Annotated in this window: 101 protein-coding genes, 7 tRNA genes, 1 other RNA gene and 1 pseudogene (2 of these 110 only partly in view); 64 read left to right on the top strand and 46 right to left on the bottom strand. The window is 68.8% G+C overall.

The annotated features are described in order from the left end of the window. Both ACOGXD_RS05890 and ACOGXD_RS05885 read right to left on the bottom strand, forming a co-directional pair. Window positions 1–422, bottom strand: the 5' portion of a protein-coding gene (locus tag ACOGXD_RS05890) for a DUF4349 domain-containing protein (RefSeq protein ID WP_419916972.1). Its footprint begins 946 nt before the window's first position; only the first 422 of its 1,368 coding nucleotides appear in the window; its start codon is at window positions 420–422; its stop codon lies beyond the left edge, outside the window. Between the two features lie 210 nt (window positions 423–632). Continuing rightward, window positions 633–1,805 carry an acyl-CoA dehydrogenase family protein gene (locus ACOGXD_RS05885; protein ID WP_419916971.1) on the bottom strand — a complete coding sequence of 391 codons (1,173 nt, stop codon included), beginning with the start codon at window positions 1,803–1,805 and terminating at the stop codon, window positions 633–635. Window positions 1,806–1,881: 76 nt separating this feature from the next. Between ACOGXD_RS05885 and ACOGXD_RS05880 the strand changes: the two genes are divergently transcribed. Both ACOGXD_RS05880 and ACOGXD_RS05875 read left to right on the top strand, forming a co-directional pair. Next, the gene (locus ACOGXD_RS05880) at window positions 1,882–2,640 is read left to right on the top strand and encodes an MBL fold metallo-hydrolase (RefSeq protein ID WP_419916970.1); all 759 of its coding nucleotides are present in this window, start codon (window positions 1,882–1,884) and stop codon (window positions 2,638–2,640) included. A gap of 37 nt (window positions 2,641–2,677) precedes the next feature. After that, entirely contained in the window at window positions 2,678–3,535 is an 858-nt protein-coding gene (locus ACOGXD_RS05875) for a sulfurtransferase (RefSeq protein WP_419916969.1), read from the top strand. Here ACOGXD_RS05875 and ACOGXD_RS05870 read toward each other — a convergent pair. Beyond that, entirely contained in the window at window positions 3,532–4,251 is a 720-nt protein-coding gene (locus ACOGXD_RS05870) for a nitroreductase family protein (RefSeq protein WP_419916968.1), read from the bottom strand. The genes ACOGXD_RS05875 and ACOGXD_RS05870 overlap by 4 nt on opposite strands. Window positions 4,252–4,287: 36 nt before the next feature. Continuing rightward, the gene (locus ACOGXD_RS05865; RefSeq protein WP_419916967.1) at window positions 4,288–5,961 is read right to left on the bottom strand and encodes a chloride channel protein; all 1,674 of its coding nucleotides are present in this window, start codon (window positions 5,959–5,961) and stop codon (window positions 4,288–4,290) included. 144 nt (window positions 5,962–6,105) lie between these two features. Here ACOGXD_RS05865 and ACOGXD_RS05860 point away from each other — a divergent pair, with 144 nt between their 5' ends. Continuing rightward, window positions 6,106–7,209, top strand: coding sequence for an LLM class flavin-dependent oxidoreductase (locus tag ACOGXD_RS05860; RefSeq protein ID WP_419916966.1), 1,104 nt, complete (start codon window positions 6,106–6,108; stop codon window positions 7,207–7,209). Window positions 7,210–7,261: 52 nt separating this feature from the next. Here the strand turns inward: ACOGXD_RS05860 and ACOGXD_RS05855 are convergent. Next, window positions 7,262–7,352 (bottom strand) — tRNA-Ser (locus tag ACOGXD_RS05855). Between the two features lie 117 nt (window positions 7,353–7,469). Here ACOGXD_RS05855 and ACOGXD_RS05850 point away from each other — a divergent pair. Together ACOGXD_RS05850 and ACOGXD_RS05845 are read left to right on the top strand one after the other, a co-directional pair. After that, window positions 7,470–7,557: transfer RNA gene (locus ACOGXD_RS05850), tRNA-Ser, on the top strand. A gap of 28 nt (window positions 7,558–7,585) precedes the next feature. Continuing rightward, complete coding sequence (locus tag ACOGXD_RS05845; protein WP_419916965.1) at window positions 7,586–7,981, top strand: RidA family protein; 396 nt, start codon at window positions 7,586–7,588, stop codon at window positions 7,979–7,981. A gap of 26 nt (window positions 7,982–8,007) precedes the next feature. Here the strand turns inward: ACOGXD_RS05845 and hutH are convergent, their stop codons facing one another. Further along, window positions 8,008–9,537: a histidine ammonia-lyase gene (gene hutH, locus ACOGXD_RS05840; protein ID WP_419916964.1), complete on the bottom strand. Its 1,530-nt coding sequence runs from the start codon at window positions 9,535–9,537 to the stop codon at window positions 8,008–8,010. Beyond that, window positions 9,534–10,262: an IclR family transcriptional regulator gene (locus ACOGXD_RS05835; RefSeq protein ID WP_419916963.1), complete on the bottom strand. Its 729-nt coding sequence runs from the start codon at window positions 10,260–10,262 to the stop codon at window positions 9,534–9,536. Before ACOGXD_RS05835 ends, hutH begins: the two co-directional genes overlap by 4 nt. A 65-nt stretch (window positions 10,263–10,327) precedes the next feature. On the opposite strand from ACOGXD_RS05835, the gene hutU reads away from it, so the two are divergent. The 5 genes from hutU to ACOGXD_RS05810 are packed head-to-tail and all read left to right on the top strand — an operon-like array spanning window position 10,328 to window position 16,746. Then, complete coding sequence (gene hutU / locus ACOGXD_RS05830) at window positions 10,328–12,019, top strand: urocanate hydratase (protein WP_419916962.1); 1,692 nt, start codon at window positions 10,328–10,330, stop codon at window positions 12,017–12,019. A 16-nt stretch (window positions 12,020–12,035) separates the two neighbouring features. Further along, window positions 12,036–12,605, top strand: a complete 570-nt coding sequence (gene def / locus ACOGXD_RS05825; RefSeq protein WP_419916961.1) for a peptide deformylase — start codon at window positions 12,036–12,038, stop codon at window positions 12,603–12,605. After that, window positions 12,602–13,969, top strand: coding sequence for a formimidoylglutamate deiminase (locus ACOGXD_RS05820; protein WP_419916960.1), 1,368 nt, complete (start codon window positions 12,602–12,604; stop codon window positions 13,967–13,969). Before def ends, ACOGXD_RS05820 begins: the two co-directional genes overlap by 4 nt. Beyond that, window positions 13,966–15,258, top strand: coding sequence for an imidazolonepropionase (hutI, locus tag ACOGXD_RS05815; protein WP_419916959.1), 1,293 nt, complete (start codon window positions 13,966–13,968; stop codon window positions 15,256–15,258). The genes ACOGXD_RS05820 and hutI overlap by 4 nt, the downstream gene beginning before the upstream one ends. 24 nt (window positions 15,259–15,282) lie before the next feature. After that, window positions 15,283–16,746, top strand: a complete 1,464-nt coding sequence (locus ACOGXD_RS05810) for an NAD(P)/FAD-dependent oxidoreductase (protein WP_419916958.1) — start codon at window positions 15,283–15,285, stop codon at window positions 16,744–16,746. 50 nt (window positions 16,747–16,796) lie between these two features. Here the strand turns inward: ACOGXD_RS05810 and ACOGXD_RS05805 are convergent, their stop codons facing one another. Genes ACOGXD_RS05805 through ACOGXD_RS05790 form a run of 4 tightly spaced genes read right to left on the bottom strand, consistent with a single transcriptional unit; the run spans window position 16,797 to window position 19,958 of the window. Continuing rightward, complete coding sequence (locus tag ACOGXD_RS05805) at window positions 16,797–17,315, bottom strand: SRPBCC domain-containing protein (RefSeq protein WP_419916957.1); 519 nt, start codon at window positions 17,313–17,315, stop codon at window positions 16,797–16,799. 32 nt (window positions 17,316–17,347) lie between these two features. After that, window positions 17,348–18,325, bottom strand: coding sequence for a prephenate dehydratase (gene pheA / locus ACOGXD_RS05800; RefSeq protein WP_419916956.1), 978 nt, complete (start codon window positions 18,323–18,325; stop codon window positions 17,348–17,350). Window positions 18,326–18,354: 29 nt separating this feature from the next. Next, the gene (locus ACOGXD_RS05795) at window positions 18,355–19,146 is read right to left on the bottom strand and encodes a nucleotidyl transferase AbiEii/AbiGii toxin family protein (RefSeq protein WP_419916955.1); all 792 of its coding nucleotides are present in this window, start codon (window positions 19,144–19,146) and stop codon (window positions 18,355–18,357) included. Then, window positions 19,143–19,958 carry a type IV toxin-antitoxin system AbiEi family antitoxin domain-containing protein gene (locus ACOGXD_RS05790; protein ID WP_419916954.1) on the bottom strand — a complete coding sequence of 272 codons (816 nt, stop codon included), beginning with the start codon at window positions 19,956–19,958 and terminating at the stop codon, window positions 19,143–19,145. Before ACOGXD_RS05790 ends, ACOGXD_RS05795 begins: the two co-directional genes overlap by 4 nt. 187 nt (window positions 19,959–20,145) lie before the next feature. Between ACOGXD_RS05790 and larB the strand changes: the two genes are divergently transcribed. The 6 genes from larB (at window position 20,146) to ACOGXD_RS05760 (ending at window position 26,576) form a co-directional block, all read left to right on the top strand. After that, window positions 20,146–20,967, top strand: coding sequence for a nickel pincer cofactor biosynthesis protein LarB (larB, locus tag ACOGXD_RS05785; protein WP_419916953.1), 822 nt, complete (start codon window positions 20,146–20,148; stop codon window positions 20,965–20,967). After that, the gene (gene larC / locus ACOGXD_RS05780; protein ID WP_419916952.1) at window positions 20,967–22,295 is read left to right on the top strand and encodes a nickel pincer cofactor biosynthesis protein LarC; all 1,329 of its coding nucleotides are present in this window, start codon (window positions 20,967–20,969) and stop codon (window positions 22,293–22,295) included. Before larB ends, larC begins: the two co-directional genes overlap by 1 nt. A 90-nt stretch (window positions 22,296–22,385) precedes the next feature. After that, a tRNA-Arg gene (locus ACOGXD_RS05775) sits at window positions 22,386–22,459 on the top strand. 121 nt (window positions 22,460–22,580) lie between these two features. After that, on the top strand, window positions 22,581–23,948 hold the full coding sequence (locus tag ACOGXD_RS05770) for an FAD-dependent oxidoreductase (protein WP_419916951.1): 1,368 nt from the start codon (window positions 22,581–22,583) through the stop codon (window positions 23,946–23,948). Window positions 23,949–24,119: 171 nt separating this feature from the next. After that, entirely contained in the window at window positions 24,120–25,733 is a 1,614-nt protein-coding gene (locus tag ACOGXD_RS05765) for an AMP-binding protein (RefSeq protein WP_419916950.1), read from the top strand. A 24-nt stretch (window positions 25,734–25,757) separates the two neighbouring features. Then, complete coding sequence (locus ACOGXD_RS05760) at window positions 25,758–26,576, top strand: PaaX family transcriptional regulator C-terminal domain-containing protein (protein WP_419916949.1); 819 nt, start codon at window positions 25,758–25,760, stop codon at window positions 26,574–26,576. Between the two features lie 18 nt (window positions 26,577–26,594). Here the strand turns inward: ACOGXD_RS05760 and ACOGXD_RS05755 are convergent, their stop codons facing one another. Further along, a complete protein-coding gene (locus ACOGXD_RS05755) occupies window positions 26,595–29,012 on the bottom strand; it encodes an FAD-dependent monooxygenase (RefSeq protein ID WP_419916948.1) in 2,418 nt (805 codons plus the stop codon). A gap of 117 nt (window positions 29,013–29,129) precedes the next feature. On the opposite strand from ACOGXD_RS05755, the gene ACOGXD_RS05750 reads away from it, so the two are divergent. From ACOGXD_RS05750 to ACOGXD_RS05705, 10 genes are all read left to right on the top strand, one after another. Next, complete coding sequence (locus ACOGXD_RS05750; protein WP_419916947.1) at window positions 29,130–29,840, top strand: SDR family NAD(P)-dependent oxidoreductase; 711 nt, start codon at window positions 29,130–29,132, stop codon at window positions 29,838–29,840. Beyond that, window positions 29,837–30,661: an enoyl-CoA hydratase family protein gene (locus tag ACOGXD_RS05745; RefSeq protein WP_419916946.1), complete on the top strand. Its 825-nt coding sequence runs from the start codon at window positions 29,837–29,839 to the stop codon at window positions 30,659–30,661. The genes ACOGXD_RS05750 and ACOGXD_RS05745 overlap by 4 nt, the downstream gene beginning before the upstream one ends. A 49-nt stretch (window positions 30,662–30,710) precedes the next feature. Further along, window positions 30,711–31,118, top strand: a complete 408-nt coding sequence (locus ACOGXD_RS05740) for a RidA family protein (protein ID WP_419916945.1) — start codon at window positions 30,711–30,713, stop codon at window positions 31,116–31,118. A gap of 50 nt (window positions 31,119–31,168) precedes the next feature. Continuing rightward, the gene (locus tag ACOGXD_RS05735) at window positions 31,169–34,918 is read left to right on the top strand and encodes a hydantoinase B/oxoprolinase family protein (protein WP_419916944.1); all 3,750 of its coding nucleotides are present in this window, start codon (window positions 31,169–31,171) and stop codon (window positions 34,916–34,918) included. 46 nt (window positions 34,919–34,964) lie between these two features. After that, on the top strand, window positions 34,965–36,179 hold the full coding sequence (locus tag ACOGXD_RS05730) for an acyl-CoA dehydrogenase family protein (RefSeq protein WP_419916943.1): 1,215 nt from the start codon (window positions 34,965–34,967) through the stop codon (window positions 36,177–36,179). A gap of 108 nt (window positions 36,180–36,287) precedes the next feature. Further along, window positions 36,288–38,618: a beta-propeller domain-containing protein gene (locus tag ACOGXD_RS05725; protein WP_419916942.1), complete on the top strand. Its 2,331-nt coding sequence runs from the start codon at window positions 36,288–36,290 to the stop codon at window positions 38,616–38,618. A 48-nt stretch (window positions 38,619–38,666) separates the two neighbouring features. Beyond that, the gene (locus ACOGXD_RS05720; protein ID WP_419916941.1) at window positions 38,667–39,563 is read left to right on the top strand and encodes a PAC2 family protein; all 897 of its coding nucleotides are present in this window, start codon (window positions 38,667–38,669) and stop codon (window positions 39,561–39,563) included. A 9-nt stretch (window positions 39,564–39,572) separates the two neighbouring features. Then, a complete protein-coding gene (gene aroC / locus ACOGXD_RS05715) occupies window positions 39,573–40,688 on the top strand; it encodes a chorismate synthase (protein ID WP_419916940.1) in 1,116 nt (371 codons plus the stop codon). A gap of 10 nt (window positions 40,689–40,698) precedes the next feature. After that, entirely contained in the window at window positions 40,699–41,439 is a 741-nt protein-coding gene (locus ACOGXD_RS05710; RefSeq protein ID WP_419916939.1) for a sulfite exporter TauE/SafE family protein, read from the top strand. A gap of 77 nt (window positions 41,440–41,516) precedes the next feature. Next, window positions 41,517–42,671: a MalY/PatB family protein gene (locus tag ACOGXD_RS05705; protein ID WP_419916938.1), complete on the top strand. Its 1,155-nt coding sequence runs from the start codon at window positions 41,517–41,519 to the stop codon at window positions 42,669–42,671. 4 nt (window positions 42,672–42,675) lie between these two features. On the opposite strand, the gene ACOGXD_RS05700 is transcribed toward ACOGXD_RS05705, so the two are convergent. The 4 genes from ACOGXD_RS05700 to xseA all read right to left on the bottom strand — a co-directional run bounded on the left by ACOGXD_RS05700 (window position 42,676) and on the right by xseA (window position 47,488). Next, window positions 42,676–43,515, bottom strand: coding sequence for an SURF1 family protein (locus tag ACOGXD_RS05700; RefSeq protein WP_419916937.1), 840 nt, complete (start codon window positions 43,513–43,515; stop codon window positions 42,676–42,678). A 9-nt stretch (window positions 43,516–43,524) separates the two neighbouring features. Then, entirely contained in the window at window positions 43,525–45,591 is a 2,067-nt protein-coding gene (locus ACOGXD_RS05695) for a S9 family peptidase (protein ID WP_419916936.1), read from the bottom strand. A gap of 165 nt (window positions 45,592–45,756) precedes the next feature. Further along, complete coding sequence (xseB, locus tag ACOGXD_RS05690; protein WP_419916935.1) at window positions 45,757–46,020, bottom strand: exodeoxyribonuclease VII small subunit; 264 nt, start codon at window positions 46,018–46,020, stop codon at window positions 45,757–45,759. Beyond that, window positions 46,013–47,488: an exodeoxyribonuclease VII large subunit gene (gene xseA, locus ACOGXD_RS05685; protein WP_419916934.1), complete on the bottom strand. Its 1,476-nt coding sequence runs from the start codon at window positions 47,486–47,488 to the stop codon at window positions 46,013–46,015. Before xseA ends, xseB begins: the two co-directional genes overlap by 8 nt. Before the next feature lie 107 nt (window positions 47,489–47,595). Here xseA and ACOGXD_RS05680 point away from each other — a divergent pair. Next, window positions 47,596–47,685 (top strand) — tRNA-Ser (locus ACOGXD_RS05680). Window positions 47,686–47,730: 45 nt separating this feature from the next. Here ACOGXD_RS05680 and tadA read toward each other — a convergent pair. The 4 genes from tadA to ffs all read right to left on the bottom strand — a co-directional run bounded on the left by tadA (window position 47,731) and on the right by ffs (window position 49,484). Continuing rightward, window positions 47,731–48,177: a tRNA adenosine(34) deaminase TadA gene (gene tadA / locus ACOGXD_RS05675; RefSeq protein WP_419916933.1), complete on the bottom strand. Its 447-nt coding sequence runs from the start codon at window positions 48,175–48,177 to the stop codon at window positions 47,731–47,733. A gap of 42 nt (window positions 48,178–48,219) precedes the next feature. Next, the gene (locus tag ACOGXD_RS05670; protein ID WP_419916932.1) at window positions 48,220–49,218 is read right to left on the bottom strand and encodes a sterol desaturase family protein; all 999 of its coding nucleotides are present in this window, start codon (window positions 49,216–49,218) and stop codon (window positions 48,220–48,222) included. Between the two features lie 19 nt (window positions 49,219–49,237). Then, window positions 49,238–49,326 (bottom strand) — tRNA-Ser (locus tag ACOGXD_RS05665). Window positions 49,327–49,385: 59 nt separating this feature from the next. Further along, window positions 49,386–49,484: signal recognition particle sRNA small type (gene ffs / locus ACOGXD_RS05660), an RNA gene on the bottom strand. Between the two features lie 306 nt (window positions 49,485–49,790). Between ffs and dnaX the strand changes: the two genes are divergently transcribed. The 3 genes from dnaX to ACOGXD_RS05645 all read left to right on the top strand — a co-directional run bounded on the left by dnaX (window position 49,791) and on the right by ACOGXD_RS05645 (window position 52,652). Then, window positions 49,791–51,554, top strand: coding sequence for a DNA polymerase III subunit gamma/tau (dnaX, locus tag ACOGXD_RS05655; RefSeq protein WP_419916931.1), 1,764 nt, complete (start codon window positions 49,791–49,793; stop codon window positions 51,552–51,554). A gap of 34 nt (window positions 51,555–51,588) precedes the next feature. Then, a complete protein-coding gene (recR, locus tag ACOGXD_RS05650) occupies window positions 51,589–52,185 on the top strand; it encodes a recombination mediator RecR (RefSeq protein ID WP_419916930.1) in 597 nt (198 codons plus the stop codon). 77 nt (window positions 52,186–52,262) lie between these two features. Then, entirely contained in the window at window positions 52,263–52,652 is a 390-nt protein-coding gene (locus tag ACOGXD_RS05645; protein ID WP_419916929.1) for a hypothetical protein, read from the top strand. Between the two features lie 61 nt (window positions 52,653–52,713). Here the strand turns inward: ACOGXD_RS05645 and ACOGXD_RS05640 are convergent, their stop codons facing one another. Beyond that, window positions 52,714–53,910: an acetyl-CoA C-acetyltransferase gene (locus ACOGXD_RS05640; protein ID WP_419916928.1), complete on the bottom strand. Its 1,197-nt coding sequence runs from the start codon at window positions 53,908–53,910 to the stop codon at window positions 52,714–52,716. A gap of 206 nt (window positions 53,911–54,116) precedes the next feature. On the opposite strand from ACOGXD_RS05640, the gene ccrA reads away from it, so the two are divergent. From ccrA to ACOGXD_RS05610, 6 genes are all read left to right on the top strand, one after another. Next, window positions 54,117–55,430 (top strand): crotonyl-CoA carboxylase/reductase, encoded by a 1,314-nt coding sequence (gene ccrA / locus ACOGXD_RS05635; protein WP_419917360.1) that lies wholly within the window; start codon window positions 54,117–54,119, stop codon window positions 55,428–55,430. Next, on the top strand, window positions 55,427–55,828 hold the full coding sequence (mce, locus tag ACOGXD_RS05630) for a methylmalonyl-CoA epimerase (RefSeq protein WP_419916927.1): 402 nt from the start codon (window positions 55,427–55,429) through the stop codon (window positions 55,826–55,828). Before ccrA ends, mce begins: the two co-directional genes overlap by 4 nt. A gap of 64 nt (window positions 55,829–55,892) precedes the next feature. Then, complete coding sequence (locus tag ACOGXD_RS05625) at window positions 55,893–56,972, top strand: BMP family lipoprotein (protein ID WP_419916926.1); 1,080 nt, start codon at window positions 55,893–55,895, stop codon at window positions 56,970–56,972. Between the two features lie 56 nt (window positions 56,973–57,028). Further along, complete coding sequence (locus ACOGXD_RS05620; RefSeq protein WP_419916925.1) at window positions 57,029–58,180, top strand: ABC transporter permease; 1,152 nt, start codon at window positions 57,029–57,031, stop codon at window positions 58,178–58,180. Continuing rightward, a complete protein-coding gene (locus ACOGXD_RS05615; protein ID WP_419916924.1) occupies window positions 58,177–59,226 on the top strand; it encodes an ABC transporter permease in 1,050 nt (349 codons plus the stop codon). Before ACOGXD_RS05620 ends, ACOGXD_RS05615 begins: the two co-directional genes overlap by 4 nt. After that, complete coding sequence (locus ACOGXD_RS05610) at window positions 59,226–60,842, top strand: ABC transporter ATP-binding protein (RefSeq protein ID WP_419916923.1); 1,617 nt, start codon at window positions 59,226–59,228, stop codon at window positions 60,840–60,842. Before ACOGXD_RS05615 ends, ACOGXD_RS05610 begins: the two co-directional genes overlap by 1 nt. A 4-nt stretch (window positions 60,843–60,846) precedes the next feature. Here the strand turns inward: ACOGXD_RS05610 and ACOGXD_RS05605 are convergent, their stop codons facing one another. Further along, a complete protein-coding gene (locus ACOGXD_RS05605) occupies window positions 60,847–62,901 on the bottom strand; it encodes a bifunctional aldolase/short-chain dehydrogenase (protein ID WP_419916922.1) in 2,055 nt (684 codons plus the stop codon). Then, on the bottom strand, window positions 62,895–64,031 hold the full coding sequence (gene mtnA / locus ACOGXD_RS05600) for an S-methyl-5-thioribose-1-phosphate isomerase (protein ID WP_419916921.1): 1,137 nt from the start codon (window positions 64,029–64,031) through the stop codon (window positions 62,895–62,897). The genes ACOGXD_RS05605 and mtnA overlap by 7 nt, the downstream gene beginning before the upstream one ends. A 151-nt stretch (window positions 64,032–64,182) precedes the next feature. Here mtnA and ACOGXD_RS05595 point away from each other — a divergent pair, with 151 nt between their 5' ends. Beyond that, on the top strand, window positions 64,183–65,289 hold the full coding sequence (locus ACOGXD_RS05595) for an AMP-binding protein (RefSeq protein WP_419916920.1): 1,107 nt from the start codon (window positions 64,183–64,185) through the stop codon (window positions 65,287–65,289). Window positions 65,290–65,302: 13 nt separating this feature from the next. Here ACOGXD_RS05595 and menC read toward each other — a convergent pair whose 3' ends face one another. Continuing rightward, window positions 65,303–66,343 (bottom strand): o-succinylbenzoate synthase, encoded by a 1,041-nt coding sequence (gene menC / locus ACOGXD_RS05590; protein WP_419916919.1) that lies wholly within the window; start codon window positions 66,341–66,343, stop codon window positions 65,303–65,305. Window positions 66,344–66,424: 81 nt separating this feature from the next. On the opposite strand from menC, the pseudogene ACOGXD_RS05585 reads away from it, so the two are divergent. Next, window positions 66,425–66,796, top strand: a pseudogene (locus ACOGXD_RS05585) (cytidine deaminase); the annotation flags it as partial. Between the two features lie 27 nt (window positions 66,797–66,823). Here ACOGXD_RS05585 and menH read toward each other — a convergent pair. Genes menH through ACOGXD_RS05565 form a run of 4 tightly spaced genes read right to left on the bottom strand, consistent with a single transcriptional unit; the run spans window position 66,824 to window position 71,605 of the window. Continuing rightward, on the bottom strand, window positions 66,824–67,630 hold the full coding sequence (gene menH, locus ACOGXD_RS05580; protein WP_419916918.1) for a 2-succinyl-6-hydroxy-2,4-cyclohexadiene-1-carboxylate synthase: 807 nt from the start codon (window positions 67,628–67,630) through the stop codon (window positions 66,824–66,826). Then, entirely contained in the window at window positions 67,630–68,775 is a 1,146-nt protein-coding gene (locus tag ACOGXD_RS05575; RefSeq protein ID WP_419916917.1) for a hypothetical protein, read from the bottom strand. The genes menH and ACOGXD_RS05575 overlap by 1 nt, the downstream gene beginning before the upstream one ends. Further along, entirely contained in the window at window positions 68,769–69,332 is a 564-nt protein-coding gene (gene menD / locus ACOGXD_RS05570; protein WP_419916916.1) for a 2-succinyl-5-enolpyruvyl-6-hydroxy-3-cyclohexene-1-carboxylic-acid synthase, read from the bottom strand. Before menD ends, ACOGXD_RS05575 begins: the two co-directional genes overlap by 7 nt. A gap of 8 nt (window positions 69,333–69,340) precedes the next feature. Further along, on the bottom strand, window positions 69,341–71,605 hold the full coding sequence (locus ACOGXD_RS05565) for an isochorismate synthase (RefSeq protein WP_419916915.1): 2,265 nt from the start codon (window positions 71,603–71,605) through the stop codon (window positions 69,341–69,343). 117 nt (window positions 71,606–71,722) lie between these two features. Here ACOGXD_RS05565 and ACOGXD_RS05560 point away from each other — a divergent pair, with 117 nt between their 5' ends. Further along, a complete protein-coding gene (locus tag ACOGXD_RS05560) occupies window positions 71,723–72,325 on the top strand; it encodes a TetR/AcrR family transcriptional regulator (protein ID WP_419916914.1) in 603 nt (200 codons plus the stop codon). 72 nt (window positions 72,326–72,397) lie between these two features. Then, window positions 72,398–73,912 (top strand): trimethylamine methyltransferase family protein, encoded by a 1,515-nt coding sequence (locus ACOGXD_RS05555; protein ID WP_419916913.1) that lies wholly within the window; start codon window positions 72,398–72,400, stop codon window positions 73,910–73,912. Between the two features lie 25 nt (window positions 73,913–73,937). On the opposite strand, the gene ACOGXD_RS05550 is transcribed toward ACOGXD_RS05555, so the two are convergent. After that, window positions 73,938–76,130: an RCC1 domain-containing protein gene (locus tag ACOGXD_RS05550; protein WP_419916912.1), complete on the bottom strand. Its 2,193-nt coding sequence runs from the start codon at window positions 76,128–76,130 to the stop codon at window positions 73,938–73,940. A gap of 10 nt (window positions 76,131–76,140) precedes the next feature. On the opposite strand from ACOGXD_RS05550, the gene ACOGXD_RS05545 reads away from it, so the two are divergent. After that, window positions 76,141–76,290: a hypothetical protein gene (locus tag ACOGXD_RS05545; RefSeq protein WP_419916911.1), complete on the top strand. Its 150-nt coding sequence runs from the start codon at window positions 76,141–76,143 to the stop codon at window positions 76,288–76,290. Between the two features lie 145 nt (window positions 76,291–76,435). On the opposite strand, the gene ACOGXD_RS05540 is transcribed toward ACOGXD_RS05545, so the two are convergent. Continuing rightward, window positions 76,436–77,974 (bottom strand): AMP-binding protein, encoded by a 1,539-nt coding sequence (locus ACOGXD_RS05540; RefSeq protein WP_419916910.1) that lies wholly within the window; start codon window positions 77,972–77,974, stop codon window positions 76,436–76,438. Between the two features lie 158 nt (window positions 77,975–78,132). Between ACOGXD_RS05540 and ACOGXD_RS05535 the strand changes: the two genes are divergently transcribed. After that, a complete protein-coding gene (locus tag ACOGXD_RS05535; protein WP_419916909.1) occupies window positions 78,133–79,053 on the top strand; it encodes a 5'-3' exonuclease in 921 nt (306 codons plus the stop codon). 33 nt (window positions 79,054–79,086) lie between these two features. On the opposite strand, the gene ACOGXD_RS05530 is transcribed toward ACOGXD_RS05535, so the two are convergent. Further along, on the bottom strand, window positions 79,087–79,446 hold the full coding sequence (locus ACOGXD_RS05530) for a VOC family protein (protein WP_419916908.1): 360 nt from the start codon (window positions 79,444–79,446) through the stop codon (window positions 79,087–79,089). Window positions 79,447–79,583: 137 nt separating this feature from the next. Here ACOGXD_RS05530 and ACOGXD_RS05525 point away from each other — a divergent pair, with 137 nt between their 5' ends. Genes ACOGXD_RS05525 through ACOGXD_RS05515 form a run of 3 tightly spaced genes read left to right on the top strand, consistent with a single transcriptional unit; the run spans window position 79,584 to window position 82,518 of the window. Further along, window positions 79,584–81,140, top strand: a complete 1,557-nt coding sequence (locus tag ACOGXD_RS05525; protein WP_419916907.1) for an acyl-CoA carboxylase subunit beta — start codon at window positions 79,584–79,586, stop codon at window positions 81,138–81,140. 14 nt (window positions 81,141–81,154) lie between these two features. Continuing rightward, window positions 81,155–81,361, top strand: coding sequence for a hypothetical protein (locus tag ACOGXD_RS05520; RefSeq protein WP_419916906.1), 207 nt, complete (start codon window positions 81,155–81,157; stop codon window positions 81,359–81,361). A 2-nt stretch (window positions 81,362–81,363) separates the two neighbouring features. Continuing rightward, complete coding sequence (locus ACOGXD_RS05515) at window positions 81,364–82,518, top strand: CaiB/BaiF CoA transferase family protein (protein ID WP_419916905.1); 1,155 nt, start codon at window positions 81,364–81,366, stop codon at window positions 82,516–82,518. Here ACOGXD_RS05515 and ACOGXD_RS05510 read toward each other — a convergent pair whose 3' ends face one another. The 5 genes from ACOGXD_RS05510 to ACOGXD_RS05490 form a co-directional block, all read right to left on the bottom strand. Further along, window positions 82,519–83,889, bottom strand: coding sequence for a DCC1-like thiol-disulfide oxidoreductase family protein (locus ACOGXD_RS05510; protein ID WP_419916904.1), 1,371 nt, complete (start codon window positions 83,887–83,889; stop codon window positions 82,519–82,521). 3 nt (window positions 83,890–83,892) lie between these two features. After that, entirely contained in the window at window positions 83,893–84,438 is a 546-nt protein-coding gene (locus ACOGXD_RS05505; RefSeq protein ID WP_419916903.1) for a hypothetical protein, read from the bottom strand. A gap of 68 nt (window positions 84,439–84,506) precedes the next feature. Beyond that, window positions 84,507–86,441: a methylmalonyl-CoA mutase family protein gene (locus ACOGXD_RS05500; protein WP_419917359.1), complete on the bottom strand. Its 1,935-nt coding sequence runs from the start codon at window positions 86,439–86,441 to the stop codon at window positions 84,507–84,509. 146 nt (window positions 86,442–86,587) lie between these two features. Next, entirely contained in the window at window positions 86,588–87,295 is a 708-nt protein-coding gene (gene aat / locus ACOGXD_RS05495) for a leucyl/phenylalanyl-tRNA--protein transferase (protein WP_419916902.1), read from the bottom strand. Window positions 87,296–87,351: 56 nt separating this feature from the next. Further along, on the bottom strand, window positions 87,352–88,284 hold the full coding sequence (locus ACOGXD_RS05490) for a peptidylprolyl isomerase (protein ID WP_419916901.1): 933 nt from the start codon (window positions 88,282–88,284) through the stop codon (window positions 87,352–87,354). Between the two features lie 105 nt (window positions 88,285–88,389). Here ACOGXD_RS05490 and ACOGXD_RS05485 point away from each other — a divergent pair, with 105 nt between their 5' ends. Both ACOGXD_RS05485 and ACOGXD_RS05480 read left to right on the top strand, forming a co-directional pair. Then, the gene (locus ACOGXD_RS05485) at window positions 88,390–89,616 is read left to right on the top strand and encodes an aspartate kinase (RefSeq protein WP_419916900.1); all 1,227 of its coding nucleotides are present in this window, start codon (window positions 88,390–88,392) and stop codon (window positions 89,614–89,616) included. Between the two features lie 84 nt (window positions 89,617–89,700). After that, window positions 89,701–90,720, top strand: a complete 1,020-nt coding sequence (locus ACOGXD_RS05480) for an aspartate-semialdehyde dehydrogenase (RefSeq protein WP_419916899.1) — start codon at window positions 89,701–89,703, stop codon at window positions 90,718–90,720. On the opposite strand, the gene ACOGXD_RS05475 is transcribed toward ACOGXD_RS05480, so the two are convergent. From ACOGXD_RS05475 to ACOGXD_RS05465, 3 genes are all read right to left on the bottom strand, one after another. After that, window positions 90,717–91,736: an NAD(P)-dependent oxidoreductase gene (locus tag ACOGXD_RS05475; RefSeq protein ID WP_419916898.1), complete on the bottom strand. Its 1,020-nt coding sequence runs from the start codon at window positions 91,734–91,736 to the stop codon at window positions 90,717–90,719. The genes ACOGXD_RS05480 and ACOGXD_RS05475 overlap by 4 nt on opposite strands. Window positions 91,737–91,911: 175 nt before the next feature. Next, window positions 91,912–91,985 (bottom strand) — tRNA-Pro (locus ACOGXD_RS05470). 80 nt (window positions 91,986–92,065) lie between these two features. Beyond that, the gene (locus ACOGXD_RS05465; protein ID WP_419916897.1) at window positions 92,066–92,452 is read right to left on the bottom strand and encodes a response regulator; all 387 of its coding nucleotides are present in this window, start codon (window positions 92,450–92,452) and stop codon (window positions 92,066–92,068) included. Between the two features lie 91 nt (window positions 92,453–92,543). Here ACOGXD_RS05465 and ACOGXD_RS05460 point away from each other — a divergent pair, with 91 nt between their 5' ends. Beyond that, window positions 92,544–94,019, top strand: coding sequence for an NfeD family protein (locus ACOGXD_RS05460; protein WP_419916896.1), 1,476 nt, complete (start codon window positions 92,544–92,546; stop codon window positions 94,017–94,019). Between the two features lie 65 nt (window positions 94,020–94,084). Continuing rightward, on the top strand, window positions 94,085–94,351 hold the full coding sequence (locus tag ACOGXD_RS05455; protein WP_419916895.1) for a WhiB family transcriptional regulator: 267 nt from the start codon (window positions 94,085–94,087) through the stop codon (window positions 94,349–94,351). A gap of 80 nt (window positions 94,352–94,431) precedes the next feature. Here the strand turns inward: ACOGXD_RS05455 and selB are convergent, their stop codons facing one another. Both selB and selA read right to left on the bottom strand, forming a co-directional pair. Beyond that, a complete protein-coding gene (gene selB, locus ACOGXD_RS05450) occupies window positions 94,432–96,156 on the bottom strand; it encodes a selenocysteine-specific translation elongation factor (RefSeq protein WP_419916894.1) in 1,725 nt (574 codons plus the stop codon). A gap of 26 nt (window positions 96,157–96,182) precedes the next feature. Continuing rightward, window positions 96,183–97,469, bottom strand: coding sequence for an L-seryl-tRNA(Sec) selenium transferase (gene selA, locus ACOGXD_RS05445; RefSeq protein WP_419916893.1), 1,287 nt, complete (start codon window positions 97,467–97,469; stop codon window positions 96,183–96,185). Between the two features lie 55 nt (window positions 97,470–97,524). Here selA and ACOGXD_RS05440 point away from each other — a divergent pair, with 55 nt between their 5' ends. Continuing rightward, window positions 97,525–98,409, top strand: a complete 885-nt coding sequence (locus ACOGXD_RS05440) for an NUDIX hydrolase (RefSeq protein ID WP_419916892.1) — start codon at window positions 97,525–97,527, stop codon at window positions 98,407–98,409. A gap of 8 nt (window positions 98,410–98,417) precedes the next feature. Here the strand turns inward: ACOGXD_RS05440 and ACOGXD_RS05435 are convergent, their stop codons facing one another. Then, the gene (locus tag ACOGXD_RS05435; protein WP_419916891.1) at window positions 98,418–99,608 is read right to left on the bottom strand and encodes an Mrp/NBP35 family ATP-binding protein; all 1,191 of its coding nucleotides are present in this window, start codon (window positions 99,606–99,608) and stop codon (window positions 98,418–98,420) included. 102 nt (window positions 99,609–99,710) lie between these two features. On the opposite strand from ACOGXD_RS05435, the gene erpA reads away from it, so the two are divergent. The 5 genes from erpA to ACOGXD_RS05410 all read left to right on the top strand — a co-directional run bounded on the left by erpA (window position 99,711) and on the right by ACOGXD_RS05410 (window position 102,966). Beyond that, the gene (gene erpA, locus ACOGXD_RS05430) at window positions 99,711–100,046 is read left to right on the top strand and encodes an iron-sulfur cluster insertion protein ErpA (protein ID WP_419916890.1); all 336 of its coding nucleotides are present in this window, start codon (window positions 99,711–99,713) and stop codon (window positions 100,044–100,046) included. A gap of 134 nt (window positions 100,047–100,180) precedes the next feature. Then, window positions 100,181–101,737, top strand: coding sequence for a 2Fe-2S iron-sulfur cluster-binding protein (locus tag ACOGXD_RS05425; RefSeq protein WP_419916889.1), 1,557 nt, complete (start codon window positions 100,181–100,183; stop codon window positions 101,735–101,737). Between the two features lie 200 nt (window positions 101,738–101,937). Then, window positions 101,938–102,393: a pyridoxamine 5'-phosphate oxidase family protein gene (locus ACOGXD_RS05420; RefSeq protein WP_419916888.1), complete on the top strand. Its 456-nt coding sequence runs from the start codon at window positions 101,938–101,940 to the stop codon at window positions 102,391–102,393. A gap of 33 nt (window positions 102,394–102,426) precedes the next feature. Next, the gene (locus tag ACOGXD_RS05415) at window positions 102,427–102,774 is read left to right on the top strand and encodes a RidA family protein (protein ID WP_419916887.1); all 348 of its coding nucleotides are present in this window, start codon (window positions 102,427–102,429) and stop codon (window positions 102,772–102,774) included. A 36-nt stretch (window positions 102,775–102,810) separates the two neighbouring features. Then, a complete protein-coding gene (locus tag ACOGXD_RS05410; RefSeq protein WP_419916886.1) occupies window positions 102,811–102,966 on the top strand; it encodes a hypothetical protein in 156 nt (51 codons plus the stop codon). A gap of 3 nt (window positions 102,967–102,969) precedes the next feature. On the opposite strand, the gene ACOGXD_RS05405 is transcribed toward ACOGXD_RS05410, so the two are convergent. Further along, on the bottom strand, window positions 102,970–103,689 hold the full coding sequence (locus ACOGXD_RS05405; RefSeq protein ID WP_419916885.1) for a winged helix-turn-helix domain-containing protein: 720 nt from the start codon (window positions 103,687–103,689) through the stop codon (window positions 102,970–102,972). A 10-nt stretch (window positions 103,690–103,699) separates the two neighbouring features. Then, window positions 103,700–105,082: a type I glutamate--ammonia ligase gene (gene glnA, locus ACOGXD_RS05400; RefSeq protein ID WP_419916884.1), complete on the bottom strand. Its 1,383-nt coding sequence runs from the start codon at window positions 105,080–105,082 to the stop codon at window positions 103,700–103,702. 340 nt (window positions 105,083–105,422) lie between these two features. Here glnA and glnII point away from each other — a divergent pair, with 340 nt between their 5' ends. Continuing rightward, window positions 105,423–106,436 carry a glutamine synthetase GlnII gene (gene glnII / locus ACOGXD_RS05395; RefSeq protein WP_419916883.1) on the top strand — a complete coding sequence of 338 codons (1,014 nt, stop codon included), beginning with the start codon at window positions 105,423–105,425 and terminating at the stop codon, window positions 106,434–106,436. Window positions 106,437–106,506: 70 nt separating this feature from the next. On the opposite strand, the gene ACOGXD_RS05390 is transcribed toward glnII, so the two are convergent. Continuing rightward, window positions 106,507–108,258, bottom strand: coding sequence for an NAD+ synthase (locus ACOGXD_RS05390; protein WP_419916882.1), 1,752 nt, complete (start codon window positions 108,256–108,258; stop codon window positions 106,507–106,509). Between the two features lie 130 nt (window positions 108,259–108,388). Here ACOGXD_RS05390 and ACOGXD_RS05385 point away from each other — a divergent pair, with 130 nt between their 5' ends. Together ACOGXD_RS05385 and ACOGXD_RS05380 are read left to right on the top strand one after the other, a co-directional pair. Then, entirely contained in the window at window positions 108,389–109,324 is a 936-nt protein-coding gene (locus tag ACOGXD_RS05385) for a sigma-70 family RNA polymerase sigma factor (RefSeq protein ID WP_419916881.1), read from the top strand. Between the two features lie 13 nt (window positions 109,325–109,337). Beyond that, the gene (locus tag ACOGXD_RS05380) at window positions 109,338–110,219 is read left to right on the top strand and encodes a metallophosphoesterase family protein (RefSeq protein WP_419916880.1); all 882 of its coding nucleotides are present in this window, start codon (window positions 109,338–109,340) and stop codon (window positions 110,217–110,219) included. A 202-nt stretch (window positions 110,220–110,421) separates the two neighbouring features. Here ACOGXD_RS05380 and ACOGXD_RS05375 read toward each other — a convergent pair. Then, window positions 110,422–110,517: transfer RNA gene (locus ACOGXD_RS05375), tRNA-Sec, on the bottom strand. 169 nt (window positions 110,518–110,686) lie between these two features. On the opposite strand from ACOGXD_RS05375, the gene ACOGXD_RS05370 reads away from it, so the two are divergent. From ACOGXD_RS05370 to ACOGXD_RS05345, 6 genes are all read left to right on the top strand, one after another. Further along, window positions 110,687–111,319 carry a hypothetical protein gene (locus ACOGXD_RS05370; protein ID WP_419916879.1) on the top strand — a complete coding sequence of 211 codons (633 nt, stop codon included), beginning with the start codon at window positions 110,687–110,689 and terminating at the stop codon, window positions 111,317–111,319. Next, on the top strand, window positions 111,316–112,404 hold the full coding sequence (locus ACOGXD_RS05365; RefSeq protein WP_419916878.1) for a CpaF family protein: 1,089 nt from the start codon (window positions 111,316–111,318) through the stop codon (window positions 112,402–112,404). Before ACOGXD_RS05370 ends, ACOGXD_RS05365 begins: the two co-directional genes overlap by 4 nt. Window positions 112,405–112,412: 8 nt before the next feature. Then, complete coding sequence (locus ACOGXD_RS05360) at window positions 112,413–113,036, top strand: type II secretion system F family protein (RefSeq protein ID WP_419916877.1); 624 nt, start codon at window positions 112,413–112,415, stop codon at window positions 113,034–113,036. After that, window positions 113,033–113,794: a type II secretion system F family protein gene (locus ACOGXD_RS05355; RefSeq protein ID WP_419916876.1), complete on the top strand. Its 762-nt coding sequence runs from the start codon at window positions 113,033–113,035 to the stop codon at window positions 113,792–113,794. The genes ACOGXD_RS05360 and ACOGXD_RS05355 overlap by 4 nt, the downstream gene beginning before the upstream one ends. 43 nt (window positions 113,795–113,837) lie before the next feature. Beyond that, complete coding sequence (locus ACOGXD_RS05350; protein WP_419916875.1) at window positions 113,838–114,107, top strand: hypothetical protein; 270 nt, start codon at window positions 113,838–113,840, stop codon at window positions 114,105–114,107. A 110-nt stretch (window positions 114,108–114,217) separates the two neighbouring features. Then, window positions 114,218–114,495, top strand: the 5' portion of a protein-coding gene (locus ACOGXD_RS05345; RefSeq protein WP_419916874.1) for a hypothetical protein. Its footprint extends 34 nt past the window's final position; only the first 278 of its 312 coding nucleotides appear in the window; its start codon is at window positions 114,218–114,220; the stop codon falls past the right edge of the window.

The following is a 114,495-nucleotide window of genomic DNA, read 5'->3' as shown; positions in this document are numbered from 1 at the left end:
GTGTAGGCAAGGCCTTGGGTGTGTGTGTCCTGGGAGAATGTGAACCCGCCGAGTCCTTGGATGATCGAGTTGGCCTGCGCTGCAGCGGCGGCCACGTCGGCGGTCTCTACCGCTATCCAGGCCGTGTAGATGATGTCGCGGCCGAGATCGGCTGGCACAGCGGGCACCCCCGCCGCCAAGGCGCTTGTGCCGGAGTCATCCGACATATCTTCTTCAGCGGCGGCGCCGCTCGAAGTCAGCTGGACCTCCCTGGCCTCTTCCTCCATGGCCATCTCTTCTCCGTCGTCCATGTCGGCGGAAGCGGCTTCCATGTGCTCTTCAGCAGCAGCGGCCGTGGCTTCAGCGTCGGCGTACGAATCGTCGTCGCCGCTGCCGGCGCAGGCCACTGCCAGGACAGTCACGGTCAGTACTGCCGCGGTCACGGCCAGCGATCGTGCCCATCTGCCTGGGCTACTGCTGGTTCGGCGCTTGCTTGGAACCCCCATGGCGTCCCCTCCCTGGGTCGGCCGCTCGTCGAGCGGCGCTACCTGAGTGACGCTCATGGTCCCGTGATCGTTCCCGCAGGGCCATTGCGGTCGCGTGTCGGTCGCGAGACCATGACACGCGCCGCTGTCATGCGGCCGTGCGCGCTGTCAGCGGAAGGCCGGGATGTTGGTGATCTGCTGACCCAGGATCAGCCCGTGGATCTCCTCGGTGCCCTCGTAGGTCATGACCGATTCTATGTTCGCCGCATGGCGCATCGGCGCGTACTCCGTGGAGACGCCGTTGGCGCCCATCATCGCCCGGGCGGTGCGGGCGGTATCGATGGCGACGCGGCAGTTGTGACGCTTGGCCATCGAGATGTGATGCGGTCGCAGCCGGTGCTGTTCCTTGAGCTGGCCCAGTCGCATGGCCTGCAGGTTGGCGTTGGTGATGTCGGTGAGCATGTCGGCGAACTTGATCTGGCTGATCTGGAAGCTGGCCAGCGGCTTGCCGAACTGGGGGCGTTCGAGCTGGTAGCTGAGCGCCTGCTCGTAGCAGCAGCGGGCCACGCCGACAGCGCCGAAGGCGATGCCGAAGCGGGCCTCGGACAGACAGCTCAGCGGCGCGCCGATGCTGAGCGCGTCGGGCAGGCGCATCGACTCGGGCACTTCGACATCGTCCATGTAGAACTCGCCGGTCACCGAGGCCCGCAGCGAGAGCTTGTTCTGGATCTTGCGGGCCTCGAAGCCGGGCGAGTCGGTGGGCACCAGGAAGCCCCGGAAGCCGTCGTCGGTGTTGGCCCACACGATGGCCAGATCGGCGAGCCCGGCGTTGGTGATCCACCGCTTGGCCCCGTTGAGGATCCAGGTGTCGCCCCGCCGCACCGCCCGCGTGGTCATGGATGCCGGATCAGAGCCGTGGTCGGGCTCGGTCAGCCCGAAGCAGCCGATGATCTCGCCCGCGGCCATGCGCGGCAGCCAGTGCTCCTTCTGCTCGGTGGAGCCGTAGCGCCAGATCGGGAACATGCACAGCGACCCCTGCACCGACACGAAGCTGCGCAGTCCGCTGTCGCCGGCTTCGAGTTCGCGACAGGCCACGCCGTACGCCATGGCCGACGCGCCCGCGCATCCGTAGCCGTCGAGGTGCATGCCGAGCAGGCCCATGTCGGCGATCGTCGGGATCAGCTCCATCGGGAACGTGCCTGCCTCGAAGTGGTCGCCAACGATCGGGTCCCACTCCTTGGCCACGAACGTGGCGACTGTGTCGCGGATCATCGTTTCCTCGTCGGAGAGGAATTCGTCCATCTCGTAGAAGTCCGACAGCGATGCAGGCGTTTGACTCATGGGCGCATACTGCCGCGCCGGCACCCGAAGGGCCAACCCGTCCCGGGAGCTCAGCCTCTGAGTACTGTGCGCTGCCATGGGTGATGACACTGCCGACGACCCGCAGGCACGCCAGCCCGGCGAGAGCCGGCTCTACTTCCGCCAGCTGCTGTCGGGCCAGGACTTCGCCACCGGCGACCCGATCGCCCGCCAGATGGTGAACTTCGCCTACCTCATCGGCGACCGGGAGACCCGCGAAGCGGTCGTGGTGGACCCGGCGTATGCCGTCGACGACCTGCTCGACATCCTGGCCGAAGACGAGATGCAGCTCACCGGCGTGCTCGCCACGCACTTCCACGCCGATCACATCGGCGGGAACATGATGGGCTACAGCATCGAGGGCGTCGCCCAGCTGCTTGAACGCCAAGGCACGAAGATCCACCTGCAGGCGCCCGAGGCCGAATTGGTGCAGAAAACCACCGGCATCTCGATGAGCGACATGGAGCTGCACGCCCCTGGCGATGTGGTGTCGGTGGGTGCGATCGACATCGAGCTGCTGCACACCCCGGGCCACACGCCCGGCAGCCAGTGCTTCCTGGTGGGCGGGGCGCTCGTGGCCGGTGACACCTTGTTCCTGGACGGCTGCGGGCGGATGGACCTGCCGGGCAGCGACCCCGCTGCGATGTATCGCTCGCTGCACGACACGCTCGCCAAGGTGCCCGACTCGGCCGTGCTGTTTCCCGGCCACCGGTACTCGTTCGAGCCCAGCGCCACCATGGGCCAGACCCGCCAGATGAACTACGTCTTCAAGCCAAGCAGCGAGGCGCAGTGGCTGATGATGTTCGGGCAGGGTTGAGAGCGGTGCCCTGCGCCGAGCGTGTGATGGCGGCGCAGTGGCTGATGATGTTCGGGCAGGGGTGATGGCCTCACTGCCGCCGGTGGTGAGCGCCACTGAGCTTGCCGGGCGCGACGACATCGTGCTGTGCGACGTGCGCTGGTATCTCGACGGCCGGTCGGGTTATGACGCCTACCTCGAGGGCCACATCGCCGGCGCCATCTGGGTGGATCTCGACGCGCATCTGTCCGCGCACGGCACGCCGGCCCATGGCCGCCATCCACTGCCCACCGCCGAGAGCTTCGCCGCATCCTTGGGGGTCCTGGGTATCGGCCCCGACGACCCGGTGGTGGCGTACGACGACCTGAACGGCACCGCGGCGGGCCGGATGGTGTGGATGCTGCGAGTGCTCGGCCACGATGCGGCACTGCTCGACGGTGGACTGGGCTCGTGGACGGGCGCTACCGAGACGGCACCGAACACGCGAGCCGCCTGCGAGTGCCCGGTACGAGCCTGGCCAGAAGGGGCGTTCGTCGACATCGACGCTGCGGCCGATGCCGGAGCCGACCCAGCCGCCGTCCTCATCGACGCCCGCGGAGGCGACCGTTACCGCGGCGAGACCGAGCCGGTCGATCCGCGCCCCGGCCACATCCCCGGCGCGGTCAACGTGCCGATGACGGACAATCTCGGCTCCAAGGGTCGTTTCGCCGACGCTGCGACGCTTCGCGCCCGCTACGCGGACGAAGGCGTGGAGGAAGCAAACGGCGGGAATAACGCCGTGGTGTACTGCGGCTCAGGCGTCAGCGCCTGCATGGATGCCCTGGCCATGGAACGCGCGGGCCTCGGCCGCCCGCAGGTGTACATCGGCTCGTGGTCGCAGTGGAGCCACACCGATCGCCCCGCCGAGACCGTCTAGGTCGGTGAGCCGGGGGGCGGGCCTGCAGAGGTGAAACGCGTGTCAGGCGGGTCGGCGGCCCACGGCGCGACCTGGTCCCAGCGATCCTCATACACCAGCTCACGTATCGGCCGTCGCCGCACCGGACCGTGGCGCCCTGCGGGCCGCCCGAGCGGGATGGTGGCGTGGATCGCCACGCCCTCTGGGATGCCGAGCAGCTCGCGCAGCTCGTCCTCGACGTCGCGGTGCCAACCGGTGATGACGCCGCCATAGCCGAGCGCCCGTGCTGCCAGCAACAGGTTCTGCACGGCCGGATACACCGATGCGCCCTCGGCGTAGGTGGGCTTCCGGTAGCGCACCAAGCACGCCAGGATCACCACCGGCGTCTCCTCGAAGTGATCGACGAAGTGCTGCATGGTGCGGGCCATGCGGGCCTTGGGCGAGTCGTCGGCGGCACCGGAGCCTTGCGTGTAGCCGTCGCCCGAACGCTTCGCATTCCAGCCGTCCCGAAAGCACTGGCCGAGCAGGGCCTTTGCCTGCTGCGCTGCCGGCCCGTCGCGCAGCACCACAAAGCGGAACATCTGCCGGTTGGAGCCGCTGGGCGCGCGGCTGGCGTGCCACAGGATCGATGCGAGGTCCTCGTCGGGTATCGGTTCGGGCAGGTAGCGGCGGATTGCCCGGGTTGTCGCCAGACCCTCGAGCAGCCCGATCGGCTGCGGCTCGGCTTCACTCATCATCGGCCTCGCTCATCTGCCTTTGTTGTCGGGGCAAGCTCAGCGGTCGCCCTGTGTCTCGTTGAGGAAGTCCACCAGCTTGACGATGGCATTCTCGGTGACGATGCCCGCGATGCGCCCGCCGCTGTCGATCACCGGATACAGCTCGATCTCGGCGTCGGCCATCGCCTCGGTGACCTCGCGCAGCGTCCACGACGGGCGTGCCGGGGTGATATCGGCTGTCATCACCTCGCCGCACGTCACCGACATCCAGTCGTTGCGGTCCACGTCACGGGTGTCGCTCAGCCGTATCACGCCGAGAAATTCCCGTTCGGGTCCGATCACGATGGCTTCGAGCTGCTTGCGCGGCAGTGCCACGCCCCACACGAAATCGGCCAGCGGCGCATCGGCATTCACGGTCGGCACCTCGGTGGACATGGCGGAGTTGACCGGCATCTCCAAGCGCCGTTCGAGATGGCCGGTGCGGCTGTCGCGCTGGAACTGCGACACCGAGGCATTGCCGATGAGCACCTGTGACACGGCCACCGCCACCAGCGCGGGCACGACGAACAGCGGAGCCCCGGTGGACTCTGCCACGAACATCACCGCCGCGAGCGGGGTGCGGTAGCCGGCTGCCAGGAAAGCGGCCACGCCGATGAAGGGAAAGAACGCCAGCGACTCGGGCCCCAGCTCGATCCACCCGCCCACCAGGCGGCCCACGATCAGGCCGAACACCGCGAGCGGGATGAACACGCCGCCCACACCGCCGCCCGCCAGCACCGTGGAGGTCGCCAGGATCCTGATCACCAGCAGGGCGCCGAGCAGCCACAGCGACGCCTCGGGGTTCAGCGCCCAGTCGGTGAGCTGTCCCTCAGCGGTCGGGCCCAGCGACAGCGGCGCATCGAACAGCACCTCGCACAGCGCAGCGAGACCCACCAGGATTCCCCCGGCGCCCAGCGCGATCATCCACCACGGCCGGTCGGAAGCGTGAATCCGCTTGGCCATGGCCAGCACACGGCAGAACGCCGACGCCGCGAGGCCGCAGAGGGCGCCGACAACCGCGGCGCCCAGCAGCTCTTGGCGGCCGAACTGGACGCTCACCATCTCGGTGCCGATCTCGAAGGGACGGTCGTCGAAGCCGGTGACCAGCACGTATACGACGTAGCTGGAAGCGCTGGAGAGCAGGGCGGGCAGCAGCGCCCTGCGGCCCAAGTCGCTCTTGTAGGGGGCTTCGAGCGCGAACAGCACACCGGTGGCGGGAGCCTGGAAGATGGCACTGACACCTGCGGCGGCACCTGCCACGAGCAGCGCGTATCCCTCCCGGCCCCGGAACAGCCGCCGGACCACTCGCTGCATCGCATTGCCAGCCGTGGCGCCGGCGTAGATGGACGGACCCTCGAGGCCGACCGCGCCGCCGGAGCCCACCGTCACGATGCCGGCAACCAGACGCGCTGGGAGATCCCGGAATCGCATCGGGTGGTTGCGGTCGTGGAACGACCGGATGTACTCCTCGGAGGTCGAGGGCGCGAGCCGGCGGCCGGCGTCGGCCCAGCGCAGCATGATGACGGCGCCCCACAGTCCGAGTGCGGGAGCGATCATCCGCTGCCAGGGCGGCAGGTGCAGCACTCGCTCGAGCAGCACCTTCTCGGTCAGCACGGCGACTGCGGCCACGATGAATCCGGTGACGACGCCCACGGCGACATACGTCGCGAAGCGAAGCAGCCGGTTTCTCATGCAGGCCTACTTCCTCGTCCCGTAATGCTCGGCCAACGGTACGCGGCGAGACGTGCAGTGCGGGCAGCTCATCGAGCTCCGGCACTTCGAAGAGCCGTTTACTAGCGTCCCTTCGACGCTCTACGACAATGATCGGTGACAACGATGGAACTCTGGCTTCACGCATTCCCGGCGCCGCTGCAGATCAGGGACGTGGCCAAGGCAGCCGAGAACGGGGGCTGGGGCGGACTGGCAGTCGTCGACACTCAGAACCTCAGCGGCGAGTGCTTCGTGGCCCTGGCGCTGGCCGCCACCGCGACGGAGCGGCTCAAACTCGGGCTTGCCGTGGGGAATTCGGTGACCCGCCTCCCGGCGGTGAATGCAGCCGCGTGCCTGAGCATCGACCAAGTCTCGGGCGGGCGCTTTGAGTTCGGCATCGGTCGGGGCGACTCGTGCCTGGTGCATCTGGGCCGCGCTCCCGGTCGCTTGGGGCACTTCGAGCGTCACCTAAAGCAGCTGCAGGCATATCTCAGCGGCGGCGATGTGCCCTTCGATGAGATCGACATCCCGCTGGAGTACGCCGCTCCGGCTGATGCGCTGGAGCTTGCGGAGGGTCCCGGCGTCAGCCGCATGGCATGGGGCACGCTCAGCGAAGACTCCCTGGGCGGCGACGGCCGCAAAGTTCCCGTCGAGGTGGCCGCCACCGGCCCGAAGGTGATCGGCATCGCTGCGGTTCATGCTGATCGGGTGATGTTCGCTGTCGGTGCCGACCCCGAACGCCTCGCGTGGGGCATCGATGTTGCCAAGGCAGCCCGGCGCAACGCCGGCCTCGATCCCGACGGCGTGAAGTTCGGCGCGTACCTGAACATGGCGTGCCACGCCAACCCCGACACTGCACGTGACCTGATCAGGGGTCCGATGTCGGTCTTCGCTCGCTTCCAGGTGATGCAGGGCGGCACACCGGTCGGGCCGACCAGCGAAGAGACGGCGAAGACGCTGCACACGCTGCACGAGGTCTACGACTTCGGCGGGCATTCGCGGAACGAGTCGCCGCAGGCCGCGTCGCTCCCGGCAGACTTCATGGACCGGTTCGGCGTGGTCGGCACGCCGGACAGTTGCATCGCCAAGCTCAATGAGCTGGAGGCGATGGGCATCGACAAGGTGTTGCTCTCGGGCCAGTTCAACGAGAATGTCTATGCGTCCCCTGAGGGAACTGTTGCGCGCAGGCTCCTCGAGACCGAAGTCCTCCCCGTGGTGCAGGGCGGCTAGCCCACGCCGACGCGGCCGCACCGCAGCGCTGCTGACGGCGATCTCACAGGTGCGGAGAGGGTGGGATTCGAACCCACGAACCACCTTGCGGCAGTTACTTCCTTAGCAGGGAAGCGCCTTCAACCTGACTCGGCCACCTCTCCATGCACGGCCAGGCCCTTGGGCGCCAGCCGCGCCGACTCAAGATAACCCCAACCAGCGGGCTTCAGCGATCCCTTTTCCCGTCAGTGACCCCGAGGTACGCCGCTAGCTTGGCCTGCGGAGGGGTGGCAGAGTGGACGATTGCGACGGTCTTGAAAACCGTTGAGGCGCAAGCCTCCGGGGGTTCGAATCCCCCTCCCTCCGCCAAGTCGTTCAGGCCAAAGGAAACGATGCAATGAAGAGGACGCCAGTCAACCCGTGGCCGTGGTCACTGAACTTCGGTTTCAACCAAGCCGAGATCATCGAGGGAGCGAGCAGGCAACTGGTGTGTGCTGGTCAGACATCGGTGGATGCCGAAGGCAAACCGCAGCACGCCGGGGACATGCGAAGCCAGATGACGCTGGCGCTCGACAATCTTGAGGCCGTCGTGAACGCTGCCGACATGGATCTGTCCAGCATCACGCGGCTCACCGTTTACGTCACAGACATGGACGAAGCTCTGAGGAACTTCGGCGCCTTCGGTGAACGATTCGGTCCGCTGGGCGCAACTCCACCGATGACGCTGCTCGGGGTCACCCAGCTCGCCTTCCCCGGGCTCATGATCGAGATCGAGGCCACCGCCGCCGATTGAGACACCAGGCCATTGGCTGAGTTGGTTCAGGCCAGGGGGCCGGCGGCGGCTGCGACTGCGGGGACTAGGGATTCGTCGATGAGCAGCTGATCGGCTGCGGCGAGCTCGGGCGACAGCCAGCGGTCGGGACCGGGACCGGGGACTTCGCTGCGCAGCAGGCTGAGCGCGGCTGCGGTGCCCGCGGCGGGCTGCAGGGGTGACCGCAGCTCGATGCCGCGGGCTGCGGTCACCCATTCGATGGCCAGGATGCGGCGCAGGTTGGCGACCGCCCGGCGGAGCTTGCGGGCCGCGCCCCAGCCCATCGACACGTGATCCTCCTGCATGGCGGAAGTGGGCAGCGAGTCGACCGCGGCCGGTGCGGCGAGGCGCCGGTTCTCGGCGCACAGGGCGGCTGCGGTGTACTGGCCGATCATCAGGCCGCTGTCCACGCCTGGGTCGTCGGCCAGGAACGGGGGCAGCCCAGCGGAACGCTTGGGGTCGAGCAGCCGGTCGATGCGGCGCTCCGCGATGGCACCCACCTCGGCAGTGGCGATGGCGAGGTAGTCGGCTGCCAGCGCCACCGGCGCTCCGTGGAAGTTGCCGCACGACTCGACGCGGCCATCAGGCAGCACCATCGGGTTGTCGATGGCTGAGGCCAGCTCCTGATCGGTCACGCCGCCGGCGAAGTCAAGAGTGTCGCGGGCGGCACCGTGGACCTGGGGCGTGCACCTGATGGAGTAGGCGTCCTGCACCCGGTCATCACCGTGGCGGTGGCTGGCCACGATGGGTGAGCCGGCCAGCACAGCGCGCAGGTTGGCCGCGCTGGCCTGCTGGCCGGGATGGGGCCGCAGCCCCAGCAGGTCGGCGGCAAAGGCCCGATCGGTGGCCAGGAGCGCCTCGACGCTGCAGGCAGCCACGATGTCGGCGACCCTCAATAGCCCGGCCAGATCGTGGACGGCCAGGCAGAGCATTCCCAGGATGCCGTCGGTGCCGTTGGTGAGGGCCAGGCCTTCTTTCTCGGCCAGCACCAACGGTTCGATGCCCGCCGACGCCAGGGCCTCGGCCCCGCTGATCGTGCCTCCGCCGTCGGTGAGCACTTCGCCTTCCCCGACCAGCACGAGCGCTGCATGAGCGAGCGGAGCGAGGTCGCCGCTGGCCCCCAGCGAGCCGTGCTCTGGTACCACGGGAACCAGGCCCGCATTGATCAGGCGCACCAGCGTCTCCGCAATCTGCGGTCGCGACCCCGAGACGCCGAAGGCGAGCGTGCGTGCCCGCAGGAACATCATGGCCCGCACCACCTCGGCCTCAACCGGCGGGCCCATACCGGCGGCATGGGACCGGATCAAGGACTGCTGCAGCGCGACTCGGCGATCAGCCGGAATGGTGGTGTTGGCCAGGGCGCCGAAGCCGGTGGAGACGCCGTAGGCCGGCTCGCCTTCGGCCAAGGTCTCGACGATGCTGCGAGCCGCGGCCATCCGGCCGAGCGCGCCGGCGCTGAGGTGGACCTGCTCTCGGTGGCGGGCGACCGCGACGACGTCGGCGACGGTGACGCCCGGGCCGTCGAGTTCCACTGTCATCCCCGAGGCTGAGTAGCGGGGGTGGAGGAGAGCGCGGCCGATGTGGCGGCGGCTGCTTCGATCACAGCGTCAGCCGCCGTCTGCAAGCGGGTGCCGGCGAGCCTGTCTGCCGGCCCCAACACCGACAGCGCGGCGATCGCACCAGAGTTGCCATGGACAGGCGCGCAGACAGCGGTGACATCGGGCTCGATGGCGCCGGTATTGAAGATGGGCTGAGGGAGGGAACCGGGCGCCAGCGCACCAGCGAGCAACGCGTCGCCCACGGCGGTGCCCTCGATGGGCACCGAGCGGCCCACCCAGCCGACGTGGCGGATGGCCCGCTGGCCCTCGACCGTGGCGATGTAGACAGCGGCGTCACCGTCGCGCACGGCCAGGTACGCCGATTCCTCGGTGGTCTCCACCAAACGTTCCAGCTCTGGTTGCGCGGCGGCACGGAGCCGGGCGTAGGGGCCCGATTGCATCGACGCCAAGGCAGTGCGCACGAACGCCGGACCCACCGAATATGCCCCGGAGCCGTCCTTGACGAGATAGCCGCGGTCGGTCAGCACCCGCAGATGCCGCAGTGCCGTGCTGGCCGGCATGACCGTGTGGGCGGCTGCCGCGGTGAGGCTGAGCTCGCCGTTGGTGACCACGGTCTCGAGCAGCTCCAGCACCCGCTCTGCCGAGCGCGACCGGTGCAGCGGAGACGCAGCAGTAGTTTCATTATCTGAAATTTCTTGCTGCATATTGACAGCATAGGCCGAACCTCGGTAACGTGCGGTGCACCGCACACACGGCGCCGAGGTTGTCAATGGCCACCAGCACACAGCACGCCGCCAGCGCCCCGCCCGGCGGGGTGCGAGCACCTACCGGCACGGCGTTGACGTGCCGGAGCTGGCCCCAGGAGGCCGCCTTCCGGATGCTGCAGAACAATCTGGATCCCGACGTGGCCGAGCGACCTGACGAACTGGTGGTGTACGGGGGCACCGGTCGGGCGGCACGATCGTGGCCGGCGTTTCACGCCATGATCAGGGCGCTGACCGACCTCGCCGATGACGAGACCATGCTGGTGCAGTCGGGAAAGCCGGTCGGCGTGCTGCGCACGCACGAATGGGCGCCGCGGGTGCTCATCGCCAACTCCAACCTCGTGCCCGATTGGGGCACCTGGGACGAGTTCCGCCGGCTGGAGCATCTGGGCCTGACCATGTTCGGCCAGATGACTGCCGGGTCGTGGATCTACATCGGCACGCAGGGGATCTTGCAGGGCACCTACGAGTGCTTCGGCGCCATCGCCCGCAAGCGTTTCGGGGGCTCGCTGGCCGGCACCCTCACCATCACCGCCGGGCTGGGCGGCATGGGCGGCGCCCAGCCGCTGGCCATCACCATGAACGAGGGAGTCGCCCTGTGCATCGAGGTCGACCCCGAGCGGGTCGCTCGACGCGTGGAGACCCGCTATCTCGACGTGGTCGCCGACGACTACGCCGATGCGCTCCGCCGGTGCGACGAGGCCGTGCAGGCCCGCCGCCCGCTGTCGGTGGGTCTGGTCGGCAACGCCGCCGACCTGCTGCCCCGCCTGCTGGCAGACGGCGTCGCTGCCGACATCGTCACCGACCAGACCTCCGCCCACGACCCGCTCACCTATGTGCCCAACGACCTGTCGCCCGAGGCGTCCGAGGAGATGCGGCGCAACCAGCCCGACGAGCTCATTCGCCGCGCCCGGTCGGCCATGGCCACCCACGTGGAGGCGATGGTGGGCTTCCTCGACGCCGGTTCCGAGGTGTTCGACTACGGCAACAGCCTGCGGGCCGAGGCCGAGCTCGGCGGCTACGGGCGGGCTTTCGACTATCCGGGTTTCCTGCCCGCGTACATCCGGCCCCTGTTCTGCGAGGGCAAGGGACCGTTCCGCTGGGTTGCGCTGTCGGGCGACCCAGCTGACATCGCCGCCACTGACCGGGCGGTGCTCGAAGAGTTCCCCGACGACGAGCCGCTCAAGCGCTGGATCAAGCTCGCCGGCGAGCGGGTCGCGTTCCAGGGCCTGCCGGCTCGGATCTGCTGGCTCGGCTACGGGGAGCGCCACCGGCTGGGCCTGCGGTTCAACGAGCTGGTCGCCTCAGGCGAGATCAAGGCCCCGATCGTCATCGGGCGCGACCATCTCGACTCGGGATCGGTGGCGTCGCCGTACCGCGAGACCGAGGACATGGCAGACGGCAGCGACGCCATCGCCGACTGGCCGCTGCTCAACGCAATGGTCAATACCTCGTCGGGAGCGTCATGGGTGAGCATCCACCATGGCGGCGGCGTGGGCATCGGCCGTTCCATCCATGCCGGCCAGGTCAGCGTGGCCGACGGGACGGACCTGGCCGCGCAGAAGCTGGAGCGGGTGCTGCTCAACGACCCCGGCACTGGCGTGATGCGCCACGCCGATGCTGGCTACGACCGGGCGTGGGAAGTGGCCGCGGAGCGCGGCGTGCGCATTCCCGCCGACCGGCCCGCCGCGTCATGAGGATGAGGCGGCGATCATGACCGTCCGGGAGATCCTCTCCATCGGGCATCCGGCGCTGCGGGCGCGGGCTGCAGCCGTGCCGCGGTGCGAGATCTCCAGCGAACGAACGCAGGGCCTCGTCGACGATCTCATCGACACCATGCGCCACGCCAACGGGGCAGGCCTGGCCGCCAACCAGATCGGCGAGACGGACCGGGTCGTCGTCATCGAGGTGAACGACAACCCCCGTTACCCCTACAAGCCGCCGATCCCCTTGACCGTCGCCATCAACCCCGTGCTGGACGTGCTCGACGACGAGACCGTGGTGATAAACGAGGGCTGCCTGTCGGTGCCGCTGCGGGGTGACGTGGTTCGCTCGGTGAATCTCCGCGTCCGCTACTTCGACCGCGACGGCAACGAGCACTGCATCACCGCACGTGGCCTGACCGCGGGCACCTGGCAGCACGAGTGCGACCATCTCGACGGCGTGCTGATCACTGATCGTGCCGACCCGTCCACCCTGTGCACCTGGGACGAGTTCGAGCGCCACCACCGCGATGCGTTCATTGAGCGCATCACCCGCTTCAACCAGCGAGTGCTGGCATGACCGCGCACTACTGGTGCGAGCTGGCCTGGCTCGGCGGACCCCGGGTGGCAGAGGGCGTGGTGATCGCCGTTGAGGGCGGCCGCATCACGGCGGTTCGCGCCGGTGTGCCGGTCCGGCCAGAGGGCGCCGTGCCGCTGGCGGGGCTGACCTTGCCGGCGCTGGCCAACGCGCACAGCCACGCGTTTCATCGGGCCCTGCGTGGCCGCACTCACGCTGGGCGAGGCAGCTTCTGGAGCTGGCGCGACCTGATGTACCGGGTGGCGGGCCGTCTCGACCCGTACAGCTACGGCCGGCTGGCCCGGGCAGTGTTCGCCGAGATGGCCCTGGCCGGCATCGGCGTGGTCGGCGAGTTCCACTATGTCCATCACCGTCCCGGCGGGGACAGCTATGACGACGCCAACGCCATGGGCGCGGCACTGATGGCTGCGGCCCGAGATGCCGGCATCCGCCTGACCCTGCTGGACACGCTGTACTTGCATGGCGGGCTGAACCCCGCGCTGGACTGCGGCCACGAGCCGCTGCGTCCCGAACAAGCCCGCTTCAGCGACGGCAGTGCCGACCGGTGGGTTGCTCGGGTCGAGGAGCTGGCTGCCACGGCATCGAACCCGATGGTGCAGGTCGGCGCTGCGGTGCACTCAGTGCGAGCCGTCGATCCGCCGTCCGTCAAGATGGCGGCGGACTGGGCAACCCAGCGCGGCGTCCCGTTGCACTTCCATGCCTCCGAGCAACCGGCGGAGAACGAGCAGTGTCTCGGCGTCCACGGTGTAACTCCCATCGACCTGATCGCGCAGGCCGGAGGGCTCGGCCCCACGACGACCCTGGTGCACGCCACCCATGCTGACGGCCGCGATCAGGCGTTGATCGGCGAGGCCGGCGCGTTCTGCTGCCTGTGCCCCACCACCGAGCGCGACCTGGCCGACGGCATCGGACCCAGCGCCGGCTTGGCCCGTCATGGCGCCCGTCTGTGCCTGGGTTCCGACTCCCACGCCGCCGTCGATATGTTCGAAGAGGCCCGCACGGTCGAAGGCGATCAGCGCGCCACGATTGGTGAGCGCGGCGTGTTCGGTGCCGATGATCTCGCCGCGATGGCCACATCCGGCGGCTACGAGTCGCTCGGCTGGCCGGAGGGCGGCAGCCTGGAGGCGGGCGCACTGGCCGACTTCGCGACGATCAGGCTCGATTCGGTACGGATGGCGGGCACCGACGCCGAGACAGCGCTGGCCTCAGCGATCTTCGCGGCCACCAGTGCCGATGTTCACCACCTGGTGGTGGGCGGCACGACCGTCGTGCGTGATGGCCGACACACGACGATCGACGTGGCGACGGAGCTGGCTTCGGCCATCACGGAGGTCACTTCGCCATGACCGTAGAGGCTGAGCAGAATTGCGAAGCCGGGGCCCGAGCGGCCCGTGAGCGAAGCGAACAAGAGCGGGAAGCAATAGGCGACGCGAAGGAACGGTCCGTCAATCCGCGCACTTCCTTGGTGATCGACAACATCGGCGAGCTGGTCACCAACGACCCCGCGCTGGGGGATGGTTCGCTGGGCGTGGTGACCGATGCTTCGGTGGTCATCGACAACGACACGGTGGTAGCCGTGGGCCCGTCGGGCGCTGTCGCCGACGAGCGTCTCGACGTCGGCGGCCGGTGCGTGCTGCCGGGCTTCGTCGACTCCCATACCCACCTGGTGTTCGCAGGCGACCGCTCACAGGAGTTCACCCGCCGGATGGCAGGCGAGCCATACGACGGGGGCGGAATCCGCGTGACCACTGAGGCCACGCGCGGCGCAGGCCGCGACGCGCTGGCGGCGTCGCTCGACCAGCGGTTGGTCGAGACGCACCGGGCGGGCACGACCACGGTGGAGATCAAGACCGGTTACGGACTGTCACTCGACTCCGAAATCGAGTTGGCGTTGCTCGCCGCGGAGGTCACTCCCGAAGCCACGTTCCTCGGAGCCCACCTGCTGCCCAGCGAGTACGCGGGACGGGCCGACGAGTACATCGATCTGGTGTGCGGGCCGATGCTGGAGGCAGTCCGGGACCATGTCCGCTGGATCGACGTGTTCTGCGAGACCGGTGCGTTCAGCGTGGAGCAGTCCCGCCGGGTGCTCGAGGCGGGTCGGGACGCCGGGCTGGGCTTGCGTGTGCACGGCAACCAGCTCGGCCACGGACCGGGCGTGCAGCTCGCCGTCGAGATGGACGCTGCGTCGGTGGACCACTGCACCTACCTTTCCGATGACGACATCGAGGCCTTGGCGGCCAGCGACACGGTGGCTACGTTCCTGCCCGCCACCGACTTCTCCACCCGCCAGCCCTACCCGGATGCCCGGCGGGCCATCGATGCCGGGGTCAAGGTGGCGATGGCCTCCAACTGCAACCCGGGCTCGAGCTACACCACGTCCATCTCGTTCTGCATTGCCATGGCGGTGCGCGACATGGGCATGACGATCGACGAAGCCGTCGCCGCAGTGACGGTCGGCGGAGCAGTCGCGCTGGGCCGGACTGACGTTGGGCGGCTCACCAACGGCAGTCCGGCTCACGTGACCATCCTGGATGCACCCAGCCGCCACCACCTCGCCTACCGGCCCGGTGTCCCCTTGATCTGGCGGACGCTGGGCGCCGACTACCGGCTCCCGCCCACAGACAACCAGATGTGATCCCTAACTGAAAGAAGGACAGCCATGACCAACTCCATCCCAAATCCCACCGGCCATAACCAGTGGTACCCGTTCGCCAACCGGCCCCTGCCGCCGGAGGTGGACGGCCAAGCGGTGAACCCCGCCGCCATCCCGGTGTTCGACGCCGTGCCGCTGCCGCCTCACGCCCGCTTCGTGGTGGTGGGTGCGGGCGTGCACGGGCTGTCGAGCGCCTACCACTTGGCCATGTACCTCGAGCGCACCGGCAAGGGCTCCGGCAGCGACGTGGTGCTGATCGACAAGCAGGGCCCGGGGGCAGGCGCCACCGGGCTGGCCTGCGGCTGTGTCCGCAACATGTACATGACCGGGCCGCTGCACGCCATCCTGCGAGCCAGCGTGGAGGTGTGGGAGTCCGACCCGGTGAACCTCGGCTTCCAGCAGGTCGGTTACGTGTCGGTGGGCGAGGCCAACCAGACCGACGACTACCTGAAGCTGCAGGCGTCCCAGGCTGCCAGCGGCTACCCCTCCGACGTCTACACCGGTGCAGAGGCCCGTGCCTTCCTCACCAACTTGTGGCCCGATTTCAAGACCGACAACTGCGATGTGGTGCTGCACGAGCACCGCTCCGGTTACGCCGGCACGCACCTGGCGGTGTGGGGTCTCGACCAGAAGTGCCGGCAGTGGGGCGTGCAGCGGGTGTACGGCGCCACCGTGACCGGCTACCAGTTCGACAACTCGGGCTCGGTCACCGCGGTCGAGACCACCCAGGGGTCGATCGCGTGTGAGCAGGTCGTCGTGGGTGCGGGGGCGTGGACGCCGACGCATTGGGAATGGCTCGGCGGCCCCAGCCAACTCGACGTGCTGTACCCCGACGGGCATGTCGAAGAGCAGATGGACATGTGGACCTACTGGCGGCTGCTCGAGGGCGAGGTGCTGTTGCCGCCCGGCGTCGACTTCCGCACTGCCCAGCACAAAGACTCGCCGGTGTTGCACGTGGAACTCATGAACACGCCGGTGTACTCACCCGACGGCCGGTTCCTGAAGGACCACTTCTACTCATACACGCGCTACGCAGCGGAGCGGGTGGGCGCACCCGGCCTGCAGGGCGGGACGATCCCGATCAAGATCGGGCCGCGGGCGGCAGTGGAGCCCTACGGCCACCTGAACGACGAGTATCAGGCCGAGGAGTGGTTCGCCGACTACTACTGCGCCACGCTGGGCATGCTGTTCAAGCGACTGGAAGACCTGCGGCCGTACTTCAAGGAACGCCGCAATGGCGGCATCGGGGCGTTCACCCCCGACAACGTGCCGGTGTTCGACTACGTGGCCGACAACGCCTGGGTGATTGCCGACTCCAACCACGGGTTCAAGATGATCGGCGTGGGCAAGCTCACCGCCGAGATGATGGTGCACGGCCAGAAGCCCGACGAGCTCAAGCCGTTCACGCTGGACCGCTACCGCACCGGCGGCACCTTCGGCGACCGCAACTCCAACTGCCCCTGGGTCTGACCCGCCGTCGGTCGCAGACCGCGGCAATGGGGGCCGAGGAGGCGTGACCGCTACTCGGTGAGTTCGGCGTAGATGGTCTCGTAGGGGCTCGGGTCGGCGTCGATGAAGGGTGGCGGGTTGTCAGTGTCGACCAGGGCGCACAGTTGGTCCAAGCACATGTGGTAGCCGGCGGCCACTTGGTGCACTTCCGGGCTCTTGTCTCCTAAGTCGACGGTCAAGGTGAGGTGCGTGCCGGCTGGGTGCGGATCGAGACGGAACGTGAGCAGCTCGTCGTCCCACTCCCAGGCGAACGTGCTGGGTGGGTCCCAGGTGACGATGCGACCGGTGAGCACCGTGTCCTCGATGCCGTACTTGGCGATCACGTCACTCCAGAACGGGGCTGTGACCTCGGCTCCTGCCTCCCGTGGGCCGACAATGTCACACGGCATCCAGTGGCGGAGCTGGCCGCTCTCGGTCAGTGCGCGCCACACCCGTTCGGCTGAGCCCGCCAGATCGCGTTCGAACCGCAGGCTCGTCGTGCCATCGCCGTGACGCACGATCTCGCCGAGTGGGTGGGTTGGCTGGTTCATATTCGGCCGCCTTCAGCGGAAGCCGGCAGTGCCTAGCGGACGAGGCGGCGGAGCGACTTCAGCCAGTCGTCTGACGAGGTCCAGGCTTCCTCGCTGACGCGCTCGCGGCCCGACGAGTTGCCGTTGGCGGCAGGGAAGGAGCCCAGGAACTTGACGTCACGCTGCTTCATCTTGAGCGCGCGCAAGCAGTCGGCCACCACTTCGTCGGAGATGTGACCCTCGAAGTCGAGCAGAAAACAGTATTCGCCGAGACCACGGCGGGTCGGTCGCGACTCCAACCTGGACAGGTCGAGACGGCGGGCCTCGAACTCCATGAGGATCCCCAGCAGGCTGCCCGGCTCGTTCTGCTGCTGGAACACCACGATGCTGGTCTTGTCGTTGCCGCTGGCCGGCGGCACCTGTCCCTTGGCCAGCAGCAGGAAGCGGGTCTGGTTGTCGCGGTGGTCCTCGATGCCGGGCACGACGGTCTCGAGCCCGTAGAGCTCAGCAGCGGTCGGGCTGGCGATCGCTGCAACACCGGCGAGCTGTTCTTCGCCGATGCGCCGGGCTGCCAGCGCGGTCGAGGTGGCCGCCTCGATCTCGACATCGGGAAGCTGGGTGTGCAGGAACGCACGGCACTGGGCGATCGCCACCGGGAACGACAGCACCGTGTGGATTGACGACAGGTCGTCGGCTGTGGCGGTGCCGGGCAGCGCCATGAGGTCGAGCTGCACGTTCACCACAACTTCTCGCTGGATGAGGAAGTCGAAGTCGAACGCGAGCGCATCCTGGGTGACGTTGACTGCGCCCTCAATGGCGTTCTCGACGGGCACGAAGCCGTAGTCGACGTCGCCGTCGTCGAGCGCGGAGAGCACCTCGGGCACCGAGATGAGCGGGACAGGCGTGCACTGCGACAGGTCCGGCTGGGTCGCCAGCGCAGCCTCGGTAAAGGTGCCGTGCGGGCCCATGTACCCAATGCGCGTCGACGGCGAGAGGGCAGAGTCGCCCTGGGGTGCAGCGGCAGCAGCCATCGGGGCAGGATACGCACCGCTCCCAATGGTCATGACAGTCTGCGGGCCTCGATGGCGTCGAAGATCGACTGTGCCGCTTCATGCCCGGCTTCGACGGTGTAGCCCTGCGGCCATTCTGCGATGAGCGGCTCGAGATCGCCGGTAAACGCGCTATTGGCAAGTTTCTCGTCGAGATTGGCCGTTGCCCGCTTCGTTGTCCAGCCATCCGGCCGATATGTCTCGAAGCACGCCGCAATCTCGACTGGGTCGAGCTGCTGTTGCGCCACGACAAGCCAGATGTCGAAGAGATCTCGCCCCTTGCTGCGCTGGTAGAGCGCCCGGACCTTGGTGGCGATCAGTTCAGGAATGCAGAACGTCGGAACTTCAGCAGCACCCTGAAACCACGGACTGTTCACCTCGTAGTGCTTGGTCACGGTAGATCGTGCTGGCGATCGCTCGTAGGTGTTGATCTCGACCTTGATGTTGAACGTCCCGCCGGCTTCGTAGCTGGTGCGGAGCCGCGCCTTGGGATGCTGACTGACGGCTGTGCGCACATCGTCGAATCCAACGGCCACCGCAACCTCCCTGATCGCATCGAGCACGTCGCCTATTCCGCCACCGCTGCGGCGGACGTAGTCGAGATCCTCGCTGTAGCGCCACGGTCGGTCTAGCCAGAGCTTGTGCAGACAGGTACCACCACGGAAGACAAGCTCGTGGCCCAGTAGGGGATGTCGCGCGATCTCCACGATGAGGCGCGAGAGCACGAGGTCCTGTTCGACATTCTCGGCGCTGATCCACGGGACCTGCGTTCTCCAGTGGGCAATATCCGCTTGCGGGATCACAGGTCGTGCTCCACGATCGCGTTCAGCATGACGCGCCAGCGGTCATTGCGTTCGTCGCTGCCCCCGAGGCCAGGCTCTAGAGGCGTCCACTCGGAACCCACCATCTGCGACAGATCGTCGAGCAAATCGGAGACCGAACTCTCGACGCCGGTCTCTGCAGCCATGTATTGCAACAGATATCCCGCTCGCTGCACTGCCGCAGTCGGGAATCTTGATGCCGTTGCTGGCAGAGATTCCAGATCGAGCAGGCGCGAGATGAGCAGGTCGCCAAGAACCGTCGCAACGTTCGAGATGCCGCCGCCCTGGTCGGGCGAATCAACGAGGTCCATGACGGTCGTCGGCGACGTCGAGACGATGACACGCCCCGTCGGTGTGTTGGTCTGTTGCGTATCGCGTGCAGCGGTGGCGGCGCGCTGGATGAAGCTGATCCGGTTGCTGCCGATTCGTCGGTCCCGCAGGCGTGCTGTTGTCACCACCTGAAGGATCATCGGTGGGTGGTGGGCGGCACCGTGCAGTGCAGCGGCGGAGAGGAAACCTACGTAGTACGGATGATCGAGGTGCTTCATGAGCGGATCGATGTAGTGCAGCGGCGGTGGCGCACCAGCATCTCGATACTCGGGCCGCACCGGTACCCAGCCGCCCTTCGTGACCGAAATCATCTTGCGCGCTTGGCGGGCACGGCCGAGACTTGTCGAGACCTCATGGGGCCGAACGTCGAGCAGGGTGGCTGCATCTTGAGAGGTAATGAAGTGCTGCCCTCGCCCGATCAACCAATCGGCGAGATTGCTAGGCGCCACAATCCTCTCGTTCACGGGATTCAAGGTATCAAAACATAGCAATTTGTAAAGTTTTGATACGTAGAATCTCCCTCATGGCAGCACAAGACGAAATCGGCCATCAAGACTTGTACACAGATCTCGATCGATGCAGCAATGCACGCGCCCATGAACGCGCCTGAACGATGTTGACGCCGGGCCGCGGCGGGTAGAACGGCAGGCGATGGACGCTGAACAGCTCGCCGGATTGCTGGCAGAGGTGCGTGACGGGACGGTGAGTGCCGACGAGGCGCTGGCGCGACTGCGCCGACTGCCCTATGCGGAGATTGCGGGGGCGCGCATCGATCATCACCGAGCGCTGCGCACCGGCCATCCCGAGGCGGTGTACGGGCCCGGCAAGTCGCCGAGCCAGTGCGCCCGCATCGTGGCCGAGATGCTGAGCGGCGGCTCCGGCCCGGTGCTGCTCACCCGAGCGAGCACCGATCAGGCCGCAGCGGCGCTGGCCGCGTGCCCCGGCGGCGTGGTGCACCGCCCCGCCGATCGGGAGCCCGACCCGGCTGACGGCGCCGCCATGCCTTCAGCCGACTTGGCGACGGTGGTGTGGCGCGCTGCGCCAGCGCGTCACGAGCGCGTGGTGGTGGCAGCAGCGGGCACATCGGACGGACCGGTCGCGAGCGAAGCCGCAGCGGTGCTCGGCGCATTCGGCGTCGACGCCGAGATGGTGACCGACATCGGCCTCGCGGGCCTGCATCGCTTCCTGGCCGAGATCGACACGCTGACATCGGCTGAGGTCGTCATCGTGGTGGCGGGTATGGAAGGAGCGCTGGCCACGGCCGTCGCGGGCGTGACTGCTGCACCGGTCATCGCCGTGCCGACCAGCGCGGGCTATGGCGCAGCGCTCGACGGTGTGACGGCGCTGCTGGCAATGCATGCGTCGTGCGCAGCCGGGATCGCCGTGGTGGGTATCGACAACGGCTTCGGTGCCGCGATGGCCGCTATGCGCATCGTGGATCTGGCGGCGGGCCGCGACGGCGGAGCCGAGTGATGCACGACATCGCAGCCGCCGACACGTCGCCGGTGACGCCGCACGCGCCGACGGCCGCATCGTCATCCGCGAGCGGCGAACGAAGTGCTCCCGACGGCACGGTGGCGTGGTTCGATCCGGTGTCGGGGATCGCAGGCGACATGGCGCTCGGGGCGCTGCTGGATGCCGGCGCAGACCTGGAGTTCGTCATCGAACAGCTGCAGACGCTCGGCATTGACGGCTGGCAGCTCAGTGCCGAGCGGGTACAGCGGAATGAACTGGCCGCGACGCGGGCCGTCGTAGACGCCCCCGAAGGGCATCACCATCGGCGCTGGCGCCATATCCGGGAGCTGCTGGAGAGCGCACCCTTGGGAGACCGGATTCGGGGCCGCGCGCTCGCAGCGTTTGAGGCGCTCGCTGTTGCCGAGGGCCAGGTGCACGGAGTGCCGCCCGACGAGGTCCATTTCCACGAGGTCGGGGCGCTGGATGCGATCGTCGACATCGTCGGCGTGTGCGCGGCGCTGGAATCTCTGGCCGTCGATGAGGTTGCCTGCGGACCGGTTGCGGTGGGCAAGGGCACGATCCACGCCGCGCATGGCGTGCTGCCGAACCCACCGCCCGCAGTCGGATACTTGCTGGCGGGACACCCAGTGGTGGGCGTCGATATCGACATGGAGCTGACGACCCCGACGGGGGCCGCAATCGTGGCCGCCCTGGCCTCGGTGTTCGGGCCAGTGCCGCCCATGACGGTGACTGGCGTCGGCTTCGGTGCGGGCACCCGCGAGCTGCCGGGTCGCCCCAACGTCACCGGTGTGCTGATTGGTACTCGGGCAACCGAAGTGAGCCGTACTGATGCAGGGCTGGCCGCGACTATGGCGGCCATCGAAGGCGCCGAATCCACCGCTGAGCTGGTGGAACTGGCCACGAACCTCGACGACGTCTCGGGCGAGCTGCTGGGCCACGCGATCGAGGAGCTGCTGGCGGCTGGCGCGCTGGATGCCTGGGCGGTTCCGATCGTGATGAAGCACGGCCGTCCGGCGAACACGCTGATGGCGCTGTGCAGCGCCGACGATGTGACAGCGCTGGGCGACCTGATAGCGCGCCTCACTGGCACGCTGGGCTTGCGAGCCCGCACCGTCGTGCGCACGGCGCTCGAACGGCACACCACCACCGTGGAGATCGACGGCCACCGCATCTCGGTGAAACACGGTCCACACCGATCCAAGCCCGAATGGTCCGACGTGGTGGCAGCGGCGCAAGCGCTCGACCGCACCCCAGCCGATGTCGCCCGCACCGCCGCGCTGCTGGCAACGGCCGACCAACCCCACCCCGACGGCAGCGGTGCGTGACCCGAACGCAAAATCTCACCGAAGCGTGCCGGCAGCTACTCCTAGACTGTTCGGGCGCCGACGGGCCCCCGGCCCGACCAGTGGCAACCAGCGCTTGTAGCTCAATTGGACAGAGCATCTGACTACGGATCAGAAGGTTCGGGGTTCGAATCCCTGCAAGCGCGCGAAGAGGCTGAGCCCGCAGGCGAAGCCGGGGCCCGAGCGGCCCGTGAGCAGAGCGAACAAGAGCGGGACAGCTCAGGTCTGCCGCCTCTCACCTGAGGCATCCTGAGCGGCGGGAGCACGATGACGCAGCGCAGGATCGCAATCATCGGCGGAGGCATGTCGGGGCTGGGCGCCGCGTGGGCGCTGGCTCACCATCCCGACCGGTTCGACATCCGGCTGTTCGAGGCCAACGATCGCCTCGGGGGCAACGCTGTCACTGTCGACATGCCGCAGGACGACGGCACGTCGCTTCCCTTCGACATCTCGGTCACTGCGTTGATCCCGTCGGTCTACGACCACGTCCTGCTGCTGCTCGACCGATTCGGCATCGAGCTATTCCCGACCAAGTTCAACTACAGCGTGAAGTACCAGGGCGGCAGGTACGCCCACGACTTCGACTCCGACATCAGGGACCAGCTGCAGCCCGAGATCGAGCGGTTCCAGCGCCTGCTGGGTCGCCTGCACTCATTCGGCCGTCTCACCCGGGCGCGGTCCAAGTTCCTCAATGCGCTGAACCCGTTCAACTACATCAGCATGCGGACGGTCCTGAACGTGGGCAGGTTCTCCGCCGACTTCAAGTACAAGATCCTCAAGCCGATGTTCGTCAACTTCCTGATGGCGACGAACGTGTTCGACATGCCCGCCGCGCTGTTCGCCCGCTATCTCGAGTTCTTCGACATCGAATCGGCGACGCCCATGCAGACCTGGGACCAGGGGACGCGGCGCATCTACGAGCACCTGTCGGCGGATTTCCGGGACAAGATCTATCTGAGCCGACCGGTCCGCAAGGTGTACCGGGGAGCATCGGAGGTGGTCGTCGAGGATGCAGCGGGGGTGCGCGAGACCTTCGACGAGGTGATCTTCGCCTCCAACGCCAACCAGACCCTGATGATGCTCGACAAGCCCACGGCGCTCGAGCGCTACGTGCTCTCGTCGGTGCGCTACGAGAGCGAGCTGCACAACCACACGCTGGTGCACTCCGACCCGTCGGTCCTGCCCGACGACGAGGTGGAATGCCTGGGCACACGCACCAATCACGTAGAGCAGTACGGCGCCCGGCCCGACAACTACGAGCTCACCTACATCATGCACAACCAGCAGCCATGGATTTTCGGCTCTGACAAGCCCTGCCTGGTGACCTACAACTCGAACACCCCGATCGACGAGGACAAGATCGTGAAGCGCTGGTGGTTCCAGCACGTCGTGCATGACGTGCGCCAGGTGACGCTGCTCGTGCCGCTGTTCCGCTTCATCCAGGGCAAGCGCCGCAGCTGGCACTGCGGGGCGCACACGCTGGTCAACAGCCAGGAGACCTGCTTCGTGACCGGGCTCGCCGCAGCCACCCAGATCGGTGCCGACTACCCGTTCGACGACGAAAACGCCCGCGAGGTCTTCAACTACTACGGCGGCATCATGTACGGCGCCCGCTTCCGCAAGATCACGTCCTGACCGGCGACGATCCCGGCTGCATCCCGCGTCGGCGGGCGGCCTGACGCGCCCCGCCATATGCGCCCTGCTGGCGCACCACGAAGTCCTTGCGCGACGGCGACGCTCGATATAGCGTTTGATTAGAGATCGTCATATCGACGGCATTACCCGGACGGGTATGAACGGCTGGATATGAGCACAGGCACCGCGGCTGCGACGGCACATGTGGACCGGTTTGTCCTCGATCGTCTGCCGCCCGCAGAGCACTGGCCGCAGATCAGGCTCGACGAGTCGCTGTACTGCTACCCGAGCCGGCTGAATGCCGCCTCGATCCTGCTGGACAGGGCAATCGAACGAGGCTGGGGAGAGCGCCCCTGCATGGGGCTCGGCGACGACATGTGGACCTACGCCGACGTAGCCGACTGCGCCAACCGGATCGCCGCGGTGCTTGTCGAGGACTACGGCATCGTTGCAGGCAACCGCGTGCTGCTCCGGGGCGCCAATGCGCCTTGGATGGTGGCTGCCTGGCTTGGCGTGCTGAAAACCGGCGCCGTGGCTGTCACGACGATGCCGCTGCTGCGTGCCGCGGAGCTAGCGAGGGTGATCGCGAAGTGCGAGCCGTCGGTCTCGCTGTGCGAAGCGGGAATGGAAGCTGAGCTGCAGAAAGTGACCGGCGGCCCGATCGCCATCTGGGGCCCGAACGGAGATCTCAACGCCGCGGCTGTCGCCAAGCCCGGCAAATTCGCTGCAGTGGACACCGCCGCGACCGATCCTGCCCTGCTGGCGTCCACCTCGGGTACGACCGGCGAACCCAAGGTTGCCGTGCACTTCCATCGCGACCTGCTGGTGATCGCCGACGCGTTCGAGCCGATCCTGCGAGCAGGCCCCGACGACGTGTTCGTCGGGAGCCCTCCGCTGGCGTTCACGTTCGGCCTGGGCGGCGAGGTGGTCTTCCCCATGCGAGCAGGAGCGTGCACCTGGTTCTGCGACGAGCCGGGCCCCGCTGCATTGGCGGAGCTGATCGCCAGACGGCAGGCCACCGTGTGCTTCAGCTCGCCCACCGCGTACCGGGCCATGACGATGCTCGATCCCCGGCCGGACCTCTCCTCACTGCGCTGTGGCGTGTCAGCCGGCGAATGGTTGCCGCGATCCACGTTCGAGCTCGTCGAGCATGAGCTCGGTGTGCGACTGAACGACGGGATCGGCGCCACCGAGCTGCTGCACATCTTCATCTCCGCGCCCGATGCCGAGATACGGCCCGGTTCGACGGGCAAGCCCCTGCCCGGGTGGGAGGCCGTGATCTTCGACGCCGACGGCGCCCCGGTGCCGGACGGCCAGCCAGGGCTGCTCGCTGTTCGCGGACCGATCGGCTGCCGCTACCTCGACGACGAACGCCAGGCCGTCTATGTGCGGAATGGCTGGAACTACACGGGCGACGTCTATGTGCGCGACGCCGACGGCTACTTCTGGTACCAGGCCAGGGCCGACGACATGATCATCAGCTCCGGCTACAACATTGCCGCCCCTGAAGTGGAGGAGGCCCTGCTGACGCACGCCATGGTGTGCGAGGCGGGAGTGATCGGCACGCCTGACCCGGACCGGGGCATGGTCGTGCACGCTTTCGTCCGTCTGGCTGACCCGTCGTCAGCCACCGATGCGCTGGCGTGCGAGCTGCAAGACCACGTCAAGGCCTCGATTGCCCCCTACAAGTACCCTCGCCGGATCACCTTCTGTGCCGAGCCGCTGCCCACGACGTCGACAGGGAAGCTCCAACGGCGCGGGCTGACCGCCCTGCTCGGCGAGTAGCGACGGGGCTGGGTCGACGGCGGCATGACGAAGTCCCCGCGAGATCGCATCCTCGACACCTACGGGCTGTTTGCTCGCGACTACGGCGGCTGGGTCGCCGTCGGCGGGCTCATCGCCTTGCTGAGCGAGGTCGACGTGGATGCCCAGGCCGTGCGATCCGCGGCGTCTCGCATGAAGCGATCCGGCTTGCTGGTGCCCGAACGTGTGGACGGCAAAGCCGGGTACGCCCTCAGCGCCGATGGGCGCGAGATCCTCGAAGCAGGTGACCGGCGCATCTTCGGCACCGGCGTTCGGCCCAGCGACGACCGATGGCTGCTAGTGCTGTTCTCGATCCCCGAGCCAGAGCGCAGCAAGCGCTACCTGATCCGGTCGCAGCTGGCCCGCTTGGGCTTTGCGCCCGGTCCGGCTGCGTCGTGGATCGCCCCCGCCTCGCTGGCCGATGAGGCTCGCACGATGCTGCGGCGTCATGGGCTCGACGGCTACGTGTCGTTCTTCGAGGGCGACTTCCGGCCGCACGGCGACGAGCCCCACGTCGCGACCGGGGCATGGGACCTGGGCGTGATCAACAAGCTCTACGGCGAGTACTTGGCGACGCAGCAGCCGATTTCCGAGGGGTGGATGGCCCAACCAGGCTCTGACCGCGACGCATTCGTGGCGCACATGAACAACATCAGCGCTTGGCGACCGCTGCCCTACGCCGACCCAGGCCTGCCCCCCGCGGTCACACCCGAGGGATGGCTCGCAGACGAAGCCCGCGAGGTGTTCACGAAGCTGCATCGCCAGTTGCGCCCCGGCGCACACCGCTTCTACCTCGAAACGCTCGAAGCTGCAGCCCGCCGCTGAGTGACGCGGCCAGCAGCGTCAGCGCAGGTCGCGGTCGATCAGGGCGTCAGGCACCTGCTCGCGCCGGCGGCTGGTGCGGCCCTGCCAGTACTGAATCGGCCACGGTTGCTCGCTGCGGCCCAGATCGATCGCCGCGTTGAGGGTCCAGTAGGGATCGACCAGGTGCGCACGGGCGATCAAGCAGATGTCGGCCCGACCCGCCATCAGCACGGTGTTGACATCGTCGATGCTCGAGATGGCGCCCACCGCCATGGTCGGGATGCCGACGGTGTTGCGGATGGCCTCTGCGAACGGTGTCTGGTACAGCCGCCCGTACGCCGGCGCCCCGCTGGGATCGACCTGGCCGGTGGAAACGTCGATGATGTCGACGCCGGCGCCCTTGAGCATGTCGCTCAGCTCGATGGCTTCTGATCGGCTGAACCCGCCCTCGACCCAGTCGGTGGCCGAGATCCGCACCGACAATGGCTTGCCCTGGGGCCAGGCCTCCCGTGCCGCCTGGGTGACGCGCAGCAGGAAGCGGGCCCGGTTCTCGAGCGAGCCGCCGTGGTCGTCGCTGCGCTGATTCGTGACCGGCGACAGGAACGATGAGAGCAGGTAGCCGTGCGCGGCATGCAGCTCGACCAAGTCGAACTCGGCGTCGGCCGCTCGCCGGGTTGCCGCCACGAAGTCGTCGAGCACGGCATCCATCTGGGCATTCGACATCTCCGCCGGCATCTGGCTGCCGGCTCGGTATCGCAGCGGCGACGCCGAGATCAACGGCCAGTTGCCCGCCTCCAGCGGTACGTCCTCACCCTCCCAAGGCACCCTCGTGGAGCCCTTGCGGCCCGCGTGCCCGAGCTGCAGACCGATCCTGGCATCGGTGAAGTCGTGCACGAACTGGGTGATCCCGGCCCATGCCTCGGCTTGGCGGGCGTTCCAGATCCCAGTGCAGGCGGGCGTGATGCGAGCGTCGGGCGAGGTGCAGGTCATCTCGGTCATCACCAGGGCGGCCCCGCCCACGGCGCGGCTGCCGAGATGCACCTTGTGCCAGTCGTTCGGCATCCCGTCCACGGCGCTGTACTGCGCCATGGGCGACACGCCGATCCGGTTGTGAAAGCTCACATCCCGCAGGGTGAAGGGGTAGAAGATCGGCGGCGTGTCGGGAGTCGGCGGCCGGTGTGCAGGCGACTGCTGTTCGGCGAACCAGCGCAGGGTCTCGTCGTGGTACTGCGCATCGCGCTCGCGCAGATTGTCGTAGGTGACTCGCTGCGACCTGGTGAACAGGGAGAACGCGAATTGCTCGAACGGGCGCCGGCGGTGATGGTCGACGTTCGCGAACCAGTCCTCGCTGGTAGCCGCAGCTCGTTGCAGGCTCTCGATCTGGGGGCGGCGCTCGGCCTCGTAGTTCTTGAGCGCTGTGGAGACTTCGCCCGTCGCGGCCATGGCATCGGCGAGCGCGATCGCGTCCTCCAGCGCCATCTTCGTGCCGCTGCCCACCGAATAGTGAGCCGTGTGCGCGGCGTCGCCCAGCAGCACGACGTTGTTCGCGATCCACGACTCGCACGAGATGCGCGGGAAGCTGATCCAGCGCGAGTTGTTGCCGATGAGCTGCCGCCCGTCGAGATGGTCAGAGAAGACGCGGCTGCACCACTCCAGGGCGTGCTGGTCGGACTGACCTGGTGCCAAGTCGTCGTCGTGGCCCCCGAGGCCGGCCAATTCCCACGTCGGCTCGGCCATCTCGACGATGAAGGTGGAGCGCGTGTCGTCGTAGGGATAGATGTGCGCCTGCACCGTGCGGCACGCCCCGTCCTCGCTGACCAAGTCCTCGCTGTGTTTGATGTCTTCGAAGACCAAGTCTTCGCTGTGTTTGATGTCTTCGAGGAGCAAGTCCTCGCTGTGCTTGATGTCTTCGAGGAACAAGTCCTCGAAGATGAACGTGAAGCGGTCGAAGGGGGCGTCGGTGGCGGTCCAGATGTACTTCGCTGAGCCGTGGCGGATCGCAGGACGCAGGTCGTCGGCGTAGCGCGACCTGGTGCTGCTGTTGACACCGTCACCGGCCACCACCAGATCCACCTCGCCGGACAGCGCGTCGGCATGAGCCTCCGTTTCGAATTCGACCCGCACGCCGAGCTCGATCGCCCGGCGGGTCAGGATCTCGAGCAGGCGCACGCGGGCCAGCGCGGCGAATCCGTGCCCGTCGGAGGTGATGGTGCGCCCCCGGTAGAGGACATCCATCGCGCCCCAGTAGCGGAACTCCGATTCGATTGCGGCGATCGAATCGGGATCGGTCTCTGCGATGTTGGCGAGCGTCTCGTCGGAGAACACCACGCCGAACCCGAACGTGTCGCCGCGGCGGTTGCGCTCGTACACGGTGATGTCGTGGCCCGGGTCTTGCTTGGCCATCAGGATGCTGAAGAACAGGCTCGCCGGGCCACCGCCGATGCAGGCGATTTTCATCCGGGCGTCCGTTCGCGGCGCATCATCGTTCGCCGAATCCCTGAGATCGCGTGAAATTTGCGATGTCAAAAAGAGTAGTACAGTCCCCACCATGCTCGACAACGCCGGAGCTGTGGCATGAGCACGGCCGTCGTCACCGGAGGCACTCGCGGGATCGGCCGGGCCATCAGCCTCGAACTCGCCAGTGCAGGCCACGACGTCATCGCCCTGGCCACCTCGGCGCCTGCTGAGCCGTTCGCCGGGGTCGAAGCCCGCATCTGTGACGTGACCGATGAAGCGCAAGTCGCTTCGACGTTCTCCGACATCGGCCCGGTGGACATCCTCGTCAACAACGCCGGCGTGTCGGGATCGAACCGGCTGGGCCGCACGACTTTGGAGGAGTGGCACCGCAGCATCGCGGTCAATGCGACCGGTGCATTCCTGTGCACCCGAGCCATCATCGACGGAATGCTGGAACGCGACGCCGGCAGGATCGTGACGGTTGCCTCGATCGCCGGCGTCGAGGGCGCGAAGTACATCGCCGCCTATGCGTCGTCCAAGCACGCGGTCATGGGCTTGATGCGTGTGGTCGCGGCCGAAGTGGATGGCACCGGGGTCACGGCCAACTCCGTGTGCCCGACGTTCGTCCGCACGGAGATGACCGTGGCCACGATCGCCAACATCGCCCGCCAGACCGGCAAGAACCTCGCCGAGGCTGAAGCCGCCTTGGCCACGGCCACCCCCCACGGGCGGATCATCGAGATCGCCGAAGTGGTAGATGCGGTGATGGAGCTGCTGGCCGGCGAGCACAACGGCCAGGAGATCGTGCTCGACGGAGGACCCTCATGACATTCCGCGCATCAGCACCCTTCACCTACGACTGGGAGCACTTCGACGTCAGCCTCGATGACCGGGTGGCCACGATCACGTTCCAGCGCCCCGACAAGCTCAACGCCCTGACCTTCGATGTCTATGCCGACCTGCGGGACCTGTTCCGGGAGGCACCCCTGCGAGGCGACATCGACGCCATCGTCATCACCGGCGAGGGACGGGGTTTCTGCTCGGGCGGCGACGTCGACGAGATCATCGGCGAGCTCGTGACGTTCGACCCCAAGCAATTGCTCGAATTCACCCACATGACGGGTGCGGTCATCCAGAACATGCGCGAGTGCCCGATCCCGATCATCGCCGCCATCAACGGCACGGTCGCGGGAGCAGGTGCCGTGATCGCGCTGGCGAGCGACTTCCGTCTCTGCGTGCCGCACGCCAAGTTCCGCTTCCTGTTCACCAACGTCGGGCTGTCGGGCGGCGACATGGGCTCGGCCTACTTGCTGCCCCGGCTGGTCGGGCAGGGGCGCGCCACCGAGATCCTGATGCTGGGCGACGCGGTGACCGCCGACCACGCGGTCGAGATCGGCTTGGCGAACCGCGTGGTCGCCCCAGACGATCTGCTGAGCGAGGCCCTGGCGCTCGCACGGCGCCTCGCTGACGGGCCTCGACTTGCGTACCAGGCCACGAAGCTGCTGATCAGCCGGGAAGCCGACATGAGCCTGGCCGCAGCCATCGAATTCGAAGCCATGACGCAGGCGCTGCTCATGCGCACCGACGACCACGCCGAGTTCCACCGTGCCTTCGGAGCGTCGGAGGAACCGAAATGGACGGGACGATGAGGTGCAGGCGCGAACACGCGCAACGACCTCGAGACACAGGGACACTGCAATGACGACACCTCACCGGCTGATCAGCCCCGAATCGATGTCTCCCTCGCCGGGATTCGCGCACGCGGTCGTGCCGGCCGACGGGCGGACGGTGTATCTCGCCGGCCAGATCGCCGCAGATTCGACCGGCGCAGTCGTCGGCGACTCCTTCGCTGAGCAGTACGACGTGGCGCTCGGCAACGTCGTCGAAGCACTGGCACACGCGGGCGGCGAGCCGCACGACATTGTGTCGATGGTGGTGTATGCGACCGATGTGCAGGCCTACCGCGGTGATCTTCGCGGCGTGGGGGCCGCCCACCGCAAGCACCTCGGTCGACACTTCCCTGCAATGGCGCTGCTGGGGACAACGGGATTGGTCGAACCCGATGCCATGGTGGAGATCATTGCCACGGCCGTCGTTCCCGACTGAGAGCGGGCCGTGAGACGGACCTCGGCGAGGACGGCACGTAGGGTCCTGCCATGAGCCGAGCAACCCTTGGCTGGGATTTCTGGGTCGATCGTGGCGGCACCTTCACGGATGTTGTGGCCCGGCGGCCCGACGGCAGTCTCGTCTCGCACAAGCTGCTGAGCGAGGACCCGCGCCGCTACGACGACGCAGCCACCACGGCCATCGCCGACCTGCTTGACGTGCCCCGCGGTGAGGCGCTGCCGCCGGACCGGATCAGGTCGGTGAAGATGGGCACCACGGTGGCAACCAATGCGCTGCTGCAGCGCCGCGGCGTGCCGACCCTGTTCGTGACCACGGCCGGTTTCGCCGACGTGCTGCGCATCGGGTACCAGACCCGCCCGCACCTGTTCAAGCTCGACATCGTGCTGCCCGAGATGCTCTATTCGGAGGTGCTCGAAGTCGACGAGCGCATCGCTGCGGACGGCACGGTGCTGTGCCCGCTGGATCTGGCGTCGGCCAGAGAAGGCATGGCCGCGGCGCGTGAGCGTGGCATGGAGGCCGTGGCCATCGTGCTGGTGCACGGGTACCGGCACACCGACCACGAGGCCGCGTTGGCAGTCGCTGCGCGAGAGATCGGCTTCTCCCAGGTCTCCGTCAGTCACGAGGTGGACCCGCTGGTCAAGATCGTCCCCCGCGGCGACACCACCGTGGCCGACGCCTACCTGTCCCCGATCTTGCGCAGCTACGTCGACGCCGTCGCGTCGAGAATCGGCAGCGGCGACGCTGCGCAATGCGATGGCACAGCCGATGCCGCGCAGAGCGACAGCGCAGCCGAAGCGGCAGGGGGACCGCAGCTGCAGTTCATGCAGTCGAACGGCGGGTTGGCCGATGCCCGCCGCTTCACCGGCCGCGATGCACTGCTGTCAGGTCCTGCCGGCGGCGTCGTCGGCATGGCCCGCACCGCCCAGGCAGCCGGATTCGAACGGCTCATTGGCTTCGACATGGGCGGCACGTCGACCGACGTCTCCCATTTCGCCGGCGAGTTCGAGCGGGCGAACGAGACCGAGGTGGCGGGAATCCGCGTCCGCACACCGATCATCGACATGCACACGGTCGCTGCTGGGGGCGGATCGCTGCTCACGTTCGACGGCAGCCGTCTGCGTGTCGGCCCCGAATCCGCCGGCGCCGACCCCGGACCGGTTTGCTACGGCAACGACGGCCCGCTCGCGCTCACCGACGCCAACGCGGTGCTGGGCGTCATCCGGCCCGAGTACTTTCCTGCAGTCTTCGGCGCTAGCGGCAATCAGCCGCTCGACGCCGGTGCTGCCGCCCGCGGCATCGCCGAGCTGGCCGACCGGATCGGCGACGCGAGCGGCGTGCGCCGCACCGCCGCCGAGGTGGCGTTCGGCTACGGCGAGATCGCAGCCGAGAACATGGCCAACGCGATCCGCAAGATCAGCACCGAGCGGGGCCACGACGTCAGCGCCTACACGCTCGTTTGCTTTGGCGGTGCTGGCGGTCAGCACGCCTGCCGGGTCGCCGATCGGCTGGGCATCACCACGGTCCTCATCCACCCGCACGCAGGCGTGCTGTCGGCGCTCGGGATCGGGCTGGCTGATGTCACCGACTTGCGTGCCGAACCCGTCGAAGCCCCCCTGGATCCCGCACTCATTGCCGAGCTGCACCGGCGCCTGACCGCGGCTGTGCCCGGTGCCGTCGACGCGGTGGCCGCCGCCGGCGTGTCGCCCGATCGGATCGAGGTGACGGGCCGTCTCGCCGTCCGGTACCGCGGCTCGGACACATCGCTCGAAGTGCCGATGGGTACAGCGGCCGAGGTGGCAGCGGCGTTCGAGCTCGCGCATCGGACGAGGTTCGGCTTCAGCCCGCCTGGAGGGGCGAATTCCGCAACGGCACTGGTGGTGGATGCACTGCATATCGAGGCCCGCGGCCAGGCCGTCGATCCACCGCCTGCCGCACCGCCGGCCGGCGACCGCGAGCCGTTGCTTGCCACGCATCCCACCTACATGGGTTCGACCGCAGGCGCAGCAACGAACGGCGACGGCCAAACGCAGCCGACCTGCGAGCGCTACGACACGCCCTTCTGGGACCGCACCGCCATGGCGCCCGGCACGGTGGCGGCAGGCCCGGCGGTCATCGTGGAGCCGAATGCCACGACAGTGATCGAGCCCGGCTGGCAGGGCACCATCACCGACCGCGGCGATCTCGTGCTGGATCGGGTGGTGGCTCGACCTTCACGAGTGGCGATCGGCACCAGCGTCGATCCGGTGCAGCTCGAGATCTTCAACAACCTGTTCATGAACATCGCCGAGCAGATGGGAGTGGTGCTCGAGCACACCGCAGTGTCGGTGAACATCAAGGAGCGGCGCGACTTCAGCTGTGCGCTCTTCGATCTCTCCGGCGAGCTGGTGGCCAATGCACCGCACCTGCCGGTGCATCTCGGCTCGATGAGCGAGTCCATCCGAACGGTCATCGAGCAGAACCCCGACATGGCGCCCGGCGACGTCTTCGTGCTCAACAATCCCTACAACGGAGGCACGCACCTGCCCGACGTGACGGTGGTGCGCCCGGTGTTCGACGCAGCAGGCCTCGAGCGCATCTTCTATGTGGCCTCCCGAGGTCATCACGCCGACATCGGCGGCTGCGTGCCCGGCTCGGCGCCGGCCGACTCGACCACGATCGACGAGGAGGGGCTCGTCCTCGACAACCTCCAGATCGTGACCGAGGGTCGCTTCCTCGAGGACAAGGTGCGCGAGGTGCTCGCCAGCGGTCCGTGGCCGGCCCGCAACCCCGATCAGAACATCGCCGACCTGCGCGCCCAGGTGGCGGCCTGCGAGCGGGGGGCTGTCGAGCTGGCCCGCATCGTCGAGTACTACGGGCTGGACGTCGTGCACGCCTACATGGGCCATGTGGCCGACAACGCCGAGGAGATGGTGCGCCGGGTCATCGACGCACTCGAGGACGGCAGCTACCGGATGGAGCTGGACGACGGCAGCATGATCTGCGTACGGATCTCGGTGGATGCCGACCAGCGCAGCGCGGTCGTCGATTTCGTCGGCACCAGCGGTCAGCACCCGGGCAACTTCAACGCCCCGGTGGCCGTGTGCCGCTCGGCGGTGCTCTACGTGTTCCGCTGCATGGTCGACGACGCCATCCCGCTGAACGCCGGCTGCCTGCGGCCGCTCGAACTCGTGGTGCCCGACCCCTCGATGCTCTCGCCCCACCCGCCCGCTGCGGTCATCGCCGGCAACGTCGAGACGTCCCAGCAGATCACCGATGCGCTGTTCGGTGCGCTGGGGGTGGTGGCGGCCTCGCAGGGCACCATGAACAACTTCATCTGGGGCAACGCCGCGCACCAGTACTACGAGACCATCTGCGGGGGAGCTGGTGCCACGGCGCGTCGCCCGGGCGCCGATGCGGTGCACACGCACATGACCAACACCCGCCTCACCGACCCAGAGATTCTCGAACAGCGCCACCCGGTGCTGCTGGAGCGATTCGAGGTGCGCCGAGGCTCGGGCGGCCGTGGCGCAAACGACGGCGGCGACGGCGTCGTGCGGCGCCTGCGCTTCGGCGAGCCCATGACGGCCAACCTGCTGTCGAGCTGCCGGCGCATCGCCCCGTTCGGCGTTGCCGGCGGCGAGGACGGCGCACGCGGGCGCAATCTGCTCGAACGGATCGACGGCACCGTCACCGAGCTGGCCGGCTGTGCTCGGGTGGAGGTCGGCGAGGGCGACGTGATGGAGATCCACACGCCCGGAGGCGGCGGCTACGGCACGCCGCTGCCGGTTGCTGCGGGGTAAGTGCCCATGAGATGTACGTGAACCGCCGAGCGAGACAGGGTGAGCAATGAATGAACAGGTGCTGACGCCCGAGCGAGCCGAGCTCGTGGCCCGGATGGCCGAGCTGGGGCCTGCATTTGCCGAGCGTGCCCCCACCTACGACCGCGATGCCAGCTTCCCGCACGAGAACTGGGCCGACCTGGCCGATGCCGGGTTCCTGGGCCTGTGCGTGCCCACCGAGGTCGGCGGGCTGGGTGCCGATTTTGTGGGCTACGCGCTCGTGGCCGAGGAGATGGGTCGGCATTGCGCCACCACGGCGCTGACGTTCAACATGCACACTGCCACTGCGCTGCTCTCCGGCCCGATCGCCGAGGCACTGCTGGCCGGCGAGCGCGGGCGTGAGCTGGACCCCGACGGGGCCATGGCCGCTCATCTCGCCGAAACCCGGCCGTACCTGTGGGAGGGAATGGTCGGCGGCCGCGTCATCCATTCCCAGCCGTTCTCCGAGGGCCAGGCGCCGGGCGCGCGATCGGGTTTCAGCACCATGGCGGTGCCCACCGAGGGCGGCTATCGCGTGACAGGTCGCAAGATCTTCGCCTCGCTGAGCGGCGCTGCTCACGTGCACAACGTGCTGGCGGTGGTGGAGGGCGATCCCCACATCCGCCTGCTGGGCGTGCCGGCTGACGGCGACGGCGCGGAGATCGTCGGCGACTGGGACCCGATCGGCATGCGCGGCACCGATTCCCGCACGCTGGTGATGGACAACGTGTTCGTGCCGGCTCGCAATGAGGTGCTGCCGCCGGGCATGTTCAACGCGATGGTGGAGCGCTTCCCGCAGTTCTACATGACCCTGTCGTTCAGCTATCTGGGGCTGATGCGGGCCATCCTCGACGCCACCCGCACCTACTTGCGGGGCGAGTCGGGGGTGAAGGCGTCACGCGACCACCCGATCAAGCAGACCGGGTGGGCGCAGCTGCAGCTGATCTACGACCGGGCGCAGTCGCTGACCTACCGGGTGCTCAGCGAGCTCCGGGCCGATCCCAGCCCTGAGGAGCTGCGGCGGGCGCATGTGGCGACCGTGACCACGATGGAGAGCGCCCCGGAGATGGCATCGCTGGCGCTGCGGACCTGCGGCGGGAGATCGCTGCTGCGGCCCGGCCGTCTGGAGCAGCACTACCGCGATGCCCGCTGCGGGGCCACCATGCTGCCGTGGAGCACCGAAGAGCTGCTCGTGCGCCTCGGCCGCAACGGCCTCTACGACGAGGTGGCCGACGACGGCTAGTTCCCCAACTGTCGGCTGCGCATCCCTGCCGGTGTCATGTGGGGATCTTCATCTGAACGTAACGTCGCCGGTGGAACCCTGCAGGTGCCCATGGCGTCGTGTGAGTTGATGACTGAGAAGCCCGAGCACACCAAGTCCAGGGCCGCCAAGTGGTGGTGCTTGCTGGCCGTGCTGGCTGCCGTGAGCCTGCTCGCGGCGGCCTGCGCAAGCGACGCCGATGACAGTGCCGCCGACGAACCGACGCCAGACACAGCACAGCCCGCAGCCACCACTGCCGTCGACGACGGAGATCTCGGCGAGCTGAACGAATCTGCCTCGAGTGCGGACGAAACCGGTGCCGACGAGGACGGGTCCTCGGCTGGAGCCCAGCCAGGCGAGAACGACACATCGGCAGGTGGCTCCGACACGGAAGACGGCTCGACTGAAGACGGTTCCGCCAGCGCAGGCGTGACGGCGCCCGCTGATGACGTCGAGGTCGCAGCCCTGCATCGGTTTGACGAGTGCGGCGCAGTGCTCGACTACATCCACGAAAACGCGGCGGCGGCTGTGGGCCCGTGGGGCCTGGGCGGCGACTTCGGCTTCGGAGGCGATGTGCTGGAGGCTGAGGCGGCTGCCGATGACTCGGCGGGGGCCGGAGCGGTGTCGCCGCAGCCGGGGGTCGACTACAGCACGTCCAACGTGCAGGAAGCGGGAATCGACGAGCCCCACGTGCTCAAGACCGACGGTCGGCGCATGGTGGTGGCGAGCGAGAACCGCGTGCACATGGTGGACGTGACGGGCCCCGAGCCGACACTGATCGCCTCTGTCCAGCTCGATGATCACTGGGTTTCGAACCTGCTGCTGCACGGCGACCGCGTGCTCGTGTTCGCGTCGCAGTGGGACATCATCGTGCCGTTCGTCGAACCGGGCGGCGAGCCCAGCGGCACCGAGCCGGCACCGAGCTGGGGGCCGACAACCGAGATCGTCGAGATCGATCTGAGCGGTGCCACTCCACGGGTCACCAGACGGCTGGACATCGAAGGCAACTACATCGGCGCCCGCCTCACCGATGGCGTGGTGCGGGTGGTCACCACCTCACGCCCGCGTGCGATTCACTGGGCCATCCCCCAGACGGCCGACCTCGGCGCGCAGGAGCGCTCGACCGGGGCCAACCGCGATCTCATTGTCGGCACCACGCTCGATGACTGGCTGCCGCGCTACGTCTTGAACGACGACACCGGCACGCCCGTCTCAGGCGGGCGCCTCGCTGACTGCGACCGCGTTTGGGCGCCCCCGCACTACGCGGGCCCGGGCACGCTCAGCGTCACCACTATCGACATCGCTGACGACGGGCTGGCCGGGGCGATGGACACCACGACGATCATGTCCGACGGCAGCACGGTGTACGCCTCACACGATCACCTCTACGTGACCACGACGCGATGGCACGACTGGGGCGTCGAGCCGGCAGGCCCCGGCGACGGCACGCCCGTCGAGACCGAGATCCACATGTTCGGCACCACCGGGCGAGCCACGAGCACCTACGTCGGCTCAGCGTCGGTGACGGGCACCGTGCTGAACCAGTACTCGATGTCGGAGCACGAGGGCCACCTGCGCATTGCGACCACCACCGGCCAGCCCTGGTGGACCTGGCGCGCCGAGGTCGCCCCCGAGTCCGAGAGCCTCGTGACGGTGCTCGCGGTCGGCCCCGACGGCCTCGCCGAGGTCGGCCGCGTCGACGGGCTCGGTGTGGGCGAGCGGATCTACGCAGTGCGGTATCTCGGCGACATCGCCGCGGTCGTGACGTTCCGCCAGGTCGATCCGCTGTACCTGCTCGACCTGTCCGACCCGACCGCACCGGCAGTGCGCGGCGAGCTGAAGATCACCGGCTACTCGGCGTACCTCCATCCGCTCGGCGCCGACCTGCTGCTCGGCGTCGGCCAGGAGGCCACCGAGGAGGGCTTCACCGTGGGCACCCAGGTGTCGCTGTTCGACATCGCCGATCTGGACCAGCCGCAGCGAATCGCCCAGTGGACCGCCCCGGGCGGCCACAGCCAGGTGGAGTTCAACGCGCTTGCTTTCCTGCACTGGCAGCCGAGCGATCTGGCCGTGCTGCCGCTGAACCAGTATCCGTTCGACGACAGCGGCAGCGAGCCCCCGTTCATCGGCGCCGTGGCGCTGGGAACGGCAGGCGCGGAGCTCACCGAGCGCGCACGCATCAGCCACGCCGACCCGCCGCTGCGCAAGTGCCGCGAGTCGCGCGAGATCATCGTCAGCCCCGACGGCACCGAGGAGCCCGGCCCGTGGGAGCGCTATTGCTGGTTCGACACCGACTGGCAGGCGCAGGTGACCGCCAGCGCCGTGGTCGGCGACCGGCTCTACCTCGCATCGAACAAGGCGCTCGAATCGGTCTGGCTGGACTCGCTGGAACGCGCCTCGCTGCTCACCTGGGCCCGCTGAGCGACAATTCCGGGCGCGATACGCGCACGCATCGGCCATAGTGATGCCGTGACCGGGGCCGAAGATCCAGCAGAGCAGCCGATCGTCGTGTGGGACGGTGCGCCGAACCTGCACAACCCGCTCCTGCTGGTGGCGTTCGAGGGCTGGTTCGACGCCGGCGAGTGCGCCACCGGCGCCCTGACGTGGATCCGTGAGCGAAGCGAGGCACGCAGGGTCTGCCATATCGACCCCGAGGAGTTCTTCGACTTCCAGGAGAGCCGCCCGCACATCGAGATCACTCCCGACGGGGAGCGCCGCATTCGCTGGCCGGAGATCGAATGCCATGTCGTGCCCGCTGCCCCGCCGCACGATCTCGTGCTGCTCTCGGGCATCGAGCCGCGGATGCGCTGGCGCACGTTCTGCGAAGGGGTGGCGGAGATCGCCCGCGGACTCGGCTGCCAGATGGTGGTGACGCTCGGGGCGATGGTCGCTGGTGTGGCCCACTCTCGGACCGCCTCGGTGAAGGGCAGCGCCGCCAACGGGGAGCTGGCCGCTCGCCTAGGCCTCGACAGCCCCACCTACCAGGGTCCCACCGGCATCATCGGCACGTTGCACGACGTGCTGGATCGGGCTGCGTTTCCTGTGGTGTCGCTGCGCGTGGGGGTGCCCCACTACGTCGCGGGCCCGCCGAATCCCAAGGGCACGCGGGCGCTGCTGGCCCACTTCGAGACGGTCACCGGCGTGAGGACCGGCTACCGCGAGCTGGACAGCAGCGTGCAGACCTGGGAGCAGCGGGTCGATGAGGCGGTGGCGCGAGATCCCGAGATCGTGGCCTACATCCGCCAGCTCGAGGCCGAGGCCGACCGCACCGCCGAGGAGAATCTGCCGAGCGGCGATGACATCGCGCTGGAATTCCAGAAGTTCCTGGCCGAGCAGCGCGAATCGCCTCCCGACGAGCCGTCGTAGGGTTCTCACATGGGCGGCAGCACGTTCGGGGAGCGCTTCGCGGTCACCACGTTCGGCGAATCGCATGGCGGGGCGCTGGGGGTGATCATCGACGGCTGCCCCGCACGCATCGAGTTGAGCGAAGCCGATGTGCAGATCGACCTGGACCGTCGACGCCCCGGCCAGAGCCGCATCGTGACCCAGCGCCAAGAAGCTGACCGGGTGACGATCCACTCGGGTGTCTTCGAAGGCCTCACGCTGGGCACACCCATCGGCATGACCGTGGCCAACACCGATGCCCGGCCCGGCGCGTATGCCGAGATGGCCACCAAGTACCGGCCGAGCCACGCCGACTACACCACCGAGGCCAAGTACGGCATCCGCAACTGGCAGGGGGGCGGCCGGGCATCGGCTCGTGAGACCGTCGGCAGGGTTGCGGCAGGTGCCGTGGCTCGGAAGATCCTGGCGATGGCCGGGGTGGAGGTACTGGGCTGGGTCAGCTCGGTCAGCGACATCAACGCCGATGTCGATCCTGCGGAGTTGACCCGCGACGACGTGGAGGCCGACCCGACGCGCTGCCCCGACGCCGCAGCCGCCGCTCGAATCACCGAGGCCATCGACGCTGCCCGCCACGACGGCAACTCGCTGGGCGGGGTGGTGGCCTGCGTGGCGCGTGGCGTGCCGCCGGGCTTGGGTGAACCGGTCTTCGACAAGCTGGACGCCGAGCTGGCCGGCGCGGTGATGTCGCTGCCGGCGGCCAAGGGCATGGAGATCGGCAGCGGCTTCGCCGGAACGCTGATGACCGGTCGCACCCACAACGACGAGTTCGCGCCCGGCCCTGACGGCCGACCGGTCACGGTCACCAATCGCAGCGGCGGCATCCAGGGCGGCATCAGCAACGGCGCCGACATCGTGCTGCGTGTGGCCTTCAAGCCCACTGCAACGATCGCGAGCGAGCAGAAGACGGTGACCAGCTCAGGCGAGGCCACGGTGCTCGCCGCCCGCGGCCGCCACGATCCGTGCGTGCTGCCCCGGGCGGTGCCGATGGTCGAGGCGATGGTCTGCCTGGTGCTGGCCGACCACCTCCTGCGCCAGCAGACAACCCAGCTCGCAGACGCTCCTTCGCCGCCGCAGCCATCCGGCTGACGGTCAGCCGATGGACATCGCACAGATTGCGCTCGTCGCGGCCGCGGGCGTGGTGGCGGGCGTGGTGAATGCCATGGCAGGTGGGGGTTCGCTGCTGACGGTCAGCCTCCTCACGGTGGTCGGCGATCTCGGCGGGCTGGTGGCCAATGGCACCAACCGCATCGGCGTCGTCACGCAGAACCTGGCGTCGGTGGCCGGCTACCGGTCCGAGGGTGTGTCGGGTCTGCGCCGCTCGGTGCCCGTGCTGCTGCCGGCGCTGATCGGCTCGGTGATCGGTGCCTATGCCGTCTCCAGCCTGCTCAGCGACACAGCCTTCGAGCGGGTCTTCGGCATCTTGATGGTGCCGTTGCTGATCCTGAGCCTGTGGCCGCCCAAGGCCCGCGGCGACGAGATTGTCTGGCCGAGGGCGCTGACCGTGGCGGTGTTCTTCCTGATCGGGGCCTACGGCGGCGCGTTTCAAGCAGGTGTGGGGCTCTTGCTGGTGCTGGCGCTGTCGCACGCCGGGCTCGACTTGGTGAACGCCAACGCAGTCAAGGTGGTGGTGATCGCTGTGCTGACCATGGTGGCCGTGCCGGTGTTCATCCTGAACGACCAGGTGCACTGGGGATTCGCCGTCATCGTGGCCGCCGGCTTCGCTGTGGGCGGCTGGCTGGGTGCCCGCTGGGCGGTGCGCGGCGGCGAGCGGCTGATCCGGCCCGTGCTGGCCGTCGCGGTGCTCGGCCTCGCCGGCCGCATGATCGGCCTGTACTGAGCCCGGGGCCCGAGCGGCCCGTGAGCGCAGCGAACAAGAGCGGGAAGCCAGCACGGCTGGGCGCGTAGGGTCACGCCGTGATATTCGAACTGGACGCCGAACGGGTTCGGAACCGCCCGGGCATCAAGTGGGGACGCGAAGGCCCGGACGTGCTGGCGGCATGGGTCGCCGACATGGACGTAGAGCTGCCCGCAGTCGTGCTCGACGCCGTGCGCGAGCGCATCGACTCGGGCGGCCTGGGCTACGACTTCTACGACCAGCCGATCCCCGTGCTGCGTGTGTTCGCCAAGCGCATGGGTGAGGCGTTCGGCTGGCAGGTCGACCCGCTCGACGTCGTGCGGGTGCACGACGTGATCCAAGGCTTGGAGCTGGCGATCACCTACTGCACCGAGCCCGGCGACGGCGTCATCTTCCAGACGCCCGCCTACCCGCCGTTCTTCTCCAGCGTCGAGGGGCACGGCCGCCGGGTGGTGCCCAACCCGCTCATCCGCCACGACGACGGATGGCAGCTCGATCTCGACCATTTCGAATCGGTGGCGTCGGCGCCCGATGTGACGGCCGTGATCCTGTGCCAGCCCCACAACCCGTGCGGCATGGTGCTCGACGCCGACGACATCGCCGCGGTGATCGACATCGCCGAGCGCCACGACCTGGTGGTGATCTCCGACGAGATCCACTGCGATCTGGTGTACGCGCCCCGACGCCACGTCCCGGTGGCGTCGGTCAGCGAGCTGGCCTCGGAGCGGACGGTCACCGTCACGGCTGCCACGAAGTCGTTCAACATGGCGGGACTGCGGATGGCGTTCCTGCATTCGGCGTCGTCGCGCTACGGCCCGATCGTCCGCAAGATCCCGAAGCGGCTGATCGGCGGCATCGGCATCCTCGGGCAGGTCGCCACCATCGCCGGCTGGACCGAGGCACTGGACTGGCTGGACGAGCTGGTGGCCGGGCTGGACAGCAACCGTCACCTGCTGGCGGAACTGCTGGCGGAGCGGCTGCCCGAGGTGAGCTACCGGCCGCCCGATGCCACCTACCTGGCGTGGATGGACTGCCGCGAGCTGGGCCTGGGCGACGACCCTGCCTCGGTGTTCCTCGGGCGGGGTCGCGTGTACCTGAACTCCGGGCTTGACTTCGGGCCCGAAGGCGCGGGCCACGTGCGGCTCAACTTCGCCACTTCGCCTGCGATGCTCGACGAGGCGACCGCGCGCATGGCCAAAGCCATCGGCCGCTAGCCGCTCAGTCGTCGGCGATCTGTTCGGAATCGCCTCTGCGGGCTTGGTGGCGCAGCACGAGCGTGTAGCCCACGATCGCGACGGCGGCGAAGCTGAACCACTGCACCGTGTAGCCCAGGTGCGGTCCGGCGTCGAGCTCCGGCGGCACGGGCTGGGGTACCGCGACGCCGGGCATGCTGGCTCCGAGCTCGATCCGCGAACCATTGGCGTCCCTTGCGCTGACGAGCTCGAGATAGACCGGCGCAAGGTCGAGCGTGGTTTGCTGGTCGATGCGCTCGACGTCTGTCCGCGCCAGCGATTCCAGTCGTCCTTGAGCCGGGTCGGACGGTCCAAACCGGCCCCGCTCCTGGCTGAAACGGATGCGGCCGGTGATCTGGGTGGCTCTCACGAGCCGAGACCCGATGACGCCGATCTCCCCATCCAGCCACGCTGTGCAGGCCCGTTGGGGCAGCCATCCTTCGACCAAGAGCACGCCGTGCGGCTCGGCGCTGCCACTCCGTGTCGCCGCGACGGGTGATGCCAAGTGACAGCCGGGCAAGCCGTTGAGGCTGCGACCACGGATCTGTACTCCTTCGTGCCAGTAGCTCCGGCCGTCCCGGTCGACGGGCAGGGTCACCAGCCGATGCTCGAGCTCGTCTGCGAGATCAGTGTGCGATACGGCTTCGAAGAAGCGGTCGGCATCGAGGGGTTGCATGTTTTGGCGCTCGGTGATCGCTGCGTTGCGGCCGCTCACCTCGTTATGTCGGCTGAGCTGCCAGAAGCCTGCGATCACGAAGATCACCAGCAGGCCGCCGGCGAGCGCGTGGCCGGCCAGCCAGATCGGCTTCCGGGCGAAGCTGTACACGGCCCGAACCTATTGGGGCCGCTGCTGGCCGCCCTCGCGCACCTCGACGCGGGCGATGCCGCCTGCGGGTTCGAAGCCCAGCACCTGGCCGAGGAAGGACAGCTCGGCTTCGAGCGCAGCCACGATGTTGGGTCCGCGGCGAAAGCCGTGCCCCTCGCCCTCGAACAGCAGGTAGGCGTGCGGCACACCCGCATCCGCGAGGGCCGCCACCACCTGTTCGGACTGGCTCTGGGGCACCACCCGGTCCTCGGTGCCTTGCAGCACGATCATCGGGGTCCGCAGCTGGTCGGTCCGCCAGATGGGGGACCGCTCCCGGTACAGGTCGGCCTGCTCGGGCCAGGCGCCGATGAGCCCGTCGAGGTAGCGGGCCTCGAACTTGTGGGTGTCGCGGGCGAGCGCTTCCAGATCGGCGACCCCGTAGCGGGAGACGCCGGCGGCGAACACGTCGCTGCCGGTCAGCGCGCACAGCGTGGTGTAGCCGCCTGCGGAGCCGCCCTTGATGACCAGGCGCTGGGCGTCCACAGCACCTTCGGCGGCCAGGTGGAGTGCCGCAGCGATGCAGTCCTGCGTGTCGACGACGCCCCACTGGCCCCGCAGCAGGTTGCGGAAGGCAGTGCCGTAGCCGGTGCTGCCTCCGTAGTTCACGTCCACCACGGCGATGCCGCGGGTGGTCCAGTACTGGATGCCCAGGTCGAGCGAGCTGCGGGCCGAGCCGGTGGGCCCGCCATGGCTGAGCACTATGAGCGGCGGCAGCTCGTCCGGCTGCACGGTCACGGCCGAATTGACAGGTGGGAAGAAGAAAGCGTGGGCTTGGCGTCCATCGTCGCTGTCGAAGGTGAATGCCTCCGGGACCGACACGTCGCTGGGCTCGAGTGCTGACGGCTCGCTCGCGCTGAGCTGGCGGTGGCTGCCGTCGGGTGCGATCTCCACGACGGCGGCTTGGCGGGTCCAGCCGGCGGCCACGGTGACGACCGATCCGCCGGCCGTGACCGCCAGGCGGCCGAAGTCGGTGAACCCACTCGGCATCTCGTCCAGTTGCCCATCGCGAATGGTGCCGAGGTGACCGACACCGCCCGATGTCCAGGTGCACCACAGCGTCCCGTCGTCGCTCCAGCCATAGGTGGCCTGCGCGAAGACCCATGCCGGCACGCCGAACTCGCGGCCGGCCGCTGGGTCGTCGAGCACCGGTGCGGTAGCACCCGTTTCGATGTCGACGCGGTGGATCGACCACCAGCCGTCGACATCGGTGACGGTGTGGAGCTCACCGTCAGGGCTCCAGGCTGGTTGGCCCAGGGCGGGACCGTCGCACAGCACCCGGTCGGTGCCCGGCACCGGTGCGCCGTCGTGCAGGTCCACCAGGTGCAGGCGCGTGTGGTCCCACGGCATGTTCGGGTGATCCCAGCTGAGATAGGCCAGCTTGGACCCGTCCGGCGCGGACCGGGGCGATGAGTAGAAGTCGGCGCCGGTGGCTATGACGCTGACCGTCCCGTCCAGGCGGATCGCGACGAGCTCGTTGCGCGGCTCGTTTCCCGCGTCGTCGTGGGTCTCACGCACCCACACGCTGACCGGGTCGACAGCCGCGGCGCTGACGACGCCGTGCGGTGCGGGCACCAGCGCGGGGTCGGCGTACCGCAGCCCCCTCGGGATGTCTGGTTCCGGGGTCACCGCACGCGGCGCGGCCTCTCCGGTCGCGTCGAACAGCCGCACCCGGTGGTCGCCCATGCAGCTGGCCAGCACGAAGTGGCTGCCGTCAGCTGCCTCGAACGGCAGCCAGGCGCCGCCGCCGTATTCGTGGACGGCGGTGCGGATGTCTGCCTCCGCGGAATGGGGAACGTCGACGGGCCCTGCACCGGGCTCGTCGAGGCGCAGCCGCACCACGGCACCTCGCCCGAAGTCGAGAGGCCGCTCTTCCACCCAGTAGGCCCAATCGCCGGCTATGCGCGGCTCGGTGCGGCGCACAGCGCCTGCGGCGACATCGGCTGCCTGCAGCGGCGACGACCACGCACCATGCGGAAAATCCCCGGAACTGCTGGGGTATCGGGCCGCATCATCTTGACAATCCGATGGCGAACTCATAGGTTCCTCGTTGGTTCAGACGAACTGCCGCGGTCACTCACAGTGGGCAGATTCCGCGGCAGTGTGAGCGTGCGCTCCGGGTTTTCCACCGGCCCGTGACGCGCCAGTGGACCGGGGGAGCGCCCACCAACTCCCTCGGTCCACACATGCCCGTACGGCCACAGTTCAGAAGTCTTCCTCGGCTGTGGTCGCCGGATCGTGCTGAGCCAGGATGGTTTGCAGCGACAGCTCGGTGGCACGCAGGCGCCCTTCGCAGTGCGCGATCAGCAGCGAGGCTCGCTCGACCTGCGAGGCCAGCGTGTCGATGTCGACATCGTCGTTCTCGAGGCTGGCCAGGATGGTTTCGAGCTCGGCCATTGACTCGGCGTAGCCGCCGAAGTCGGCATCGCCCGGGTCCGCGCCAGCGCGATCGTCGGCGTCTTCAGCCATCAGTTGTCCTTCCCGTCGTCGGATCGTCAGCCAGCCTGTTGGGCTCATCGCCGGTCGTGTGGTCGTCTCGCACAACGCTTGCGAACACGGCGTGCTGGGTCTCGGTGGAGATCGTGTCGCCAGCGGCAGGCATCTCGCGCACGATGCTGCCGTCGGCCGCGCGCGTGATCGAAAAACCCCGGGCCAAGGTTCGCTTGGGCCCAACCGCCGACACCAGTGCCGATGCAGAGCGCAGCCGGGCCTTCGCGGTGCCGAGGCGTCGCGCCGAGGCTCGTTCCAGCCGGGGTCGTTGGGACGCGAGCGACACCGCGCCGCGCTGCACATGGGTACGGCTGCGCTGCAGCGCTTGGCGGGCGCCGGCGAGTGTGCCGGCCGCAGCGCGGCAGTGACGCTGCGTGTGGTGGCCCAGCCGTAGCCGAGCCTCGCCGAGCCAGGCGCGCGGGCGGGCAAGGCGACGCTCGGCCAGCAGGCTCAGCGCGCTGCGAGCAGTGGCGAGGCGTGCCGCTGCGGCAGCGGCCCGGGAGCGGGCCAGCCGGTCCACCTCGCGACGGGTTCGAGCCAGGCGTTCGTCGAACGCGGCGACGTGGGCGACCAGCGCGGCGGCACAAGCGGTCGGCGTCATGGCGGCCGTGTGTGCCACCTGGTCGGCCACCGAGGTGTCGATCTCGTGGCCGATCCCGCAGAACACCGGCAGCGGGCACAGCGCAATGGCCTTGGCCACGCTTGCGAGGTCGAACGCCAGCAGGTCGGTGCGGTCGCCCCCGCCGCGCACCACCGCGATCACGTCGACATCGGCCTGCCCCAGCGTCCCCAGCGCCGCCACCAGATCGGCCTCAGCCGTGACGCCCTGCACTCGGGCGTCGCACAACAGCACGTCGAACGCGTAGCCGCTCGCCGCCAGTTCATGGGTGAAGTCGGCGTGGGCCGCGCTGCCGTCGGCCGTGACGAGCCCGACGCGCAGCGGCACCAGCGGCAGCGGCACAGCGGCGTTGCGCCGCAGCAGCCCCGATTCGGCCAGCTCGGCGAGGATCCGCTCGCGGTCGGCGGCCAGCACGCCCAGGGTGAAGTGCGGGTCGACGCCGCTCATGATGAGCTGCACCTGCCCGCTGCCGGCGTAGTACTCCACTTCGGCGCGGATCCGCACCTCGATGCCGTCGTCGAGCGTCAGACCGCCTGCTGCGGCGAGGTCGCGGTTCACCAGGCGTTGGCGTCCCTTGAACAGCGCCACCCGCATGCGTGCGCCCCGGCGATCATTGCCCGAACCCGGCTCGATGAGGTTGAAGTAGATGTGGCCGCTCGCCGCCACTGAGTAGCCGATGATCTCGCCGCGCACCCAGACCTCGCTGGGGAAGGCCTGCTTGATCGTGTCGCCGACTGCGGCCGTCAGGTCCGAGACCGACCACGTGCCGTCGGGCTGGCCTGCCGGGTCCCCGGCTGCGGCCCTGATGCCTTCGACAGCGCTGCTCACGGCTCTGAGGCTGTCACGAATTCGTCCGCGTCGCGACCGAATTACGCCACGCCGGCCGGGCTGCGAGCCAAGCGGTCAGCCGTGCAGGCGTCGATAGGGTGCGCTGCGGAAGGTTGCCAGAGCGGACGAATGGGGCGGTCTCGAAAACCGTTGTGGCCTTCGGGTCACCGTGGGTTCGAATCCCACACCTTCCGCCACACACCGGCCGCTCCCGAGCGTCGTGCGGCTGCGCCGTGAGCGAATCAGCGGTGGGCGCTGAAGAACTCGCTGAGCAGTGTGCCGCACTCGTTTTCGAGCACGCCACCTACTACCTCGGCGTTGTGGTTGAAGCGGGGGTCCACCAGCAGGTTGTAGTGCGTTCCCGCAGCACCCGCCTTGGGGTCGTAGGCCCCGAACACCACCCGGGCCACCCTGGCTGACAGTGCAGCCCCCGCGCACATCGGGCACGGTTCGAGCGTCACGGCCAGCGTTGCGCCGCTCAGCCGCCAGTCGCCGATCGCCGCGGCGGCATCGCGCAGGGCCAGCACCTCGGCGTGTGCAGTGGGGTCGTTGGTGGTCTCGCGCTCGTTGTGCCGTGCGGCCAGCACCTGGCCGTCGACGATCACCACAGCGCCGACCGGCACCTCGCCGGCCGCCGCAGCCAGCCGGGCTTGCTCCAACGCGAACTCGATGGCTGCTTCGTCTGTCACACCCGCAGTGTGGCCGCTGCTGCCCAGTGTCAAGCGGCAGTGTCAGGCGGTCGAGATGCCGCGCCGCCGTTTGGCTCGTTCACGCATCCGGGCGTGGGCTTCGGGCGTGCCGTCGTGGAAGGTGCCGAACAGCTTGTCGAGCGGCACGGGTCGGTTGCCGTAGTTGCACTCGAAGTAGCGATGATGCAGGTGGTGGAAGTAGTCGGCTCCGGCCATCGTGGGCCCCTCGCGCTTGCCGATCTCGAAGCGCTCGAATCCCGAGTGGGAGAACGAGGTGGCAACGGCGTTGGACAGCAGCGTGAGGATCAGGATGAACGGGTGGGCGGGCACCACCCACCACAGCACGATCATGCTGAGGTACATCATGTGCTCGACCGGGTGCATCGACAGCCCGCTCCACGGCCCGGTGTTCACGTTGCGGTGATGCAGGTAGTGCACGTGGTCGTAGACCCAGCGCATGTGCAGCACCCGGTGGATGCAATAGAAGTGCACCACCGACCACAGCGACGCGCTCACCGTGAGCGCGCAGATGTACGGCCACCAGGTGCTCCACTCCACCGACGGGATCCAGTCGTTGGCGTAGAACCACATGGTCAGCGCCTCATAGGCCGACCAGACTGCGCAGCCGCTGACCAGGCACCAGAAGATGTTGTCGCGGGTCTGGTTGTTCCACAGGAACGTCCGGTTGGTGGTGCTGAGCCACTGGCGGTTGTACTTGTAGCGCTGCTGCTGCACCCGCCTCACGTACAGCGCCACGTGCAGCGTCCCCGCAACCAGCGTGAACAGCACCACGTTGCGGACGTAGATCTCCAAGATCCACCTGGGGTGCAGGCTGGCCATGCGCTCCATGGACGGCGTGAAGAAGTTCCACACCACCGCCGACATCGCCACCCAGAGCATTCCCTGGGGGAGCATCATGAGCGAGATGTGCCGCAGGGTCGCCAGCGGCCGCGGCGGCCAGTCCAGGATCGTGGACACCGAGATGGGCAGGTCCGGCTCGTAACCCTTGGCGTCCCGAGTGGGCAGCCCGGAGCTGGTCATCACTGCTCAGTCTGACATGCGGAGAGTGTGGGATTCGAACCCACGGAGGCCGATGAAAGCCTCACACGCTTTCCAAGCGAGCCCATTCGTCCACTCTGGCAACTCTCCGTACCGATACACCGTTCGCACGTCGATCGGTGTGAGGCAGGCGTGTCGCCGTCTGGCGAGGCGGCCAGGCGATCTGCGGCACACAACGAGGTCCGCTGAGAGCTGCTGCCTCCCGGCCCTGACTCGGTTCACGGGTCGCCGTCGCACAGTACCCGGCCGCCACGTCAGACGGCGACACGCCCCGAACGATAACCGCAGAGCCGCCGGATCGGTCACAGTCGGGGCCTAGCGGCCCCGTGAGCGACAGCGAACAAGAGCGGCAAGCAATTGGAGGTCAGAAAGCGGTCGGCGAATCTCCGCCCGGCCTCCGGGGCCTAGCGGCCCCGTGAGCGACAGCGAACAAGAGCGGCAAGCAATTGGAGGTCAGAAAGCGGTCGGCGAATCTGCGCTCGGCCTCTTAGGATCGCCGCGAGATGCAGCACCAGTCGCTTTACCGGAGGTTCCGGCCTCAGCGGTTTGCGGAGGTGGTCGGACAGCCGCACCTGGTTCGGGCCTTGCGCAACGCCGTACGCGAGGATCGTGTCGGGCACGCGTACCTGCTGAGCGGTCCCCGCGGCACCGGCAAGACATCCACGGCCCGCATTCTGGCCAAGGCACTCAACTGCGAGGCGCTGACCGACGACGGGGAGCCGTGCGGCATCTGCGACAGCTGCATTGCCGTTGCGGCGGGCACCTCGATGGACCTCATCGAGCTCGACGCGGCGTCCAACAACTCGGTGAACCACATACGGGACATGACCGAGAAGGCGGCCCTGGTCAGCGCCGGGCGTCGCAAGGTGTACCTGCTCGACGAGGTGCACATGCTCTCGGCGGCGGCATCCAATGCGCTGCTCAAGACGTTGGAGGAACCGCCGTCCCACGTGGTGTTCATTTTGGCCACCACCGATCCGAACAAGGTGCTGCCCACCATCCGCAGCCGCACCCAGCAGTACGAGCTGTCGCTGGTGGGCGCCGACGAGATGGCGCCGCATGTGCGAGCCATCGCCGAAGCGGCCGGGGCGCCGGTCGACGATGTTGTCGTCGACTATGTGACAGATCGCGGTGCCGGGTCGGTGCGCGATGCGCTGTCGGCGCTCGACACGGTGCTGGCGGCAGGCGGCATCCCCGACGATCGCACCGATGTGAACGCGCTGGTGCAGGCGCTGGCGCGCGCCGACCTGGCCGCGACGCTCATCGCAGTGGCCGCGGCCACTGCTGCGGGCGTCGATGCCCGCGACCTGGCCGAGCGAACCGCCCGCCGCCTGCGTGACATGTTCCTGGTGGGTGCCGGCGTGGAGCCCGCTGAGCTGCCAGCGGCTGACATCGCCTCGGCGCGGGAGCTGAGCAATGCGATGGGCCGCCGTGCCAACGTGCGAGCACTCGAGGCGCTCGGCAGCGCCTTGGCACAGATGCCCCAATCGGCCGACCGTCGCCTGACGCTGGAAGCAGCGCTGGTGGGCCTGCTCGCCGATGAAGCACTGGGCGCAGGCACGCCCGACGCTGCACCGCCCGCCTCAGCGCCAGCCCGTGGTGAAGCCGGCGCTCCAGCGCCCCCCGCCGCCGGCCCCGCTGCCGCCCGGGCAGCAATGGCCGCAACCACCGCGCCCCCCTCGCTAGATGCCCCGCCCGCAGCCCCCCCGCCCCCGCCTGTGCCCCCTGCACCGGCTGCGCCGCCCGCTCCGGCTGAGTCCGTTGCTGCGCAGGTGCCTCCCGAACCTCGGCCGGATCCGGCGACCGAGGCCGCTGCCGCGCCCTCGCCTCCCGCTACGTCGCCCGGCGCGGACGCGCAGCCGCCTACGACGGCCGAGCCTGCACCGGCCTCCGGCTCGGCGATGACAGCTCCCGAGCTCCAACGCATGTGGGAGTCCCTGATTGTTGGGAAGCTGCGTCCGGTCGCCGCAGGTCTATTCCGTGACGCAACCGTTCTCGCTCACGAGCGCAATGTGGTGACCGTCCGGCTGAACGAAGGCGTGCCCCTTGCGCAGGCCCGCCGTCGCGGCAACGAGGTGGAGCCCATCCTGTCGGAGTTGCTCGATCAAACAGTTCGCCTCGAGGTGTCCGATCCAAGCAGTGCACCTGGTCCTCCGCCCGGGGACGTTGCGCAACCGGCCGAGACTGCCGGCCCGACCCCATCAGTGCCTTCGCAGGAATCCGCCGCGCCTGCATCCTCGCAACAGGACAAGGTGCAACGGATCGTGGATCGCTTCCCCGGCTCCGTCGTGGTCCGCGACGACGAGAGTGCAACCTGACAGCCTTGACTGACCACCAGCGGCGGGGACCGACGTGTACGACGACGCTGTCGAAGACCTGATCGACGAACTCAGCCGCCTGCCCGGCATCGGCCCCAAAGGCGCCCAGCGCATCACGTTCTGGCTGCTCAAGCGACCGGCAGCCGATGCCCATCGCCTCGCCGCAGCCATCACCGCTGCCAAGGACCGGGTGGGCTTCTGCAGCCAATGCTGGAACCTCAGCGAGACCGACCCGTGCCCCACCTGTGCCGACCCGGCCCGGGCCATCGGGATGATCTGCGTGGTGGAGGAACCGCGGGACGTGGTTGCGATGGAGAAGGCGGGCTTCCGGGGGCGCTATCACGTGCTCGGCGGCGCCCTGAACCCGCTCGAAGGTGTCGGGCCCGAGCAGCTGCGCATCCGCGAACTGCTGGCCCGCCTCGACAGCGAGTCGGTGGCCGAGCTGATCGTGTGCACCAACCCGAACATCGAGGGCGACACGACGGCCATGTACCTCGCTCGCCAGCTCGAGCCGCTCGGCGTGCAGGTCACCCGGCTTGCCAGCGGCCTGCCGGTCGGCGGCGACCTCGAATACGCCGACGAGCTCACCCTCGAACGGGCCCTCCGCAACCGCCGCACCCTCACCCCGTAAATCGCTGGACGGGTTGGCTGGCGCTGCCTACGGTCCGGCCGACACTTCCCCGGCGGCCTGCACTCCCAAGGAGTGCCATGGCTGCCTTCGATCCCCACAACCGAACATCACGCGACCTGCCGGTAGCGGTGTTCCGTCCGTCGCCGCCCGAGCGTGTGATGGTGGCCGGCCCGTGCCACGCCCGAGCACTGTGCCTGAGTGCCGGGGCGTCGCCGCGGGGCGTCGCTGCGGTGTTCGTGGATCCGTGCGGCGCGCTGCTGGCGATCGCCACCGCACCGGCGGCCGTCGTCGGGGCGATGCTGGTCGACCCGGCCCCGTTCGCCCGGTTGACCGAGCTGCTCGCAGCGAGCCGCATCTACCTGGAGGTTCCCGCCGCCGACGCCGCTGCGATCAGCGATGCCGTGCAAGCCGCCCTCTGGCCGCTCTGTGTTGCCACCGAAGTGCTCGCCCGACCCGAGGCCGCCTGAGCCAGCTCGCGCCCCTGCCGTTGCGAGGCATCGGTGAGGAGGGATCGACTGGACTGGGCGGCTATGCAACTCGCAGGACGACGGCGTCGCCTTGGCCGCCGCCCCCGCACAGTGCTGCCGCCCCTAGTCCGCCGCCCCGGCGGCGCAGTTCGCTGGCAAGGGTGAGTGCCAGACGGGCACCCGACATGCCGATGGGATGGCCGAGCGCCACCGCACCGCCGTTCGGGTTCACGATCTCCGACGACACGCCCAGGTCCTCCGTCGACGCCACGGCCACCGCAGCGAAGGCCTCGTTGATCTCGAACAGCGACAGGTTGTCGATGTCCAGATCGGTGCGCCCCAGCGCACGGCGGATCGCATTTGCCGGCTGGTGCAGCAGGCACGTGTCGGGCCCCGCCACCATGCCGTACGACACCACTTCGGCCAGCGGCTCGATGCCGCGCTCGGCTGCCGCCTCGGGCGACATGACCACCAGTGCGCAGCCGCCGTCGGAGATCTGCGATGCATTGCCGGCCGTGACCGCACCGTCGGATGCGAACGCCGGCCGCAGGCCCGACAGGCTCTCGGGCGTCGTCCCGGGCCGGATGCCTTCGTCGTCGAGCACGGTCAGCGGATCGCCGCGGCGCTGAGGGATGCTGACGGCCACGATCTCGTCGTCGAAGCGGCCGTCCTTCTGCGCGGCCGCAGCGCGTTCGTGCGACTGCGCGGAGTACTCGTCCATTGCGCTGCGCGAGATCCCCGCACTCGCCGCGTCCCGCTCGGTGCCGTCGCCCATGTGACCGTCGTCGAAGGCGCACCACAGGCCGTCGTGGATCATCGCGTCGAGCACGGTGCCCGAGCCCATGCGCATGCCGTTGCGGCCGTCGGGCAGCAGGTACGGCGCGTTGGTCATCGATTCCATGCCGCCCGCCACGACCACGTCGGCGTCGCCGGCCGCGATCATCTGGTCGGCCATGTAGATGGCGTTCAGGCCCGACAGGCACACTTTGTTGATGGTGATGGCCGGCACTTCCATGGAGATGCCGGCGTGGGTCGCAGCCTGCCGGGCGGTGATCTGGCCTTGGCCGGCCTGCAGCACCTGTCCCATCACCACGTAGTCGACATCGCCGGCCGCAACGCTGGACCGCTCCAGCGCCCCCTCGATCGCAATGCCGCCGAGCTGTGCGCCGGTGAGGCCGGCCAGCCCGCCGTTGAACTTGCCGATCGGCGTGCGTGCGCCCCCGATGATGACCGAACCGGCCCCCGCATCACGAGCCATAGCAACCCCCTCGCTTGCACCGATGCGCCACCCCGCAGGGTCGGCCACCGGCCTGTGAACGGCGAGTGTACGAAACGGCCTGCGAGGCTGCCTGAGCGCCGGTTGAAAGTGGAACTTGCAGCTCTCGCGCGCCGTTAGCGTTCTGGCCCGTGAAGCAGTTCGCTGATGCCATCGATGCCGGCGCGTCCGGTCCTGAACTTGAGGCCATGCCGATCCCGGAGAGCTTCAGGGCTGCCTACGTAGTACGCGACGAGCAGACGATGTTCGAAGGCCGTGCCTCGGCTGACAAGGATCCGCGCGAGGCCACCCACATCGGCGAGGTCGCCACGCCCGAGCTCGCGCCCGACGAGGTGTACATGGCGGTGATGGCCAGCGCCATCAACTTCAACACCGTGTGGACCTCGATCTTCGAGCCCCTGCCCACGTTCGGCTTCCTGGACCGGCTGGGCCGGGAGAGCCGCTGGGGTGCCCGCCACGCGCTCGACTACCACGTGCTCGGCTCCGATGCGTCGGGCGTCGTGCTGCAGTGCGGATCGGCGGTGCGCAATTGGCGCCCCGGCGACCGGGTGGTCGTTCACTGCAACTACGTCGACGATCAGGATCCCGCCGCCCACGAAGACTCGATGAAGGCCTCCAACCAGCGGATCTGGGGCTTCGAGAGCAACTTCGGCGGCCTCGCGGACCTCACCATCGTCAAGGCCAACCAGCTCATGCCCAAGCCGGCGCACCTGTCCTGGGAGGAAGCGGCAGTGAATGCGCTCTGCGCCGCCACCTCGTACCGGATGCTGGTGGGCGACAATGCCGCTCGCATGAAGCAGGGCGACTCGGTGCTCGTCTGGGGCGCCACGGGCGGGCTGGGCGGCTACGCCTGCCAGCTCGTGCTCAACGGCGGCGGCGTGCCCATCGGCGTGGTCAGCTCGCCCGACAAGGCGGAGCTGCTGGGCCAGCTCGGCGTGGAGCACGTCATCGACCGGAGCGCCGAGGGCTACCGCTTCTGGAGCGACGCCAACACCCAGGACGAAGGCGAATGGCGGCGCTTCGGCAAGCAGGTGCGCAGCCTCATCGGCGACGACCCCGACATCGTGTTCGAGCACCCCGGCCGGTCCACCATGGGTGCATCGGTGTTCGCCGCCAAGCGCGGCGGCACCGTCGTGACGTGTGCCGCCACCAGCGGGTACATGATCGAATACGACAACCGGCACCTGTGGATGAAGCTGAAGCGGATCGTGTCGAGCCACTTCGCCAACTACGCCGAGGCGTGGGCGATGAATCGCCTGATCGATCAGGGCCGCATCCAGCCGATCCTGTCGAAGACGTTCACGCTCGACGAGACGGGCTTGGCCGCTTGGCAGGTCCACCACAATCTGCACGAGGGCAAGCTGGGCGTGCTGTGCTTGGCTTCGGAGCCGGGGCAGGGCATCACCGATCCGGAGAAGCGCGAACGGATCGGCGAAGACCGCATCACGCTGTTCGCCCGCCATGCAGCCTCGCTGGAAGCCGCTGAAGGGGTAGCCCGATGATCCTGACCGAGATCGACCACGTTGCCATTGCCGTGAACGACCTGGACGCCGCCGTCGCGTACTACAGCGAGGCCTTCGGGGCCGAGGTGGCCCACCGGGAAGTCGTCGAGAGCGACGGTGTGGAAGAGGCGCTGATCAAGGTGGCGGACAGCTACATCCAGCTCACTGCCGCCACCAGGCCCGATTCGCCGATCGCCAAGTTCCTCGAGCGCAGGGGCGAGGGTCTGCACCACATCGGCTACCGGGTGGACGACTGCGCTGCGGCGCTCGAGGCGATGATCGACGCGGGCGCGGTGCCCATCGACACGGCACCCCGGCCGGGATCGCGTGGCACCACGGTCGCATTCGTCCACCCGAAAGGCAATCTCGGCACGCTCGTGGAACTCGTGGAGGAATAGGCTCGTTCCTGTTGGGCGCGGGCGCACGAGACGTTCCCGCCGCCTGCGCTCAGGGAGGAACCACATGACCGTACTCACGAGACGATTGGCGATCGTGTTCGCTGTGCTGGCGGTCTTCGCCGCAGCGTGCACGGGCAGCGACGATCCTGCGCCGACGACTGCTGCAGCACCGGCAACGACGGCTGCGGCCGAAGAGCCGGCCGACGACATGGACGACGCTGAGCCGTTCAAGATCGGGCTCGTCACCGACACCGGCAAGGTGGACGACAAGAGCTTCAACCAGTCGGCCTGGGAAGGCGCTCAAGAGGCCGCCGCCGCACTGGGTGTGGAAGCGAACTACATCGAGACCGAAGAGGCCAAGGACTACGAGAACAACATCAACCTGTTCGTCGAGGACGGCGCCAACGTCATCATCACGGTGGGCTTCGGTCTCGGCGATGCCACCATCGCTGCCGCACAGGCCAACCCCGACATCTTCTTCATCGGTGTCGACCAGTTCCAGGCCGAGGCCATGCCCAATCTGGCCGGGCTGATCTTCCCCGAAGACCAGTCGGGCTTCCTCGCTGGCGCGCTCGCCGGCATGCTCACCGAAACCGACATCGTCGGTGCGGTGCTCGGTACCGATCTGGTGCCGCCCGTGGTGGCCTTCAAGGAAGGCTGGGAGCACGGCGCCCGGTACACCAACCCGGACGTGCAGACGATCTCCACCTACCACCCTGGCGGTCTTGACGTGGCCTTCGGCGACCCGGACTGGGGTGCGGCCACCGCCCGTCAGGCGCTGGACCAGGGCGCGGACATCATCTTCGGCGCCGGCGGCGCCACCGGCAACGGAGCGCTGATCGAGATCGCTTCGCAGGAAGGCGCTTACTGCGTCGGCGTCGACACCGACCAGTGGAACACCGTGCCCGAGGCGCAGCCGTGCTTGGTGACGAGCGCCATGAAGCTCATCACCCCGGGCGTGGCCGATCTCGTTGCCCAAGCGCACGCTGGCAGCTTCTCCGGGGGCAACTTCCTCGGCGAGGTCGGCCTGGCGCCGTTCCACGACTTCGACAGCATCGTCACCGACGAGATGCGGGCGACGCTCGACGAGGTGCTGGCTGGCCTGAACGCCGGCGAGATCGATACCGGATGGCCGCCAGGCTGATCCGGCGAGCCACGAGCTGAGCGGGACGCCGTGGACCGCGGGCACCTCACTTCGCCGTGAGCACGCCCGCGAGTCCACCGGCGCCCGCGACTGACGGCCGGCTCGAAACAGCAGGCGACGCTCGCCAGAGTTCCGTGCGTGCGCTGATGCGCGCCGCCGCGGTGCCGCTCGCATCGGTGGTGCTGGGACTCGCGTTGGGCGCAGTGCTCATCGCCGTGCAGGGCCACTCGGTGACGAGTGCCTATGGCGCGCTGGTGCTCGGCGGGGCGGGCGACGCCGACGCGCTGCTGCGCACCCTGCAGAAGGCGACACCGCTCGTCTTCGGCGGCCTGGCCGTTGCCTTCGCCTTCAAGGCGGGCCTGTTCAACATCGGCGGGCAGGGCCAGCTGCTGGTCGGCGCGGCATTCGCCGCGGGCGTGGGCTTCGGTCTCGAGGGCGTGCCGCTGGTGGTGCATCTCCCGCTGGCGCTGCTGGTCGGTGCTGCTGCGGGGGCTGCCTGGGGTGCCATTGCCGGCGTGCTGAAAGCCACGTCGGGCGCCCACGAGGTGATCGTCACGATCATGCTCAACTTCGTGGCCGGCAACCTCACCGACTGGCTGGCCGCGAACCCCTGGCAGGACCGATCCGGCTCCAACATCATCGCCCGGACCCCGCTGGTGGAGCCGTCAGCGGAGATCCCCACGTGGGGTTGGCTGCCGGCTGGCTTCGTGCTGGCGGTGCTGGCCGCATTCGCCTGCTGGTTCGTGCTGGAACGCACCACCTACGGCTTCGAGGTGCGCAGCGTGGGTGCGAACCGTCACGCCGCCCGGTATGCGGGCATCTCGGTGGGCTGGATCATGGCCTCGACCATGGCGGTGGCGGGGCTGCTGGCCGGCCTCGGCGGAGCGATCGAGTCGCTCGGCGTCGACGGCCGTTTCGAGGCCGGGGTGAATGTGGGCCTCGGCTTCGAGGGCATCACGATTGCGCTGCTGGCCCGCACCAACCCCATCGCGGTCATCCCGGCCGGCCTGCTGGTGGGGTTGATGGAAGCGGGCGCTGCCAAGATGCAGTTCGAGTCGGGCGTGGCGCCCGAGATCATCGACGTCATCCAGGCGCTGATCCTGCTGTTCGTGGCGGCGCCGTTGATCGTGCGCTGGCTGCTGCGGCTGCGTGATCGGCCCGATGCTCCGGATCGGCGCCTGACGCTCGGCGCGGGGTGGGGCCGATGACCGCCGGCGCCGGCCCGGATCTGGCGGCGTCGTCGGGAAACGCAGGCATGAGCGGCTGGTCGCCGCAGCGCGTGTGGTCGGTGGCGGGGGCCGTGGTGCTGGTGGCGCTGGTGTGGGGCTTCTACGCCTGGGACGGCGCGCAGACCACAGCGGTGCTCGGGGGCACCGTGCGTGCCGCCACCCTGCTGGTGCTGGGCGCCATGTGCGGGATGATCGGCGAGCGTTCGGGCATCGTGAACATCGGCATCGAAGGCCAGTTCCTGATGTCGGCGTTCACCGCGTTCACCGTGGCGTCGATGTCGGGCTCGCTCTTCTTGGGCGTTGTCGCAGGCGTCAGCACCGGTCTGGCGATGGGCTGGATGCTCGCTGCAATGTCGGTCGGGCTGCGAACCGACCAGATCATCGCCGGCACGGTCCTGAACATCGCGGCGCTGGGCCTGACCTCGTTCTTCTACGACCGGGGGCGTTCGCTGGGCCAGCCGAAGTATCAATCGATCGAGCTCGGCCCGCTCGCCGACCTGCCCGTCGTGGGCACGGCGCTGTTCAACCGCCCGCCGCTGACGTACTTGGCGCTCGTGCTGGTCGTGGTGCTCCACGTGCTGCTGCTGCGCTCGGTGTGGGGGATGCGCACGACCGCCATCGGCGAGCACCCTGGTGCCGCGGCCACCGTGGGCATCGATGTGATCCGGCTGCGCTATTTGAACGTGACGCTGGCGGGCGGCTTGGCCGGCCTCGGCGGCGCGTACTTGGCGCTGGAATCGGTGGGCACCTTCACCCGGGCGATGTCGGGCGGGCGGGGCTTCCTGGCGTTGGCCGTGATGATCTTCGGTCGCCGCACCCCGCTGGGCGCCTATGCGGCGGCGCTGTTCTTCGGCTTCACGACGGCGCTGCAAGGCCAGTTCCAGCTCAACGACACGTTCGACATCCCGGCGCAGTTCGTGGGGATGCTGCCGTTCGTGGTCACGATCATCGTGGTGGCCGCAGCAGGCCTGTTCGGCCGCATGCGCGACCCGGCTGCGCTGGGCCAGCCGTACGAGGTTCGATGATGGCGGCGACCGCTGTTTCGCAGGCTGAGCCTGAGGTGCTGCTGGCTGGCCACGGGATCACCAAGCGCTTCGGCCCGGTGGTGGCCAACGACGACGTCTCGGTCGAGCTGCGGCCTGGGCGGATCCTGGCGCTGCTGGGCGAGAACGGCGCGGGCAAGAGCACGCTCGTCAACGTGCTCTTCGGCCTGCACCGTCCCGATGCGGGCCAGGTCGTGATCGCCGACGAGAACGTGGAGCTGTCGAGCCCGCACGACGCCATCGCTCGCGGCGTGGGGATGGTGCACCAACACTTCCAGCTCGTGCCGCCGATGAGCGTCGTGCGCAACATCGTGCTCGGTGCCGAGCCGCGCAAGCTCGGCATGATCGACGTGGCCCAGGCGCGCCGCCGGGTGATGGACCTGGCTGACCGCTTTGGGCTCCATGTCGACCCTGACGCGGCAGTGGAGGACCTGCCGGTCGGCGCACAGCAGCGGGTCGAGATCCTCAAGGCCCTGTACCGCGATGCGAAGGTGCTGATCGCCGATGAGCCCACAGCGGTGCTCACCCCGCAGGAGACTGATCACCTGCTCGACGTGCTGCGTGGCCTGACCGCCCAAGGCGTGGGCATCGTGTTCATCACCCACAAGCTGCGCGAGGTCATGGCAGCCGCCGACGACATCGTCGTGCTGCGCGAGGGCAAGGTGGTGGGCACCACCACACCAGCTCAGACCAGCGAGGCAGCGCTGGCGGAGCTGATGGTGGGCCGAGCGGTGGATCTGCACGGCGACCGGTTCGAGTCAGGTGCCACCGGCGTCGGATCGGCGGTCTCGACGGCGGCGGTCCCCAGTGACGAAGCTCCGGTCGCCGAGGTCGGCGAGCGGGCGGTGGTGCTCGACATAGCTGGCCTCTGCACCGATGACGATCGCGGCCAGCGAGCCGTCGACGAGCTGTCGCTCACGGTGCGCGCCGGCGAGATCGTCGGTGTCGCTGGCGTGGAGGGCAACGGCCAGCGGGAGCTGGTGGAAGCCATCACCGGCCTGCGCCACGCCACGGCCGGCACCGTGTCGATCAGCGACCGGGATGCGTCGGGTGCCCGGCCGCGCCAGGTCACGGTGATCGGCGTGGGGCACATCCCCGAGGACCGGGCCAAGCACGGCCTCATCGGCTCCTACTCCGTGGCCGACAACTCTGTCCTCAACCGCTACTTCAAGCGGCCCTTCGCAGCCGGCGGCATGCTGCGGCGCGACCGCATCGACTCCCACGCCCGCGACGTCGTGGCCACGTTCGACGTGCGGACGCCCGATGTGGAGTCCCCGGCCGACAGCCTGTCGGGCGGCAACAAGCAGAAGCTCATCGTGGGCCGCGAGTTCTCCGACGAGATCGACCTGCTCATTGCGGCCCAGCCCACCCGCGGCATCGACATCGGTGCCATCGAGTTCATCTGGCGCCGCATCCGCGAGCGTCGCGACGAGGGCACGGCCGTGCTGCTGGTGTCCGCCGAGCTCGACGAGGTGCTGGCCCTTAGCGACCGGGTTGCCGTCATGTACGAGGGCCGCATCGTGGCAACAGTCGATCCCCGCACCGCCACCCGCGAGGAGATCGGCCTGCTCATGGCCGGCGCAGCCAGCAGCAGCTAGACGACTAGACAACTCGGTCGCTGCCGCCGTCCTGGGGAATCTGGGCGCCGGTGGTGTGCGCGAACGCGGGGCCGCACATCTCGGCGATGAGCGCGCCCACATCGGCTGATGCCAGCTCGCGGCCCAACAGGTTGCGCCGCCGGTACTGCTCGGAGGTGAGCCTGTAGCTGGCGGCACGCTGGGCGATGAGCTCGTCCGACCACAGCCCCGTGTCGAACACGCCATCGGGATGCACGACATTGACGGTGATGCCGTCGGCCGCCCATTCGAGCGCCGCCACCCGGGCGAGCTGGGTGAGTGCCGCTTTCGAGGCCGAGTAGGCCGCAGCGCCGCGGCCGGGCGCAGGCACGTTCTTCGAACCCACGATGACCGACCGCCCCCCAGTCGGGGAATGCCGCATCACCCCGTGAGCAGCGGCCAGGGTGTTCGCCGCGCCGCTCACGTTGATGTCGAACGTCTGCTGCCATGCCGTGCCCAGCCCGGAGTCGTCAACGAGCTCTTCCAATGGCGCCGACGGGCCGAAGATGCCGGCCGCCGCCACCACGATGTCGATGCCCCCGAACCGCTCGACCGCGCCGGCCACCGCTGCGGTCACCGCGCTGGCATCGGTGACATCTGTCTCGACGCCGAGCCATGCCGAACCGTGCAGCGATGACGGCCGGCCGCTGTGGCCGTCATCATCGTGCGCGATACCGGCGTCGATGTCGATGCCGACCACTGCCGCCCCTGCTGAGGCCAGCGCCGCGGCTGCGGCCCGACCGATGCCTGAAGCAGCGCCCGTCACCAGCGCCACCTGGCCGGCCAAGCCAGCCGGTGCGCCGGCCCGCGCCAGCTTCGCCTGCTCCAGCTCCCAGTACTCCACGTCGAACAGGTCGGCTTCGCCGAGCGCCACGTAGCTCCCGAGAGTCTCCGCGGCGTTGATGACGTCGATCGTGTGCAGGTAGATGTCCGCCGCGATGTCGCAGTCGACGGCGCGTCGCCCAACGGTCCACAGCCCGAGATCGGGGTCGAGGATTACACGCGGTGCCGTGTCCAGCATCGTGAGCTGCTCGCCTTCGGCATGACGGTCGGCATTGCGCTCGAAGTACGAGCGGTAGCTCTCGACGAAAGCAGCGACATCGCGGCCCACCATGGGAAATTGCTTCGTGCGAATGATGTGATCGGGCGTGGCCGGCCCGCGGCATGCCACCGAAGCCAGGTCGTCGCGGGCGCAGAACGCGTCGGCTCGCTCGTCGTGCACGGCTCGCAGCAGCACCGGCGCACCGGCCGCGGCCGAGACCGCGGCCCGCAGCTCGGCCACCGTCTCCACTGCGTCGGGGCTGACGCGACGCGTGCGGTGCCGCCCGGCTGCATTCGCGTCGATCTCGCCGAACGACGTCACGCCCGCATCCGCAAGGCACTGCTCGGCCTCGCTGATCCGATCGATCATCGAGTCGTACGCCTGGCGCGCCGTCTCGCCGAAGGTGAAGATGCCGTGGTTCAGCAACACCATCGCCTCGGTGCCGTCGTGGGCCTGTGCCTGCCATTCGTCCGCGCAGCGACGGGCCAGATCGAAGCCGGGCATCACGTAGGGCACCACGACGGCCCGGTCGCCCCACAGCCGGCGCACCCGCGCGTCGCCGTCGGCCGTGTTGGTGAGTGCCAGCACGGCATCCGCGTGGCTGTGCAGCACCGCCCGGTGGGGCAGCAGCCCATGCAGGATCGCTTCCACCGACGGGTTCGGAGCGCTGGCATCGAGCAGGTGGATCCGCAGCTGGTTCACCATCTCGGTGTCGCTCAGCTCCGCCAGCTCTGCCAAGCGCCGGACGGGCTCCAAGCGCAGCGGCGCGAAGCCGGGCGGTTCGATGGTCGCGAGATCCCAGCCGCTGCCCTTCACCCACAGCGTCGGGACCGGCTCGCCCCAAGCATCGGTGCTGTGGCCCTTGATGGACGTGTTGCCGCCGCCGTGCAGCACCAGCGCCGGATCGGCGCCCACCAGGCGCGATCCGTAGGTGATCTCGCCGAGGTCGCCCAACTCGGCCCAGCGCGCCGCCTCGTCGGCATCCCAGCGATTCAGCACCGGCCCGCCCCCGATCCGGCTGGTTCAGCCCCAGCCAACGCTTGGGCAATGGACTCGCCATACGGCGGTCGCAGCACGCCTGCGTCGGTGATGATCGCCGTGATCAGGCGCGCAGGAGTCACGTCGAATGCCGGGTTCACGGCTTTCGCATCTTCCGGCGTCAGACGCTGCCCGCCGGCGTGATGAACCTCATCGGGGCTCCGCTGCTCGATGACGATGCGGTCGCCCGATGGCACAGCCGTGTCGACGGTGGTGGTCGGCGCTGCAACGTAGAAACCGATGCCCGCATCGGCGGCGGCCAGAGCGTGGGCCAGCGTGCCCACCTTGTTGGCAGTGTCGCCGTTGGCAGCGATGCGGTCCGCGCCCACGATCACGGCGTCCACCTCGCCTCCTGCGATCAGCGACGCCATGGCACCGTCGGGCACGACCGACACGTCGATGCCCGCGTCCGCCAACTCCCATGCTGTGAGACGGGCACCCTGCAGGAGCGGGCGCGACTCTGCCGCCAGCACACGCACCGGCTCACCGGCAGCAGCCTTCGCATAGAACGCGGCCAGCGCTGTTCCGATGCCCGCGGTTGCCAGGCGCCCGGCGTTGCAGTGCGTCGCGATCACCGTGGCCTCGGCGAGCACCTCCCGCCCGAGCCGACCGATCTCGGCGCATGCCTTCGCGTCCTCGGCGCCGATGGCCAAGGCCTCATCCAGCAGCCGCCGCCGCAGTTCGTCAAGGCTGCCGGCACTGCCGCTGTTGCTGCCGCTGTCGACGTTGGTGCTCGCGTTGGTGAGCTCTGGGGCGGCGAGCGCAGCATCGATCGTGCGATCCACTGCCCACCGCAGGTTGACCGCGGTCGGCCGGGTGTCGCCGATCTCGTGCCGCAACCGCTCCAGCAACTCGCGTGCCGCATCCAGCGAGCCGGGCTGCGCCTCGTCGAGGCCGACCACCAGCGCAAGCGCCCCGAACGCACCGAGCGCCGGCGCACCCCGGATGGCAAGCCGCTCGATGGCATCCACGGCACTGGCCACATCACGCACATCGAGCAGCACCAGCTCGGCCGGCAGCCGCGTCTGATCGATGATCTCGATGCTGTCGCCCGTCCAGCGCAGCGTCGGCGTGATGGCTGCCGTGTCCATGCAGCCGACAGTCTCGCGCCCACGTGCGACAACTCCGCCAACATCTCATCGATGTCGGGCGAACGATCCCCGCGGATGCCCTCGCACCGCCGCGCTGACCCGGCCGCAAATTCCGGGGGGCGCGAGCGACCGCATCGGTAGTGTCCGCGCCGTGCGACGACTGGTGGCGCTGGCGCTCGGCGGTGGCGACCGCTTCGTAGCCGAGCTCCAGCGAGCCTGGGATACCGGCGACGCCGTGCTGCCCGTCGATCAGCGGCTGCCGGCCCCTGCGCAGGAGTCGCTCATCGAGCGCATGGGCGCCAGCGTCGTCGTGGACGTCGCCGGCCGCCATCGCCGCCGAGGCGGCTGGGACGTCGAGGCCGACGACGCACTCGTCATGGCCACCAGCGGCAGCACCGGAGATCCGAAAGGCGCGGTCCTCACTCACGCAGCCATCGAGGCAAACGCCATGGCAACCAGCTCCGCGCTAGGCGTCGATCCCAGCACCGACCGCTGGCTGGCGTGCCTCCCCCTCGCACACGTCGGCGGCCTGGCAGTAGTAGTCCGCGCGCTGCTCACCGACACGCCCCTAGAGGTCCACGAAGGCTTCGACGCAGCCGCAGTCGAAACAGCAGCCCGCCAAGGCACAACACTCACCTCGCTGGTACCCACCGCGCTTGCGCGCATCGACGCAGCAGCGTTCCGGGCAATCCTGCTCGGCGGCTCCGCCATGCCCGCCCAACGGCCCCCCAACACCGTCGCCACCTACGGCATGACCGAGACCTTCAGCGGTGTGATCTACGAAGGCTGGCCACTAGAAGCCGTGGAGCTGCGCATCCACGACAACGAAGTACAGCTCCGCTGCCCGATGCTGCTGCGCTGCTACCGCGACGGAACCGACCCCCGAACCGCAGACGGCTGGTTCCCCACAGGAGACGCCGGCGCCCTGTCAGAAGAAGGCCAGCTCTCAGTGTTCGGAAGAGTCGACGACATGATCACCACAGGAGCAGAAAAAGTCTGGCCAGTAGCCGTTGAGCGAATTCTGACGGAATTGCCGGCTATCGCTGACGTGGCAATCGTCGGCCGCCCCGACCCCGAATGGGGCCAAGCAGTAACAGCAGTAATAGTCCCCACCAACCCCACCCAACCCCCCAACCTCGAAGCACTACGAGAAGCAGTCAAAGAAGAACTCCCCGCCTACTGCGCCCCCCGCAATCTCGAACTCGTCAACGAGTTGCCGCAGACGCCCCTAGGAAAAACTCAACGCTGGCGAGTATGAAAGCCAAGAAGGCTCAACCAGCGACAGAAGAAGCCTCAGTAGGCACAGCCAGATAACCACCAGCAGGCGTCACATCCTCCGGCAAAGCCTCAGCAAACAAAGTCGCAGTGCCAATCCCATGCACCCCATGCGGATCAACAGCAACAGCAGTCTCCCGAGCGATGCGCAACCCCGCAGGCCCGCAGATAAACGACGAAACCACCGAGCGAACCCCACGCATCGCCGCCCGCCGAGCCAAGTCGAAAACAGCGTGCGGCCCACCCAGCACCGCCGGCTTGAGCACCGCAACTTCGATGGCACCGACCGCGATCAGCCGGTCAAGCGCATCGGCATCACGCAAGTGCTCGTCGGCAGCAACCGGCAGCCCGACCGTGCGGCTGATCTGGGCCCAGTCAGCGGCCTGAGGTGTGGGCTCCTCGATGAACTCGATGTCGAGGTGGCCGACGGGGCGCAGCACCTTCACCGCGGTCGCACGATCCCAGCCGCCGTTCGCATCGAGTCGCAGTGCAACGCCGGCGGGCAGCGAGTGGCGTACGTGCGCGATCCGCACCGACTGTGCGGCAATGGCCGCGGCTGCGCTGCCGTTGCCGCCACTGCTGGCGTTGTGGTGGGCAGCAACCTTGAGCTTCACGGCCAGGTGACCTGCCGCTGCGGCGTGCGCTGCGCGCTGGGCCGCAGCCTCGGGATCCAGATCGGACACCAACGCGTGGGTGGCGATGCGGCGCTGCGTGGGCGGGTGCTCGGCCAGCAATGTCGACAGCGTGACGCCCTCGATCTCGGCGTCGAGCTGGGTGAGTGCCGATTCCACGGCGGCCGCAGCGCACGGCTCGCGGGGCGGTTCGCCGTCGGGGTTCTCGGCCCAGCGTTCCAGTGCCGCCAGCGCTTCGTCGTAGGTCTCGACGCCGAAGCCAGGCAGCGGCGCCGCCTCGCCCGTGCCGACGCAGGCGTCGTCGCCGACGCGCACCTCGATGCCCCGCCGCACGGCGATCGGGCCATGAGCGGTCAGCAGCGGCTGCAGCAGCGGCAGCTCGAATTCACGCAGCGTCACCTGCACGGGGTGAACGCTATTGGCTCACTGGGGTGGCCTCATCGGCCGTACTCTCGTCGCTCAGGCGACGCGGGAGGCATGTTCGGCATGAGCGAGGATGCAGCAATCCCCTGGGCCGATCTGCGCGCTCGGGCGCACGAGGTGTCCCGCACGGCCTATGCGCCGTACTCCAACTTCCACGTCGGCGCAGCAGGCCTTGTCGACGACGGCCGGATCGTCACCGGCTGCAACGTCGAGAACGCCTCGTACGGGCTCACGCTCTGCGCCGAGTGCGGCATGGTCAGCGATCTGCATCGAAGCGGGGGAGGCCGCCTGGTTGCGGTGACCGTCACCGATGCAGGCGGCGAACTGCTTGCTCCGTGCGGTCGCTGCCGCCAGCTGCTGCTCGAAGCCGGCGGTCCCGAATGCGCCGTGAACGAGAGCACCACCGTTGCCGAGCTGTTGCCCGGCGCATTCGAGTTCCCGCTTCCGCAGGATTGACAGCTCTCAGTACGCGTCGAGGTGCCGACGGATCGCCGTGGCGCAATCGTCGGGCACTTCGAGGTGCGCGGCGTGGCCCGCGCCGGCCAGCACGACCAGATCGCTGGCGGGCAGCAGGGCGTTCATCTCGTGGCCGATTGCGACGAATTTGACGTCCAGCTCGCCGCACATGACCAGCGTCGGCACGTCGAGGGCACCCAAGCGATCCCAGAGCGGCGTCATCGAGCCCGTTCCGGCGGCATGCAGCGAGTTCGCCAGCCCGGTGGGATCGGAGCGCAGGCGCTGATCGATGGACACCTGCCACGCCTCGGGGCCGAGACTCGCCCGGAGCGGATCCCACATCGGCAGGCTCATCCACTCGTCGGCGAAGCGGGCCAGGCCGTGTTCACCGATCCGATCGGCGAGTGCCTCGTCGGCCCGGCGGCGCTGTGCCCGTTCGGAGGCATCCGCGATCCCGGCGGTGGCGCTGATGAGCGTCAGCGACCTGCAGATCTCCCGATGCCCCGAGGCCAGCGTCAGCGCCACCCGACCGCCCATCGAGTAGCCGACGACGTGGCACGGCCCGTCGCCTGCGCTCGCCGCGAGCCCGGCCACCGACGCTGCCATCGCCTCGATGCTGTACAGCGCGAGGTCAGCGGGGGAAGGGCTGCGGCCGTGGCCGACCAGGTCCACGGCGATGCACCGGTAGCCGTCGAGCCGTTCCACCAGCGGTGCCATCGCTTCGGCACTGCCGGTGAATCCGTGGATGACGATGACCGGCTCGCCGCTGCCCGTGACATTGGCGGCGAGCTGCAGCGGTTCCGACAGCGGCATTACTGCGAGCGGGACTCTGCGCCCCGCACTGCCGCCGCGACTGCGTCGGCCAGGCGGCGGTGCTGATCCCGGTTTGCGTCCGCGTCGATGTCGATGGTGATGACGCGCACGCCCCGATTCGACCCGGGAGCGGCCAGCAGCGCATGCAGCTCGTCACACGAGCCGATGTGAAGGTGCTCGAAGCCCATCGCTGCTGCCAGCCCGCTCGCGAGCTGCGAGCTGCTGCGCCCGGGAGGCGTCGTCAGCAGGCGTTCGAAGGCCTCGGAGTCAATGACGCCGTAGGCAGGCAGGAACGAGAAGATGGTGCCGCCGCCGTTGTCGACGACCACCACGGTGAGGTCCAGATCGCCAGAACCGCCATGGGTGGCTGGCACAGTGTCGAACGCTCCCACGAGCCCGCCGAGATCGTGACGGAACGCCAGGTCGCCGACCAGCACCGTGGTCGGCGTTCCCGACGCTGCCACGCCGGTCGCAGCGGAGATCACGCCGTCGATGCCGCTCGCACCCCGGTTGGCGTGCACTGCCAGAGGTTCGGCGCGGGCTCGCAAGTACGAATCGACATCGCGCACCGGCATCGAGTTCGAGACGTACAGCGCGTGTCCCGCCGGAAGGCTGCGCCCAAGCTGGCGAGCCACGCTGGCTTCGAGTAGCGGTTCAGCGTCGAGCAGACCGTCGACTGCCGCGGCGGCACGTGCATCAGCATCGGCCCACCGCTGCGCCCACCCGGAATCTGGGGACAGCAGCGTGCGGGCCACGTCGGTCACGGCCTCCGGCCCGATCGTCAAGTGCAGCGAGACGCTGAAGCTCGCATCGGTCCAGGTGCTGGCCGGATCGACGAACGCGAACGCTGGGCGATGGCGCTCGATCCACAGCCGCAGCGGCTTGCACGTCGGCGCGCCGCCGATGCGCAGCACCGCATCGGGCGGCTCGGCGTCGGCCCACGCCGTTCGCAGCAGCAGGTCGTGATGATCCGTCACCACCACCCCGTCCAGCTCACGCCGCAGCTGCGAGCACGGCTCGGCCAGCAGCGGCCATCCAGAGGCCCGGCAGAACGCTGCCACAGCCTCCGCCCACCGGTCCCCATCCCACATGGGCCCGGCCACTACCACCCCCCGCTCGTGCGCCGCCGCCCACTCGCTCAGCACGGCAGCGGCTCCAAGGGCTCCCGAAGGGGCAAATTGAGATGCACGGGACCGGAGTGCGGCCCGGTCGCCTGCTCCGCCGCCCGGGCAGCCGCGACGCCGAACCACCGCACCGCCTGATCGACCGGCAGCTCCGAGGGCACCGGCGTCTCGCAGAACCAGCGCACATGGCTGCCGTACAGACCGTGCTGATCGATGGTCTGCCCCGCTCCCCAGCCCCGCAACTCAGGCGGCCGGTCCGCGGTCAGCACCACCAGCGGCACGCCGGAGTAGTGCGCCTCGACCACTGCCGGCAGGTAGTTGGCCGCAGCAGTGCCTGACGTGCACACCAGCAGCACCGGCCTTTCCGAGCCCTTGGCCAGCCCGAGCGCGAAGTACCCGGCCGATCGCTCGTCGATCCGCACCCAGGTGCGCAGCCCGGCAGTGGCATCGACGGTGAGCGCCAGCGGCATCGACCGCGAGCCGGGCGACACGACTGCGTCGGTGATGCCGGCAGCCACGAGCCCCTCGCACAGGGATCGACAGGCCGAATAGGCAGCATCGTCGTCGGAGATCTGCATGCTGCCGCTCAGTCGCCCTCGAGTGCGTACAGGAGGGCTTCGAGCTTGATGTTGGTCTCGGTCAGCTCGGCATCTGGATCTGCGCCCTCCACGATGCCGCCGCCGGCGAACAGCCGGGTCTCGGAGGGACCGGTCAGCGCGCAGCGCAGCGCGACGCGGAACTCGCCGCGCCCGTCCAGCGTCGTCCAGCCCACCGGGGCCGCGTACCAGCCGCGCTCGAAGCCCTCGTGCTCTGAGATCCAGTCGCGGGCGACGCGCCGCGGCAGTCCGGCGACCGCGGCCGTCGGGTGCAGTGCACTCGCGAGATCCAGCGCCGTCGTGCCAGCGGGGACGCGCCCGCTGATCGGTGTGTGCAGGTGCATGATGCGCCGCAGTTCCATGACGCCGGTCGGCGAGGGCGGATCGAGCGCCGCGCCGCACGCACGCAGCGTGTCGCGCACGTCGGTGACCACCATGGCGTGCTCGGTCAGCTCCTTGGGATCGCGTTGCAGCTCGGCCGCGAGTTCCCGGTCTCGCGCCGGATCGCCGACACGCGGCCCCGAGCCGGCCAGCGCATCGGTCTGCAGCCGCAGCCCGTCGCAGTGCACCAGCTGTTCGGGCGTGGCGCCGAAGAACGTCTGCGACCCGCGCCCGAATGCGAACGTGACACAGGACGGGTAACGCGACCGCAGGCGGTCGAGCACCGCGATGGGCTCGAGCCCCGACGCAATGTGCAGCTCCCGCGCCGTCACGACCTTGTCGAGCCCGCCTTCGGCGATCCTGCCGAGGGCGCGCCGCACCAGCTCGGTGTAGCGGTCGTCGGCTCGGTAGCTCCCGCCGAGCACGGCCAACGCCGCCGCATTCAGGTCGCTCGCGGGTCCGGCTTCGAGTTCAGGATCGGCCAGGCTGCCCGCAGCTGTGCCGGTGAGATCGTCGCCGGTGTCGCCTCGCACGATCGTGTCGTCGCGGGCGCAAGCCGCGTCGGGCGCACCGGCAGCAGCGGCGAGGCCGCAGACGCCGCTGCCGTCAGCCGCGCCGCAGGTGGCACATGTCCCCCCGACTCCCGATCGTGATGCAGCCATCACCGGCCAGACGGGGGCACCGGGCACCGAGGTCAGCCATGACTGGCCGCCCCGACGCACGACGAGCACTTCGGGCACGGTCAGGCAGCCGGCGCCGAATGGCTCCCACACCGAGCCTGCCGCGGGCGCCTCGGGACGGAACGAGAAGCCGCCCACGGCCAGCGGCCCGATCGGGTGACCGCTGTCGCCGGTCATAGTGACGTCCAGCAGGCTCAGCGTGTCGGCGACTGAGGCGAAGCGGTCGGCGCCGGCCCCGGCGATGGCGTCGAAAGCACTGCCGAGCGCACAGAACTCCAGGTCGCCGTCGGGACACGCCCAGTACACCCGTTGGTGCGCATCGGAGGCAGCGAACACTGCCAGCGGGTCCAGCTCGCCGGACAGCTCCCGGCATTCCAACGTGACGGCGGTCCGGGTGCGCAACCCCGCTGAGGTGCGGCGGCCCGAATCCCCTGCGGACCGGGCGTTGGGCGTTTCGGTTGCCATCGCATCGGAACTGGCCGGCTCATCGTCGATGTCGCCGGCCAAGATGCGCTCGGTGGCGTGCTCCACGAGCGACTCGCGGAAGTGCTGCGCCACCAGGTCGGTCACCAGCGGGATCAGGCGAGCAGCCAGGTCGGCGCGCTGTGCGGTGGGCACGTCGGCGAAGCGGTCGGCGAACAGCCCTACCGCGTCCGCAGCGACAGCTTCCATGTTCGAGGCGTGCCGCAGCGCGAGGCCGATGAGATCGTCGAGCGGCATCTCAGCGGCGAGCAGCTCCGTGGCTGCGCGCAGCATCGTCAGCGCCCCGGCGCTGTAGAGCGTGCCGCCTGTGACACCCTCGTCGGCGCCGCTGGCAGCCTCGGGGCCGTCATCGGCACCGCCTGCCGACGTCCGCAGCGGTCGCACCAGGCCGGTGTCGGTCGCGAGCCGGACGAGTTCTTCGTCGAGCCCGGATTGCTGCACCAGCTCGTCGAAGGTCAGGGTGTCGCCGCGGCGTGCACCCAACGCCATCAGCATCGGGTCGTCGCCGCCGTCGCCGAGCTGGCGGATCTGTGCCAGCGAGAAGCCCGCCGCGGACAGGCGCCGGATCTCGCCGAGCCGCCGCACATGGCTGTCGTCGTAGCGCGCCATGCGACCTTGGCGTGCGGGCGGGTGCAGCAGCCCGATCTTCTGGTAGTAGCGCACGGTGTCGACGCTCACCTCATGCGCCGACGCCAGCTCCTCCACTCGCACGCCCTCAGCGTACGCCCATTGTGAGAGTGATAACTCCAAGAGTGCTCACTCGGTCCATCCGTGCCGGCACTAATACCTCCAACTACCGAGCGGCAGGTCGCTGGATAGGGTGGCTCGATGGCTCAACGGGCACGCCTGAGCGCAGACGACTGGGTGACTGCCGCACTCGACGTGCTCGTCTCCGATGGAATCGGCGCTGTCAAAGTGCTGCCGCTGGCCAAGCGGCTCGGCGTCACCCGGGGCAGCTTCTACTGGCACTTCGAGAACCACGAAGCCCTGCTCAACCGCCTGCTCGAGGTGTGGGAGGAGACCAATTCAGGTTCGATCATCCGAGCCGCAACGCTCGACGGCAGCATCGTCGACCGGTATGTCGCATTGATGCGCTGCTGGCTGGGGATGGAACGCTTCGACCCGCATCTCGAAGTGGCGGTGCGGAATTGGGGTCGCAGCAATCCCGAGCTGTGGCAGAAGCTGAGGGCCACCGATGAGCGGCGGGTGGATGCGTGCGTGCAGATGCTCGCGGCCGAGGTGAGCGACCCGGTCATGAGACTTCACCGTGCTCGCACCATCTACTTCCTGCAGATGGGCTGGTACGAGCTCGAGGTCAATGAGCCGATGGATGCCCGTATCGAAGCGCTCACCTATTACTTCGATATCTATGTGGGCCGCCCGCCGACCGATGACGAGCGAGCGGCCATTCTCGCCGGGTTGCGCATCTGACATTCTGTTCTTGCGCGACTGGCATTTCGTTCATGTTGACGTGATCCAGACAGGACCGTACGGTTCGCTGCAGTGACGCGTCGAGGCCGGAAACGTCGGGATACTGCCGCAATCCCGGCGGCGCCCCGGCAGCAGGCACGCAACACCTTCCGGCCCGTCGAGCTCATCAGCGCCGACGAAATCGAACGCATCCACGAGGCATCGCTGCGGGTGCTGTCCGAGATCGGCATGAACTTCCTGCTGCCCGAAGCGGTGCAGATCCTGCTTGAGGCGGGCGCCAGTTCCGACGACGGCGTGCGGGTGCGGTTCGATCCCGAGATGGTCGCCGAGCAGGTGGCGCTCGCCCCGTCGACCTTCACGCTGCACGCCCGCGATCCGGCCAACAGCGTGGTCTTCGGCGACGACTGGGTCGTCTTCGGCATGGTCGGCAGCCCGCCCAACGTGTCCGACCTCGATCGGGGCCGGGTCAGCGGCAACTACGCCGACTTCTGCAACATGCTGCGCCTGCAGCAGGCGCTCGACGCGGCGGACACCTGCACCGGCCATTCGGTCGAGCCGATCGATCTCGAGGTGCGCACCCGCCACCTGGACGCAGTGTCGGCCATGTACACGCTGTCCACCAAGCCCGGGTTCTGCTACTCGCTGGGCCGCACCCGTGTCAGCGACGCCATCGAGATCGCCCGCATCGCCCGCGGCATCGACCACGAGACGCTGCTGCGCGAGCCGTCCATCCACACGGTCGTCAATGCGAACTCGCCGCTCGTGTACGACAAGCCGATGCTGGAGGGCGCCATCGAGTTGGCCCGCCACGGCCAGCCTGTCGTGTACACGCCGTTCACCTTGGCGGGAGCGATGGCGCCGGTCACGATCGCCGGCGCGCTCACCCTGCAGAACGCCGAGGCGCTCGCCGGCATCACGCTGGCACAGCTCGTGAACCCCGGCGTGCCGGTCGTCTACGGCAGCTTCACCTCGAACGTCGACATGCGGTCGGGTGCGCCGGCGTTCGGCACGCCCGAATATGTGAAGGCCACGATCATCAGCGGCCAGCTGGCGCGCCGTTACGGCCTGCCGCTGCGGGCCTCGAACGCGAACGCCTCCAACGCTCCCGACGCCCAGGCCACCTACGAGTCGCAGATGTCGCTGTGGGCGTGCATCGTGGGCGGCATCAACTACGTGCTGCACGGCCTCGGCTGGATCGAGGGCGGGCTGTGCGCCTCGTATGAGAAGGTGATCATCGACGCCGAGATGATCCAGATGATCCGGGCCATGCTGCAGCCCACCCAGATCGACGATGCGTCGCTGGCGGTGGATGCCATTGCCGAGGTGGGGCCGGCCAACCACTTCTTCGGTGCCGCCCACACGCTGGAGCGCTACAACACCGCCTTCTACGAGCCCACGCTGTCGGATTGGCGCAACTTCGAGACGTGGCAGGAAGACGGTGCGCTCGACGCCACCCAGCGGGCGAACGGCATCTGGAAGCAGCTGCTGGCCGACTACGAAGAGCCGCCGATGGACGACGCCATCCGCGCCGAGCTCACCGACTTCGTAGAGCGTCGCCGCTCAGAAGGCGGCGTGGAACCGCTGTAACTCGGGACTGCCCAGCGAGGGGCAATCAGGCCCAGCACTTGATGCGCCCGTTCCGGTCGACGCCACACGCGTAGTCGCGACCGACCGAGACGTATGCGAATGGCCCGGGCGGCGGGTCGGCTCGGCCCAGAGCACCCGCGCCCCAGCAGGCGATCTCGCCGTCGACCCTGACGGCGCATCCATACGTGATGCCGAGCGACGACATCTCATAGGCGCCGCCTGGCGGGCTCTCGGGAACGAGCGAGCGGACGTCGGCAAGTGCTTGAAGGCGCGGGTGCCAGCAGTGGAGGCTGTGGTCGGTCCGTACCGCGCAGATCTGTTGAATGCTCGCCGAGACCTGCACGAATCCCGAACCCTCCGGATCGGCGGGCCAGAGTTCCTCGCCGCCCCAGCACGAGAGCGCGCCGTCGATCCGCACGCCGCATGAGCGGCTCTGGCCCGTCGAGATATCGGCGAACCGATCCGGCGCCGTGGAGCTCTCAACAGCGTCGTCATGTGCGCGTTTTGGCGTGCACTCTGCGCCGCCGTCGGCGAACGAGACGCAGACACGCTGGGTGCCGACGGAGACGCCGATGGCGTTACGACCCTCGCCCCGCACTGAGTCCTCCTCGGGGCCGTCGTAGTCCCAGCACGCCACGCTGCCGTCGACCCGTACAGCACAGCTCAGATCGTCCCAACTCCACGCTCCGACCGAGACCTGGGTGAACTCGCCGGGCGGCAATCCTCCGAACGCTGGCGCGCGCCATCCCTCGACTGCTGGGGCAGGCCCCCGAAACTCATACCCCCAGCACTTGAGCTCCCGATCAACGGTGATGCCGCAGGCGTGAGGGTTGCCGACCGACACGCTCACGAACTCGCCGTCGGCGGGCGGGGGCGTCGCGGCATATCCCTCCCCCCAGCACCGCGCTCGGCCGTCGGTGGTCAGCGCGCAGGCATGGAATGAACCGCCGCTGACTTGGATATAGCGGCCTTTCGGTGCCTCTTCGGGCTGGTTGGCGCGGCCGTATTGGCCGCTGCCCCAGCAGCGAATCTCCTCGTCGGTGGTGATGCCACAGAGATCGGACGTCGAGGTGAACGTGTCGTCTCCCGGGGGACTGGCCGAATCCGGCGGGCTCGCGTTCCAGCAGCTGACGGAACCGTCGGTGCGGGTGCCGCACCTGTTGCCGATGTGAAGGAACGATCCGGACAAGAGGTCCCCGGTGAACGCCATGGTCGGCGTATCGCTGTAGCGGTCGGCAAGATGCCAGCAGAGCAGCGAGCTGTCAGTTGCGATGCCGCACCACATCCCATCAGCGAGCCGCTTGAGTCGGATCTCCGGCGGCGACTCCACCAGGCCGTTTCGACCCCAGCACACGAACGATCCGTCAGGCCTGAGCGCACACGAGCGTGTGGCTTGGACGAACGTGCCTTCGGGAGCGGCTGTCTGACCGTAGTAGCCATCGCCCCAACACTCGACCGTGCCTTCGACGGTCAGCCCGCAGGTGTGGCTGTCCCCCGCAGAGACATGTTCGAATTCGCCGGCGGGAGGCGTTGCCTTGCCGAACGTGGTCCGGCCCCAGCACTGCACGGTCTTGGCGGTGGTCACGCCGCAGGTGTGGTCGCGCCCCACGGAGATCTGTGTGAATCGGATGTCGCTGGACGCGATGCCGATCGGTTCGGGTTGCGGCGTCGCGTCTGCTTTGTTGATGAATGTCACGGTCCATGAGCCCGCGGCACTGACGGTTACGGTGAACGAGCCCGGTTCGCACCACGCATCGGAGCTGTTGTCGATGACGATCGCCAGCGTGCTGTCGATCTGGGTCTCCGCCGCACCTGTATCGGCCAGCAGCACGCCGCGACCGTGGTTCCAGCACAAGGTCGTGGCGCTGTCGGGCGAACCCAGAAGCCTCACCGAGAACCATGCGCCGCGGTTGTCGGTGACCGTGGACAGCGCAGTCCATTCCCCCTCGCCAAGCTCGACGTTGGTCGAGGCGTTGCCGGTGCCCGTTATCCGGATGCGATCGTCCTCGGTGGTCGTCACCTGCACGCCGGACTCAACCTCGGCGCCATCTTGTTTCTCCGGATCCTCGATCTCGGCAGCCGTGCTGCTGTCGGGTTCGGTCTCGTCGGGCTCCAGCTCGGTCTCGTCGGGTTCGGTCTCGTCGGGAGCCGTGCTGCTGTCGGGTTCGCCGTCATCCGGTGTGCTGGCGTCCGGAACAACAGTCGTCGCGACTTCCACGGGTGCCTCAGTGGGAGTCGGTGCGGAGTCCGCTGGAGCAGCCGAATCGCTGGGGACGCTCGAACCCGTCGCGTCCCCGGCGGTCGCCGGCACGGAAGCGTCCGAGGGCGTGGAGATGACCGTCGTCGTCGAAGTGGTTGCTGCAGGCGAGCTTGGCTGAACTCCCTCAGCGTCGATATCAGCGGTTGCACATGCCGCGATCACGGCGACGACGGCCAGCGCCGTCGCTCGAGCACTCACACCCCACACGCTCCACTTGCACATTGCTGTCGTGTGCGCGTGTCAGGTGGGCGCCGCAGCCAGACTCAGTTGATCTGCTTCTCCATGCCCTCCCAGTAGGGCGCACGGAGCTTGAACTTCTGCAGCTTGCCGGTGGCCGTGCGGGCCAGTTCCTCGCGGAACTCGACGCTGGTGGGGCACTTGAAGTGCGCCATCCGGTCCCGGCAGAAATCGATGAGATCACGATCGGTGACGGCATCGGCTGCGGCGTCGACGACCACGAGGGCCTTGATGGTCTCGCCCCACTTCTGGTCGGGCACGCCGATCACGGCCACCTCGGTCACCGCGGGATGGCTGAACAGCACGTCCTCCACCTCGATCGACGACACGTTCTCGCCGCCGGAGATGATCACGTCCTTCTTGCGGTCCGAGATCGTGACGTGGTGCTCATCGTCCATGGTGCCGCCGTCGCCGGTGTGGAACCAGCCGTCCACGATGGCCTCTGCAGTCGCCTCGGGCTGCTCCCAGTAGCCCTCGAGCACCACGTTCGCCCGGGCAAGGATCTCGCCCTGGTTGTCCACGTCGATCTTCACGCCGATAGCAGGGGCGCCAGCCCGGCTGAGCTTGCGGGCCTTCTCGTCGGGCTCGAAGTCGTCCCATTCGGGCCGGCAGCGGTTCATGGTGAGCAGCGGCGCCGTCTCGGTGAGGCCGTAGATCTGGATGAACTCCCAGCCCAGCTCGGTTTCCATGCGGGCGATCGTGCGCGTGGGCGGCGGCGCGCCCGCCACCACCATCCGCACCCGTCCGCTGCCGGGAATGGGACCGTCCCAGTCGGCCGCCGCATCCAGCACCGCCGCCACCACGGCAGGAGCGCCGCACATCAGCGTGACGCCGTGGTCTTCGATGCGCTTCAGGATCTCGGGGCCGCGCACCTCGCGCTGTACCACGTGCTTGCCGCCCATGCCGGTCACGGCGTAGGGCATGCCCCAGCCGTTGCAGTGGAACATCGGCAGCGTGTGCAGGTACACGTCACGGTCGCTGACGCCCGAATGCCAGCCGAACGTGGTGGCGTTCACCCACAGCGCCCGGTGGGTCTGCTGCACCCCCTTGGGGCGGGCGGTGGTGCCCGAGGTGTAGTTGATGGTGGCGGTGACGTCCTCGTCGGGCGTCCACGGGGCCGGCTCCGCGCCCGGCGCGTACATCTGGTCGTCGGCGTCGGTGCCCATCACCACGAAGTGCTCCACGTCGATGTCCTTGCAGGTGTCCTCCATGGAGGGATCCACCAGCAGCATCGTGGCGCCGCAGTGATCGATGATGTAGCTGATCTCGTCGTGGCTGAGCCGGAAGTTGATCGGCACGAAGATGCGGCCGTAGCCCGACACGCCGTAGAACGACGTCATCAGCCGGCCGGCGTTCTGCGACACCATCGCCACCCGCTCGCCGTGCCCGATGCCGATCTGGTCCAGCTTGGCTGCCTGGGCCCGTACGAGGTCGCCGAACTGGGCGTAGGTGATCTCCCCGAGCCCGCCGCCAGGCGCTTCGGGTTCGTCGGCCAGCGCCACCCGGTCCGGGTACACGTTCTCGGCCCGGTACAGGAAGTCGGAAACAGTAAACGGAACCTTCATGTCGTCCCCTCAGGGTCATGGGTTGTCGTACGCGGCGGTCGCCGTGGTGTGCAGTGCGCCGCCGGAGGCGTCTTCCGGCGGAACGGCCGCGCCAACTCTAGAGCGGGCTGCCGCGGCAGTGCCCTGCGGAGGCTGAGCCGCCTCCTAGGGTCGCGGCCATGGAGGGATCAGCGGGAGCGCCGCCCGCAGGCGGTCAGGTCGATGTCCACCTGATCGACGGCACCTACGAGCTGTTCCGCCACTTCTTTGCGGTGCCCGGCCGCAAGGCGCCGGACGGCAGCGAGGTCGGAGCGCTGCGGGGTGTGCTCGGCAACATCGTGATGCTGCTCGAAGGCGGTGCCACCCATGTGGCTGTGGCTACCGACCATGTCGTGGAGTCGTTCCGCAACGATCTGTGGCCCGGGTACAAGGACGGCTCGGGGATCGAGCCCGACCTGCTGTCGCAGTTCCATCCCACGGAGGACGCGCTGCGGCTGCTGGGCGTGGCGGTCTGGCCGATGATCGAGTTCGAAGCCGATGACGCCATGGCGGCGGGCGCGGCGATGGCTGCTGACGACGATCGTGTCGGGCAGGTGTTCATCTGCACTCCCGACAAGGACTTGGGCCAGTGCGTCGGCGGCAAGGTGGTCCAGTGGGACCGCCGGGCCGACGAGATCATCGACGTGGCTGGCGTCGAAGCGAAGTTCGGCGTCAGCCCTGAGTCCATACCCGACTACCTGGGCTTGGTGGGCGACAGCGCCGATGGCTTTCCGGGCCTGCGGGGCTGGGGCGCCAAGTCGACGTCGGTGATGCTGTCGCACTACGGCCACATCGAGAACATCCCGGACTCGCACGACGACTGGGCGCCGAAGGTCCGGGGCGCGGCCGGTCTCGCCGCAACGCTCGCCGACGAGCGGGAACTCGCCCTGCTGTTCCGCCGCATCGCCACGGTAAGCACCGATGCGCCGGTGTCAGACAGCGTCGACGAGCTGGCCTGGCGCGGCCCGCATCGGGGTTTCGCAGAACTCTGCGAGCGGATCGGCGCCGAGAACTTGCTCGACCGGGTGATGAACCTCGCGGCCTACCGGACGGACACCTAGTCGAGGCTCACCTGAGTTGGAGCGAGGCTGGGCTCAGGCGGGCTGGTTCAGCTCGATCATGTTGCCGGCCGGGTCGAAGAAGAACGTCTGGCGGGCAGTGGTGCCCGGCAGCGCCACCGGGTCCTTGACCCTCACGCCGGCATCGCGCAGCTCGGCCACGGTGGCATCGATGTCGTCCACCTTGAAGGCCCAGTGCTGGCCCTTGGGCGCCACCCAGTCGGCCACTTCGATGAGGTGCACCTCACCGCCGCCAGGCGTCTGCAGCCACCGCCCGTTGAAGCCGAAGTCGGGCCGGTCGAGCTGCTTCATGCCCAGGATGTCGGTGTAGAACGGCGCCGCTGCATCCACATCAGCGCAGTTGATCGAAACGTGATGCACAGGCCCCAGTTCCATGCCCGCAGCCTAGAGGCTGAGCCGAAGGCGAAGCCGTGGCCCGAGCGGCCCGTGAGCGCAGCGAACAAGAGCGGGAGAAATGGGCTGGTAGGGACCGCCTGAGCTAGGAGACGGCGTGCTCTCGTAGGCTTTCTTGAATGTCTGAGCCGACCATGGACGAGCGGCTGGGTGAGCTGGCCCGCCGCCGCGACGAGGCGCTGAACGCCGGCACCGAGCGCGCGGTCCAGCGGCAGCACGACAAGGGCAAGATGCTCGCCCGCGAGCGCATCGAGTACCTCTTCGACGAGGGCACGTTCCACGAGCTCGACATGCTCGCCCGCCACCGGGCGCACGATGTCGGCCTCGATGAGCGCCCCTACACCGACGGCATCATCACCGGCTGGGGCAACATCGACGGCCGCAAGGTCTTCGTGGCCAGCCAGGACTTCACCGTGTTCGGCGGCGCCCTCGGCGAGGTGTTCGCCGAGAAGACCCACAAGGTCATGGACCTCGCCGAGTCGGTGGGTGCGCCGATCATCGGCCTCAACGACGGCGCCGGCGCCCGCATCCAGGAAGGGGTGGTCTCGCTGGCGGGCTACGGCGGCATCTTCCGCCGCAACGTGCTCGCCTCGGGTGTCATCCCGCAGATCAGCGTGATCATGGGGCCGTGCGCCGGCGGTGCCGTCTATTCGCCCGCCATGACCGACTTCATCTTCATGGTGCGCGACTCCAGCCACATGTTCATCACCGGCCCCGACGTGGTGAAGACCGTCACCGGCGAGGACGTGACGCTCGAAGAGCTCGGCGGCGCCGGCTCGCACAGCACCAAGTCGGGCGTGGCCACGTTCGTCGCTGCCGACGAGAAGGCCGTGCTCGACGACGTGCGCTACCTGCTGTCGTTCCTGCCGTCCAACAACCTCGACGCGCCGCCGGTCGTCGAAACCGCCGACGAGCCCGATCGCTGGTGCCCGACGCTGCGTGATCTCATGCCGCAGAGCCCCAACGTGCCCTACGACATGAAGCAGGTGATCACCGAGGTCGTCGACGACGGCGAGTTCTTCGAGTACCACGCCGCGTGGGCCGGTTCGATCGTGTGCGGTTTCGCACGCGTCGGCGGCCGCTCGGTGGGCGTTGTGGGCAACCAGCCGATGGTGATGGCCGGCGTGCTCGACATCGAGTCGTCAGAGAAGGCGGCCCGGTTCGTGCGCTTCTGCGACGCCTTCAACATCCCGCTGCTGACCTTCGTGGACGTGCCCGGCTTCCTGCCGGGCGTCGATCAGGAACACGGCGGCATCATCCGCCACGGCGCCAAGCTGCTGTACGCCTACTGCGAGGCGACCGTGCCGCGGGTGCAGGTCATCACCCGCAAGGCCTACGGCGGCGCCTACGTCGTGATGGACTCCAAATCGGTCGGCTGCGACGTCAGCTTCGCGTGGCCTACCGCCGAGCTGGCCGTGATGGGCCCGCAGGGCGCGGTGGAGATCCTGAACCGGCGCGAGCTGCAGCAGGCCGCCGATCCCGAGGCCCGCAAGGCGGCGCTGGTCGACGAGTACAGCCGCAAGTACGCCAACCCCTACATCGCGGCCGAGCGGGGCATCGTGGATGCGGTCATCGACCCCGCCGAGACCCGCCAGAAGGTCATCGCCGCGTTCGACATGATCGGCGCCAAGCGCGAGGAGTTGCCGCGCCGCAAGCACGGCAACGTGCCGCTGTAACGGGCGAACGACCGGTGACAGGACCCGTGATCGACGCTTCGCACGTGGCCATCACTCCTGCAGCGACTGCCGAAGAGGCCGCCGCCATCGTCACGGCGCTGGAGCTGCTGTGGCCCCGTCCCGTCCCGGCCGCTCCGCACGCGGCGACATCCAGCAAGTGGCGTTTCAGCGGCCGCCCCTGGCAAGCCCCCACGTCCTGGCCCGCGGTCCGCTACCGCTAGCCGTGCCCGAAGGCCCCAACCGCGCTGCGGTCATGCCGCTCGACGGCCTACGAGTACTGGACCTCTCATCGGTGTTCGCCGGGCCGCACTGCGCCCGCTACCTAGCCGATTTCGGCGCCGATGTCATCAAGGTGGAGCGCCCCGGCGGCGACACCGTCCGCAACATGGGATGGCGGGATGCACAGGGCGAGACCCTGTGGTGGCGTCTGGTCAACCGCAACAAGCGCTGTGTCACGCTCGATCTCAAGGCCGCCGCCGACCTCGCGCTGCTGCGCCGGCTGCTCGCCGTCGCCGATGTGCTGGTGGAGAACTTCCGGCCCGGCAAGCTCGAAGCGCTCGGCCTGGTGCCCGACGAACTGATCGCAGCCAACCCGAAGCTGGTCGTCGTGCGGCTGACCGGCTTCGGCCAGGACGGCCCGTACCGCGACCGGCCGGGCTTCGCGACGCTCGCCGAGGCGATGAGCGGCTTCGCCTCGATGAACGGCGAGGCCGACGGCGCGCCGCTGCTGCCGCCGGTGGCGCTCACCGACGAGATGGCCGGCCTGGCCGGAGCGTTCGCGGCATTGGTGGCCCTGCGCAGCGGCATCGGCCAGGTGGTCGACGTCAACCTGCTCGAGTCCATGTCGCAGGCGATGGGCCCGCTCATGACCGCATGGCACACCGAGGGCTACCTGCAGCCCCGCCTCGGTTCAGGCATCCCCTACAGCGTCCCGCGTGGCACCTACCAGGCCTCCGACGGCGGGTGGCTGGCCGTCAGCAGCTCCACAGACTCGGTGGCTGCGAGGGTCATGGAGATGATCGGCATCGGCGACGACGAGCGCTTCACCACCTTCGAGGGCCGCATGGCCCATCGCGCCGAGTTGGACGAGGCAATGGCCGACTGGGTGTCACAGCGTACGCTGGCTGAGGCAGTTGAGGCCTTCGACAACGCCCAGGCTGCCGCAGCCCCGGTCCTCGACATGAGCCAGCTAGCAGACGACCCCCATGCCAGATCTCGCGGAGTGTTCGTGGAAGTCGACGGGCTCATGCAGCAGAACGTGATTGCCCGCCTGAGCGCCACACCTGGTCAAGTCCGCTGGACCGGCCGCAAAGAAGGCGCCGACAACGACTCTCTAGCCAACATCACAGACACCGCCGACCCCTGGCCCGATCCCTGATCAGCCGTCGGGCGAGATGGGCGCCACACCTTTCAGCTTCAAGAGCACCCAGCGCCCAGCCTTCATCAGCGGGTACGTGAAGCGCGAGATCAGCGGCGAGCTGAACGCCAACCGGTTGAACTTGTTGAAAGCACCATGATCGGTGGACAGCAGCGCGAGCACGTGCAGCGCTTCATGACCGACGTAGTGCCGGTCGCCGATCTTCACCACCATCCCGTCATTCAGATCGTGCGGCAGCCGCCGGACCTCGTCGACGATCGGGCCGCCCTGGCGAGCGTCCACCAGCACGAACTCACCGACAGATTGCCGCAGCCGCAGGTACTGGGCGTAGTTGTTGCACATCGGGCACTCGCCGTCGTACACGAGCCAGACCCGCTCGGTCTGCTGCGGCCGTTGCGACCGCTGCCGGCGCTTCATGATGCGGAACGGTAGGCCCACGATCGGCAGCGACCGAACGGTCCCCGACAGCGAGAACCGGTCAGGGGCAAGCGGCGACAGCAGCAGAAACAAGCCCACCATCACGATGTTGAGGGAAAACGAGATGTTCATGAGCAGATCGCTCGTGATGTGGAACAGCATCAGGACAGCGCCGATAGGCCGGTGCAGATGAGGCCGGAACACCACCAGCAGCGCAAAGATCTCGATGTAGAGCGTCAGCCACCACATCGACTGCGCCAGCCAGTTGTGCTGCGCCACGAACGGCAGCAGCAGCGGAATCTCGTCGGCCTCGGCGAGCAACCGGTCCAGCAGGATGCGCGTCAGGGCATCCGACGAGAACAGTTCGAGCCGGCCGTACCAGATCTTCCAGATGCCCGACAAGGTGTACGACAGCAAGATGACGCTTTGCGCCAGCCACAAGGACGTGAGGCACCGCCGCACGTTGTTCCGCTCGTGGAGCTGGCGATGCCGACGGCCCGGCAGGAACAGCAGCGCGAAGCCGACCAGCAGCAGCACATGGACGCCGTGGTTGATGGAACCGTACGAATTCCGTATCGCGACGTGCACGAACAGGTGCAGGAAGGCACCGAACCGCAAGACGAAGGTGCCCGGGGCCGCCGCTGCCCCGAGGGCGAACAGCAGACCGGCTGCCGTGAGCGCAATCTCATAGCCGAGCCAATCCGTTCCCACGAGCTGCTCCACCAGCCTGATCGGCCACAGCGGAGCGGTCGGAGGACCGCCGGAGTACGCATCGCCGAACGGGTAGTGACCCGTGCCGACGAGGTAGGCAAGGAACACGTAGTAGAAGCGGCTCAGCAGCACCACGTTGTTCGCACTGCGCGTCAGTTCGGCGGGAGTTCGATGCTCGGCGGTGTCGACGCTGAGCATCGACCTGCGGATTTGTCGCAAGCCGTGCCGGATTCGCAGCGACATGGCTCAGCCGCCGTCCAGCGTGGCTTCGAGACGGCCCGTGCGGGTATTCCACTGGGCGATGACTTCACTAGGTCGGAAGAAATCCGTCCTGGTCAACCGTCCGTCGGCGAAATCGTCGATGTTGTCCTGCAGCTCATGCAGGTCGACGTCGGCCTTGACGATGCTGAAATCGATGCTGCGCTCGCCGAGTGCCCGCTCGATGATCGGGTACAGCACGCCGGTGACGTCCTCTTCGCAGCCACGGTCCTTTGCACACGCGATCGCGACGCGTCGCAGCGCCTTCCAGTCGCGGACGTCGTCGCTCGGGATCAGGTAATAGGTCTCTGCGGGCGGCTCGCCGTCGATCGCATCGATGACGAGGCCGTACTCGAACGATTCCCAATCGGGAATGTGGGTGAAGAGCTTCCACTTGAAGAAGGGGAATACCTCGACGTGCTCGGACTCGAGCACGGAATTCAGCGGGATCATGGCGATGTACAGCACGATGAAGCCCGGTACAAGCAGCTTCCACAGACGGCGGCGCTTGGTGCGTGCGGCGGTGCTCGTCACAGGATCCTCACGACTCCGAGAGGGGATGTCGTCGGCGATGCGTGCACGACATGAGCGTGGTGCGTGCTTCAGCCGGTGCCGGCGCGTGACTGCTCGGCCAAGCCGGCGATGTCGGCCATGATCGCGGCCAGCTCGAAGTCCTTCGGGGTGTAGACCGCAGCCACCCCGGCGTCGCGCAGCGCCTGATGGTCCGCGGGCGGGATGATGCCGCCGACCACCACCGGGGCGCTCACGCCCTCGGCGTCGAGGCACGCCAGCACCTCGGGCACCAGCTCCAGGTGACTGCCCGACAGGATCGACAGGCCCACCACGTCCACATCCTCGTCACGTGCGGTAGCAGCAATGTGGCTCGGGGTCAGCCGGATGCCCTCGTACACCACTTCCATGCCGGCGTCGCGTGCCGCTACCGCCACCTGCTCGGCCCCGTTGGAGTGGCCGTCGAGGCCTGGCTTGGCAACCAGCACCCTGGGCGGCCCGCCCTCCATCGCGGCGCACCGCTGGGCCACGGTCGCCAGTGCTGTCCCCCTCGACGCCCGCCCTGCACCGGCGCCTCCCAAACCGGTCGGCGCACGGAACTCGCCGAACACCTCGCGCAGGGCTTGGGCCCACTCGCCGGTCGTCACGCCGGCATGAGCGGCCTCGATGCTCGGCCCCATGATGTTCACATCGCCCGACGCGGCCACCCGCAGGTCGTCGAGGGCTGCGACGACCCGGTTCGAGTCGCGTGCGCTGCGCCAGCGTTCGAGATCGGCGACCAGCTCGGCTTCTACCTCGGGATCCACCCGCAGGATCGACTCGTCGCCTTCCAGCGGCGACGGCGCTGTCTCGGTGAACTCGTTCACCCCCACCACGGTCAGCTCGCTGGCCTCGATCTGGCGCACCCGCTCGGTGTGGCTCGCCACCAGGCGCCGCTTCAGCTCGGTGATCGCGGCGAACGCGCCACCCAACGCGAGCACGTCGTCCAGCTCGGCTCGCGCCGACTCCGCCAGCTCGGCCGTACGTCCCTCGACCACCACCGAGCCGTCGAAGATGTCGCCGTACTCCAGCAGGTCGGTCTCGTGCGCCAGCACCTGCTGGATCCGCAGCGACCACTGCTGGTCCCAGGGCCGCGGCAGCCCCAGCGCCTCGTTCCAAGCAGGGAGCTGCAGCGAGCGGGTCCTTGCCCGCTGCGACAGCGTCACGCCCAGGGCTTCGAGCGTGATCCGGGCCACGTTGTTCTCGGGCTGCGCTTCGGTGAGCCCGAGCGAGTTCACCTGCACGCCGTAGCGGAACCGCCGCAGCTTGGGGTCGGCCACGCCGTAGCGCTCAGCGCAGATCTGGTCCCACATCTGGGTGAAGGCCCGCACCTTGCAGACCTCTTCGATGAACCGGATGCCCCCGTTCACGAAGAACGAGATGCTGCCCACCGCGGCGTCGAATCGCTCGGGGGGCACCTTGCCGCTGTCGCGCACCGCGTCGAGCACGTCGATTGCGGTGGCCAGCGCGTAGGCGATTTCCTGGGTGGGCGTGGCGCCGGCTTCCTGCAGGTGGTAGCTGCACACGTTGATCGGGTTCCACTGCGGCACGTGCTGCGAGCAGTACGCCACTACGTCGACGGTGAGCCGGCGGCTGGCCTCGGGCGGGAAGATGAACGTGCCCCGGCTCAGGTACTCCTTCACGATGTCGTTCTGGGTGGTGCCCCGCAGCGCCTCGGCCACCACCCCGGCGTTCTGTGCGTTGGCGATGTAGAGGCTCAGCAGCCAGGGCGCCGTTGCGTTGATGGTCATGGAGGTGTTCATGGCATCGGGCGGGATGCCGTCCATGAGCTGGGCCATGTGGCCCAAGTGGGTGACCGGCACGCCCACCTTGCCCACCTCGCCGCGCGCCATCGAGTGGTCGGGGTCGTAGCCGGTCTGCGTCGGAAGGTCGAAGGCCACCGACAGCCCGGTCTGGCCCTTGGCCAGCATCGACCGGTACAGCTCGTTGGAGGCCTGGGCCGTGGAGTGCCCCGAGTACGTGCGCATCAGCCACGGCCGCGAGCGCCCTGGAGAGTCGGAAGCCGTCACGATCGTGAACGCTACGGCCCCTCAGAGCCTTCCCGTGTTGCCCGCTCTTGTTCCCAGTCTTCATGTGATTGGGCTCACGGGCCGCTCGGGCCCGGGGCCCGGGCTCAGCCGTCGAGCATGCGGAAGACCATCGGGCGCAGCCAGATCTCAGGCAGCGGCCGGGTGATGGCTTCGGCCAGCAGTTCCAGGTAGGCCGCACGCTCGACCTCCACGGCGCCGAGCCCGGCCAGGTGCGGTGTGGTCCACTGCACGTCGAGCAGCGCGCCCCCGGTCACCTTGAGCGCATCAACCAGCGCCACGAGGGCCACCTTGGAGGCGTCGCTCTCAGTGTGGAACATCGACTCGCCGGCGAAGAAGGCGCCCACGGCCACGCCGTACAGGCCGCCCACCAGCTCGTCGTCGAGCCAGGTCTCCACGCTGTGGGCCCACCCGAGCTCGTGGAGCTGCAGGTAGGCGTTGTGCATGTCGTCGCTGATCCAGCCGTGCGGGCGGGCGGGATCGGCGCACGATTCCAGCACCTGTTCGAAGGCGGTGTCGATGCGGATGTCGAAGCGTCGGCAGGCTCGCCGCAGTGAGCGGCTCACCCGCAGGTAGCTGAGCGGCAGGATGCCGCGCGGATCGGGCGACCACCAGCCCACGGTGTCGCCCAGCGGCATGGGGAACAGCCCGGCCCGGTAGGCGCCGAGCAGCGTGCCCGCCTCGAGATCGGCTCCGGCGCCAACGAGGCCGTTCTCGTCTGCGGTCGACGCGGGAGGGAATGACCATCCCGACGCGGGCGGCTCCGTGGGGCCGTCTTCTGACTGGCGCTGCATGAGGGCGACTCTACGCCTGATCGGTTCGACGCGTTGGGCCCGCCGCCTTGTTCCCGTTAGCTGCGCGCATCGGTGTATGCGTCGATCTGGGCCTGGCTGGCCTCGCTGATCGTCACGCTCTTGACCACAACATCCTGGACCGGCACGTCGCCTGCGCCGGTAGCGACGCCTTCGATCTCCATGACGACGTCCATGCCCTCGACAACGTGGCCGAGCGGCGAGTAGAGCGGCGGCAAACCGGCGCCGTTGGGGCCGGTGATCACGAAGAACTGCGAGCCGTTGGTGGCCGGATTGCCCCGGTTGGCCATGGCCACCGAGCCGATCCGGTACCAGTCGTCCGCGGGCGGGAAGTCGCCGGTGAATTGGTAGCCGGGCCCGCCCCGGCCGAAGTCGAGCTGCACATCGCCGCCCTGGATCACGAAGTCGGAGATGATCCGGTGGAACAGCGTGCCGTCGAAAGCGCCCCAGCGGGCAAGCACTGCGAAGTTGTTGACGCTGGCGATGTCGAGCGCCGGGTCGAGCAGCATCGTGAAGCTGCCCATGTTCGTCTCGAAGGCCGCGGCGTACATGGTTTCGGGGTCGATGCAGAGCGGCGGCGGAGCGTCGAACTGGTTGAGCGGCCCATCGCTGCCGTCGGGGGCAGGACACGACGTCGGATCCGGCGCGGTGGTGACATCGGGGCTGCTGTCGGCCTCAGACTCGGCCGCAGCCTCAGTAACCGGCGCCGCTTCGTCGCCCGGCTCATCAGTCTCGAACGAGGTGACCTCAGTCGCCTCGGCAGCGACCGCGGCATCTGCGGCATCGTCTCCGCCGTCAGAGTCGTCGCCGCTGAAGATGCTCCACAGCAGCAAAGCCAAGAGCACGGCAGCCACAGCCAGCACCACCCGCAACACCTTGCGGGTGGTGCTGGAGCGCTTCTTCACGCGTTCCGCTTCGGCAACCGCCCGCATGCGGTTCTCCCGCTGCCGCTGTCGTTTCTCGCTGCTCATAAGTGCCCCTGAGATGTGCCGGCGGTCACACTACCGACGCCTCGATAGCACCCCGGACGCAATCACAGGGTCCGCCCGAGAGCGCCCCCGATACCCTCGCCCGACGTGCCCCTGGTAGTGCAGAAGTTCGGCGGAACATCCATCGCCAGCGCGGCGCGCATGCGCGAGGTAGCCGACCACGTAAAGCACTGCCGCAGCCGCGGCGACGAGATCGTGCTCGTCGTCAGCGCCATGGGCTCGGAAACCGACGAGCTCATAGCGCTGGCCACCCAGATCACCGACGAGCCCTCGGGCCGCGAGCTCGACATGCTCATCACCGCAGGCGAGCGCAAGGCCATCGCGCTGATGTGCATGGCACTGCACGACGTGGGCGTGCCGGCCGACTCGTTCACCGGCAGCCAGGCGGGTTTTCTCACCGACACGAACCACCGCAACGCCAAGATCCTGTCGGTGACGCCCAAGCGGGTCACCGAGTCGCTCGAAGCCGGTCGCGTCGCTGTCGTCGCCGGCGCGCAGGGCGTGTCCACCGACAACGACGTGACATTCCTGGGCCGCGGCGGATCCGACACCACGGCCGTCGCCCTGGCGCACGGTCTCGGCGCCGACGCCTGCGAGCTGTACACCGATGTGTCAGGAGTGTTCACCACCGATCCACGCGTGTGCCCCGCCGCTCGCAAGATTGCGCGTATCGGGTTCGATGAGCTGCTCGAGATGACCGCGATGGGCTGCCCCAAGCCGGCTGCCCGCTCGGTCGAGGTTGCCCGCACGTACGGCGTTCCCCTGCACGTGCGCTCGGCATTCACATGGGAATCGGGAACATGGGTCGTTGACACGGAGTCAGGCATGGACGCGAGGGAAATGGAAAAGCCGATTGTGACCGGCATCGTGCCGGACACATCGCAGGCCAAGGTGACGCTGGTCGGCGTCCGCGACGAGCCGGGCATCGCTGCCAAGGTGTTCCGCACGCTCGCCGACGCTGCGGTCGTGGTCGACATGATCGTGCAGAACGTGGGCGACCACGATCGCACCGACATCTCGTTCACGGTTCCCGCAGAGAGCGCCGAGGAGGTGCGCCTCATCTGTGAGGGAATGGTGGACACGGTGGGCTTCTCGTCGACCAACACTGATGCCGACATCGCCCGGGTTTCGCTCGTGGGTGCCGGCATGGCCAGCCACCCCGGCGTGGCCGCCACCATGTTCGAGACGCTGGCCTCCCAAGACATCAACATCGAGATGATCTCCACCTCACCAATCCGCATCTCCTGCGTAGTAGCCGAAGCAGACGTAGACCGAGCCACCGTCGCCCTGCACACAGCCTTCGGCCTGGATTGACCAGGCGAAGAAAGCACGGCCTGCCCCCGCCCACCCCGGTAATTCACAGAAGACCGCCAAGGGCAGGTCGGTAGCCTCGACCCCATGCGAGTAGGAATCGTCGGAGCCACCGGCCAAGTGGGCGGCGTGATGCGGGCCATCCTGGCCGAGCGAGCATTCCCCATCGACGAGCTGCGGCTCTTCGCGTCGGCCCGCTCAGCCGGCCGCAAGATCGGTTGGAACGGATCCGAAGTCACTGTCGAGGACGCCGCCCAAGCCGACTTCACCGGTCTCGACGTAGCCCTGTTCTCCGCAGGCAAGACCACCTCGCGAGCCATCTCCGAGCGCGTCGCAGCCCAAGGCCCCACGGTCATCGACAACTCGTCTGCCTGGCGCATGGACCCCGATGTGCCGCTGGTGGTGCCCGAGGTGAACGCCAAGGAGGTGTTCAACGCTCCCAAGGGGATCATCGCCAACCCCAACTGCACGACGATGGCGGCAATGCCGGTGCTGGCGCCGCTGCATGCCGAGGCCGGCCTGACCTCGATGGTGGCGGCCACCTACCAGGCCGTGTCCGGTGCCGGTCTGGCCGGCGTCGACGAGCTGGACCAGGCGCTGGCCGCAACGAGGGAGGGTGCCGCTGCGCTCACCTACGACGGCGATGCGGTCACCCATCCCGCGCCCGACAAGTTCCCCGGCCCGATCGCCCACAACGTGCTGGCCCAGGCCGGCAGCTTCGTCGATGACGGCCTCGGCGAGACCGACGAGGAGCAGAAGCTGCGCAACGAGAGCCGCAAGATCCTGGGCATTCCCGATCTGGCAGTGTCAGGCACCTGCGTCCGGGTGCCGGTGTTCACCGGCCACTCGCTGTCGCTGAACCTGCGCTTTGAGCGACCCATCTCGCCTGAGCGCGCAACCGAGCTGCTGGCCGAAGCGCCGGGCGTGGAGTTGGCCGACGTGCCGACGCCGCTCCAAGCGGCAGGCCGCGACCCCTCCTATGTCGGCCGCATCCGCCGCGACCCCACCGTCGAGCACGGCCTGGCGCTGTTCGTAGTAGGAGACAACCTCCGCAAAGGCGCCGCCCTCAACGCAGTCCAGATCGCCGAGACGCTGGCTGCCGCCTAGCTGCGACGCACCACCACTTCGGCGCCTGGCACTTCGGGCTCGTCGTCGACGATCTCGGCCGGGAAGCCGGGAGCCGTGACGGTCTGCCCGGTGGCGTCTTCGAGCCGCCGGATGACGTTCGGCGACCACTCCCGGTCGCCATAGCGAGCGGCCCCGTCGGCGAACACGTCCACCAGCACCGGCGACAGTTCCAGCGGCAGCCCGTGCTCGGCAGCGATGTCGGCGAACAGGCCGATGTCCTTGCACACCAAGTCCATGGTGAAGTTGATGTCACGGGAGCCGTTCAGGATCACCTGGCTCTCGGTCTCGTGGACGAACGAGTTGCCCGAGCTGATGCGGATGGCCTCGTACGTGGTGGCCAGGTCCATGCCCGCCGCCTGGGAGGTGGCCAGGGCTTCGCACAGCGAGACCAGGTTGGCGGTGGCCAGGTAGTTCGTCACCACTTTCAGAATCGATGCCGAGCCGAGCGCCCCGGTGTGCAGGATCCGCCGCCCCATGGTCACGAGCAGCGGCAGCATCGCTTCGAAGGTGCTGCGCTCGCCGCCGGCGAAGATCGAGATGTTGCCGGTGGCAGCCCGGTGGCAGCCGCCCGACACCGGGCAGTCGATGGCGGCACCGCCCGCCGCCTCCACCAGCGCACCCAGCCGGCGCACCTCATGATGATCAGTAGTGCTCATCTCAGCCCAAATCTTCACCCCCGACCCAGCCGAGCTGGATGACGCGGCCGAGCCGAACCCAGCCAGTACCCCATCGGCCCCCTCCAGCACCGAAGCAACCGCAGCAGGCGAAGGCAAGCAAGTAATCACCACATCGCAGCGTTCCGCCAGCTCCGCCCCCGAGCCAGCCGTCGAGGCGCCAGCCTCCAAGAAAGGCGCCATAGCCCCCGGATCCAAGTCCCGCACCATCAGCTCAACCCCATTGCGCAACAAAGACCCAGCCAGCTTCCCCCCAACATTCCCCAGCCCAACAAACCCCACACACCGAGCGCGGGCGGATCCAGAACTCACCTCTGCCATAACGCAAGTATCCGCCGCCCGCATCCCAGGCTGAGAACGCACCGAGACTCTGCGTCACCAATTGTCGAAAGCGCAGGCAAAGCCTGCGCTTTCTATTGTCGCGAGCGAGGGGCGAAGCCCTTCTCGCATTTCTATTGTCGCGAGCACGGCGAAGCTTCGTGCTCGCAAAAAACAGTCGGGCAGGCGGGATTTGAACCCACGACCTCTTCGTCCCGAACGAAGCGCGCTACCAACCTGCGCCACTGCCCGTACGCGACCACCACAGGCGGATCGCTCCGGCCGAAGCTACCGGTCCGGCACGGGGGAGCGCTACAGCAATACGGGCCGGCTCAGCCCGTGCTCGCTGCATCCCGCTGCAGCAGTTCCTGCGCGGTGCGCCGCAGCAGCAGCGGGTTGAGCGGCTTGACCAGCCACGCATCGGCTTCGGAGCGGCGGGCCAGGAAGACGTCGGCCTCGCGGTCGGCCAGCATCAGCACCGGCACCCGCGGCAGCCGTCCCATGCCCGATTCCAGGCGCAGGTCCAGGCAGGTGGCCATGCCACCCATGTTCCCGATCTGGAAGTCGAGGATCACCAGGTCCGGTGTGCTCGCCTCCACGGCAGGCCGGACATCCTGGCCTGAGCGCACCACCCGGAAGGTCACCTCGGGGGCAGCAAGCGCCGCTGCCACCTCTTCGACGACCCAGTCGGCGTCGGTGGCCAGCAGCACGTCGGTCACGGTGGCGCAGCGTAATGGGACCCGCAGGCCCCGGCTCCGCCTGCGGGGTCAACCTCTAGAGTTCGGGCGGCCGCCGATGCAAGGAGTTGTGGTGAAGGTACGTCTGCACCGTCGCGGGCTCGCGCGGCTCGTGGCTGCCACGCTGCTGCTGTCGGCGGTATTGGGTCTGGTCGCCATGCCGGCGTCAGCGCACGACGACCCCGAAACACCGCATGTGATCCCCGATGATCCCACCACGCCCCATATCACCGGGGAGGCGCGCCCGCGCCAGATCGTGGTGGTGGAGGTGAACGGGCTCATCGATCCGATCATGGCGTCGTACATCAAGCGCCAGCTCGTGACCGCGGACGGACTCCACGCGATCGGCGTGGTGCTGCAGGTCGACAGCGCCGGGTCAACGCTCGACGACGACGAGCTGGTCGACCTGCTCGACAGCGTTCGCCTCGCGCACCTGCCGGTGGGGGTGTGGGTGGGCCCCAGCGGAGCGCAGGCGCTCGGCGGCGCCGCCCACTTGGCCACGGCAGCCGACTTCGCTGCGATCGCGCCCGGCGGCCGCATCGGCGAGTTCACCGCGGTGGCGGGCCTCGTCCATGCCCATGGCGCCGCCTCGCGGCACGACAGCCAGCTCGGCGCCGCTGCCGACAATGCCTCCAGCCAGGCTGTGCACAGTCACGAGGGCGACGGGCTCCACTCGGGCACGAGCGTCCGCCACTACGACGCCGACACTGCGAAGGGCGCCGGTCTCACCCACAGCACAGCGCCGGTGATCGGCGAGTTCCTGTTCGCCATGTCCGATGAGGGCCTGCTGCCGCCGATCGGCCAGAACGTGACCGGCGACGACGGCGTGGTCCGGCGGGCCCCGGCCGACGACGTGGTCGTGTCGTTCGTCAAGCTGCCGCTGCTCGACGGGCTCTTCCACACCGCTGCCAGCCCGGCGGTCGCCTACCTGCTGTTGCTGGCCGGGCTGTCGCTGCTGCTGCTCGACTTCTACACCGGCGGCATCGGCATCGCCGCCATGGTCGCCGCGGTGTGCGTGCTGCTCGCCGCGTTCGGCCTGGGAACGCTCGACGTCCGGCTGTGGGCGCTGGTGCTGCTCATCGCCGGCTTCGTGGCATTCGCGGTGGACATCCAGACCGGTGTGCCGCGCTTCTGGACAGCGGCGGGCGGCGCAGCGGTGCTCGCCGGCTCGCTGACGCTGTTCGGCCAGCACTCGATGAGCTGGATCCCGCTGCTGGTGGGCCTGGTGGGTGTCGGCGCCTTCGTGCTGTCGGGCCTGCCTGCGCTGGTCCGTACCCGCTACGGCACCGCCACCGTGGGGCGGGAGTGGCTGATCGGGGTGGAAGGCACTGCGGTGACCGACATCGATCCCGACGGCACCGTCGAGGTCCACGGTGCCCGGTGGCGAGCCCGCGTCAACCGTCTGACGCCGCTGCAGGCGGGCGAGCCGCTGCGGGTCAGCGGCCTGAGCGGGGTGGTGCTGGAGGTGGAGCCGCTCGAAGGTGCCGCGGTCGACTACCGGCAGATGCGCCGAAAACAAACTGATTCGACGGTTTCCGAAACCGAATGAGGTTTCGTTTACCTCTTGTCAAGCGATTTTTCGTGATCTAGTGTCCCCTCCGACAAGGGGGACATATGAGCGCTCTGCTGGTCGATGAGTGGCAGGACAAGGCAGCCTGCAGAGGACCTCAGGCGGCGGTTTTCTTCCCGCCGCCCCGCACCGAGCGGCGCGACGAGAAAGCTGAGCGCGAAGCCCGAGCCAAGGCCATCTGCGGCCAGTGCTCGGTGATCGACGACTGTCTCGACCATGCGCTCGACGTCGGTGAGGCGCACGGCATCTGGGGCGGGCGCAACGAGATCGAGCGCCGCAACATGCTGCTGCTGCGCACCGACGCCAGCTAGCGCTCTCCCGCCCGTCGTCCGCTCTTGTTCGCTGCGCTCACGGGCCGCTCGGGCCACGGCTTCGCCTTCCGGCTCAGCCTCTAGCCAGATACTTCGGGCAGCCGCGGCCCGGCGATGCGCAGGTCCCCGCGCCGCCGCGTCACCCCCGTCCGGTCCAGGTAGCCCACCAGCGGCAGCGCGTACTTCCGCGTGGTGCCGAGTTCTTCGCGGATCTCGGCCACGGTGACGCCGTCGGGCTGAGCGCTGAGCAGGCCGGCGATTCGCTCGGCAGCAGCCTCGATGGCGGACGCCGCAAACCAGACCCCGTCCGCGTGCACCAGATCGCCACGCGCCGCCAGCGCCAGGAGCTCCCGCTGGCTGACGCCGCTCGGCGGGGGCGGGGAGAAGGGCGCTGCGGCCAGCTCGGCGATGACCGGGTGGTCGGCGAGGACGTCGGCGGCGTCGGCAGGCCGGGCCCGCCCCGCTTCGATGGCGACGCCGTCGAGCGTGCCGATTGCCAGGCGCTGGCGTTCGTCGAGTCCGGCCATGTCCAAGCCGAGGGGTCCGGCGCGCTCGATCTGTTCCCGGAGATCGTCCACCAGCGCCTCGACCAGTTCGGGCGGTGCCACCCAGCCGCCCAGTACCGGCTCCACCCGCTCGCCGGTCAGCCGCTCGAGCTGCTTCGCCTCGATCCACCCCCGCTCGGCGATCATGCGCTCGACGCGGGTGTCTGGCTGGGCCACCGCCGCCCGGAGCTGCGGATCGGGATCAAGCACGCTGCCGCCGCCCACGGTTTGTCCCCGGCCGAAGTCGCGCAGCACGAAGCGGTCTCCCATCACGAGCGGCAGCGCGACCGGCAGGTGCAGCCGGGCGTAGCCGGTCTCGCCGGGGGCGATGCGCTCGGGCCCGAGCACGCGCAGCCGCACCGGCCACTCGCCCGACCCCAGGTACATGGCGTAGGCGCCCCGCCGGGTCACGTCGCTGCCGAGACTGCCGAGCACGGTCAGCTCCACGTCGACGCTGCGGGTGTGGTGCCACTGGTCGGATCGCACCAGGGCGATGCCTCGGCCCAGGTCGTCGGCGTCGACACCGGTGAGATTGAGCGCGACGCGGTGTCCTGGGCCGATGCGCTCGACCGCGGTGCTCTGGGTCTGGATTGCCCGCACCCGTGCAGTGCGGCCGCCGGGCGCCGTTCGCAGCTCGTCGCCGGCCGAGACGCTGCCGCCCGCGAGCGTGCCGGTCACGATCCGCCCCGCCCCGGTCGCCGCAAACGACCGGTCGATCCACAGGCGCGGCCGGTCATGGTCGGCGGCGGTGGGCGTGGCAGCGCACAAGTCGTCGAGCGCGCTGCGCAGCTCGTCCAGCCCGGTGCCGTCGACGGCGTCGGTGGCCACCACCGGCGCATGCTCCAGGAACGTGCCGTCGACATGTTCCAGCACGTCCAGCCGGGCCAGCTCGGCCAGCTCGTCGTCGACGAGGCCGATCTGGCTGAGCACCACCACGCCGTGCGAGATGCCGAGCAGTTCCAGGATTGCCAGGTGCTCGGCCGACTGCGGTTTCCAGCCCTCCGGCGCTGCCACCACGAACAGGGAGGCATCCACCGCCCCCACACCGGCCAGCATGTTCTTCACGAATCGGATGTGCCCGGGCACGTCCACGAAGCTGACCTGCCGGCCCGACGGCAGCGTGCAGAACGCGAAGCCGAGGTCGATGGTGAGCCCGCGCTCCTTCTCCTCGGCCAGCCGGTCAGGGTCGGTGCCGGTGAGGGCGCGCACCAGCGTCGACTTGCCATGATCCACGTGGCCCGCAGTGCCGACGATGTGCACGCTGCCAGCTTGCCCGATGCCGTGGTTCAGGCCTGCTCGCCGAGTGCTTGGCGGACGGCGGCCGCCACGACGGCGTCGTCGGCGGGATCCACCGTGCGCAGGTCGATCACAGTGGTCTGCTCGTTGACCCGGGCGACAACCGGTGGGTCGAACGCCCGCAGCGAAGCCGCGTAGTCGCCGTCGAGCTCGATGCCCGCGGAGGGGATCTCCTGGCCGGGCAGCGACCCAGCGCCGGCCAGTGCCGTCGTTTGCGACGGCCGCCCCACGCCGAGCGCCTCGGCGCGCTCGGCCAGCTCCTCCACTGGCACCTTGGCCATGCGCCAGAACGGGATCGCGTCGGCATCGCGGCGCAGGTACGCCAGTGCCACCGACTGCAATGCGTCGAGCACCAGCGATCCGGGCCGGAAGGCACGCATCAGCGGGTGCGCTGCGCAGGCGGCGATCAGGTCGGCCCGGCCGCAGATGATCCCGGCCTGGGGCCCGCCCATGAGCTTGTCGCCCGAGAACGTGACCAGCGCCGCGCCCGCTGCGAGCGTCTGGCGGGCACCCGGCTCGCCGGCCAGCCAGTCGGGGCGCTGCCCCAGCCAATCGCACCGTTCGTCGAGCAGGCCCGAGCCCAGGTCGGACACCACCGGCGGACCGATGGCGGCCAGGTCTGCCACGCCGGTTTCCTCGGTGAAGCCGGTGATGCGGTAGTTGGACGGGTGCACCTTCAGCAGCAGCGCGATGTCGTCGCGCTCGGCAGCGGCGCGGTAGTCGGCTGCCCGGGTGCGGTTGGTGGTGCCTACCTCCACGAGCCGTGCGCCCGACTGCTCCATCACCTCGGGCACCCGGAAGCCGCCGCCGATCTCCACCAGCTCGCCGCGTGACACGGCCACGCCGCGGTCGCGGGCCAGAGCCGCCAGCACGAGCGTCACCGCGGCGGCGCAGTTGTTGACCACGAGCGCCGCCTCGGCGCCGGTCAGCGTGGCCAGCAGCAGCGATGCGTGCGTGGTGCGCGAGCCGCGCCGGCCCGACGCCAGGTCGAACTCCAGGTTGCTGAACCGCACCGGTTGGTCGTCAGATTCCAGATCAAGCAGTGCTCGGCTGTGTTGATTCCCGAGCGGAGCTCGGCCCAGATTCGTGTGCAGCAAGACGCCGGTGGCATTCACTGCAGGCCCCAGCAGGTTGCGGCGCAGCCGGTGCGCTTCGTCGGCCGCCGAGTCGGCGTCGCCGGCGGCGATGGCCGCCCGGGCGGCGATGACCAGCAGCGGGTGCGGCAAGCCCACGTCCGCGATCCGCAGCGCCAGGTCGTTCACCGACGGCGGCCTCATCGCCCGGACACTACTGGCACCCCCTCATCGGCCCCGCGGTAGCGTCCCCGGGGCCGTGCCGAGGTGGGGAGCCGCTGTGCCAGATCCTGTTGCGCCCGACTTGCCCGCGCCGGTCGAGATACCGCTCCGGCAGGCGGCAACCGTGATGCTGGTGCGCGACGGCGACGGCGGGCTCGAGGTGTTCATGCTGCGGCGCAACCCGCGCAGCGAGTTCGTGCCCGGCCAGTTCGTGTTCCCCGGCGGCGCCGTGGATGCCGAAGACCGGGAGGACCCAGGCTTGGAGTCGGTCTGCATCGGCCTCGACGATGCGACCGCATCAGCCCGGATCGATGTCGACCACGGCGGCCTCGCCTACTGGGTGGCCGCGGTCCGCGAGTGCTTCGAGGAAGCGGGCGTGCTGCTGGCCCGCAACGGCAGCGATCACGTCTCGTTCGACGATCCCGGGACGGCTGCGAGGTTCGGTGCGCTGCGCCGCGAGGTGCACAGCGGCGAGCTCCGCCTCGCGCAGATGTGCCTCGACGAGGGTCTCGCGCTCGAGCTCGACGACCTCCGCTACGTCAGCCACTGGATCACCCCGGTCGGCCCGACCCGCCGCTTCGACACCCGCTTCTTCATCGCCCACGCGCCCGACGGCCAGGAACCGCTGCACGACGGCAGCGAGACGGTCGAGAGCACTTGGATCCGCCCCGCCGATGCCTTCGCCCAGCACGCTGAGGGCACGTTCATGATGATCTTCCCCACCTACAAGAACCTCGAGCCGCTGCTCGACGTCGACACCGTCGCGGATCTCATGGCCTGGGCCGACGGCCTCGACGACATCCCGGCCCTGCTTCCGGCGATAGCCGTCACCCCCGATGGCGAGGTGTTGACACTGCTGCCAGGCGACGAGGGCTACGACGAGGCGATGGCGAACCCGCCGCCGGCAGGCTCCATGCAGTAGCGGGCGAGCTACCGGCGAGCGCCCAGCGTGACGGGGATGGGTCCGTCCATGCGAGCGGTGCAGGTGCCCATGTCCACCGGCGGGCAGATCTCGGTCACCAGCAGCTCAGTGATCGCCTCGAACACGCCTGCCGCCGGCCCGCCAGACCCGTTGCCAGTCACCGGCTCGCCGGAGTCGCCGCCGGCAGACACCGCAGGCTCCAGCGGGATCGAGCCCAGCAGCGGCACGCCCAGATCGGCGGCCAGGCGCTCCCCGCCGCCTTCGCCGAAGAACGACCACCGCTGCCCGTCGGGTGCGGTGAACGCACCCATGTTCTCCACCACGCCCACGATCGGCATGTGACTGCGGCGGGCCATGTCGGCCACGCGCACCGCCACCTTCTGCGCGCTCAGCGCCGGGGTGGTCACCACCAGCATCTCGGCCTGGGGCAGCAGGCGGGCGAGCGCCATCTGCACGTCGCCGGTGCCGGGCGGCATGTCGATGAGCAGGTAGTCGAGCTCGCCCCAGTCCACGTCGTGCAGGAACTGCTCTACGGCCTTGGCGAGCATGAGGCCCCGCCACATCAGGGCAGTTTCCTCGGTCTCCACCAGCAGCCCGGTGGACACGACCTTCAGCAGGCCCTCGCCGGCCGGGCGCTCGTCGGGCACGATCTTGCCCCGCTCCTCGCCGTCGGCCGGGGGGCGAGCGCCGAGGCGCCCCTCCATGCCGAGCATCCGGGGGATGCTGAACCCCCAGATGTCGGCGTCCAGCACGCCCACGACGAAGCCGCGTGCGGCCAGCGCCGCCGCCAGGTTCACCGTCACCGACGACTTGCCCACGCCGCCCTTGCCCGACGCCACGGCCAGCACCCGTGTGCTGGCGTGCACCTGCGTCGGCGCAGCGTTGTCGCGCGCAGTGCGCCGGGCGCGTTCCATCACCCGGGCTTTCTCGGCAGCGTTCAGCTCATCCCAGTGCAGGCGCACGTTCTCGATGCCGGCCAGCCCGGCCACGCGCGTCTCGCAGTCTCGCTTGATGGTGGCGCGCAGCGGGCAGCCGGCGGTGGTCAAGGCCACGGTCACGTGACCGGTGGTGCCCTCGCGGTAGGCGTTGCGCACCATGCCCAGATCGACGATGTTGTCGCCCAGCTCCGGATCCATGACGCCCCGCAGGATGGCGATCATCGCCTCGTCATTCACTCCGAGCTCGGTGGACGCGCTCACGGGGCGCAGGGTAATGGCGCTCGCCGGTGAATCTGAGCCCGATGGCACTAGCATCGGTCGCAGAACGTTTGCCCATGTGGGGCTGATTCGGGAGTCGCTGTTGTGATCACCCTGACCGATACCGCCGCTGAGAAGGTCCACGAGCTCATCGCCCAGGAGTTGTCCGAGGCGGGAGGCGAGACTGAGTTGGCGCTGCGTGTCGCCGTGCGGCCGGGCGGCTGCTCGGGCTTCAGCTACGAGATGTTCTTCGACTCCGAAGTGGCCAACGACGACATGTCGCAGGCGTACGGCGACGTCAAGGTGGTGTCCGATCCGATGAGCGCGCAGCTGCTCGAAGGCGCCACGCTCGACTTCAGCGACGGCTTGATGGGATCGGGCTTCGCAATCGACAATCCCAACGCGCAGCGCACCTGCGGCTGCGGCAACTCGTTCAGCTGAGCCACCCGGAGTCCAAGCCAGTACTGCCCCAGCCTGAATCGGCCGGGGGATCGGCGCAGACCGGCGTCACACTCCAGTTCACCGTCGACGGCCGCGCCGTCGAGGTTCCCGACGACGGAGACACCCTGCTCGGCGTGCTGCGCGACCGCCTCGGCATCGAGACGGTGCTCGACGGCTGCAGCCCGCAGGGCCAGTGCGGCTGCTGCACCGTGCTGGTCGACGACGCGCCCCGCGTGGCATGCGTCACCCCGGCACGCCGGGTGGCCGGGCGCCACGTCACCACCGCCGCCGGCCTGAGCCCCACAGAGCAGCAGCGATGGTCCGACGCGTTCCTCGCCTGCGGCGCATCCCAATGCGGCTTCTGCACCCCAGGCATCGTCTGCCGGTTCGTAGGCCACGAACGCCGAGGCGCCGACCTCGCTGATCGCGCCACGGTCGACAAGGCCCTGGCGGCACACCTCTGCCGCTGCACCGGCTGGCAAACCATCCGCGAAGCCGCCACCCACGCCGCCACGCCGTCCCAGGTTTCCGTGCGCGATCCCGCGGCCACCGCCCCTGCGCCACCGCCCGCGGATACGACCGACCGCGATCCCGACGCAGCTGCCCGCCGCGCGTCGATCGAAACCGGCGGCCCCCAGCGATCGGTTCCGGCCAGCGTCCTCGGCAGGTTCGATTTCGGTGCCGACGGCGCACCCCCCGGCACGCTCACCGCCATCGCCAGCCCGACCGGCAACTGGCACACCGCCGAAAGCCTCACCGAGGCCCGTCGCCAGGCCGGCAAAGTGCAAGGCCGCCGCACCACCCTCGAGCCCACCCCGCCCATCGAGATCCCCGAGTCCCCGCCCGGCACCCAATGGGACGTCCAGCTCGCCACCTGCTGGACCGAACCCGGCTACCTAGAGACCGACGCCGCCTGGTGCGCCCCCGGCAACGAACCCTCCGACCCCCTAGCCAACGGAGGAGCCTTCGGCGGCAAAACCACATCACCAGTCCGCGACGAGGCACGACAGCTCGCCGCCGACCTCGACCAACCAGTCCGTGTCCTCTGGTCAAGAGAAGACACCGTCCGCCGCGGCCCCAAGCGCCCTCCCCTAGCAGCAGGCCTCAGCACCAACGGCACCGGCATAGTCCGAATAGCCCGCACGCCAGGCGCAGCCGATGTGCTCCGCTCGGTGCTCCCGCACGCCGAGGTCGTGGAAGTCGACACTCCCGGTCCACCAACGTCAATGAACCTGCGCGCCGCAGTCTGGGCCGAAGCCCAAATGCTCGCCGCAGCCCTGAACCGCCTGCAAACCGGGGATCCGCTCGAAGCAACCACCGCCACAGTCGAGGTCACATCGCTCGAAGGCGCCACCGCACGAGCCACAGTCACCCCCGCGGGCATCGAAGTACACATCGACGCAGGCGACCCCCTAGACGAAGTCACCCTGCGCAGCTACGCCATAGGAGCCACCCACATGGCCTGGAGCTGGGTGACGTCCGAGTCACTGTCGGTCGAGGCGAACGGCGAAATTCAAGACCTGACAATCCGCAGCTTCGGCATAGCCCGCTCAGCTGACACGCCCCCAATAGACGTCACGATCAAATCCTCGCAACATCCGCCAGTTCGCGTGGGTGAAACCGTGTTCGCAGCCGTCGCGGCCGCCACCTGGTTGAGCCAAGGCGCTCCGCCAAGACTCCCCACCGGCTAGCGGCGCGTAAGCAGCAGAGCGAACGAGGGGGGCGCTGGGGCAGGTTCGCCCGCGCGCAGTTATGAAGCGCCCCAAGCACACCCAACAAGTGCACGAAGCGCTTCATCTGTTTGAAGCACGGGTGAGCCTGCCCCAGCGCCCCCCGGGCCCACACCGCGCCCCGGGGCCCACACCGCGCACTGCGCTAGCGTCACCCACCGATGGCTGAACCAGCAGAAGACAAACTCCGCCGCCTAGTAGCCGCAGAAAACGGCCTGTGCAGCTTCGTCTGCCTAGACAGCAGCGGAAGCCCCCACGTATCCATCATCAACGCCGGCGTAATGGACAACCCCGTAACCGGCGAGACCAGCGTGGCCTGCGTAGTGCGCGCCAACGCCCGCAAGGCCCGCCTGCTGCGCAGCGACCCCCGCGCCGCAGTCGCCTTCCGCCACCGGTGGGACTGGGTGGCAGTGCACGGCACGGCGCAGCTCATCGGCCTCGACGACCCGGCCGAGGGCGTCACCGACATCGCGGAGCTGCTGCGCGACGTGTTCCGCTCGGCCGGCGGCACCCACGAGGACTGGGACGAGTACGACCGGGTGATGGCCAAGGAGCGCCGCCTGGCCATCTTCGTCACCCTCGACCACATCACCTCCAACACCGGCACCATTTCCTGAACAACACAGGCTGACAGAACAGGGGCAACGCCCATGGCCGCACCCGTCGCTCACTATTCGAAGTGGTACCGAGCCGGCGACTTCGTGTTCGTCTCAGGCCAGATCGGCCTCGCCGACGGCGCACTCGTGGAAGGCGTGGAGTCTCAGGCCCGAGCCGTGCTCGCCAACGTCGTCGAGGCGCTGGAAGAAGCCGGCGGCACCCTCAACGACGTGGTCAAGTGCCTCGTGTTCATGACCGACATCGGCAACTTCTCGCTCATCAATTCGATCTACGCGGAAGCCTTCGGCGATCACCGCCCGGCAAGAAGCGCCGTCGGCGTAGCCGCCCTCCCCCTCGGCGCCGAAGTAGAGATAGAAGCCATCGCCCACCTCCCCGAATAGTCACGCCGCACATCGCGCATCAGTACGCTGCGAACCATGGCCGGCGCCATAGTCATCGTGATAGTGCTCCTGCTGAGCCCGTTCATCATCACGATCTCACTGGCGGCAGTAGCAGCAGCCCTAGGCAAGCTCCTCACCGACGACGCCGAACAGCGCCACGAAGGCAGCTCCCTCATCCAGACCAACGTCTAGCTGCTAGCGCCAGCGGTAGGTCCCGAGCCGGTACCCCACTGACCGAACGGTCTGGATCAGATCCGCGTTCTCCTCGCCCAGCTTCGCCCGCAAACGCCGCACATGAACGTCCACAGTCCGCGCTCCCCCGTAGTACTCGTACCCCCACACCTGGTTCAGCAGCGCCTCACGGGTGAACACCCGCCCCGGCTGCGATGCCAGGAAGCGCAGCAGCTCGTACTCCATGTAGGTGAGGTCGAGCGGGCGCTCGTCCACCACCGCCTCGTAGGTGTCGAGGTTGATGCGCAGCGGTCCGTACTCGATGATCTCGGTCGACCCGCCGTTCGACGCGGCGGCCAGGTGCGCCAAGCGCGCTTCGAGCTCGCGCGGGTGGAACGGGTCGAGGCAGAAATCGTCGAACAGCTCGTCGCGCATGGTCAGCTCGTCGAGTGCGTTGCCGCGCACCAGCACCAGCACCGGCAGCGTGGCCGCGGCGTGCTCCCGCAGCGCCCGCGCCACCGCCCAGGCCACATCGGTGCCGCTTGAGCCGCCGGTGCTCCCGCTGTCCGCGCCCCCGCTGTTCGGGTCGCCGCCGCCCAGCCGGATGATCGCTCCCGCCCAGCCCTCGGGCGGCGCGCCCGCTGTCACGTCGGCCGTGGTGGCCACCGGCTTCCAGGCGTAGCCGCCGAGGTCCAGGAACTGCGCCAGCTCGGTGCTGACAGCGGCGGGATGGACGGCGTACATGAGTGCAACTTCACACAGCGGCGAAATAGTTGTCCAGTTCGAATTGGGTCACTTGCGTCTGGTACGACGACCATTCTCGCCGCTTGTTGCGCAGGAACCATCGGAACAGGTGCTGCCCGAGCGTTTCCGCCACCAGCGCGCTGCCCTCCATCTCGTCGAGCGCCTCATCCAGCGAGGCCGGCAGATGATGCCCGTAGGCCGGCCCGCCGTGGTCGCTGTAGCCGGTGATCGACGGGGGAGTCTCGGGCGGCAGCTCGTAGCCCTCCTCGATGCCCTTCAGCCCCGCGGCCAGGATCACGGCGAACGCCAGGTACGGGTTGCAGGCCGGGTCGGGCGCCCGGTACTCCACCCGCGTGGCCTCCTCGCCCTCGTTGCGCGTCGGCGGCACTCGGATGAGCGCCGCACGGTTGCTGCGGGCCCACGAGATCGCCACCGGTGCCTCGTACCCGGCGATCAGCCGCTTGTAGCTGTTGACGAGCTGGTTGGTGACGGCAGTGATCTCGCGGGCGTGGCTGAGCAGTCCGGCCACGAAGCCTCGCGCCACGTCGGACAGCCCGCCGGCCGAGTCGGGGTCGCTGAACGCGTTGCGCCCGTCGGCGAACAGCGACATGTGGGTGTGCATGCCCGAGCCCTGCACCCCGGCGAGCGGCTTGGGCATGAAGGTGGCGTGCACGCCGTGCTCGAAGGCGATCTCGCGCACCAGCAGCCGGAAGGTCATCACGCTGTCGGCCATGGTGAGCGCATCGGCGTAACGCAGGTCGATCTCATGCTGCGACGGCGCGTCCTCGTGGAACGAGTACTCCACCGGGATGCCCATGGTCTCCAGCGCGCTCAGCGTGCGATGCCGGATGTCTGACGCGATGTCGGCGGTGGTCAGGTCGAAGTAGCTGCCGGCGTCGAGCGGCACCGGCCGCCCGTCCACCCGGTCGGGCTCGAACAGGAAGTACTCCATCTCGGGCGCGACGTAGAACGTGTAGCCGGCGGCGCGCGCCCGGTCCATGACGCGGCGCAGCACACCTCTGGGGTCGCCGTCGAAGGGGGTGCCGTCGGCGCCGGTGATGTCGCAGAACATGCGGGCCGAGATGTCCTCGCCGTTGCCGTTCCGAGCCGGCATGAGCTCGAACGTCTCGGGGTCGGGCACGGCCACCATGTCGGCCTCGGCGACGCGGCTGAAGCCCTCGATGGACGACCCGTCGAACACCATGCCCTGCTCGAACGCGGCCTCCAGCTCTGCCGGCGAGATGGCGAACGACTTGAGCTGCCCCGCCACGTCGGTGAACCACAGGCGGATCAGCCGCACACGCCGCTCGGTGACGCGGCGCAGCACGTAGTCCTGGGGTCGTTCGCGTGCTGGGTTGGCTGGATTCGAGATCGTCGGGCTCGGGATAGTCACTGTGGCCTTCCCCTTCCGGTCGGGACTCTGCTGGCTGGGCACTGGGGGCTGGCTGGGCCCGCAGCAGGGCGTGTCGGGGCCACATTGAATGGACCCATTGGCTGAACCCCCATTGTCGGCGCTGCACCGGCGCCCGATCTAGGGGTGAGAGCGAGCTTCACGCGCTGTTCACAATTGGGCAATGGCCCGGAAACCCTGGGTGGTTTGTATCGTGCGCACGGATGTTGGTGTCAGCCGCCAACCGGGCCAGCCGAGCGCGGGCCCGCAGGCCGCCCGGCTGGGCGATGCGGCTGACCCGATCCGCAGTTGACGTACATGCGAATCAGCGAAGGAGCATGCAGTGACCTACCGGGCCGAGTACATCTGGACTGACGGCACCGAGCCCACGGCCGAGGTTCGTTCCAAGACGAGAGTTTTGGCCGACGGCGACGAGCCGGGCATCTGGGGCTTCGACGGTTCGAGCACCAACCAGGCGGAAGGCAGCGACTCCGATGTCGTGCTGCAGCCGGTCTACACCTGCCCCGATCCGCTGCGGGGCGGCAACGACATCATGGTGATGTGCGAGACCTTCCTGCCCGAGACGATGGAGCCGCACCCCACCAACATGCGGGCCAAGACCCGGGCGATCCTCGACAAGTACGGCGATCAGGAGTTCTGGTTCGGTCTCGAGCAGGAATACACCATGCTCGACCCGGTCACGAAGTGGCCCTCGGGCTTTCCGCCCAACGGTTTCCCCGGCCCCCAGGGGCCGTACTACTGCGGCGTGGGCGCGCTGCGCATCCACGGCCGTGACGTCGTGGAGCAGCACACCACCTGGTGCATCGAGGCGGGCCTGAACATCTCGGGCACCAACGCCGAGGTCATGCCCGGCCAGTGGGAGTTCCAGATCGGCCCGTGCGACGCGCTCACCGTGGGCGACGAGATCTGGCTGGCCCGCTACCTGCTGTACCGCGCCGGCGAGGATCACGAGATCGAGGTCAGCCTGGCCGCCAAGCCCATGCAGGGCGACTGGAACGGTGCGGGCATGCACACCAACGTGTCCACCAAGGCCATGCGCGAGAACTACGACGCCGTCGTGAAGGCCGCCGAGTCGCTGGGTGCGCCGGGCAAGCCCGAAGAGCACATTGCCGGCTACGGCCACGGCATCGAGCTGCGCCTCACTGGCGAGCACGAGACCGAGCGTTACGACACGTTCAGCTTCGGCGTGTCCGACCGCGGCGCCTCGGTGCGCATCCCCTGGCAGGTTGCCCAAGACGGCAAGGGCTACATCGAGGATCGCCGGCCGAACGCCAACGCCGATCCCTACGTGGTGACGGCGCTGCTCAGCCAGACGATCGGCGAGGCGCTGGCCTAGCGCCCAGCCACGGCGAAGCCCTGGCCTAACCAACCCGCAGACGCGCAGCGCTCGCCGGCGACACGCGCGCTCAGCGATAGAAGTTCGTAATCGGCATGCGCCGGTCTTTGCCGAAGCTCTTGGCAGTGATGCGAGGACCGGGCGGCGACTGACGCCGCTTGTACTCGGCGATGTCGACCAGCCGCGTGATGCGGTGCACGACATCGGGGTCGGCGCTGATGTGTTGGAGCAACTCGGGCTGTTCCAGCATCTCGGCGACGCTCATGTCGCCTTCCACGTACGCCTCCACCAGCGGGTCCAGCAGCTCATACGGCGGCAGGCTCTGGTCGTCGCGCTGGTCGGGCCGCAGCTCCGCTGAGGGCGGCTTGTCAATGCATGCCTGCGGGATGCGTTCGCCGTCGCCTTGACGGTTGCGCCATTCGCACAGCTCGTACACCAGCAGCTTCGGCACGTCCCGGATGACGGCGTATGCCCCGGCGGTGTCGCCGTACAGCGTCGTGTAACCCACCGACGTCTCGGTCTTGTTGCCGGTGGTGAGCACCAGCCAGCCGAACCGGTTCGACAGCGCCATGAGCGTCACGCCCCGGATGCGGCTCTGCAAGTTCTGATCGGTCAGGTCGGCAGCCGCCCGGTCGTGGGCCGAGCCAGCGTCAGACGGGCCCACGTCGGCTGACGTTTCCAGCATGCCGCCAAGGGCTGCGTGCGCCGGCTCGATAGGCACCGTGCGAAAGTCGATGCCGAGGTTGGCGGCGAGCTGGGCGGCGTCAGTTTGCGATCCTTCACTCGAATAGCGCGACGGCATCGAGACGCCATGCACATGTTCCGGCCCGAGCGCGTCGGCCGCGATGGCGGCCACCGCGCTTGAGTCGATGCCACCAGACAGCCCGACAGCGACATCGGTGAAGCCGTTCTTGCGCACGTAGTCACGTGTCGCCACCACCAGCGCCTGCCACACCTCCTCCAGCGGATCGGACGGTGCTGCCAGTACGCCGCCTGCAGCGGCTTCACCCGCCAGGGGGACTTCGCAGACGGCGACCTGCTCGACAAACGCCGGCAGCCGGCACACCACGTTTCCGCCGGCATCGGTCACGAACGAGCTGCCGTCGAAGACCAGCTCGTCCTGCCCGCCCACCTGGTTCACATAGACGACTGGCACGCCCAGCGCCGCCGCCCGCGTCCGCGCAACAGCCTCCCGATCAGCCTGCTTGCCCCGCCTGTACGGCGACCCATTCAGATTCACCAGCAGCTGCGCCCCCATCGCAACCTGCGCCAACGCCGGACTCGTATCAGCCTCGCCCCCAACGATCGAGGGCAACCCACCGTCCTCAGGGGAGGCGTCAGCAGTTCGAGGCGGCCCCCACAAGTCCTCACACACCGACACACCCACCGCCACGCCGTCGACAGTCAGCAACGGCCCAGCCTCAGTCCCCGGCACGAAGTAGCGCTGCTCATCAAACACGGCGTAATTCGGCAGCAGGTGCTTGCGAAACACCCCACGTACCGCCCCGCCCCAGCAAAGAGCAGCTGAGTTCCACAACCGCACAGGCCCACCAGCACCGCTGTCCTCAGGAAAACCAACCACCGCAGGCACGTCACCCGTATGCCCGGCAATCCGCTCCAGCGCGGCAGCAGCCCCCTCCACAAACGCAGGCTTCAGCAACAGATCCTCAGGCGGATACCCAGTAACAGTCAGCTCACTGAACACCACCACCCGCGCGCCCGCACCCACGGCCTCGTCGTACGCGTCCACGATCATCCCGGCGTTCCCATCCAGATCGCCAAGACGCAAATTGAGCTGAGCCAGCCCCACACGCACTGACATCAGCTCACCCTACGCAAGCACCGGCGCGCGGAGGCAACGGAGCGCGTCATAGGTACGCTCCCCCCAACCGGGGGAAGCAACAGCAACCCCCGGTAGCAGCAAGCGGGGGACGACCAGTCGAGGTGGCGCGGTGGCCAAAGAGAGGGTCGAACGTGACGAGGAAGATCTCGTCCGCCTGTACCTGACCGACATCGGCCAGTACCCCCTGCTGAACAAGGACGACGAAGTCCGCCTAGCCCAGCAGATCGAAAAGGGCATCGCCGCGAAGGAATCGCTCGAGTCGCCGCGCGAGATCTCGGGCGCGCAGCGCCGCCGGCTCATGCGCACCCAGCGCGAGGGCGCCCGTGCCGAGCGCACGTTCGTGCAGTCGAACCTGCGGCTCGTGGTGTCGATCGCGAAGAAGTACCAGGCCTCGGGGCTGCCGCTGCTGGATCTCATCCAGGAGGGCAACTTGGGCCTGATGCACGCGGTCGAGAAGTTCGACTGGCGCAAGGGCTTCAAGTTCTCCACGTATGCCACGTGGTGGATCCGCCAGGCGATCACCCGCGGCATCGCCAACACCGGCCGCACGATCCGGCTGCCCGTGCACGCGGGCGACACGCTGGCGCGCCTGCAGAAGGCCCGTTCCCGGCTCGAGCTGAAGTACGGCCGCCCTGCCACGCTGGGCGAGCTGGCGATCGAAGTCGACATGCCCGAGCAGAAGGTCACTGAGGCGCTGCGGTTCGCGGCCGAGCCGCTGTCGCTGTCGGAGCCGCTGCGCGAGGACAGCGATGCCGAGCTGGGCGACGTGGTCGAGGACCGGGCTGCCGAGTCGCCGTTCGAGGTGGCCGCCACCACGCTGCTGCCCAGCGAGATCACCCGGCTGCTGTCGCCGCTCGACGAGCGCGAGCGCGAGATCCTCAAGCTTCGCTACGGCCTCGACCGGGGCGAGCCCCGCACGCTCGAGGAGGTGGGCGAGCACTTCCAGCTCACCCGCGAGCGCATCCGCCAGATCGAGGCCCGGGCGATGTCCAAGCTGCGCCATCCCAGCACCGACACCGGTGCGCGCGACCTGCTGTCTGTCTGAGCGCACGACGCCGGTGCCGACCGACGCCGGGTCCGAGGTTGAGATCGACGAGCTGAGCGCGCTGCGATCAGACGGCCGTCCCGGCTCGGTGCTGCTCTGCGGCGACATCCACAGCAATGCGGACACGGCGGCCCAGGCGTCGGCCGCCGCGGCCGCGCTCGGTTGCGAGGTCGTGCTGCAGGTGGGCGACCTGGGGTGGCGGCCCGGCGACCCGTCCAGCGTCGAGATGTGCGAGGCGATCGCCGCAGGCGGTGTGCCGTGGGTCTTCGTCGACGGCAATCACGACCACTTGGGCGAGTTGGCCGCCACCGCGGCAACGCACCGCCGTCACCGCGCCGGTCGCGGCTTCGATCCGGATCCCGACGGCCTGTGGGGGCCGGCGGCGCCGATCCCGATCGCCCCGATGCTGTGGTGGGCAGCCCGCGGCTCACGCTGGACGTGGGGCGGCTCGCGTTTCGGCGCGCTGGGCGGCGCCTGGTCGCCCGGCTGGCACTACCGCCAGCGGGGCTGGCGCTGGTTCCCGCGCGAAACGATCAGCCGGCGCGATCTCGATGCGCTCGGCGATGAGCCGTTGGACGTGCTGGTGTGCCACGACGTGCCCGACCGAGCGCTCGTCGGCGAGGGATCCAGGTTCGCCCGCCGGGGCGACACCCAGATCGGCGAGGCCAACAGCGCCCAGGTCCGCGCGGCCGTCTGTTGCACCGGGCCACGGCTGGTGGTGCATGGGCACTGGCATCTGGCGCACTCGTCGCTGCTCGACATCGGGCGCGAGCGTCCCGCCGAGGTGGTGGGCCTGGCGGCGAACGGCGAGCCGGGCAGCCTGGCGGTGCTCGATCCGGTGAGGCTGCAGGTGCGACCGGCAGAACCCGCGGCCGCGGCGGTGCCGCAGCGCTAAATCGGCTACTCGGGCTCAGGCGTCGGTCAGGCGTCGAACCACGATGACGATCAGAGCGCCGACGATCACGGCGAGCAACAGCTTTTTCATGGTGCAGCGTCCTCTGTGCGGGATGACTGTGCGGGATGACTGTGCGGGATGACTGGGGTCACCGGCACAGCGAATGCTAGGCGCACATCTCCCGAACAACGCACGCACGAAATGGCGGAGGTGGACGGGAATCGAACCCGCCGGACGGGGATCGCCCGTCCCGCCCGCTTTGAAGGCGGGGGAGCCCACCAGGCGCTCAGACACCTCCGCTCGCCATCTTTGCCCACGGTCGCAGTCCGCGCCAGCCGTCAGGCACAGCGCGCCAGCCGCCGGGCCTCTCCGGCCCGCCGGAAAATCAGTTGATCGCGCGCCCATGCATCGGCCAATGTCAGTGCTCACAGTGAATTTCATTTGTTGTCATGTATTCAGGAGTACCAATGATCTATGCCTATGTGGGCGCCAAGGGCGGCGTCGGCAACACCGTGACCGCCCTGCTCGCTGCCAGCAGTGCCAAGCGCGCCGGCCGCGATGTGGTTCTTGTTGATCTGACAGGCGATTTCGGCGTGGTGCTGGGCACTGCGCCCGATCTGCCGGGAATCGCCGAGTGGACTGCGGCGGAGGAGCTGTCGCTGGGTGCGGCCTCTGCGCTCGCGGTGGATGTCGCGCCGGGCGTCAGCCTGCTGCCGCGTGGCAGCGGCGACATCGACGACGGCCGGCTGGGCACGCTGTGGTCGCTGCTCGCCGGCAAGCCGCGGGTCAACATCATCGATGCGGGGCGCGGCCCCGGAGCCCTCGAGCGGGTGATGGGCCCGCGGGTGAGGCGCCTGCTCACGATGACCTGCTGTTACCAGGCGCTGCACCGCGCCCGTGGGCTCGTGGCCCACGTCGACGACGTGATCGTGTTGACCGACACGCAGCGAGCGCTGGGGCTCGCCGACATCGAGGCCGCGCTGGGGCGGCATGCCGACGCGGTCGTTGCTGTTGATCGCTCGGTCTCGCGCTGGGCCGACGCCGGTCTGCTGCTGGACCGCTGCGCGAAGTCGGCGCGGTCGCTGGATGCGTTCCTGTGAACCGCGTTGCGCGCGCTGTTGCCCGCCACCCGTCGGGCCGGATGCCGGCCGACCCAGCGTTTGTGGAGGAGATCCACGAACGGTTCCTTCCGGCACCCGCGCCGGCGGCCCGCGATGTGGCCGCTGCGGTCGAGGGAGCGGCGCCGCTGCTCGATCGCGATCACGCGGCCGATCTCGTCTCCGAGGTGTTGGCCCGCCTCGCGGGCATCGGGCCGCTGGCGGAGATCTGGGCCGACGACGAGGTGACCGAGGTGATGATCAACGGCCCCGGTCCGATCGTCATCGAGCGGCGCGGTGTGCTGACCACAGCAGGCCGGATCAGCACCGCGGAGGTGCATCGCCTGGTCGAGTACTTGCTGGGGCCCACGGGGCGGCGTGTCGACCGTCGCCTGCCCATGGTGGATGTGCGGCTCGACGACCGCACCCGCTGCCACATCGCCGTGCCGCCGGTGGCGGTGGACGGCCCGTACATCACGCTGCGCCGCTTCCCCGCCGGCGCCCGCCGCCTCGATGAGCTGGCCGGCCCCGGCTTCGCCGCCTGCCTCGACCGTCTGGTCGCCGAGCGGGCCAACCTGATCGTGTTCGGCCCCACCAGCACCGGCAAGACGTCATTGCTGGCGAGCTTGCTGGCCACGGTGGCCGAGCGGGAGCGGCTCGTGGTGGTGGAGGAAGCCGCGGAGCTGCCCCGGCTCGGCGCCGGCACCGTCCGCCTGGAAGGTCAGCCGCCCAACGTCGACGGGGTCGGCGCGGTGACCATGGCCGAGCTGGTGGCGGCGGCGCTGCGGATGCGGCCCGATCGCCTCGTGATCGGCGAGGTGCGCGGCCCCGAGGCGGCGGCGCTGCTGCAGGCGCTCACCACGGGCCATCGCGGCTCGCTGTCGACGCTGCATGCCGACCATCCCGCCCATGCGCTGTGGCGGTTCGAGCAGCTCGCCCGCGCCGGCGGCGCAGTCGGCGATGTGGCCGCGCACATCGCGTCGGTGCTCGACGGCCTCGTCCACATGAGCCGCGGCACGGCCGGCCGCCGGGTTGTCGCCGCCATCTATGAGGTGCGCCGCGACGGCTCGCTCGCGGCCCAGTGTTGAGGCTGATCGTGCTGCTGGCGTGTGTGGGGGGCATCACGTCGCCGGCGGCACGCGACTGGCTTCGCTGGCGTCGAGACCGGCGTCGCGGCGCGATGGCAGTGGCGGCTCGCTCGGCGGGCATTGGCGACTTTTGCGCTGCGGTGTCACGCGGGCTGGGGGGCGGCGACACGATGCTGCAGGCGCTGCGGGCCGCCGCCGACGGGCCCATGCGGGCACCGGTGGAGCAGATCGCAGCCGAGCACGAGCGCGGCGTCACGCTGAGCCGGGCCGTGCAGCGTTGGGCGGCGCGCGAGCAGACCTCGGAAGCTGCGCTGCTCTCCACGGCGGTCACGCTGGCCTCGGATCGGGTGGGCGCGCAGCCCCAGCTCTTCGATCATGTCGCTGCGACTGTCCGGGCCCGTGCCGACATGGCCGCCGAGGCTCGGGTGCACGCGGCGCAGGCCCGTGCGTCGGTGTGGGTGGTGGCGGCACTGCCGTGGGCTGTCGCGCTGGCGCTGCTCGCCGAGGGCGGCGCTGCTGCCCGGGTGCTCACCTCCACGCCGCTGGGCTGGTTCTGCGCCGGCGGAGCGCTCCTGCTCGAGCTGGCGGGCGTGTCATGGATGCGTGCCACGGTCGCGAGGGCGCTGCGATGACCACTGCACTCATTGCCGTCCTGCCGCCCGCCGCTGGGTCGGCGCCGGCCGGCTTCGCTGCTGTGCCGCCACCTGGCGGGCTGACGGGTTCGCCGGTCGGCGCGCTGGTCGTCAACAGCGTGGTGCTGTCGAACCCGGTGGTCATCGGAGCCTTGGCAGCCGCGGCGGTGTGCTGGGGCGGCTTCGTGAGCCGTCCGGATCCCGGCCGCCGCCGTGTGCTGGAGCTCGCGGCTCCCAACTGGCCTGCAACTGGCGCAGCCCGCGGCGCCCAGAGTGCCGACAGCCTGATGACGCGGTGGCTGCGTCGCCGCGACCTCCCGCACCCGGATCGCGTGGCCGCCGAGCTCGGCGCCATTGTCGATGTGATGAACGTGGCCCTGACGTCAGGGCTGTCGATCATCGCCTCGCTGCAGCTCGCGCTCGGTCATCTCGACAGGGCGAGCGCCATCAGGCGCCGGCTGGTGGGACAAGCCGCCTTCGAACATCTCGACGAAACCCTGGAGGAGTTCGGACAATCCTGCGGCCCGCGCGCCCGTGCCTTCGCTGCCGCGGTCACGAGTTCCATGCGCACCGGCATCCCGCTGGCGCCCGAGATGGAACGCCTCGGCCGGGAGCTGCGCGAAGACCGCCGCCGCCGGCTCGAGGGCAAGGTGCGCCGCCTGCCGGTGCTGCTGTTGTTCCCGCTCGTGCTGTGCGTGCTGCCGGCGCTCGGGCTGGTCGCCATCGTGCCGGTGCTCGTAGCCGCCTTCGGCGGCTGACATGCCTCGCCCGCCCAAATCAACAGAACCAGAAGGAGTCATCATGTCCGAACACTCGACTACCCGTGCCACAGGCCCATACGCCCAGCTGCGCCGCACACACCGGCTTGCATCCGACCAGGCCGATGCGCCTGACCCGGCCGACCCTGCCGAGGCGACCGGCGAGGCCGGACAGACCACGGCCGAGTACGCGCTGCTCACCGGCGCCATTGCACTGCTGGTTGCGGCAGTCACCGCCTGGGCAACCAGCACCGGCAAGATCGGCCGCTTGCTCGACGCAGTCTTCAACTACCTGACCAAGGCCATCTCCTGAAATCAAGTCCGGCGAGCCGAACGCTCCCGCCACTTCAGCCACCGAGCGCAGGCGCGGCGCAGGAGCGCGGGCAGGCCACCGTCGAGCTGGCCTTGCTACTGCCCTTCCTGGTGCTGCTGCTCATGTGCATCGTCCAGACGGCGCTGGTCGCGCGCGACGCGGTGCTGGTGTCGCACGCGGCCCGGGTGGGCGCGCGCATAGCCGCGGTGGAGCCGTCGATGGACGCCGTCCGCAAGGCCGTGGTGCAGGCTGCCCCGCTCGATCCGGACCGGCTGGACGTGGAGCGACGAGTCGAGGCGAAACTGGTGCGCGTCACCGTGCGTTACCGCTCTGCAACTGAGGTTCCGCTGGCAGGTGCACTGGTCGGCGACGTCCATCTGACCGAGTC

Origin of the sequence: Candidatus Poriferisodalis sp., assembly GCF_965204125.1 — a bacterium.
Taxonomy (GTDB): Bacteria; Actinomycetota; Acidimicrobiia; order Acidimicrobiales; family Poriferisodalaceae; genus Poriferisodalis.
Note: the sequence above shows the minus strand (reverse complement) of the source record. Positions and strands in the feature narration are given on the sequence as shown.

Bases quoted from the DNA above. Each gene is read 5' to 3' on its own strand.
- ACOGXD_RS05810 (WP_419916958.1), top strand. From the start codon at position 15,283: ATGACCAACTCCATCCCAAATCCCACCGGCCATAACCAGTGGTACCCG.
- ACOGXD_RS05645 (WP_419916929.1), top strand. From the start codon at position 52,263: ATGGCTGCCTTCGATCCCCACAACCGAACATCACGCGACCTGCCGGTA.
- ACOGXD_RS05510 (WP_419916904.1), bottom strand. From the start codon at position 83,889: ATGTCGCTGCGAATCCGGCACGGCTTGCGACAAATCCGCAGGTCGATG.
- ACOGXD_RS05730 (WP_419916943.1), top strand. From the start codon at position 34,965: ATGAATGAACAGGTGCTGACGCCCGAGCGAGCCGAGCTCGTGGCCCGG.
- ACOGXD_RS05560 (WP_419916914.1), top strand. From the start codon at position 71,723: ATGGCTCAACGGGCACGCCTGAGCGCAGACGACTGGGTGACTGCCGCA.
- ACOGXD_RS05615 (WP_419916924.1), top strand. From the start codon at position 58,177: ATGACCGCCGGCGCCGGCCCGGATCTGGCGGCGTCGTCGGGAAACGCA.
- ccrA (WP_419917360.1), top strand. From the start codon at position 54,117: ATGCCGATCCCGGAGAGCTTCAGGGCTGCCTACGTAGTACGCGACGAG.
- ACOGXD_RS05835 (WP_419916963.1), bottom strand. From the start codon at position 10,262: ATGCAGCAAGAAATTTCAGATAATGAAACTACTGCTGCGTCTCCGCTG.
- aroC (WP_419916940.1), top strand. From the start codon at position 39,573: ATGGGCGGCAGCACGTTCGGGGAGCGCTTCGCGGTCACCACGTTCGGC.
- ACOGXD_RS05710 (WP_419916939.1), top strand. From the start codon at position 40,699: ATGGACATCGCACAGATTGCGCTCGTCGCGGCCGCGGGCGTGGTGGCG.
- ACOGXD_RS05420 (WP_419916888.1), top strand. From the start codon at position 101,938: ATGGCTGAACCAGCAGAAGACAAACTCCGCCGCCTAGTAGCCGCAGAA.
- ACOGXD_RS05670 (WP_419916932.1), bottom strand. From the start codon at position 49,218: ATGACCAGCTCCGGGCTGCCCACTCGGGACGCCAAGGGTTACGAGCCG.
- ACOGXD_RS05765 (WP_419916950.1), top strand. From the start codon at position 24,120: ATGAGCACAGGCACCGCGGCTGCGACGGCACATGTGGACCGGTTTGTC.
- ACOGXD_RS05350 (WP_419916875.1), top strand. From the start codon at position 113,838: ATGTCCGAACACTCGACTACCCGTGCCACAGGCCCATACGCCCAGCTG.
- ACOGXD_RS05820 (WP_419916960.1), top strand. From the start codon at position 12,602: ATGACCGCGCACTACTGGTGCGAGCTGGCCTGGCTCGGCGGACCCCGG.
- ACOGXD_RS05540 (WP_419916910.1), bottom strand. From the start codon at position 77,974: ATGAAGGTTCCGTTTACTGTTTCCGACTTCCTGTACCGGGCCGAGAAC.
- ACOGXD_RS05885 (WP_419916971.1), bottom strand. From the start codon at position 1,805: ATGAGTCAAACGCCTGCATCGCTGTCGGACTTCTACGAGATGGACGAA.
- ACOGXD_RS05500 (WP_419917359.1), bottom strand. From the start codon at position 86,441: ATGCGCACGTACTCGGGGCACTCCACGGCCCAGGCCTCCAACGAGCTG.
- ACOGXD_RS05760 (WP_419916949.1), top strand. From the start codon at position 25,758: ATGACGAAGTCCCCGCGAGATCGCATCCTCGACACCTACGGGCTGTTT.
- ACOGXD_RS05755 (WP_419916948.1), bottom strand. From the start codon at position 29,012: ATGAAAATCGCCTGCATCGGCGGTGGCCCGGCGAGCCTGTTCTTCAGC.
- ACOGXD_RS05410 (WP_419916886.1), top strand. From the start codon at position 102,811: ATGGCCGGCGCCATAGTCATCGTGATAGTGCTCCTGCTGAGCCCGTTC.
- ACOGXD_RS05880 (WP_419916970.1), top strand. From the start codon at position 1,882: ATGGGTGATGACACTGCCGACGACCCGCAGGCACGCCAGCCCGGCGAG.
- ACOGXD_RS05415 (WP_419916887.1), top strand. From the start codon at position 102,427: ATGGCCGCACCCGTCGCTCACTATTCGAAGTGGTACCGAGCCGGCGAC.
- ACOGXD_RS05405 (WP_419916885.1), bottom strand. From the start codon at position 103,689: ATGTACGCCGTCCATCCCGCCGCTGTCAGCACCGAGCTGGCGCAGTTC.
- ACOGXD_RS05455 (WP_419916895.1), top strand. From the start codon at position 94,085: ATGAGCGCTCTGCTGGTCGATGAGTGGCAGGACAAGGCAGCCTGCAGA.
- menD (WP_419916916.1), bottom strand. From the start codon at position 69,332: ATGCAGATCTCCGACGACGATGCTGCCTATTCGGCCTGTCGATCCCTG.
- ACOGXD_RS05750 (WP_419916947.1), top strand. From the start codon at position 29,130: ATGAGCACGGCCGTCGTCACCGGAGGCACTCGCGGGATCGGCCGGGCC.
- aat (WP_419916902.1), bottom strand. From the start codon at position 87,295: ATGCAGCGCCAGTCAGAAGACGGCCCCACGGAGCCGCCCGCGTCGGGA.
- ACOGXD_RS05390 (WP_419916882.1), bottom strand. From the start codon at position 108,258: ATGTCAGTGCGTGTGGGGCTGGCTCAGCTCAATTTGCGTCTTGGCGAT.
- ACOGXD_RS05860 (WP_419916966.1), top strand. From the start codon at position 6,106: ATGGAACTCTGGCTTCACGCATTCCCGGCGCCGCTGCAGATCAGGGAC.
- hutI (WP_419916959.1), top strand. From the start codon at position 13,966: ATGACCGTAGAGGCTGAGCAGAATTGCGAAGCCGGGGCCCGAGCGGCC.
- ACOGXD_RS05625 (WP_419916926.1), top strand. From the start codon at position 55,893: ATGACCGTACTCACGAGACGATTGGCGATCGTGTTCGCTGTGCTGGCG.
- ACOGXD_RS05370 (WP_419916879.1), top strand. From the start codon at position 110,687: ATGATCTATGCCTATGTGGGCGCCAAGGGCGGCGTCGGCAACACCGTG.
- mce (WP_419916927.1), top strand. From the start codon at position 55,427: ATGATCCTGACCGAGATCGACCACGTTGCCATTGCCGTGAACGACCTG.
- selA (WP_419916893.1), bottom strand. From the start codon at position 97,469: ATGAGGCCGCCGTCGGTGAACGACCTGGCGCTGCGGATCGCGGACGTG.
- larC (WP_419916952.1), top strand. From the start codon at position 20,967: ATGCACGACATCGCAGCCGCCGACACGTCGCCGGTGACGCCGCACGCG.
- ACOGXD_RS05870 (WP_419916968.1), bottom strand. From the start codon at position 4,251: ATGATGAGTGAAGCCGAGCCGCAGCCGATCGGGCTGCTCGAGGGTCTG.
- ACOGXD_RS05490 (WP_419916901.1), bottom strand. From the start codon at position 88,284: ATGAGCAGCGAGAAACGACAGCGGCAGCGGGAGAACCGCATGCGGGCG.
- ACOGXD_RS05530 (WP_419916908.1), bottom strand. From the start codon at position 79,446: ATGGAACTGGGGCCTGTGCATCACGTTTCGATCAACTGCGCTGATGTG.
- ACOGXD_RS05725 (WP_419916942.1), top strand. From the start codon at position 36,288: ATGACTGAGAAGCCCGAGCACACCAAGTCCAGGGCCGCCAAGTGGTGG.
- ACOGXD_RS05845 (WP_419916965.1), top strand. From the start codon at position 7,586: ATGAAGAGGACGCCAGTCAACCCGTGGCCGTGGTCACTGAACTTCGGT.
- ACOGXD_RS05740 (WP_419916945.1), top strand. From the start codon at position 30,711: ATGACGACACCTCACCGGCTGATCAGCCCCGAATCGATGTCTCCCTCG.
- mtnA (WP_419916921.1), bottom strand. From the start codon at position 64,031: ATGGACACGGCAGCCATCACGCCGACGCTGCGCTGGACGGGCGACAGC.
- pheA (WP_419916956.1), bottom strand. From the start codon at position 18,325: ATGGCTGCTGCCGCTGCACCCCAGGGCGACTCTGCCCTCTCGCCGTCG.
- menH (WP_419916918.1), bottom strand. From the start codon at position 67,630: ATGCCGCTGTCGGAACCGCTGCAGCTCGCCGCCAATGTCACGGGCAGC.
- ACOGXD_RS05610 (WP_419916923.1), top strand. From the start codon at position 59,226: ATGGCGGCGACCGCTGTTTCGCAGGCTGAGCCTGAGGTGCTGCTGGCT.
- ACOGXD_RS05805 (WP_419916957.1), bottom strand. From the start codon at position 17,315: ATGAACCAGCCAACCCACCCACTCGGCGAGATCGTGCGTCACGGCGAT.
- ACOGXD_RS05745 (WP_419916946.1), top strand. From the start codon at position 29,837: ATGACATTCCGCGCATCAGCACCCTTCACCTACGACTGGGAGCACTTC.
- larB (WP_419916953.1), top strand. From the start codon at position 20,146: ATGGACGCTGAACAGCTCGCCGGATTGCTGGCAGAGGTGCGTGACGGG.
- ACOGXD_RS05865 (WP_419916967.1), bottom strand. From the start codon at position 5,961: ATGAGAAACCGGCTGCTTCGCTTCGCGACGTATGTCGCCGTGGGCGTC.
- hutH (WP_419916964.1), bottom strand. From the start codon at position 9,537: ATGACAGTGGAACTCGACGGCCCGGGCGTCACCGTCGCCGACGTCGTC.
- ACOGXD_RS05480 (WP_419916899.1), top strand. From the start codon at position 89,701: ATGCGAGTAGGAATCGTCGGAGCCACCGGCCAAGTGGGCGGCGTGATG.
- ACOGXD_RS05735 (WP_419916944.1), top strand. From the start codon at position 31,169: ATGAGCCGAGCAACCCTTGGCTGGGATTTCTGGGTCGATCGTGGCGGC.
- ACOGXD_RS05525 (WP_419916907.1), top strand. From the start codon at position 79,584: ATGTCTGAGCCGACCATGGACGAGCGGCTGGGTGAGCTGGCCCGCCGC.
- ACOGXD_RS05535 (WP_419916909.1), top strand. From the start codon at position 78,133: ATGGAGGGATCAGCGGGAGCGCCGCCCGCAGGCGGTCAGGTCGATGTC.
- hutU (WP_419916962.1), top strand. From the start codon at position 10,328: ATGGCCACCAGCACACAGCACGCCGCCAGCGCCCCGCCCGGCGGGGTG.
- ACOGXD_RS05770 (WP_419916951.1), top strand. From the start codon at position 22,581: ATGACGCAGCGCAGGATCGCAATCATCGGCGGAGGCATGTCGGGGCTG.
- xseB (WP_419916935.1), bottom strand. From the start codon at position 46,020: ATGGCTGAAGACGCCGACGATCGCGCTGGCGCGGACCCGGGCGATGCC.
- ACOGXD_RS05475 (WP_419916898.1), bottom strand. From the start codon at position 91,736: ATGGCAGAGGTGAGTTCTGGATCCGCCCGCGCTCGGTGTGTGGGGTTT.
- ACOGXD_RS05640 (WP_419916928.1), bottom strand. From the start codon at position 53,910: ATGGCTCGTGATGCGGGGGCCGGTTCGGTCATCATCGGGGGCGCACGC.
- ACOGXD_RS05695 (WP_419916936.1), bottom strand. From the start codon at position 45,591: ATGAGTTCGCCATCGGATTGTCAAGATGATGCGGCCCGATACCCCAGC.
- def (WP_419916961.1), top strand. From the start codon at position 12,036: ATGACCGTCCGGGAGATCCTCTCCATCGGGCATCCGGCGCTGCGGGCG.
- ACOGXD_RS05355 (WP_419916876.1), top strand. From the start codon at position 113,033: ATGACCACTGCACTCATTGCCGTCCTGCCGCCCGCCGCTGGGTCGGCG.